This window comes from Paraburkholderia sp. UYCP14C (genome assembly GCF_004197395.1).
Lineage (GTDB): Bacteria > Pseudomonadota > Gammaproteobacteria > Burkholderiales > Burkholderiaceae > Paraburkholderia.
In genome coordinates, this window is record NZ_SELS01000003.1 from 171856 (window position 1) to 287198 (window position 115343).

99 protein-coding genes, 2 tRNA genes and 1 pseudogene (2 of these 102 only partly in view) are annotated in these 115343 nt (G+C 64.3%); 46 read left to right on the forward strand and 56 right to left on the reverse strand.

What is annotated here, in order from left to right; all coding sequences use genetic code 11:
• The 12 genes from EVC45_RS03890 to EVC45_RS03945 all read left to right on the forward strand — a co-directional run.
• Positions 1 to 554: the 3' portion of a LysE family translocator gene (locus EVC45_RS03890; RefSeq protein WP_129956720.1), read on the forward strand. 88 nt of this gene lie to the left of the window's left edge; 554 of the gene's 642 nt are visible here — the last part of the coding sequence; the start codon falls outside the window, past its left edge; the stop codon is at positions 552 to 554.
• Positions 555 to 659: 105 nt separating this feature from the next.
• Positions 660 to 1517 (forward strand): zinc metalloprotease HtpX, encoded by an 858-nt coding sequence (htpX, locus tag EVC45_RS03895; protein WP_013088049.1) that lies wholly within the window; start codon positions 660 to 662, stop codon positions 1515 to 1517.
• A gap of 197 nt (positions 1518 to 1714) precedes the next feature.
• Positions 1715 to 3154 carry a 16S rRNA (cytosine(967)-C(5))-methyltransferase RsmB gene (rsmB, locus tag EVC45_RS03900; RefSeq protein ID WP_129956721.1) on the forward strand — a complete coding sequence of 480 codons (1440 nt, stop codon included), beginning with the start codon at positions 1715 to 1717 and terminating at the stop codon, positions 3152 to 3154.
• The gene (locus EVC45_RS03905) at positions 3151 to 3750 is read left to right on the forward strand and encodes a DUF4390 domain-containing protein (RefSeq protein WP_129956722.1); all 600 of its coding nucleotides are present in this window, start codon (positions 3151 to 3153) and stop codon (positions 3748 to 3750) included. The genes rsmB and EVC45_RS03905 overlap by 4 nt, the downstream gene beginning before the upstream one ends.
• A complete protein-coding gene (locus tag EVC45_RS03910) occupies positions 3740 to 6166 on the forward strand; it encodes a PAS domain-containing sensor histidine kinase (RefSeq protein WP_129956723.1) in 2427 nt (808 codons plus the stop codon). Before EVC45_RS03905 ends, EVC45_RS03910 begins: the two co-directional genes overlap by 11 nt.
• Positions 6167 to 6856 carry a response regulator transcription factor EsaR gene (gene esaR / locus EVC45_RS03915; RefSeq protein ID WP_129956724.1) on the forward strand — a complete coding sequence of 230 codons (690 nt, stop codon included), beginning with the start codon at positions 6167 to 6169 and terminating at the stop codon, positions 6854 to 6856.
• A gap of 94 nt (positions 6857 to 6950) precedes the next feature.
• Positions 6951 to 7026: transfer RNA gene (locus EVC45_RS03920), tRNA-Phe, on the forward strand.
• A 394-nt stretch (positions 7027 to 7420) separates the two neighbouring features.
• Positions 7421 to 8152 carry a 7-cyano-7-deazaguanine synthase QueC gene (gene queC / locus EVC45_RS03925; RefSeq protein WP_129956725.1) on the forward strand — a complete coding sequence of 244 codons (732 nt, stop codon included), beginning with the start codon at positions 7421 to 7423 and terminating at the stop codon, positions 8150 to 8152.
• Positions 8153 to 8206: 54 nt separating this feature from the next.
• Positions 8207 to 8839 carry a 7-carboxy-7-deazaguanine synthase gene (gene queE / locus EVC45_RS03930; protein ID WP_129956726.1) on the forward strand — a complete coding sequence of 211 codons (633 nt, stop codon included), beginning with the start codon at positions 8207 to 8209 and terminating at the stop codon, positions 8837 to 8839.
• Positions 8840 to 8848: 9 nt separating this feature from the next.
• Positions 8849 to 9292, forward strand: coding sequence for a 6-carboxytetrahydropterin synthase QueD (queD, locus tag EVC45_RS03935; RefSeq protein WP_129956818.1), 444 nt, complete (start codon positions 8849 to 8851; stop codon positions 9290 to 9292).
• A 202-nt stretch (positions 9293 to 9494) separates the two neighbouring features.
• Positions 9495 to 10277, forward strand: coding sequence for an HpcH/HpaI aldolase/citrate lyase family protein (locus tag EVC45_RS03940; protein ID WP_129956727.1), 783 nt, complete (start codon positions 9495 to 9497; stop codon positions 10275 to 10277).
• Positions 10274 to 10996, forward strand: a complete 723-nt coding sequence (locus EVC45_RS03945) for a tetratricopeptide repeat protein (protein ID WP_129956728.1) — start codon at positions 10274 to 10276, stop codon at positions 10994 to 10996. The genes EVC45_RS03940 and EVC45_RS03945 overlap by 4 nt, the downstream gene beginning before the upstream one ends.
• An 87-nt stretch (positions 10997 to 11083) precedes the next feature.
• Here the strand turns inward: EVC45_RS03945 and rodA are convergent, their stop codons facing one another.
• The 5 genes from rodA to EVC45_RS03970 all read right to left on the reverse strand — a co-directional run bounded on the left by rodA (position 11084) and on the right by EVC45_RS03970 (position 17568).
• On the reverse strand, positions 11084 to 12232 hold the full coding sequence (rodA, locus tag EVC45_RS03950; RefSeq protein WP_129956729.1) for a rod shape-determining protein RodA: 1149 nt from the start codon (positions 12230 to 12232) through the stop codon (positions 11084 to 11086).
• Between the two features lie 10 nt (positions 12233 to 12242).
• Positions 12243 to 14618, reverse strand: coding sequence for a penicillin-binding protein 2 (gene mrdA, locus EVC45_RS03955; RefSeq protein WP_129956730.1), 2376 nt, complete (start codon positions 14616 to 14618; stop codon positions 12243 to 12245).
• Between the two features lie 79 nt (positions 14619 to 14697).
• Complete coding sequence (gene mreD, locus EVC45_RS03960; protein ID WP_129956731.1) at positions 14698 to 15210, reverse strand: rod shape-determining protein MreD; 513 nt, start codon at positions 15208 to 15210, stop codon at positions 14698 to 14700.
• Positions 15207 to 16370, reverse strand: coding sequence for a rod shape-determining protein MreC (mreC, locus tag EVC45_RS03965; protein WP_129956732.1), 1164 nt, complete (start codon positions 16368 to 16370; stop codon positions 15207 to 15209). Before mreC ends, mreD begins: the two co-directional genes overlap by 4 nt.
• A gap of 154 nt (positions 16371 to 16524) precedes the next feature.
• Complete coding sequence (locus EVC45_RS03970; RefSeq protein ID WP_004189550.1) at positions 16525 to 17568, reverse strand: rod shape-determining protein; 1044 nt, start codon at positions 17566 to 17568, stop codon at positions 16525 to 16527.
• A 377-nt stretch (positions 17569 to 17945) separates the two neighbouring features.
• Between EVC45_RS03970 and gatC the strand changes: the two genes are divergently transcribed.
• The 5 genes from gatC (at position 17946) to EVC45_RS03995 (ending at position 23187) form a co-directional block, all read left to right on the forward strand.
• Positions 17946 to 18245 (forward strand): Asp-tRNA(Asn)/Glu-tRNA(Gln) amidotransferase subunit GatC, encoded by a 300-nt coding sequence (gene gatC / locus EVC45_RS03975; RefSeq protein ID WP_013088063.1) that lies wholly within the window; start codon positions 17946 to 17948, stop codon positions 18243 to 18245.
• 159 nt (positions 18246 to 18404) lie between these two features.
• The gene (gatA, locus tag EVC45_RS03980) at positions 18405 to 19892 is read left to right on the forward strand and encodes an Asp-tRNA(Asn)/Glu-tRNA(Gln) amidotransferase subunit GatA (protein ID WP_129956733.1); all 1488 of its coding nucleotides are present in this window, start codon (positions 18405 to 18407) and stop codon (positions 19890 to 19892) included.
• A gap of 5 nt (positions 19893 to 19897) precedes the next feature.
• On the forward strand, positions 19898 to 21373 hold the full coding sequence (gene gatB, locus EVC45_RS03985; protein ID WP_129956734.1) for an Asp-tRNA(Asn)/Glu-tRNA(Gln) amidotransferase subunit GatB: 1476 nt from the start codon (positions 19898 to 19900) through the stop codon (positions 21371 to 21373).
• A 142-nt stretch (positions 21374 to 21515) separates the two neighbouring features.
• Positions 21516 to 22355, forward strand: a complete 840-nt coding sequence (locus tag EVC45_RS03990) for a PPK2 family polyphosphate kinase (RefSeq protein ID WP_129956735.1) — start codon at positions 21516 to 21518, stop codon at positions 22353 to 22355.
• Between the two features lie 52 nt (positions 22356 to 22407).
• Positions 22408 to 23187 carry an exodeoxyribonuclease III gene (locus EVC45_RS03995; protein WP_129956736.1) on the forward strand — a complete coding sequence of 260 codons (780 nt, stop codon included), beginning with the start codon at positions 22408 to 22410 and terminating at the stop codon, positions 23185 to 23187.
• A gap of 60 nt (positions 23188 to 23247) precedes the next feature.
• On the opposite strand, the gene EVC45_RS04000 is transcribed toward EVC45_RS03995, so the two are convergent.
• From EVC45_RS04000 to argB, 7 genes are all read right to left on the reverse strand, one after another.
• Positions 23248 to 24606: a M48 family metallopeptidase gene (locus tag EVC45_RS04000; protein ID WP_129956737.1), complete on the reverse strand. Its 1359-nt coding sequence runs from the start codon at positions 24604 to 24606 to the stop codon at positions 23248 to 23250.
• Positions 24588 to 25982 (reverse strand): AmpG family muropeptide MFS transporter, encoded by a 1395-nt coding sequence (locus EVC45_RS04005; RefSeq protein ID WP_129956738.1) that lies wholly within the window; start codon positions 25980 to 25982, stop codon positions 24588 to 24590. Before EVC45_RS04005 ends, EVC45_RS04000 begins: the two co-directional genes overlap by 19 nt.
• A gap of 14 nt (positions 25983 to 25996) precedes the next feature.
• Positions 25997 to 26605 (reverse strand): methionine biosynthesis protein MetW, encoded by a 609-nt coding sequence (metW, locus tag EVC45_RS04010; protein WP_129956739.1) that lies wholly within the window; start codon positions 26603 to 26605, stop codon positions 25997 to 25999.
• Positions 26602 to 27747, reverse strand: coding sequence for a homoserine O-acetyltransferase (locus EVC45_RS04015; protein ID WP_129956740.1), 1146 nt, complete (start codon positions 27745 to 27747; stop codon positions 26602 to 26604). The genes metW and EVC45_RS04015 overlap by 4 nt, the downstream gene beginning before the upstream one ends.
• Positions 27748 to 28053: 306 nt before the next feature.
• Positions 28054 to 28764, reverse strand: coding sequence for a nucleoid occlusion factor SlmA (gene slmA / locus EVC45_RS04025; protein ID WP_129956741.1), 711 nt, complete (start codon positions 28762 to 28764; stop codon positions 28054 to 28056).
• Between the two features lie 40 nt (positions 28765 to 28804).
• Positions 28805 to 29572 carry a pyrimidine 5'-nucleotidase gene (locus EVC45_RS04030; RefSeq protein ID WP_129956742.1) on the reverse strand — a complete coding sequence of 256 codons (768 nt, stop codon included), beginning with the start codon at positions 29570 to 29572 and terminating at the stop codon, positions 28805 to 28807.
• 163 nt (positions 29573 to 29735) lie between these two features.
• Positions 29736 to 30635 carry an acetylglutamate kinase gene (gene argB / locus EVC45_RS04035; RefSeq protein WP_129956743.1) on the reverse strand — a complete coding sequence of 300 codons (900 nt, stop codon included), beginning with the start codon at positions 30633 to 30635 and terminating at the stop codon, positions 29736 to 29738.
• A 268-nt stretch (positions 30636 to 30903) separates the two neighbouring features.
• On the opposite strand from argB, the gene EVC45_RS04040 reads away from it, so the two are divergent.
• A complete protein-coding gene (locus EVC45_RS04040) occupies positions 30904 to 31131 on the forward strand; it encodes a cysteine-rich CWC family protein (protein ID WP_129956744.1) in 228 nt (75 codons plus the stop codon).
• 35 nt (positions 31132 to 31166) lie between these two features.
• Here the strand turns inward: EVC45_RS04040 and EVC45_RS04045 are convergent, their stop codons facing one another.
• The gene (locus EVC45_RS04045) at positions 31167 to 32801 is read right to left on the reverse strand and encodes a tetratricopeptide repeat protein (RefSeq protein WP_211193364.1); all 1635 of its coding nucleotides are present in this window, start codon (positions 32799 to 32801) and stop codon (positions 31167 to 31169) included.
• 124 nt (positions 32802 to 32925) lie between these two features.
• Here EVC45_RS04045 and EVC45_RS04050 point away from each other — a divergent pair, with 124 nt between their 5' ends.
• Positions 32926 to 34236: an ATP-binding protein gene (locus EVC45_RS04050; protein ID WP_129956745.1), complete on the forward strand. Its 1311-nt coding sequence runs from the start codon at positions 32926 to 32928 to the stop codon at positions 34234 to 34236.
• Entirely contained in the window at positions 34233 to 34775 is a 543-nt protein-coding gene (locus tag EVC45_RS04055) for a response regulator transcription factor (RefSeq protein WP_018419102.1), read from the forward strand. Before EVC45_RS04050 ends, EVC45_RS04055 begins: the two co-directional genes overlap by 4 nt.
• Positions 34776 to 34911: 136 nt before the next feature.
• Here EVC45_RS04055 and hslU read toward each other — a convergent pair whose 3' ends face one another.
• The 9 genes from hslU to EVC45_RS04100 form a co-directional block, all read right to left on the reverse strand.
• Positions 34912 to 36258, reverse strand: a complete 1347-nt coding sequence (hslU, locus tag EVC45_RS04060; RefSeq protein ID WP_129956746.1) for an ATP-dependent protease ATPase subunit HslU — start codon at positions 36256 to 36258, stop codon at positions 34912 to 34914.
• Between the two features lie 10 nt (positions 36259 to 36268).
• Complete coding sequence (hslV, locus tag EVC45_RS04065) at positions 36269 to 36805, reverse strand: ATP-dependent protease subunit HslV (RefSeq protein ID WP_129956747.1); 537 nt, start codon at positions 36803 to 36805, stop codon at positions 36269 to 36271.
• Positions 36806 to 37145: 340 nt separating this feature from the next.
• Complete coding sequence (gene dksA, locus EVC45_RS04070; RefSeq protein ID WP_008923580.1) at positions 37146 to 37565, reverse strand: RNA polymerase-binding protein DksA; 420 nt, start codon at positions 37563 to 37565, stop codon at positions 37146 to 37148.
• A gap of 682 nt (positions 37566 to 38247) precedes the next feature.
• On the reverse strand, positions 38248 to 39348 hold the full coding sequence (locus EVC45_RS04075; protein WP_129956748.1) for a GTP-binding protein: 1101 nt from the start codon (positions 39346 to 39348) through the stop codon (positions 38248 to 38250).
• A 236-nt stretch (positions 39349 to 39584) separates the two neighbouring features.
• Positions 39585 to 40787 carry a class I SAM-dependent rRNA methyltransferase gene (locus EVC45_RS04080; protein WP_129956749.1) on the reverse strand — a complete coding sequence of 401 codons (1203 nt, stop codon included), beginning with the start codon at positions 40785 to 40787 and terminating at the stop codon, positions 39585 to 39587.
• A gap of 61 nt (positions 40788 to 40848) precedes the next feature.
• Positions 40849 to 41772 carry a tyrosine recombinase XerC gene (xerC, locus tag EVC45_RS04085; protein WP_129956750.1) on the reverse strand — a complete coding sequence of 308 codons (924 nt, stop codon included), beginning with the start codon at positions 41770 to 41772 and terminating at the stop codon, positions 40849 to 40851.
• Between the two features lie 28 nt (positions 41773 to 41800).
• Entirely contained in the window at positions 41801 to 42535 is a 735-nt protein-coding gene (locus EVC45_RS04090) for a DUF484 family protein (RefSeq protein WP_129956751.1), read from the reverse strand.
• Positions 42536 to 42592: 57 nt separating this feature from the next.
• Positions 42593 to 43528, reverse strand: coding sequence for a diaminopimelate epimerase (gene dapF, locus EVC45_RS04095; protein WP_129956752.1), 936 nt, complete (start codon positions 43526 to 43528; stop codon positions 42593 to 42595).
• 332 nt (positions 43529 to 43860) lie between these two features.
• Positions 43861 to 44745 carry a lipid A biosynthesis lauroyl acyltransferase gene (locus tag EVC45_RS04100; protein ID WP_129956753.1) on the reverse strand — a complete coding sequence of 295 codons (885 nt, stop codon included), beginning with the start codon at positions 44743 to 44745 and terminating at the stop codon, positions 43861 to 43863.
• Between the two features lie 284 nt (positions 44746 to 45029).
• On the opposite strand from EVC45_RS04100, the gene metK reads away from it, so the two are divergent.
• A complete protein-coding gene (gene metK, locus EVC45_RS04105; protein WP_129956754.1) occupies positions 45030 to 46220 on the forward strand; it encodes a methionine adenosyltransferase in 1191 nt (396 codons plus the stop codon).
• A gap of 215 nt (positions 46221 to 46435) precedes the next feature.
• On the opposite strand, the gene EVC45_RS04110 is transcribed toward metK, so the two are convergent.
• On the reverse strand, positions 46436 to 46813 hold the full coding sequence (locus EVC45_RS04110; RefSeq protein WP_129956755.1) for a hypothetical protein: 378 nt from the start codon (positions 46811 to 46813) through the stop codon (positions 46436 to 46438).
• A gap of 571 nt (positions 46814 to 47384) precedes the next feature.
• Between EVC45_RS04110 and EVC45_RS04115 the strand changes: the two genes are divergently transcribed.
• Entirely contained in the window at positions 47385 to 48146 is a 762-nt protein-coding gene (locus tag EVC45_RS04115) for a phytanoyl-CoA dioxygenase family protein (protein ID WP_129956756.1), read from the forward strand.
• A gap of 30 nt (positions 48147 to 48176) precedes the next feature.
• Here the strand turns inward: EVC45_RS04115 and EVC45_RS04120 are convergent, their stop codons facing one another.
• On the reverse strand, positions 48177 to 48383 hold the full coding sequence (locus tag EVC45_RS04120; RefSeq protein WP_129956757.1) for a DUF3185 family protein: 207 nt from the start codon (positions 48381 to 48383) through the stop codon (positions 48177 to 48179).
• 227 nt (positions 48384 to 48610) lie between these two features.
• Between EVC45_RS04120 and mgrA the strand changes: the two genes are divergently transcribed.
• Complete coding sequence (mgrA, locus tag EVC45_RS04125) at positions 48611 to 49654, forward strand: L-glyceraldehyde 3-phosphate reductase (protein WP_129956758.1); 1044 nt, start codon at positions 48611 to 48613, stop codon at positions 49652 to 49654.
• A gap of 100 nt (positions 49655 to 49754) precedes the next feature.
• Here the strand turns inward: mgrA and EVC45_RS04130 are convergent, their stop codons facing one another.
• The 5 genes from EVC45_RS04130 to EVC45_RS04150 all read right to left on the reverse strand — a co-directional run bounded on the left by EVC45_RS04130 (position 49755) and on the right by EVC45_RS04150 (position 57933).
• On the reverse strand, positions 49755 to 49937 hold the full coding sequence (locus EVC45_RS04130) for a hypothetical protein (protein ID WP_129956759.1): 183 nt from the start codon (positions 49935 to 49937) through the stop codon (positions 49755 to 49757).
• A 331-nt stretch (positions 49938 to 50268) separates the two neighbouring features.
• Positions 50269 to 51555 carry an MFS transporter gene (locus tag EVC45_RS04135; RefSeq protein ID WP_129956760.1) on the reverse strand — a complete coding sequence of 429 codons (1287 nt, stop codon included), beginning with the start codon at positions 51553 to 51555 and terminating at the stop codon, positions 50269 to 50271.
• A gap of 195 nt (positions 51556 to 51750) precedes the next feature.
• A complete protein-coding gene (locus EVC45_RS04140) occupies positions 51751 to 53343 on the reverse strand; it encodes an efflux transporter outer membrane subunit (RefSeq protein WP_168991395.1) in 1593 nt (530 codons plus the stop codon).
• Between the two features lie 2 nt (positions 53344 to 53345).
• Positions 53346 to 54647 (reverse strand): efflux RND transporter periplasmic adaptor subunit, encoded by a 1302-nt coding sequence (locus tag EVC45_RS04145; RefSeq protein WP_129956762.1) that lies wholly within the window; start codon positions 54645 to 54647, stop codon positions 53346 to 53348.
• 103 nt (positions 54648 to 54750) lie between these two features.
• Positions 54751 to 57933, reverse strand: a complete 3183-nt coding sequence (locus EVC45_RS04150) for an efflux RND transporter permease subunit (RefSeq protein WP_129956763.1) — start codon at positions 57931 to 57933, stop codon at positions 54751 to 54753.
• A 20-nt stretch (positions 57934 to 57953) separates the two neighbouring features.
• Between EVC45_RS04150 and EVC45_RS45475 the strand changes: the two genes are divergently transcribed.
• The 3 genes from EVC45_RS45475 (at position 57954) to EVC45_RS04160 (ending at position 59822) form a co-directional block, all read left to right on the forward strand.
• On the forward strand, positions 57954 to 58118 hold the full coding sequence (locus tag EVC45_RS45475) for a hypothetical protein (protein ID WP_168991396.1): 165 nt from the start codon (positions 57954 to 57956) through the stop codon (positions 58116 to 58118).
• A gap of 234 nt (positions 58119 to 58352) precedes the next feature.
• Positions 58353 to 58565 (forward strand): hypothetical protein, encoded by a 213-nt coding sequence (locus tag EVC45_RS04155; RefSeq protein ID WP_129956764.1) that lies wholly within the window; start codon positions 58353 to 58355, stop codon positions 58563 to 58565.
• 210 nt (positions 58566 to 58775) lie between these two features.
• Positions 58776 to 59822, forward strand: coding sequence for a serine/threonine protein kinase (locus EVC45_RS04160; protein ID WP_373682982.1), 1047 nt, complete (start codon positions 58776 to 58778; stop codon positions 59820 to 59822).
• An 11-nt stretch (positions 59823 to 59833) separates the two neighbouring features.
• Here EVC45_RS04160 and EVC45_RS04165 read toward each other — a convergent pair whose 3' ends face one another.
• Complete coding sequence (locus EVC45_RS04165) at positions 59834 to 61732, reverse strand: DUF3857 and transglutaminase domain-containing protein (RefSeq protein ID WP_129956766.1); 1899 nt, start codon at positions 61730 to 61732, stop codon at positions 59834 to 59836.
• A gap of 331 nt (positions 61733 to 62063) precedes the next feature.
• Between EVC45_RS04165 and EVC45_RS04170 the strand changes: the two genes are divergently transcribed.
• Positions 62064 to 62777 carry a PepSY-associated TM helix domain-containing protein gene (locus EVC45_RS04170; RefSeq protein WP_129956767.1) on the forward strand — a complete coding sequence of 238 codons (714 nt, stop codon included), beginning with the start codon at positions 62064 to 62066 and terminating at the stop codon, positions 62775 to 62777.
• 50 nt (positions 62778 to 62827) lie between these two features.
• Here EVC45_RS04170 and EVC45_RS04175 read toward each other — a convergent pair whose 3' ends face one another.
• From EVC45_RS04175 to EVC45_RS04225, 11 genes are all read right to left on the reverse strand, one after another.
• On the reverse strand, positions 62828 to 63850 hold the full coding sequence (locus tag EVC45_RS04175; protein WP_129956768.1) for an XdhC family protein: 1023 nt from the start codon (positions 63848 to 63850) through the stop codon (positions 62828 to 62830).
• On the reverse strand, positions 63823 to 64431 hold the full coding sequence (locus EVC45_RS04180; protein WP_129956769.1) for a CoxG family protein: 609 nt from the start codon (positions 64429 to 64431) through the stop codon (positions 63823 to 63825). The genes EVC45_RS04175 and EVC45_RS04180 overlap by 28 nt, the downstream gene beginning before the upstream one ends.
• On the reverse strand, positions 64422 to 65687 hold the full coding sequence (locus EVC45_RS04185) for a VWA domain-containing protein (protein WP_129956770.1): 1266 nt from the start codon (positions 65685 to 65687) through the stop codon (positions 64422 to 64424). Before EVC45_RS04185 ends, EVC45_RS04180 begins: the two co-directional genes overlap by 10 nt.
• Before the next feature lie 11 nt (positions 65688 to 65698).
• On the reverse strand, positions 65699 to 66580 hold the full coding sequence (locus tag EVC45_RS04190) for a MoxR family ATPase (protein WP_129956771.1): 882 nt from the start codon (positions 66578 to 66580) through the stop codon (positions 65699 to 65701).
• A gap of 170 nt (positions 66581 to 66750) precedes the next feature.
• Positions 66751 to 67548 carry a xanthine dehydrogenase family protein subunit M gene (locus tag EVC45_RS04195; RefSeq protein WP_129956772.1) on the reverse strand — a complete coding sequence of 266 codons (798 nt, stop codon included), beginning with the start codon at positions 67546 to 67548 and terminating at the stop codon, positions 66751 to 66753.
• 28 nt (positions 67549 to 67576) lie between these two features.
• On the reverse strand, positions 67577 to 69958 hold the full coding sequence (locus EVC45_RS04200; RefSeq protein WP_129956773.1) for a xanthine dehydrogenase family protein molybdopterin-binding subunit: 2382 nt from the start codon (positions 69956 to 69958) through the stop codon (positions 67577 to 67579).
• Positions 69959 to 69968: 10 nt separating this feature from the next.
• Positions 69969 to 70493 carry a (2Fe-2S)-binding protein gene (locus EVC45_RS04205; RefSeq protein WP_129956774.1) on the reverse strand — a complete coding sequence of 175 codons (525 nt, stop codon included), beginning with the start codon at positions 70491 to 70493 and terminating at the stop codon, positions 69969 to 69971.
• Positions 70494 to 70921: 428 nt separating this feature from the next.
• The gene (locus tag EVC45_RS04210) at positions 70922 to 72313 is read right to left on the reverse strand and encodes an amino acid permease (RefSeq protein ID WP_129956775.1); all 1392 of its coding nucleotides are present in this window, start codon (positions 72311 to 72313) and stop codon (positions 70922 to 70924) included.
• Positions 72314 to 72612: 299 nt separating this feature from the next.
• Positions 72613 to 73269: a response regulator transcription factor RqpR gene (gene rqpR / locus EVC45_RS04215; RefSeq protein WP_129956776.1), complete on the reverse strand. Its 657-nt coding sequence runs from the start codon at positions 73267 to 73269 to the stop codon at positions 72613 to 72615.
• A 10-nt stretch (positions 73270 to 73279) separates the two neighbouring features.
• Positions 73280 to 74167: a sensor histidine kinase gene (locus tag EVC45_RS04220; protein ID WP_129956777.1), complete on the reverse strand. Its 888-nt coding sequence runs from the start codon at positions 74165 to 74167 to the stop codon at positions 73280 to 73282.
• 424 nt (positions 74168 to 74591) lie between these two features.
• On the reverse strand, positions 74592 to 75362 hold the full coding sequence (locus tag EVC45_RS04225) for a ferredoxin--NADP reductase (RefSeq protein WP_062125522.1): 771 nt from the start codon (positions 75360 to 75362) through the stop codon (positions 74592 to 74594).
• Between the two features lie 588 nt (positions 75363 to 75950).
• On the opposite strand from EVC45_RS04225, the gene EVC45_RS04235 reads away from it, so the two are divergent.
• Positions 75951 to 77105 (forward strand): hypothetical protein, encoded by a 1155-nt coding sequence (locus EVC45_RS04235; RefSeq protein ID WP_248295027.1) that lies wholly within the window; start codon positions 75951 to 75953, stop codon positions 77103 to 77105.
• A gap of 186 nt (positions 77106 to 77291) precedes the next feature.
• On the opposite strand, the gene EVC45_RS04240 is transcribed toward EVC45_RS04235, so the two are convergent.
• The 5 genes from EVC45_RS04240 to EVC45_RS04260 form a co-directional block, all read right to left on the reverse strand.
• Positions 77292 to 78248, reverse strand: coding sequence for an ABC transporter permease (locus tag EVC45_RS04240; RefSeq protein WP_129956778.1), 957 nt, complete (start codon positions 78246 to 78248; stop codon positions 77292 to 77294).
• Positions 78249 to 78311: 63 nt separating this feature from the next.
• Positions 78312 to 79292, reverse strand: a complete 981-nt coding sequence (locus EVC45_RS04245) for an ABC transporter permease (protein ID WP_129956821.1) — start codon at positions 79290 to 79292, stop codon at positions 78312 to 78314.
• A gap of 79 nt (positions 79293 to 79371) precedes the next feature.
• Complete coding sequence (locus EVC45_RS04250) at positions 79372 to 80937, reverse strand: sugar ABC transporter ATP-binding protein (RefSeq protein ID WP_248295028.1); 1566 nt, start codon at positions 80935 to 80937, stop codon at positions 79372 to 79374.
• Between the two features lie 324 nt (positions 80938 to 81261).
• Complete coding sequence (locus tag EVC45_RS04255) at positions 81262 to 82281, reverse strand: ABC transporter substrate-binding protein (protein WP_129956780.1); 1020 nt, start codon at positions 82279 to 82281, stop codon at positions 81262 to 81264.
• A gap of 175 nt (positions 82282 to 82456) precedes the next feature.
• Positions 82457 to 83509: a LacI family DNA-binding transcriptional regulator gene (locus EVC45_RS04260; RefSeq protein WP_129956822.1), complete on the reverse strand. Its 1053-nt coding sequence runs from the start codon at positions 83507 to 83509 to the stop codon at positions 82457 to 82459.
• A 338-nt stretch (positions 83510 to 83847) separates the two neighbouring features.
• Between EVC45_RS04260 and EVC45_RS04265 the strand changes: the two genes are divergently transcribed.
• Positions 83848 to 84852, forward strand: coding sequence for an aldose 1-epimerase (locus tag EVC45_RS04265; RefSeq protein ID WP_129956781.1), 1005 nt, complete (start codon positions 83848 to 83850; stop codon positions 84850 to 84852).
• Positions 84853 to 84898: 46 nt separating this feature from the next.
• Here EVC45_RS04265 and EVC45_RS04270 read toward each other — a convergent pair whose 3' ends face one another.
• A complete protein-coding gene (locus EVC45_RS04270; RefSeq protein ID WP_129956782.1) occupies positions 84899 to 85696 on the reverse strand; it encodes an endonuclease/exonuclease/phosphatase family protein in 798 nt (265 codons plus the stop codon).
• A 54-nt stretch (positions 85697 to 85750) separates the two neighbouring features.
• Entirely contained in the window at positions 85751 to 86371 is a 621-nt protein-coding gene (locus tag EVC45_RS04275; protein WP_129956783.1) for a hypothetical protein, read from the reverse strand.
• 273 nt (positions 86372 to 86644) lie between these two features.
• Here EVC45_RS04275 and EVC45_RS04280 point away from each other — a divergent pair, with 273 nt between their 5' ends.
• The 3 genes from EVC45_RS04280 (at position 86645) to EVC45_RS04290 (ending at position 89551) form a co-directional block, all read left to right on the forward strand.
• The gene (locus EVC45_RS04280; RefSeq protein ID WP_129956784.1) at positions 86645 to 87622 is read left to right on the forward strand and encodes an AAA family ATPase; all 978 of its coding nucleotides are present in this window, start codon (positions 86645 to 86647) and stop codon (positions 87620 to 87622) included.
• Between the two features lie 354 nt (positions 87623 to 87976).
• Entirely contained in the window at positions 87977 to 89083 is a 1107-nt protein-coding gene (locus EVC45_RS04285) for an NAD(P)/FAD-dependent oxidoreductase (RefSeq protein WP_129956785.1), read from the forward strand.
• 156 nt (positions 89084 to 89239) lie between these two features.
• Positions 89240 to 89551: a high-potential iron-sulfur protein gene (locus EVC45_RS04290; RefSeq protein ID WP_129956786.1), complete on the forward strand. Its 312-nt coding sequence runs from the start codon at positions 89240 to 89242 to the stop codon at positions 89549 to 89551.
• Positions 89552 to 89720: 169 nt separating this feature from the next.
• On the opposite strand, the gene EVC45_RS04295 is transcribed toward EVC45_RS04290, so the two are convergent.
• Together EVC45_RS04295 and EVC45_RS04300 are read right to left on the reverse strand one after the other, a co-directional pair.
• The gene (locus tag EVC45_RS04295) at positions 89721 to 91277 is read right to left on the reverse strand and encodes an amidase (protein WP_129956787.1); all 1557 of its coding nucleotides are present in this window, start codon (positions 91275 to 91277) and stop codon (positions 89721 to 89723) included.
• A 257-nt stretch (positions 91278 to 91534) separates the two neighbouring features.
• A complete protein-coding gene (locus EVC45_RS04300; protein WP_129956788.1) occupies positions 91535 to 92233 on the reverse strand; it encodes a dienelactone hydrolase family protein in 699 nt (232 codons plus the stop codon).
• Positions 92234 to 92565: 332 nt separating this feature from the next.
• Here EVC45_RS04300 and EVC45_RS04305 point away from each other — a divergent pair.
• Both EVC45_RS04305 and EVC45_RS04310 read left to right on the forward strand, forming a co-directional pair.
• Positions 92566 to 93671: pseudogene (locus tag EVC45_RS04305) on the forward strand (NAD(P)H-dependent flavin oxidoreductase).
• Positions 93672 to 94122: 451 nt separating this feature from the next.
• Positions 94123 to 95268, forward strand: coding sequence for a branched-chain amino acid ABC transporter substrate-binding protein (locus tag EVC45_RS04310; protein WP_129956789.1), 1146 nt, complete (start codon positions 94123 to 94125; stop codon positions 95266 to 95268).
• A gap of 211 nt (positions 95269 to 95479) precedes the next feature.
• Here EVC45_RS04310 and EVC45_RS04315 read toward each other — a convergent pair whose 3' ends face one another.
• Positions 95480 to 96694: an MFS transporter gene (locus EVC45_RS04315; RefSeq protein WP_129956790.1), complete on the reverse strand. Its 1215-nt coding sequence runs from the start codon at positions 96692 to 96694 to the stop codon at positions 95480 to 95482.
• Positions 96695 to 96943: 249 nt separating this feature from the next.
• Here EVC45_RS04315 and EVC45_RS04320 point away from each other — a divergent pair, with 249 nt between their 5' ends.
• The 3 genes from EVC45_RS04320 (at position 96944) to EVC45_RS04330 (ending at position 99877) form a co-directional block, all read left to right on the forward strand.
• A complete protein-coding gene (locus EVC45_RS04320) occupies positions 96944 to 97606 on the forward strand; it encodes a HugZ family protein (RefSeq protein ID WP_129956791.1) in 663 nt (220 codons plus the stop codon).
• 399 nt (positions 97607 to 98005) lie between these two features.
• Positions 98006 to 98311 (forward strand): H-NS family nucleoid-associated regulatory protein, encoded by a 306-nt coding sequence (locus EVC45_RS04325; RefSeq protein ID WP_129956792.1) that lies wholly within the window; start codon positions 98006 to 98008, stop codon positions 98309 to 98311.
• Positions 98312 to 98596: 285 nt separating this feature from the next.
• The gene (locus EVC45_RS04330; protein WP_129956793.1) at positions 98597 to 99877 is read left to right on the forward strand and encodes a cation diffusion facilitator family transporter; all 1281 of its coding nucleotides are present in this window, start codon (positions 98597 to 98599) and stop codon (positions 99875 to 99877) included.
• Positions 99878 to 99939: 62 nt separating this feature from the next.
• Here the strand turns inward: EVC45_RS04330 and EVC45_RS04335 are convergent, their stop codons facing one another.
• The 3 genes from EVC45_RS04335 to EVC45_RS04345 form a co-directional block, all read right to left on the reverse strand.
• Positions 99940 to 100410 carry an Lrp/AsnC family transcriptional regulator gene (locus EVC45_RS04335; RefSeq protein ID WP_211193365.1) on the reverse strand — a complete coding sequence of 157 codons (471 nt, stop codon included), beginning with the start codon at positions 100408 to 100410 and terminating at the stop codon, positions 99940 to 99942.
• Positions 100411 to 100488: 78 nt separating this feature from the next.
• Positions 100489 to 101121: an exonuclease gene (locus EVC45_RS04340; protein ID WP_129956794.1), complete on the reverse strand. Its 633-nt coding sequence runs from the start codon at positions 101119 to 101121 to the stop codon at positions 100489 to 100491.
• Positions 101118 to 101762 (reverse strand): MBL fold metallo-hydrolase, encoded by a 645-nt coding sequence (locus EVC45_RS04345; RefSeq protein ID WP_129956823.1) that lies wholly within the window; start codon positions 101760 to 101762, stop codon positions 101118 to 101120. The genes EVC45_RS04340 and EVC45_RS04345 overlap by 4 nt, the downstream gene beginning before the upstream one ends.
• A gap of 648 nt (positions 101763 to 102410) precedes the next feature.
• Between EVC45_RS04345 and EVC45_RS04350 the strand changes: the two genes are divergently transcribed.
• Positions 102411 to 103016: a septal ring lytic transglycosylase RlpA family protein gene (locus tag EVC45_RS04350; RefSeq protein WP_373682984.1), complete on the forward strand. Its 606-nt coding sequence runs from the start codon at positions 102411 to 102413 to the stop codon at positions 103014 to 103016.
• A 120-nt stretch (positions 103017 to 103136) separates the two neighbouring features.
• Here the strand turns inward: EVC45_RS04350 and rsmI are convergent, their stop codons facing one another.
• The gene (gene rsmI / locus EVC45_RS04355; RefSeq protein WP_129956796.1) at positions 103137 to 104021 is read right to left on the reverse strand and encodes a 16S rRNA (cytidine(1402)-2'-O)-methyltransferase; all 885 of its coding nucleotides are present in this window, start codon (positions 104019 to 104021) and stop codon (positions 103137 to 103139) included.
• Positions 104022 to 104109: 88 nt separating this feature from the next.
• Here rsmI and EVC45_RS04360 point away from each other — a divergent pair, with 88 nt between their 5' ends.
• From EVC45_RS04360 to EVC45_RS04390, 7 genes are all read left to right on the forward strand, one after another.
• Positions 104110 to 104532, forward strand: coding sequence for a YraN family protein (locus EVC45_RS04360; protein ID WP_248295030.1), 423 nt, complete (start codon positions 104110 to 104112; stop codon positions 104530 to 104532).
• A gap of 142 nt (positions 104533 to 104674) precedes the next feature.
• Positions 104675 to 105262, forward strand: a complete 588-nt coding sequence (locus tag EVC45_RS04365) for a phosphoheptose isomerase (protein ID WP_129956798.1) — start codon at positions 104675 to 104677, stop codon at positions 105260 to 105262.
• 26 nt (positions 105263 to 105288) lie between these two features.
• Entirely contained in the window at positions 105289 to 106080 is a 792-nt protein-coding gene (locus EVC45_RS04370; protein WP_129956799.1) for a BON domain-containing protein, read from the forward strand.
• A 71-nt stretch (positions 106081 to 106151) separates the two neighbouring features.
• The gene (locus EVC45_RS04375) at positions 106152 to 106442 is read left to right on the forward strand and encodes a c-type cytochrome (protein ID WP_248295025.1); all 291 of its coding nucleotides are present in this window, start codon (positions 106152 to 106154) and stop codon (positions 106440 to 106442) included.
• Between the two features lie 62 nt (positions 106443 to 106504).
• A tRNA-Ala gene (locus tag EVC45_RS04380) sits at positions 106505 to 106580 on the forward strand.
• A 282-nt stretch (positions 106581 to 106862) separates the two neighbouring features.
• The gene (locus tag EVC45_RS47875; RefSeq protein ID WP_373682985.1) at positions 106863 to 107450 is read left to right on the forward strand and encodes an AlpA family phage regulatory protein; all 588 of its coding nucleotides are present in this window, start codon (positions 106863 to 106865) and stop codon (positions 107448 to 107450) included.
• A gap of 129 nt (positions 107451 to 107579) precedes the next feature.
• A complete protein-coding gene (locus EVC45_RS04390; RefSeq protein ID WP_129956800.1) occupies positions 107580 to 112565 on the forward strand; it encodes a type ISP restriction/modification enzyme in 4986 nt (1661 codons plus the stop codon).
• Positions 112566 to 112595: 30 nt separating this feature from the next.
• Here EVC45_RS04390 and EVC45_RS04395 read toward each other — a convergent pair whose 3' ends face one another.
• Positions 112596 to 113261, reverse strand: a complete 666-nt coding sequence (locus EVC45_RS04395) for a winged helix-turn-helix domain-containing protein (RefSeq protein WP_129956801.1) — start codon at positions 113259 to 113261, stop codon at positions 112596 to 112598.
• Positions 113262 to 114632: 1371 nt separating this feature from the next.
• On the opposite strand from EVC45_RS04395, the gene EVC45_RS04400 reads away from it, so the two are divergent.
• A protein-coding gene (locus EVC45_RS04400; RefSeq protein WP_211193366.1) for a hypothetical protein crosses the window boundary here: on the forward strand, positions 114633 to 115343 show its 5' portion. It continues 2181 nt past the right edge of the window; 711 of the gene's 2892 nt are visible here — the first part of the coding sequence; its start codon is at positions 114633 to 114635; the stop codon falls past the right edge of the window.

Here is a 115343-nt window from a genome sequence, read left to right on the forward strand (position 1 = left end):
GGCGCAGCGTCGCCCAGGGCCGCGGCGCGGGGCTGATGTCGGCGCTCGGCATTTCGGCGGGCTGCTGCATTCATTCGCTGGCCTGCGCGTTTGGACTGACCGCGCTGCTGGCCGCGTCGGCTACGGCGTTCACCATCGTCAAATTCGTCGGCGCGATTTATCTGGTCTATCTGGGTGTGCGGCTGGTCTTCACGAAGCCGCCCGCCAATGCGCCCGCCGGCGGCGTGCGCGCGCCGTCCACGCCGAAGTCGCTGCGGCAGTTGTTCCTGCAAGGCTTCTGGACCAACGTGCTGAACCCGAAGGTCGTGCTGTTTTTCGTGTCGTTCTTCCCGCAATTCGTCACCACGGGCAGCGAACACAAGACCTTCGCGTTTCTCACGCTCGGCGCGGTCTTCGTGCTGATGAGCATGGTCTGGAACAGCTTCGTCGCGTGGATCGCGGGCAGCGTCACGCAGCGTTTCTCGGGCAAGCCGGCGGTCAAGCGCTGGCTCGACCGCGGCGTTGGCAGCGCGTTCGTCGGCCTGGGCATCAAACTCGCGACCGCCTCGCGATGATTGAATTTTCCCGCATCGCCCATATCTAACATTTCGCTTACAATCTGGCGCCGCAATCGCGCGGCACGGAGATGAAGGCCACGCTCGGGGCAAGGAGTTGCAGACATGTTCAATTGGGTCAAAACCGCGATGTTGATGGCCGCGATCACGGCCCTTTTCATCGTGATCGGCGGGATGATCGGCGGGTCGCGCGGCATGATGCTCGCGCTCGTGATCGCCCTTGGGATGAATTTCTTTTCGTACTGGTTCTCCGACAAGATGGTCCTGCGCATGTACAACGCGCAGGAAGTCGACGAAAACAGCGCGCCGCAGTTCTATCGGATGGTGCGTGATCTCGCCACGCGCGCGAACCTGCCGATGCCGCGCGTCTACCTGATCAACGAAGACGCGCCGAACGCGTTCGCCACCGGCCGCAACCCGGAGCACGCGGCGGTCGCGGCGACCACCGGCATTCTGCGCGTGCTGTCCGAGCGCGAGATGCGCGGCGTGATGGCGCACGAACTCTCGCACGTGAAGCATCGCGACATTCTGATCTCGACGATTTCGGCGACCATGGCCGGCGCAATTTCCGCGTTGGCGAACTTCGCGATGTTCTTCGGCGGCCGCGACGAAAACGGCCGTCCCGCGAACCCGATCGCGAGCATCGCGGTTGCGCTGCTCGCGCCGATTGCGGGCGCGTTGATCCAGATGGCGATTTCACGTGCGCGCGAGTTCGAAGCCGACCGTGGCGGCGCGCAGATTTCGGGCGACCCGCAGGCGCTGGCTTCGGCGCTCGACAAGATTCATCGCTATGCGAGCGGCATTCCGTTCCCGACGGCCGAGGCGCATCCGGCCACCGCGCAGATGATGATCATGAATCCGCTGTCGGGCGGCGGTATCGCGAATCTGTTCTCGACGCACCCCGCGACCGAGGAACGCATCGCGCGTCTGATGGAAATGGCACGCACCGGGCGCTTCGACTAAGGCGCCGCGTCGTTCGGCGCTTCGAGTCTGAAATACTGAAGAGCGGGCCCGCGAGGCCCGCCTTTTTTCGCGCCTGTCGTCGCCGCTGCGCGACAGCATTCGCCGCCGCTACCCCTGCGCGGCGGCGCCCCACCGGCGTCACGCTACAATGTGCGCTGATTGCGCCGCGCACCGTGCGGCTTGCCCTTGCTCCCTTCATGACTTCAAAGCCTTCTTCGCGTTCTGCTTCCTCGTCGACGCGTTCCCGCGAATCCCGTTTGTCGGCGCTGCATCTGTCGCCCGAATCGCTCGGGTTCGCGCTCGACTGCGCCGCCCAGGCCGTCGGTGCCGTGCGTCTCGGCGCGGCGTTGCCGGCGGCGCTGCAAAGCGTGTTCGCGGCAATGCCGGAGGGCAACGCCGCAGCGGCGCGCGGCGCCGTGCAGGACATCGCCTATCGCACGATGCGGCGTCTCGCGACCGTCGAATGGCTGATCGCGAAGCTCGTGAAGAAAGCGCCGCCGCCGCACGTCTCGCATGTGCTCGAGTGCGCGCTCGCACTGCTCGTCGACGACGAAGCGAGCGCCGCCTACACGCCGTTCACGGTCGTCGACCAGGCGGTCAAGGCGATCGGCGCGCGCCGCGAGTTCGGGTTCGTGAAGGGGCTCGTCAACGCGGTGCTGCGTAACTTTTTGCGCGAGCGCGACACGTTGCTCGCCGCGGTGCAAGCCGACGAAGTAGCGCGCTGGAACTATCCGGCCTGGTGGCTCGACGCGGTGAAGCGCGCATGGCCCGATGCGTGGCAAGCGGTGCTGGCCGCCGGCAACACGCAAGGTCCGCTGACGTTGCGCGTGAACGCGCGCCATTCGACGGTCGACGCCTATCTGCAAGTGCTGCAACGCCAGCAGATCGCCGCGTGCAAGGCAGGCGAGCACGCGGTTACGCTCGCCACGCCGATGCCGGTCGAGCGCATTCCGGGCTTCAGCGAAGGTGTCGTGTCGGTACAGGACGCAGGCGCGCAATTCGCGGCGCAGCTGCTCGGCGTGCGTGACGGCATGCGTGTGCTCGACGCGTGTGCGGCCCCCGGCGGCAAGACCGGCCATCTGCTCGAACTCGCCAACATTCAACTCGTCGCGCTCGAAAGCGACGCGTCGCGCGCGCGCCGCATCGGCGAAAACCTGCGGCGTCTGAAGCTCGAAGCGGAAGTGCGGATCGGCGACGCGGGTAACCCCGCTCAATGGCACGACGACCTCGACCAGCCGTTCGACCGCATCCTCGCCGACGTGCCGTGCTCGGCGTCGGGCATCGTGCGGCGTCATCCGGATATTCGCTGGCTGCGTCGGCAGTCCGATATCGCCGCGCTGGTCGCCGAGCAACGCCGCATTCTCGACGCGCTGTGGCCGCTCGTGAAACCAGGCGGCGAGTTGCTTTACGTTACGTGTTCGATCTTCCCCGAAGAGGGCGAGTTGCAGGCACAGTGGTTTGGAAACCAGCATCAGGATGCGGTACGATTGGACGCGCCGGGGCAGCTGTTACCCTCAGTTGCCCGCGCGCCCGCCGACCCATCGGCCGGGTCTCATGCAGGACAACCCGCTGAATTCAGCGCCGGCACGAACTCAGACCACGACGGATTTTTCTACGCGCGCTTTCAGAAACGGTGACCATCAAACGCTTCTTCCCGCTTCGGCTCGCTGCCGTGCTCTGGATCGCGCTGGCCGTCTGGCTTGCAGCGCCGGGCGCGGCGCACGCTGACTCGATCGCGGTGCAGCGGGCGTCGCTGCAGGCCGACAATGGCGGCTGGAGTCTCGACGCGCATTTCGAATTCGACCTGAACAGCAATCTCGAAGACGCGGTCAACAAAGGCATTCCGCTTTATTTCACGACCGATTTCGAGCTGAGCCGGCCGCGCTGGTACTGGTTCGACGAGCAGCCGGTCAGCGTGTCGCAAAGCTTGCGGCTGTCGTTTCAGCCGCTCACGCGCGAATATCGCGTGTCGAGCGTGCAGTCGGGCGGCTTGCAGCTCGGCTTTTCCACGCTCAAGGATGCGCTCGCGGTGATCAAGCACGTGACGTCGTGGCACGTGATCGACCGCAATGAGGTGCGTGTCGGCGAAACCTATAACGCGTCGGTGCGCATGCAACTCGATATCGGGCTGATGCCCAAGCCGTTCCAGATCGACGCGGTGAACAACCGCGACTGGAACCTCGCCTCCGATTGGAAGCGCTTCACTTTCACGGCGGCCGATCGTGCTAAATAGAGTGCGCTCATCTCCCACCAGTGTCAGCAGCATCGTCGTGCGCGTGCTGGTGTCGACGGTCGCGGTGACGGCCGTGCTGCTGCTCGTGCTGCTGGCCGCCGCGAGCGCGAACACCGAATTCTTCGATCGCTATTACCAGTGGCTGTACGCGGCCAACGTTGCGGTCGCAATGGTGTTTCTGCTGGTGGTGGCGACGCTCGTCGTCATCATCATCGTGCGATTACGCACGGGCAAATTCGGTACGCGGCTGCTCGCGAAGCTCGCGTTTTTCATGGCGCTGGTCGGTGTGGTGCCGGGCGGCATCATCTACATCGTGTCGTATCAGTTCGTGTCGCGCAGCATCGAGTCGTGGTTCGACGTGAACGTCGAAACCGCGCTCGCGTCCGGCCTCAATCTCGGGCGCGGCATGCTCGACGCGTCGCTGTCCGATCTGCAGACGAAGGCGCGCCTGATGTCCGAGCAGCTCGCCAGCGCGGATGCCGCCGGCACCACGTTGACGCTCTTGCGTCTGCGCGACCAGTTCGGCGTGCAGGACGCGACGATCGTAGAGCCGACCCGCAGCATGTCGGGCGCGACGCCGGACATGCACGTGGTCGCGCAGGCGTCGGGCAACTACGCGATGCTGCTGCCGAACGATCTGCCGACGCCGCTGATGATCGAGCAGGCGCGTGGCCGCGGCTATGCGGCGATCGAAGGCGAAGTGGACGGCGACGCGCATGCGCAGGGCGGCAAGGGCGCGCTGCGTCTGCGCGTGGTGCAGCGTATTCCCGATGCGAACGCGTCGCTATTGCAGCCCGCCGAGCGCTTCCTGCAGCTGACGCAGCCGGTCTCGACGACACTCGCGCGCAATGCCGACTCGGTGCAGCGCGCGTATCGCGAGTATCAGGAGAAGGCGCTCGGGCGCACCGGGCTGCGCAAGATGTACATCGGCACGCTGACGCTGTCGCTGTTTCTCGCGACCTTCATTGCGATGATGCTCGCGCTCGCGCTCGGCAATCAGCTCGCGCGGCCGCTGTTCCTGCTCGCGCAGGGCACCAAGGAAATCACCGAGGGCGACTACACGCCGAAGCGCGAGATCAAGTCGCGCGACGAACTGGGCTTCCTCACGCAGTCGTTCAACGCGATGACGCGGCAGTTGTCGGAAGCACGCGGGGCGGTCGAGAAAAATCGTATCGCGCTCGAGCATTCGAAAGCGTATCTCGAGAGCATCCTCGCGAACCTGACCGCGGGCGTGTTCGTGTTCGACCGGCAGTTCAGGCTGACCACCGCGAATCGCGGCGCCGAGCGGATCTTCCGTCAACCGTTCCAGACGGTGCTCGGTTCGTCGCTCGATCAGATCGGCGTGCTCGGCGAATTCGGCGCGATGGTGCGCAAGTCATTCGCCGATCGCGAAGCGGCGAGCGAAGACGGCCACGACGACAACGGCCACTGGCAGCAGCAGGTTTCGGTGCCGGTGCCCGGCGAAACCGAGCCGCTCACGTTGCTCGTGCGCGGCGCGCGCCTCGTCGCGGCGAACGAGCGCGACGCGCAAGATATGCAGACCTCGGGCTACGTGATCGTGTTCGACGACATCTCCGACGTGATCTCCGCGCAGCGTTCGATCGCGTGGGGCGAAGTCGCGCGGCGCCTCGCACACGAGATCAAGAATCCGCTCACGCCGATTCAACTGTCGGCCGAGCGTTTGCAGATGAAGCTCGCCGACAAGCTCGCGCCGTCGGATGCGGACGTGTTGAAACGCGGCGCGACGACGATCGTCAATCAGGTCGCCGCGATGAAGCAGATGGTCGACGATTTCCGCGATTACGCCCGCACACCACCCGCGGTGCTCGCGCATCTGCAATTGAATGATCTGGTCAGCGAGGTGCTCACGCTGTACGGTATCGAGGAAGGCAAGGGCGCGATCCAGGTCGAGCTCGCAGCATTGCCCGCGATACGCGGCGACGCGACCCAGTTGCGTCAGGTGATCCACAACCTGCTGCAGAACGCGCAGGATGCGGTCGCCGAAGTCGCGCATCCGCGTGTTTTGCTCGAGACGAGGACAGTAGAATACGGAGACCCCGACGCGCAAGGCAAAGTACGCGTCGCGGTACGTCTGACCGTGTCGGATAACGGATCGGGCTTCCCCGCGCGTATCCTCACGCGCGCGTTCGAGCCGTACGTGACGACCAAGGCCAAAGGCACAGGTCTGGGACTTGCGATGGTCAAGAAGATCGTCGACGAACATGGCGCGCGCATCGACATTCGCAATCGCATGAAGGCCGGCGACGTGATCGAAGGCGCGCAAATTTCGATTCTCTTCCTTCAACTGGCGGACGACCCCGCGCAGCCGGGTGCATCTGGTTCGGGTGCGCATCGGGCGCACGGCGGCGCGTCGCAGGGAACGACAAAAGCAACAGTGCAGACAAGGGCAGCGTAAATGGCAACCATCCTGGTGGTAGATGATGAAATGGGCATCCGGGAACTGCTCTCGGAGATCCTCAGCGACGAGGGACATGTCGTGGAGGCCGCTGAAAACGCGCAGGAGGCGCGCGAGTTCCGTTTGCGTCAGGCGCCGGACCTCGTGCTGCTCGACATCTGGATGCCGGACACCGACGGCGTGACGCTGCTCAAGGAGTGGGCCGCGCAAGGTCAATTGACGATGCCCGTCATCATGATGTCCGGTCACGCGACGATCGACACGGCGGTCGAGGCCACCAAGATCGGCGCGCTCAACTTCCTCGAAAAGCCGATCGCGTTGCAGAAGCTGCTGAAGGCGGTCGAGCAGGGACTCGCGCGCGGTAACGCGGCGGCCGTGCCTGGCGGCGTGGCCGCGAAACCGGCATTGCCGGTCAGCGCATCGTCGGTCGCGTCGGCGGCCGCGTTGCCGATGCTGTCGGCCGATGGCGTCGGAGGCGGCGCGCTCGCCGCGCAAACCGCATCGATCTCGTTCGACATTCCGCTGCGCGATGCGCGCGACGCGTTCGAGCGCGCGTACTTCGAATATCACCTCGCTCGCGAGAACGGCAGCATGACGCGCGTCGCGGAGAAGACCGGTCTCGAGCGCACGCATCTTTATCGCAAGCTGAAGCAACTCGGCGTCGATCTCGGCAAGAACAAGGGCGAGTGAGCGCCACGTGTTGCATGCAAATGCGGCCCGGCAAAATTTTTTATGAAAGGGCTTGCTGAACTGGGGATCGCTTGATATAGTTTCGTTCTTCGTTGGCCCGGTAGCTCAGTTGGTAGAGCAGCGGATTGAAAATCCGCGTGTCGGTGGTTCGATTCCGCCCCAGGCCACCAGGATTCAGCCCCAGGAAATCGCAAGATTCCTGGGGCTTTTCCGTTTGGCGGACAAGTCGTTACTTCGGCTTGCCATGCAGTTGGAGCCGCGCGGGTGGGACAGCTGGCGTCGGTGACATTCGGTGTCGCGTGATAAAATCGCGCCAGTTCAAGGACTTGCATGCTGGTATCGCACGCGGTCGTGCACCGCGCGAATGCGGTGCCGAGCGTATCGCACCGAAGCACCCAATCCTTCGCCCGACGATCGGCGGTATAAGCGCCCAGCCACGTTCATGCGCAACGCGCGACCTATACTGCTTTGGGCCGGCACGATGCTGGCACACGTCGCGCCGCGTTGCTTGCATGGCGCACCTCGCGCAGCGCGACGTGGCACTCTCATTCACGGAGTATCACGGTGATCCGCAAAGACGCTAAGCGTAGCGCGCTCGTGCTGTTTTCCGGCGGCCAGGATTCCGCCACGTGTCTCGCGTGGGCACTCGATCGTTACGATACGGTCGAAACGATCGGCTTCGATTATGGTCAGCGTCATCGCGTCGAGCTCGAGTGCCGCGAGGGGTTCCGTCAGGCCGTTGTGCGTGCGTTTCCGGCGTGGGCCGATCGCCTCGGCGACGATCACATGATCGACCTGTCGCTGCTCGGCGCGATCAGCGACACCGCGATGACGCGCGAGATCGAGATCGAAGCCACGGCCAACGGTTTGCCGAACACGTTCGTGCCGGGCCGCAATCTGATGTTCATGACGATCGCGGCGGCCATCGCGTATCGGCGTGGTTTGCAGGTGCTGGTCGGCGGGATGTGCGAGACGGACTTCTCGGGCTACCCCGATTGCCGCGACGACACGATGAAAGCGCTGCAGGTCGCGCTGAACCTCGGCATGGACAAGCGCTTCGCGCTGGAAACGCCGCTGATGTGGCTCGACAAGGCCGACACGTGGCGCCTCGCGCACGAACTCGGCGGCGACGAACTGGTGGAACTGGTGCGCGTCGAGACGCATACCTGCTATGTCGGCGAACGCGCCGAGCTGCACTCGTGGGGCTTCGGCTGCGGCGAATGCCCGGCATGCCGGTTGCGCAAACGTGGCTATGAGGCCTACCTCGTCGGCGAAAAAGTCACCGAGCCGGTCTGACGGTTCGCGCGAGAGCGCGCATCATTGATTCAGGAACACAGGACAGAAAGCAGCATGACGTACGCGGTCAAGGAAATCTTCTACACGTTGCAGGGCGAGGGCGCCAATGCCGGGCGCCCGGCCGTGTTCTGCCGTTTCGCGGGCTGCAATCTGTGGTCGGGCCGCGAAGAGGATCGCGCGGAAGCCGTCTGCCGTTTCTGCGACACCGATTTCGTCGGCACCGACGGCGAGAACGGCGGCAAGTACCGCACACCCGACGAGCTCGTCGCGATGATCGCGTCGCAATGGCCGCAAGGCGAGGGCGCACGCTTCGTCGTGTGCACCGGCGGCGAGCCGATGCTGCAGATCGATCAGCCGCTCGTCGACGCGCTGCACGCGGCCGGCTTCGAGATCGCGATCGAAACCAACGGCTCGCTGCCGGTGCTCGACACGATCGACTGGATCTGCGTGAGCCCGAAGGCCGACGCGCCGCTCGTCGTGACGAAGGGCAACGAACTGAAGGTCGTGATCCCGCAGGACAACCAGCGCCTCGCCGACTACGCGAAGCTCGACTTCGAGTATTTCCTCGTCCAGCCAATGGACGGTCCGTCGCGCGACATCAACACGAAGCTCGCAATCGACTGGTGCAAGCGTCATCCGCAGTGGCGCCTGTCGATGCAGACTCACAAGTATCTGAACATTCCCTGATTTGCCGTGCTGACGATTACCCGAAAACTCGAATTCGACGCGGGCCACCGCATTCCCGATCACCGCAGCCAGTGCCGTAATCTGCATGGCCATCGCTACGTGCTCGAAATCACGCTGCAAGGCGACCTGGTCGACACCGAAGGCGCGCCCGATCGCGGCATGGTGATGGACTTCGCCGACGTGAAGTCGCTCGCGAACGAGCACCTGGTCGACAAGTGGGATCACGCGTTTCTCGTCTACGAAGGCGACACGCAGGTGCGTGGCTTTCTCGACACCATGGTCGGTCACAAGACGGTCGTGATCGATCGCATTCCCACCGTCGAAAACCTCGCCGCGATTGCGTTCGATATTCTCGCGAACGTCTACGACGCGCACTACGGCGTGAACCTGCGCCTGCATAAAGTGCGTCTGTACGAGACGCCGAACTGCTGGGCCGACGTGGTCCGCGACTAGCTTCCCATCTGAATCCACGCTGGCCGCGCGAGCGAACTCTCGCGTTATTGTCACGGTATGATCGTTCCGACAAACACACGGAGCGAGACATGCCGGTCACCGCATTGCGTCGCAGCAGGCAACGAGGCCGTCAGCGCCTCGGTACCTGCCTGAATCTCTATCTGGCCCCGCTTCGCGTTACAACTCTGCGCGAGGCCAGCCGATGAGCACCTTCACCAACTCCCTCAAACAACGCCTGAAGGACGACGCGCCGCTGTTCGGGCTGTGGCTGTCGCTCGGCAGCGAGGCGGCGGCCGAAGCGCTCGCGCACGCCGGCTTCGACTGGCTGCTGATCGACATGGAGCACGCGCCGAACGATAGCGGCGGCGTCGAGTCGCAATTGCGCGCGATCGCCGCCGCCCATCTGCCGAGCGAACCGGTGGTGCGCGTGCCCGCGAGCGAGCCGTGGCTCGTCAAGCGCGTGCTCGACGCCGGCGCGCGCACGCTGATGTTCCCGAACATCGAATCCGCTGAAGACGCGGCACGCGCCGTGCGGCTCACCCAATATCCGACCGCCGAGGCGCTCGACGGTCTGCGCGGCGTCGCGGGCGTCGTGCGTGCAGCCGGGTACGGCATGCGACGTGACTACGTGCAGACGGCCAACGCACAGATCGCGACGATCGTGCAGATCGAATCGGCGCGCGGCCTGGCGGAGGTCGAGCAGATCGCGGCGACGCCGGGCGTCGACTGCCTGTTCGTCGGGCCGGCCGATCTGGCCGCGAGCCTGGGTCATCTTGGAGACGCGAAGCACGCGGACGTGCAGGCGGCGATGGCGCGTATCGTCAGCGCTGCGGACCAGGCCGGCATAGCCGCCGGCATTTTCGCAATGGACGTGGCGAGCGCGCGGCAGCATCGCGATGCCGGCTTTCGCTTCGTCGCGCTGGCCGCCGACGTGATCTGGATGTTGCGCGCGACGCGCCAGGCATTACAGGAGGTGAGGTCATGAACGGCAGAGTGCAGGGGGGCGCCGGACGGATGATCGCGCAAATGACCATTGCGGCCGCGCTACTCGCGAGTGGCGCGTGGCACACCGCGTACGGGCAGGACCACGTCGCGAAGTCGAACGATCCGCAGACGCAATCCGCGGTGGCCGACTACAACGCCGGCAACCTCGGCGCGGCGCTGACCGAATTCCGCCAGGCCGCCGAGCGCGGCAGCCGGCTTGCCCAGTTCAACTACGCGATGATGCTGCTCAACGGCGAAGGCACGCCGGTCAACGTCGACGAAGGCAAGAAGTGGCTGCGTAAGGCGGCCGACGCGAACATGTCGCACGCGCAGTACGTGTACGGCAAGATGTACGACGATGGCGAGTTCGTCGAGCGCGATCCGGTGGAGGCGCATCGCTGGTTCATGAAGGCGGCCGCGCAGGGGCATGTGCAGGCGGAGCTCGCGCTCGCGAACCAGTTTCTCGACGGGCGCGGCACCGAGCGGGACAACAAGCAGGCGTTCGTCTGGTACAAGAAAGCGGCGCAAGGCGGCGACATGACCGCGCAGTACGTGACCGGCTCGTTCTACGAGCGAGGCGGCGATGGTGTCGACCGGAATCTGAACGTGGCGCGCGCTTATTACGCCGCCGCGGCGGCGCAGGGCGATCCGGCCGCGCGCCTGAAGTACCAGCAGTTGAGCGCGCAACTGCGCGATCAGAAGGAAGTGAAGCCGCAGTGACGAAGCCGCAATAAAGCAAAAGGGCGCTCACGATTCACAATGAGCGCCCTTTTTGCAGGTTCGATTGCCGTGTGCCGCCGGCTGCGCCTAGCTCTGCATCAACCGCTTCTGTCGCGCGACGCTCATGATCAGCCCGATCGCGACGCCCAACGTAGTCAACGCAGTGCCACCGTAACTCATGAACGGCAACGGCACGCCGACCACCGGCAGAATCCCGCTCACCATGCCGATATTGACGAACGCGTACGTGAAGAACGCCATCGTCAGCGAGCCGGCCAATAATCGCCCGAACAACGTCGCGCCATTGGCCGCGATGAAAAGTCCGCGCGCGATTAGTAGCATGTACAGCGTGAGCAGCACGATCCCGCCCGCCAAACCGAACTCTTCCGAAAACACCGCGAAGATGAAGTCGGTGTGCTTCTCGGGGATGAACTCCAGATGCGCTTGCGTGCCCTTGAGCCAGCCCTTGCCGAGCGGTCCGCCCGAGCCGATCGCGATCACCGCCTGAATCGTGTGGAAGCCTTTGCCGAGCGGGTCCGAGGTCGGGTCGAGCAGCGTGCAGATACGGTGCTTCTGGTAGTCGTGCATCAGCGGCCACTGCACTTCGGGCTGACAGATCTTGTCCTGGAACGCCGCGATCGATCCCACCGCGATCACGCCCGCGATCAGCACCGGCACGATCAGCTTGAAGCTCAGCCCCGCGAAATAAATCACGAACAGGCCGGCCGCGAACACGAGCACGGCGGTACCGAGATCGGGCTGCTTCGCGATCAGGCCGACGGGGACGATCAGAATCACGAAGCCGACCACATAGTCGTACCAGCGCATCACGCCTTCGCGGCGCTGGTAGTACCAGGCGAGCATCAGCGGTGTCGCGATCTTCAGGATTTCCGACGGCTGGATCACCACGCCGACGTTGATCCAGCGCTTCGCGCCCTTGCGCGTGAGGCCGAACATCGCGACCGCGATAAGTAACGCGATCCCGAACGTGTAAAGCGGGACCGCGAAGCGCATCAGCGTGGTGGGCGGCACATTGGCGAGCGCCCACATCAGCACGAAGGTGAGCAGGATGTTGCGCAACTGGTCTTCGACGCGGCCCGGCATGTCGAGCGTCGCGCTGTACAGCGTGACGATGCCGACACATAGCAGCAGAAACACGATCAGCGCGAGCGGGCGATCGAAGCCCACGAACATCCGTTTGATGCGGTCGAGCCAGGCGCGCTTGTCGAATTGCATGCCTTTCTCCTTACTCGTCGATGCCACCGGCGGCCGGCTGGCGCGGTGACGCATTCTGGACGCTGTCCTCGCGAGATGGCGCAGCGACGGTCGGCGTCGGCTCGCTCGCGGGACGGGGTTTGTGCGGGGCGCCGGATGAACGCGGCGTGGATTTCTTTGCCGCGGCCGAAGCCGAAGCGGGCTTGGGCGCCGACGCAGCGCGCGCCGCGGTGGCCGTTGCCGCGGCTGGCGCGGTAGCCGGCGCTGCCGCCACGGCGCCAGCCGATGCCGCCACCGGCCCAGACGCGCCAATTGCGCCCGAAGCCGCAACCGCCGCCGACGCACCGGAGGCCGCCGCGGCCACCGCCGGCAGCGCTCCCGGCAGTGCCTTAAAGCCCGCCGCGATCTTGAGCGATTGAGCGCCATCATGCAATGCGGGCATATCGCCGACCTGCGGCGCGGATGCTTCGACCGTGGTCGATGCCGCTGCCGTCACGGCCGCTTCCTCCGCGCCGGGTTTGTTCTTGCCGATCAGGTAATAGTCGAGCACCTTACGCGCGATCGGACCGGCCGACTCCGCGCCCCAGCCGCCGTTTTCGACGATCAGCGCGAGGGCGATCTTCGGTTGTTCGACCGGCGCGAACGCGATGAACAACGCGTGATCGCGCAGATTCTCGGGGATCGCGTGCCCCTTGTAGTTCGCGCCCTGCAGCGAGTACACCTGCGCGGTACCGGTCTTGCCCGCCGCCTGGTACGGCGCGCCCGCGAACACCTTGGCCGCCGTGCCGTTCGTTACGACGCCTTCCATCGCACGCTTGATGAAGTCGATGTCCTGCTGCTTGACCGCGATCTTGTCGCTCGGATCGCGCACCACCGGCCGGGTTTCCTTCGAGATCGGATTTTCGATGTCGCGCACGAGGTGCGGTTTCATCACGACGCCGTTGTTCGCGAGCGTTGCGGTGGCGTGCGCGAGCTGCAGGATCGTGTACGAGTTGTAGCCCTGGCCGATGCCGAGGCTGACCGTCTCGCCTTCGTACCACTTCTGCTGCTCAGGGCGGCGATACGCGTGGCGCTTCCAGTCGGTCGACGGCAGGATGCCCTTCGCTTCGCCGGCGATGTCGATGCCGGTGATCTGCCCGAAGCCCCACGGCTTCATGAAGTTCGCGATGTTGTTGACGCCCAGATCGTGCGCGAGCATGTAGAAGTACGTGTCGTTCGACACGACGATCGCGCGGTTCATGTCGACCCAGCCTTGGCCCGAGCGCACGTCGTTGCGGAACGTGTGGCCGCCGAACGTGTAGTAACCGGGGTCCTGGAAACCCCAGCCCGGCGTGCGCTTGTGCAGCGTCAGCGCGGCGAGCGCCATGAACGGCTTGTAGGTCGAGCCCGGCGGATAGGTGCCGTGCAGCGGTCGGTTCAACAGCGGATGGTCGGGCGAGTTGTTCAGCTCGTCCCAGGTCTGCTGGTCGATGCCGTCGACGAAGGAATTCGGGTCGAAGCTCGGCGCCGACACGAACGCGAGCACGTCGCCGGTGGACGGCTCGATCGCGACGAGGGCGCCGCGGTGTCCGGCGAACGCCTGCTCGGCGACCTGCTGCAGACCGATGTCGAGCGACAGCACGAGGTTGTTGCCCGGCGTCGCCTGGGTGCGTGACATCGTGCGCACGGGGCGGCCGCCCGCCGTCACCTCGACTTCCTCGAAGCCGGTCTGGCCGTGCAGCTCGGTCTCGTAGCTCTGCTCGACGCCGATCTTGCCGATGTAATCGGTGCCCTTGTAGTTGTTCGCGTCCAGACGCGGATCATAGTGATCCGGATCGCTGTCGTTCTGATCGCTCGCGTCGTCGATGCGGTCCTGGTCGCGCTGCGAAATCCGTCCGATGTAGCCGATCACGTGCGCGGCCGTCGGCCCGAGCGGGTACTGGCGGAATAGCCGCGCGCGCACTTCGACGCCGGGAAAGCGGAAGCGCTGCGCGGTGAAGCGCGCGACTTCGTCGTCGGTCAGGCGCGTGCGGATCGGCAGACTTTCGAAGTTCTTCGAGTCTTCCTGCAGCTTCTTGAAGCGGCGGCGGTCGCGCGCGTCGATCGACACGACGGTGGCGAGGTTGTCGATCACGTTTTCGAGCGTGTCGTTCAGCTTCGACGGCGTGATTTCGAGCGTATAGGCCGAGTAGTTCTTCGCGAGCACGACGCCGTTGCGGTCGGTGATGATGCCGCGGTTCGGCACGATCGGCGCGACGGAGATGCGGTTTTCATCGGCTTGCAGCGAGTACTTGCTGTAGTGCCAGACCTGCAGGAACAGGAAGCGGAAGCCGATCAGCCCGAAGCAGACGAACACGAACAGGCCCGCCGCCGCGACGCGCAGGCGGAATTTCGTGAGCTGCTGTTGAGTGTCCTTGAATTCGGTCATGCGATTCTGCAAAAGGCCGGCATGCGGCCATCAAGAGTGTGCGCCCAAACCGGCCGCGGCCGGTGGGCCCGATGCGGGATCAAATGGGGCGCGTATCGTCCGGGTCGGCGGGGCGGCGCTGCGGCATCAGCAGCAGGATGCTCGCGATCGGCCACAGCGCGGCTTCGACGAAACCGTCGATCAGGTAACTCCAGCCCGGAAACGCCGCGCCGGTCAATAACCGGATCACGAACGGCACCAGTTGCGCGACGACGAGCAGCGGCATCACCGCGAACGTTTGCACGCCGAGCGACATCCACAGCACGCGGCGGTGAATCGTGATCGCGCCGTACGACAGCAGCGTGTACGCGAGCGCGTGCTCGCCGAGCAGGCTCGCGTTGTGCACGTCCATCAGCAGGCCGAGCATGAACGCGATGCCCATGCCGACCTTGCGCGGCTGATGCACGTTCCAGAACAGCAGCACGAGCGCGACAAAATCGGGTACGCCGGCGAGACGTCCCCACGGCATAAGGTTCAGCAGGAACGCGGAGGCGAGGCTGAACGCGATGAAGTACGGATTGACCGGCTGCAGGATGTATTGCGGGCGATTCATGGCTGAGCCCCCGGCTCGGCTTGCGGCTTGGCGTTCTTCGCGGCGGCCGGCTTGTCGGCTTTCCTGTCGGCTGCGGGCTTTTCGGACTTCTTGTCGGCGGCGGCCTTTTCGGGCTTTTTGTCGGCGGTGGCTTTCGCCGGCGCCTTTTCCGTGGATTTTGCCGCGGGTTTCTCGGTCGCGGCTTTGTCGGCGGCCTTCGTGTCGGCTGGCTTGGCGGCGGATTTGTCGGCCGCGCCCTTGCCGTCTGCGGCTTTGGCGCCCTTCTTCGCTTTCAAGTCCTTCGCGACGGTCGCCGCGTCGGGTTCGTCAGCCGGGCGCGGCGGCGCGGTGTTCTGGACGTGCAGCACGAGCACCTGATGCGCGCCGCGTACCGCCGCGACGGGCAGACTGACCACGCGCGCGAACGCGGTGTCGGCCTGCTTGTCGACGCGCACGACCTTCGCGACCGGCAGCCCCGGCGGATATACGCCGTCGAGACCGCTCGTGACGAGTTCGTCGCCGGACTGCACGTCGGCGCTGATCGGCACGAAGCGCAGATCGAGCGTGTCGCCCTTCGGCGTGCCGTAGATCACGCTGCGCAAGCCGGTGCGCAGGATTTCGACCGGCACGGCCTGGTCCTTGTCCGTCAGCAGCGTGACTTCGGCCTGCAGCGGGAACACCCGTGTGACCTGGCCGATCACGCCGTCTTCGTCGACGACCGGCGAGCCGTTCTGGATGCCTTGCTGCGCGCCGCGTCCGATCACGACCTTCTGCGTGAACGGATCGCGCGTGTCGTACTGGATTTCGGCGGGCAGCGAATGCGTGGTCAGCTGCTGCGATAGTTGCATCAGCGCGCGCAGATGATTATTTTCGGCAGCGAGCGACGCGGCCGTGTTGGCCTGCTGCGACAACTGCAAATCCTTCGCGCGCAGCTTCGCGTTTTCGTCGCGCAGCGTGGCGCTCGTCACGGCGAGGTCGGCGGCGCCCATGAAGATGTCGCGCGGCACGAGCGCTGCGCGCTGCAACGGATAGAGACCCGCGCCGAGCACGCCGCGGACGATTTCGAGCGTCTGGAAGCGGGCATCGGAGATCAGCAGGGCGAGCGCGAGCACGACGAAGAACACCAGTCGGGCGAGAGCGGAGGGGCCTTGCTTGAACAGGGGCGGCGGACTGTATTCCATGGTCGGCGCCGGGGGCGTGAGCGGTTGGGTGAGACGGCGACGCGTAAGGCGTGCGCGATCAGCGCGCGGAGGCTGGTCGGCCCAGCCAACGACAAAGCGGCCCGCAAGGGGCCGTTTGCCTGATCCGCGCTACTGACATGGGAGAAAGGCTCGCTTACTCGTACGAGAAGATGCTGCCGAGCTTGTCCATGCGTTCGAGCGCCATGCCCGAGCCGCGCACGACGCAGGTCAGCGGGTCTTCGGCGACGAGCACCGGCAGGCCGGTTTCTTCGGCGAGCAGGCGATCGAGGTCGCGCAGCAGCGCGCCACCGCCGGTCAGCATCATGCCGCGCTCGGCGATGTCCGCGCCGAGTTCCGGCGGCGTCTGTTCCAGTGCGATCTTCACCGACGACACGATCTGGTTCAGCGGATCGGTCAGCGCTTCGAGGATTTCATTGCTGGAGATCGTGAAGCTGCGCGGAATGCCTTCCGACAGATTGCGGCCCTTCACTTCCATTTCCTTGACTTCGGAGCCCGGGAACGCAGAACCGATTTCCTTCTTGATGGCTTCGGCGGTCTGCTCGCCGATCAGCATGCCGTAGTTGCGGCGGATGTAGTTGACGATCGCTTCGTCGAACTTGTCGCCGCCGACGCGCACCGAGCCCTTGTACACGATGCCGCCGAGCGAGATCACGCCGACTTCGGTCGTGCCGCCGCCGATGTCGACGACCATCGAACCCGTTGCTTCCGACACCGGCAGGCCCGCGCCGATCGCGGCAGCCATCGGCTCTTCGATCAGATACACCTGCGAGGCGCCCGCGCCGTGCGCGGCTTCCTTGATTGCGCGGCGCTCGACCTGGGTCGAACCGCACGGCACGCAGATGATGATGCGCGGCGACGGCGAGAACATGCGCGATTCGTGAGCAGTCTTGATGAACTGCTTGATCATCTGCTCGGTTACGGTGAAGTCGGCGATCACGCCGTCTTTCATCGGGCGGATCGCCTCGATGTTGCCCGGCACCTTGCCGAGCATCTGCTTGGCTTCCTTGCCGACTGCCTGAATGGTCTTCTTGCCGTTGGGGCCGCCTTCCTGGCGGATCGACACGACCGACGGTTCGTCGAGAACGATGCCCTTGCCGCGCATGTAGATAAGGGTGTTGGCGGTGCCGAGGTCAATCGCCAGGTCGTTGGAGAAGTAGCTGCGCAAAAAACCGAACATTCAAAATCCTGTCTCGCTGGGGGCCGGGCCTCGCACCGTATGCGTAGGGCGGCAGCGGAAAAATAACAGCTTCAACCGGGCGGTAGCGACGCCACATGAACTTGAAGCTGCGGGGGAGTCTACCGGAGGCCGTTGCAAAGCCAGGGCGGAAAGCGCCGGACGTTCTTGGTGAATTGTCCGTGTAAGGCCTTGGTAAGTCGGTCCGGGTTTGGGTCGAACGCGTAATGATACCTTATAATTTTGGATGTTTTGAAGGAAACCGAGCGCACATTTTTCCGTTGCCGCTCCTTTTCCGGGATTGTCCCATCTTGTCGTAACCCGCTGTTACAACGCGATTTTTTTAAATGTTGTGACATTCCACCCTTTCCGGTGACTGCATGGCTCTGACCCTGACCGATGTAAAGCGCATCGCGCATCTCGCGCGGCTCGAACTGGCCGATTCCGACGCCGAGCACACGCGTGCCCAGCTCAATGATTTTTTCGGCCTCGTCGAGCAGATGCAGGCGGTCGATACCACCGGCATCGCACCGCTTGCCCACCCGATCGAGCAGATCGAAGACGTCGCGCTGCGTCTGCGTGACGACGCCGTCACCGAGACGGTCGAGCGCGAGGCTTTCCAGCGCCCCGCGCCGGCCGTTCAGGACGGCCTGTACCTCGTGCCGAAGGTGATCGAATAAGACCCGTTGGGCAGACCCCGGGTCTGGCGCCGGCGCGAGCCTGCGTCGCCCAGACGCGCGGCTTCGTCCGCGTACCTTGCCGGGCCGGTCTGCCGACGGGCAACCGAACGCCTCCACGGCAGCGTGACCACGCTGCCGCGCTTTCCAGGATAAAACGCAATGCATGAAAAAAGTCTGACCGAACTGCGCGCCGCGCTCGCGGCCAAGGAATGCTCCGCAGTCGAACTGGCGCAGCTGTACCTGAAGCGGATCGACGCGGCCAATAGCCTGAACGCGTTCATCCAGGTCGATCCCGAACTGACGCTCGCGCAGGCGAAAGCCGCCGACGCGCTGTTGCACACCGGCCACGCCGGCCCGCTAGTCGGCCTGCCGATCGCGCACAAGGACGTGTTCGTCACGAAGGGCTGGCGCTCGACGGCCGGCTCGAAGATGCTCGCGAACTACGAAAGCCCGTTCGACGCGACCGTGGTCGCGCGTCTGCAGAACGCCGGCATGGTGTGCGTGGGTAAAACCAACATGGACGAGTTCGCGATGGGTTCGTCCAACGAGAATTCGTACTTTGGCGCCGTGCAGAATCCGTGGGACCGCAAGGCCGTGCCGGGCGGTTCGTCGGGCGGCTCGGCGGCTGCCGTGGCCGCGCGTCTCGCGCCCGCCGCGACCGGCACCGACACCGGCGGCTCGATCCGCCAGCCGGCGTCGTTCTCGGGCATCACCGGGATCAAGCCGACGTATGGCCGCGTGTCGCGCTACGGCATGATCGCGTTCGCGTCGTCGCTCGATCAGGGCGGCCCGATGGCGCAAAGCGCCGCCGACTGCGCGACGCTCCTCAACGCGATGGCCGGCTTCGACGAACGCGACTCGACGAGCCTCTCGCACGAGCACGAGGACTACACGCGTTACCTCGGCAAGTCCTGGAAAGACGACGGCGCGGACAAGCCGCTCGCCGGTCTGCGCATCGGTCTGCCGAAGGAGTATTTCGGCGCCGGTCTCGCCGACGACGTGCGCGCGTCGATCGACGCCGCGTTGAAGCAGTACGAAGCGCTCGGCGCGACGCTCGTCGAGGTATCGCTGCCGAAAACCGAACTGTCGATCCCGGTCTACTACGTGATCGCACCGGCGGAAGCCTCGTCGAACCTGTCGCGTTTCGACGGCGTTCGCTTCGGCCATCGCGCGGCCGAGTACCGCGATCTCCTCGACATGTACAAGAAGTCGCGTGCCGAAGGCTTCGGCCCGGAGGTGAAGCGCCGCATTCTGGTCGGCACCTACGTGCTGTCGCACGGCTACTACGATGCGTACTACCTGCAGGCGCAGAAGATCCGCCGCATCATCGCGCAGGACTTCCAGGAAGCGTTCAAGCAGTGCGACGTGATCATGGGGCCGGTCGCGCCGTCGGTGGCGTGGGACATCGGCGCGAAGGGCGACGATCCGGTGCAGATGTATCTGGCCGACATCTACACGCTGTCGGTGAGCCTCGCCGGACTGCCGGGCATGAGCGTGCCGTGCGGTTTCGGCGCGGGCGTGAATGCTCAGCGTCCGGTCGGTCTGCAGATCATCGGCAACTATTTCAATGAAGCCCGGATGCTGCAGGTGGCCGACGCGTTCCAGCGCGCGACCGACTGGCATCGTCAGGCACCGGCAGGAGTGTGAGCACCATGACCAAACAATGGGAAGTCGTGATCGGTCTGGAGACCCACACGCAGTTGTCGACGCATTCGAAAATCTTCTCGGGCACCGCGACGCGATTCGGCGCCGCGCCGAACACGCAGGCAAGCCCCGTCGATCTGGCCTTGCCGGGCACGCTGCCGGTGATGAACCGTGGCGCCGTCGAGCGCGCGATTCAATTCGGCCTCTCGATTGGCGCGACGATCGCGCCGCGCAGCATCTTCGCGCGCAAGAATTACTTCTACCCCGATCTGCCGAAGGGCTATCAGATCAGCCAGTACGAAATCCCCGTCGTGCAGGGCGGTCAGGTGACGATCCAGGTGCCGGCCAATGAAAAGGCGGGCAAGGAAGCGTACGAGAAAACCATCAACCTGACGCGCGCCCACCTCGAGGAAGACGCGGGCAAGTCGCTGCACGAAGACTTCGCGGGCATGACCGGCATCGACCTGAATCGTGCCGGCACGCCGCTGCTCGAAATCGTCACCGAGCCGGAAATGCGCAGCGCGGCCGAGGCCGTTGCCTACGCGAAGTCGCTGCATACGCTCGTCGTGTGGCTCGGCATCTGCGACGGCAACATGCAGGAAGGCTCGTTCCGCTGCGACGCGAACGTGTCGGTGCGTCCGCTCGGCCAGCAGGAATTCGGCACGCGCGCCGAGATCAAGAACCTGAACTCGTTCCGCTTCCTCGAAGAAGCGATCGAGTACGAAGTGCGTCGCCAGATCGAGTTGATCGAAGACGGCGGCACCGTGGTGCAGGAAACGCGTCTGTACGATCCGGACAAGCGCGAGACGCGTTCGATGCGCAGCAAGGAAGACGCGCACGACTACCGCTATTTCCCCGACCCCGACCTCATGCCGCTCGTGATCGACGCCGCGTGGGTCGAGCGCGTGAAGAGCGAGATGCCGGAGCTGCCGGAAGCGATCCAGCGGCGCTTCGTGTCGCAGTACGGCCTCACGCCGTACGACGCGAACGTGCTGACCTCGAGCAAGGCGACGGCCGCTTACTACGAAGCCGTGGTGGCGAAGGTCGGTGCGGCGAACGCGAAGGTCGCCGCGAACTGGGTGATGGGCGAAGTGTCGTCGCAGCTCAATCGAGAAGGCCTCGACATGGCCGCGTGCCCGGTCTCGGCCGCGCAACTCGCGCTGGTGTTGCAACGCATTGCCGACGGTACGATCTCGAACAAGATCGCGAAGGAAATCTTCCTTGCGATCTGGGAAGAAAAGGCCACCGACGAAGCCGCCGCCGATCGCATCATCGAGGCGAAGGGTTTGAAGCAGATTTCGGACACCGGCGCCCTTGAAGCGATCATCGACGAAGTGCTCGCCGCGAACCAGAAATCGGTCGACGAATACCGCGCCGGCAAGGAAAAGGCGTTCAACGCGCTGATCGGCCAGGCGATGAAGGCGACCAAGGGTAAGGCGAACCCGGCTCAGGTCAACGAATTGCTGAAGAAGAAGTTGTCCTGAGTTGAAGTGCCGCGGCCGGGCGTGATCACGCCTCGCCGACCACGGGCTGTTGCCGGATCGAAGCAGGGCAACGGCCCGTTTTATTTTGCGGATCCGCTTCAGCAGGTTAGGCGTAGATAAGCGTAGACCACGGAGTGTGTGCATGGCCAGGCAACCCGATCTCGACGATTTCCGCGTGCCGTATTTCGACGACGGCAAGAAGAAGAACCACTTCTCGCTCGACCATTTCGACCCGAAGGCGAAGCCGTTTTCGGGCGGCTCGAAAGATGCGGATCGCGCGCGTCTGTCGGAGGTCGGCCTGCTGCTCGACAACCTGCAGGAGCGGTTGCACGCGCAGCGCAAGCGCCGCGTTCTGCTGGTGCTGCAAGGCATGGACACGAGCGGCAAGGACGGCACGATCCGCGCGGTATTTCACGAAGTCGATCCGCTCGGCTTGCGCATCGTGCCGTTCAAGGCGCCGACGCCCGTCGAACTCGCGCACGACTTCCTGTGGCGCGTGCATTCGCAGGCACCCGCGGCCGGCGAGCTGACGATCTTCAACCGCAGTCACTACGAAGACCTGCTCGTGCCGACCGTGCTGGGCGAGCTCGACGCCGCCGCGTTCCAGCAGCGCTGCTGCCACATCCGTCAATTCGAGGAGATGCTCGCCGACAGCGGCACGACGATCCTCAAGTGCATGCTGCACATTTCGAAGGACGAGCAGCGTGTGCGTTTGCAGGAGCGCATCGACGATCCGCTGAAGCACTGGAAATTCGACGTGTCCGATCTCGAAGCGCGCAAGCAGTGGGACGCGTATCAGTCCGCGTATCGCGACGCGCTGGCCGCGACGTCGACCGAATACGCGCCGTGGTACGTGATTCCGGCCGACTCGAAGACACATCGCAACGTGATGGTCGCCGAACTGCTGCTGCGCACGCTCGACGCGCTGAAGCTCGAATATCCGCCGGCCAAGGAATCGCTGAAGGGCATCAAGGTCGAGTGAGCGCGGCCTCGCCCCTTGGTTTCACAAACGAATCGAACAAAAGAGGAATGACATGTTGCGTGTGATTACCGCCAACCTCAACGGCATCCGCTCGGCAGCCAAGAAGGGCTTTTTCGACTGGTTCGGCGAACAAGGCGCCGACGTGCTGTGCGTGCAGGAAATCAAATGCTCGCAGGACGACATGACGCCGGAGTTCATGGCGCCGCATGATTTCACCGGCTATTTCCAGCATGCGGTGAAAAAGGGTTATAGCGGCGCGGGCGTCTATACGCGCCATGAGCCTGACGAAGTGGTAATCGGCTTCGGCAGCGAGGAGTTCGATCCGGAAGGGCGCTATGTCGAGCTTCGTTTCGGCAAGCTGTCGGTGGTCTCGGTGTACGTGCCGTCGGGCTCGAGCGGCGACGATCGCCAGCAGGCCAAGTTCCGTTTCATGGACGAGTTCATGCCGCATCTCGCCGAACTGGCGAAAGAGCGCGAGGTGATCGTGTGCGGCGACGTGAACATCGTGCACAAGGAAATCGACATCAAGAACTGGAAGAGCAACCAGAAGAATTCGGGCTGCCTGCCCGAAGAGCGCGCGTGGCTCGACAAACTGTTCGACGAAGTCGGCTATGTGGACGTGTTCCGCACGCTCGACCAGCGGCCCGAGCAGTACACGTGGTGGAGCAATCGGGGTCAGGCGTATGCGAAGAACGTCGGGTGGCGGATCGATTACCAGATCGCGACGCCGGGCATCGCGAGCAAGGCGAAGCGCACCGACGTGTTCCGCGACATCAAGTTCAGCGATCACGCGCCGCTGACCGTCGACTACGACCACAAGGTCAAAAAGTAAGCCTGCCGAGCGCGGCGCGTGCGGCGCCGCGGCCCGCCGGCAGTCGGTGGAAACCTTGTATCAGTCGCGCACGGGCTTGCGGGTCGGCCTGCCGATGCCCGCGTAATCGGGCAACTCGTCGACGCTCTTGCCGACTGCCTTCGCGTAGAGCTGCAGCATGTCCGGCAGCCGCTTGACGATGTCGTCGCGGCGCGCCGGGGTGTACGGGTGCACGTAGATGAAGCCCTGCTCGCGATTGCCGCGCGTCGCCTGGGCGAGCTTGTCCCACAGCGTGACCGCCGCGCGCGGATCGAAGCCGGCACGCGACGCGATATCGCTGCCGATCACGTCGGCTTCGGTTTCGTCGGTGCTCTCGTACTTCATTTCCAGCAGACGCGAACCGATGCCGAGCGGCGCCATGCCCAGATCGGCGAGGCCGAATAGTTGCGGGATCGTGCCGGACGAATCGAGTTGGCTCGCCTGCAACTGACCGAGCCGCACGCGCGCGTGCTCGCGCAACGCGTGCGCGATCTCGTGACCGATCAGCATGCCGACCTCGTTGTCGTTCAGGCGCACGCGATCGAGTATCCCGCTATAAACGACGATCTTGCCGCCCGGCAGGCAGTACGTGCGGATGTCGTTCGAGCGCACCACCGCGACTTCCCACTTCCAGCCCTTGGCTCGCTCGTTCCATTTCAGCGAGTACGGAATCATCCGGTCGATGATCGAGCGCACGCGCGTCACGCGCGCATCCGTGTCGCCGTACAGGCGGTTCGCGTGGCTGGCGCCGTAGACGATCTGGCTGAATTCCTCGGCGGCCTGCGCTTCGAGCATCGACGACGGGATCAGGTTGCGGAACACCATGTAGCCGCCATAGCGCAGTTGCGGGCTCACGTAGTAGGGCGGCGGGACCGCCGCGGGAGCCGATGCGGCGGCGCCCGATGTCGCGGCGGCCGGTGCCGCGGCGGGCGCTTTGGTGGTGGGCGGTTGCGCGGACTGCGGCGCCGATTGCGGCACGGGGCCGGAAGTGGCGGCGCTCGGTGCGCTGCCGCTCGCGCTGGGCGAGCTCGGGGCACCGGCGTTGGCGCCGGTGGCGGTGCTGTTATTCGCGCCGGAATTGGCACTCCCGGCGCTGGTGTTGCCGCTGTTTCCGGCTGTCGCCGAGGTCGCGTTTTCCGCGCTGGCGCCGCTTGTCGCCGATTTGGCCGCAGGCGTCGGCGCCGGGTTGGGCGTCGCAGCGCTCGAGGCCGCGGCGGCAGATGTCGGCGCGGGAGCTTGCGCGCCGCTCACCGGGCTGGCGCCGGTCGCTGCCGCGCCAGCCGCATAGGCGCCCGCCGGCATCGCCAGCGCGACGCTCGCGCAGCCGAGCACCCAAACGGCGCTGAGTCCGAGGCCGCGCGGGCGAGTCGGAAACGGCACCTTCACGACTGCTCCCTCCACGGCGCGATACGCCACAGCAGCAGCATGCCTGGCACCGCGAGCGCGGTACAGAGGACGAAGTAGTCGAACCAGCCGATGCGCGCGACCACGTAGCCGCTCGCCGCCGACGCGAGCGTGCGCGGCACCGACGCGAGGCTCGTGAACAGCGCGAACTGCGTCGCGGTGTAGCGCGGGTCGGTGGTGCTCGCGATATACGCGGTGAACGCGGCCATCGTGAGGCCGGTGGCAAAGGTCTCGAAGCCGTAAACGAGCGCGAGCGCGACCGAGCGCGGATCGAGCTGCACGCTCCAGTCGATGCCGACGAGCGACAGCAGCTTCGTCGTCCCCTGGCTCAGTGCGACGGCGATGTCGTAAATCGCGGCGAGTCCGGGCGAATCCGGGCCGAGATGCGCGAGCCACGCGAAGCCGAGCGTCGACACCATCTGCAGCAAACCGAAAATCCACAAGCCGCGGCCGATGCCGATCTTCATCAACCAGATTCCGCCGATGATGCCCCCGGCGAGACTCGCGCCGAATGCGGTGGTCTTCGCGATCACGCCGATCTGCGTGCGCGAAAAGCCGATGTCGAGGAAGAACGACGTGGACAGCGTGGTCGCCATCGTATCGCCGAGCTTGTAGAGAAAGATGAAGCCGAGCACGAACAGGGCGCCGCGCCAGCCGTCGCGCTGAATGAATTCCCTGAACGGCTCGACGATCGCCTCGCGCAGATTTTTCGGCGGCTTGCCGTGCACCTCGGGCTCGCGCACCACCAGCGTCATCAGAACGCCCGGCAGCATGAACGCGGCCGTCACGATGAACACGGTGCTCCACGGCAGATGATCGGACAGGATCAGCGCGAGTGAACCGGGCACGAGCGCCGCGATCTTGTACGCGTTCACGTGCACCGCGTTGCCGAGGCCCTGCTGCGTGTCGCTGAGCAATTCACGCCGGTAAGCGTCGATCACGATGTCGGAGCTCGCGCCGAAAAACGCGACCAGAGCGGTCAGCGCGGCGACGGTCCAGATCGATTCGCGCGGCGACACGAATCCGAGTGTCGCCATCGCGCCGGCCACGAGCAATTGCGTGACCAGCATCCAGCCGCGCCGTCGGCCGGGCCGCCAGCCCGGCAGGCGCGGCACGTAGCGGTCCATCAGCGGTGCCCAGACGAATTTCCAGGTGTACGGAAACTGGATCAGCGCAAAGAGGCCGATTTCCTTCAGATTCACGCCTTCCGAACGCAGCCACGCCTGCACGAGGTAGACGAGCGTAAATAGCGGCAATCCCGACGTGAAGCCGAGAAAAACGCAAATCAGCATGCGCGTATTCAAAAACGCGCGCCAGCCGGGATGTTCTTCGTGAGCGGTAAGTGCGGGCGCCTCGTGCGGCGGGTTCGACATGTGGATAAGTGACGTTAGCTTTTCTTGACGCGATAGACCGCAAGACTACCACGCCAGTTCACGCCCCAACGCACCACCTGTCCGTCGTGCAGCACGACGCGATCGAGAATCTCGATGCCGACTTCGGGCGCGAGCGCTTCGAAGTCCTTGATCGTCAGCACACGCACGTTCGGCGTGTTGTGCCATTGATAAGGCAGCGACTTCGACACCGGCATGCGCCCCTGCAGCACCGACAGCCGATGCGCCCAGTAGCCGAAATTCGGAAACGACACGATGCATTGCTTGCCGACGCGCACCGTCTCGCGCAGGATCGCCGCGGTCTGATGAATGGTCTGCAGCGTTTGCGACAGCACTGCGAAATCGAAGCTGCCGTCTTCGAACAGGCGCAGGCCGTCTTCGAGATTCTGCTGGATCACGTTGACGCCGTTCTGCGTGGCGGCGAGCACGCCGGCGTCGTTGATCTCGATGCCGTAGCCCTGCACGTCCAGTTCCTCGTTCAGCAGCGACAGCAGCGAGCCGTCGCCGCAGCCGAGATCGAGCACGGTCGAGCGCGGTTCGACCCAGCGGGCGATCGCGCGGAAGTCCGGGCGCGATGCCAGGTAATCAAGTGCTCGCTGGTTCATGCGTTGACCTCGTTGGCAATGCGTTCGTAGTAGGCGCGCAGCAGGTTGTGATAGCGCGCGTCGTCGAGCAGGAAGGCGTCGTGGCCGTGCGGCGCGTCGATTTCGGCGTAGGTGACCGTGCGCTTGTGGTCGAGCAGCGCCTTGACCAGTTCGCGCGAGCGAGCCGGCGCGAAACGCCAGTCGGTCGAGAAGCTCGCGATCAGGTACTTCGCGGTGGTGTGCGCGAGCGCGGCGGTCAGATCGCCGTCGAAGGCCTTGGCCGGATCGAAGTAGTCCAGCGCGCGCGTGATCAGCAGGTAGGTGTTCGCGTCGAAGTAGTCGGCGAACTTGTCGCCCTGATAGCGCAGATACGATTCCACTTCGAACTCGACGTCGAAGCTGAAGTTGTAGTCGTCGAGCGCACCTTCCGCGCGACGCAGCGAGCGGCCGAATTTCTCGGCCATGTCGTCGTCCGACAGATACGTGATGTGGCCGATCATCCGCGCGACGCGCAGGCCGCGCTTCGGCTTCACGCCGTGCGCGTAGTAGTTGCCGCCGTGGAAGTCGGGGTCCGACAGGATCGCCGAGCGCGCGACCTCGTTGAACGCGATGTTCTGCGCGGACAGCTTCGGCGTCGACGCGACCACGATGCAATGGGCGACCCGCTCCGGATACATCATGCTCCACGCGAGCGCCTGCATGCCGCCGAGGCTGCCGCCCATCACGGCGGCGAAGCGCGTGATGCCGAACGCGTCGGCGACGCGCGCCTGCGCATTGACCCAGTCTTCGACGGTGACGACCGGAAACGTCGCGCCATACGGCTTACCGGTGGCGGGGTCGATGCTCATCGGGCCGGTCGAGCCAAAGCACGAGCCGAGGTTGTTCACGCCGATCACGAAGAACCTGTCGGTATCGAGCGGCTTGCCCGGGCCGACCATGTTGTCCCACCAGCCGATGTCCTTCGGATTGTCGGCGTACACGCCCGCCACGTGATGCGATGCGTTCAGCGCGTGGCACACGAGCACCGCGTTGCTGCGCGCGGCATTGAGCGTGCCGTAGGTTTCGACCATCAGGTCGTAGCCTGCGAGCGTGCTGCCGTTGCGCAATGGCAGCGGCTCGGTGAAATGCATTTTTTGGGGAGCGACGATGCCGATGGAGTCCATTCATTCCGCCATTGAGTCAACAGGGCGGCTAAACGGCGTCGGCGAAGCACGAGGAGAAGAGCGGTGTGCGCAGCTGACGACCTCTTTAGCCGCATTTATAGTGAACCGCGGGCCTTGGGCCTTGGGTTCGCGCGCCCGCAATCGAGTCAGCAAATCGGCGCGTGAAAGGGTGTGAAACCGGGTGCAACGTGTTCGGGATGCCTGGGCGCGCTCCTTTATGCATCATAGGATCGCGGCGGCGTCAGTCGCAAAGTATAGCGGAAAATTCCGCGCGGCAACGGCGCGAAGGGAGCGCGTGCTCGCGGACTACTGGAGGATCAACAGCAGTTGCTCGTCCGCGTGTTCGGAGGGCGGCCGCGCGAAGCCGCTGCGCACATAGCGATGCCAGCGGCCGATCACGTAGCTCACCAGCAGGCTCGCGCGAATCGCGGGATCGTAGCCGGGAGGCAGTGCATTGGACTGCTGCGCGGTCCGCCGGTCGGCGTTGTCCGTGGCATCGTTATCCGCGCGGGCAGGCGCTTCGCTCTGCGCGAGCCGCAAGCACTGCTTCAGCGATGCCTCGACCCGTTCGAGCATCTGGTTCACGCGCTCGGTCAGCCGTTCATGCTCGCCGACCAGCGCCTCGCAGGTCAGCACGCGCGTCATGCCGGGATTTTTCGCAGGAAAGTTGAGCAGCATCAGCGTGATCGCGCGCGCCTGCAGCACGCCGTTGCTTTCGCGACCGGTGATCTGGTTGATGAGTCCGAACAGCGTCTGCTCGATGAATTCGATCAGGCCTTCGAACATCTGCGCCTTGCTGGCGAAATGGCGGTACAGCGCAGCTTCCGACACACCGAGCCTGGCGGCGAGCGCGGCCGTGGTGACCTTTTCGCTCTTCGGCGCCTCGAGCATGCTGGCGAGCGTCTGCAGGATGTGCACGCGGCGCTCGCCGGGCTTCGGACGCGGCGCGCGTGTCGCAGCGGGCGCCGCGGGGGAGACTGCGGCTAAAGCTTCGTCAGGCTTGTCGGTCGGCTGCATGGCTGTCGTCCCCCGGCTGATGTGTTGGCGGCTTTCGTCCCTACGGTCCCGGCTTGCGTCCCTTCCATCGAACCGAGCGCGTGCCCAGTCGTAGCGATTTTAGCGAACGAATGTTGCGGTCGACATAATGCGGCCGGCCGGTGCCCGGCAGGCGCGTCGGTACGCCGTCGGCGTGCGGCTTGCGCGGCAGGTGCCCGGTGATCCAGACGGTACGGATGCCGAGCCGCCGATAGTTCTTCAGATGCGAACGCGTGTCCTCGACGAGGATCGCGTCTTTCAGCGACACGCGCGCGTCGCGCATCGCGCGGCGCAGCATCGCGTGATCGGGCTTCGCGCGCCACTGACGGCGATCACGCATGTGCTCGATCGCGATCACGCGCTCGAACAGGCGCTCGATGCGCAACTCGGCGAGCACCGCGCGCGCGTAAGTTTCGGGCGCGTTGGTGAGCACGATCTTGCGGCCCGGCAGCGCCGCCACCAGGCGCGCGACGCCGCGCTCGTGACGGATCATCGAACCGAGGTCGGGGAACGTATGCACGAACTTCAGGAAGTCGTGCGCGTCGAGCGGATGATGGCGCGTGAGACCGAGCAGTGCTGCGCCGTAGCGCAGCGTGTAGCCGGTGCGCAGACGGTTGGCTTCGTCGATGTCGACGTGCAGCGCGTCGATGATGTACTGGGTCATGCCGCGATTGATCGCGGGGAAAATGGCATGCGACGCGTGGTGCAGCGTGTTGTCGAGATCGAACAGCCAGACTGGCTTGCCGCCCGCGATGTCAGGACGGCGGCGCCGCGTAGTGGGGGTGCGCATGGTGGAGGTCTTCAGCCGCTGCCGGGCGTTTCATGCTGCGGATACAGATGCGGAGCGTTTGCCGCCTCGACGCTCGGGGGCCCGCATAGACTGGCGGCCGCGAGGTGGGGCACCGGCGTCGCGCCGCAGTGGCGCAACGCCTGTGCCGGGGATGCCGCAACGCTCAATGCGAGCGGATCATCGTGCCGAACGGCTGTTCGGTCAGGATTTCGAGCAGCACCGAGTGCTCGATGCGGCCGTCGATGATGTGCACCGAGCGCACGCCGCTCTTCGCCGCATCGAGCGCGGACGAGATTTTCGGCAGCATGCCGCCGGAGATCGTGCCGTCTTCGAACAAACCGTCGATTTCGCGCGCCGACAGATTGGTCAACAGGTTGCCTTCCTTGTCCATCACGCCGGGGATGTTGGTCATCATCACGAGCTTCTCGGCGTTCAGCACGACTGCCAGCTTGCCCGCGACGAGATCCGCGTTGATGTTGTACGACAGGCCGTCTTCGCCAGTGCCGATCGGCGAGATCACCGGAATGAACGCGTCGTCCTGCAACGCCTTCACGACCGCCGGGTTGATCGACTCGACTTCGCCTACCTGGCCAATGTCGACGTACTGGCCCGGATTGTCGCGATCCGGCATCAGCATCTTGCGCGCGTGGATCAGGCCGCCGTCCTTGCCGGTCAGGCCGACCGCGTGGCCGCCGAAGTGGTTGATCAGCATCACGATGTCCTGCTGCACCTCGCCGCCGAGCACCCATTCGACGACTTCCATCGTCTCTTCGTCGGTGACGCGCATGCCCTGGATGAACGTGCCCTGTTTACCGATTTTCTTAAGCGCCTGGTCGATTTGCGGACCGCCGCCGTGCACGATGACCGGGTTGATGCCGACCAGCTTCAGCAGAATCACGTCGCGCGCGAAACCCTGCTTCAGACGCTCTTCGGTCATGGCGTTGCCGCCGTATTTGATGACCACGGTCTTGCCGTGATACTGGCGGATGTAAGGCAGCGCCTCGGCCAGAATTTCGGCTTTCAGGGTAGGCGCAATCTGCGAGAGATCGGGAAGCTCGGACATGGCGGCAGGCTCGGGCACGGAACAGTTAAAACAGCGCGAATTGTACAGGACTGGCGCGCTGCAACAGGGTTTTCGGCAGCGGCGCGCGCGACGGGCAGTGCAGGCATTGCGTACCGCACCATGACCGGCCACGGGGGCGCGGCGAACAGCAAGCGTAACGCACTTGCGTGACGGCTGTGCATTGGCCGAACGGACGACTGCACTTAGGCGCATCAGTCATGGCATCATGGTCTGACCGATGTCCCCAGCGCTTATGCGCCCATCAGCAATGAAATCGTCTTCTGCCCGCTCCGAACGCAGCGCGCGCTGTCCGCGCTGCGGCAATGCCTTCGATTGCGGCATGCGGGGCGAGACGTCGTCCCCGTGCTGGTGCCGCGCTCTGCCGCCGCTGCCGGCCGGGCGGCTGAAGCCGGGTAGCGGGTGCCTGTGCCCGCAATGTCTCGCCGCGGAGATCGCACAGGCGACCCGCGAGGCGAGTGGGGAGCAGCAGCCGTGATCGCCGCGTCTGTCCGCGGCTGATCTGAAACCTGCCTACGCGCCGCGATGCTGCGCCGCCAGAGCCCGCAGATCGCGCGCAGACGCTTCAAGCGCCGGCTCCCATTCGCCGAACCGCGGCTGCCGATACAACGTGGCGCTCGGATACCACGGGCTGTCGCCGCGCTCCAGCAACCAAACCCAATGCGGATTGACGTCGAGCAGCACCCACGTGCGCTGACCGAGCGCGCCGCTTAGATGCGAGATCGACGTGCACACGGTGATCACGAGGTCGAGCGCGCTGACGAATGCGGCGGTGTCGTCGAAAGTCGCGAGGCTCGCGGTGTGATCGATGATGCGCAGACCGGCCGTGCGGGCGGCGGCGACCTCGGCGGCCGCGCCCGGCTGCAGCGAGTAGAACGTGACGCCGCTGATGCCGGCGAAATGCGCCGCATAGCGCTGCCAGCCGACGCTGCGAAACGGGTTGCGCTGATGTCCGCGGCTGCCGGTCCAGGCGAGCCCGACCTTCAGGCCGCGTTCGCCGGCAACGCGCTGGCGCCACGCCTCGCGCGCTGCCGCGTCGGCGAACAGATAGGGCGCGGCGGGAATGGTCGCTTCGCGGGTGTCGAAGATCAGCGGCAGGCTCAGCAGCGGAATTTCATAGTCCATCGGCGGCAGCGATTCGACGCCGCCGCCGGACGAGAAACCGTCGACATGAGCGCCGAGACTTCGCGCGAGCAGCGCGCCCATCTGCGGAAACGAATTCCACAGCACGCGGCCGCCCTCGCGGTGCACACGCTCGGCCAGCATCGGGATATAGCGGCTGAACTGCAGCACGTCGCCCATCCCCTGTTCGCCCCAAACGAGCAGCGTCTTGCCGGCGAGCGGCTCGCCGCGCCACAGCGGCGCGGGCATCACGGGACGGTTGCCGCCGAGTTCCTTCGAACCGTCCCAGCGTGCCTCGTGCGACGGCCACCCCTCGGCGTATCGACCACGCAAAAGTTGCAGCATGCCGAGGTTCGAGCGCATCGCCGGATCCTGTGGAGCGAGTTCGCAGGCCGTCGTGGCGGCCTGTTCGGCGTCGTCCCAGCGTTGCGCTTCACGTAACGTCAGCGCATAGTTGTTGTGAGCCAGCGGACTGGCGGGCGCGCACCGCACGGCCTGCGCGCCGGCTTCGAGCGCGCGCGGCAGATCAAGATTCTGGCGATACGCGTTGGCGAGATTGACCCATGCGTTGCCATCGTCGGGGGCATCGCGAGTCGCAGCTTCGAGCAGTGCAAGCTGTTCGTTCAGGTCGCCGCCGGTGAGCGACAACGCGCTCGCGAGATTGTTGCGTAGTTGCGGCAGCGCGGGATCGAGCGTCAGCGCGCGACGATACGGGACGAGCGCGTCCGCGTGCCGCCCGGCCATCTGCAGCGTGTAGCCGGCGCGGAAGTGCGCGACGGCGCTCCCCGCATCGAGTTGGGCAATAATGGCGGCGAGTTCGATCGCCTGCGCATGAAGCTGCTGCGCGAGCCATGCGGCGATCAGCGCGTCGAGCGACCCGCCGTCGAGCGGATGCAGTTTGGCCGCGGCGTCGATGCAACGGGCTTCGTCTGCCGTGGCACCGCTGGCGCGGGCCGTGGCGGCAGCGCGCAGAAAAGTCAGGAATGCGGACGAAGCGTCGGCTTCGCGAATGACGGTGGGCAGCATGAAGGGATGGCTCGGAACAGTCGTCGATGAAGCCTGGCGGCGCGCAATGCTACTTCGAAGACAGTCATGTTACCGGCACTCGGCCGCGGTCAGCCAGACGTTTCCGAACGGGTAGACTAGGGTCATGCACCGTATAACCAACACCGGCCGCGTCAATCTCGGTCATCTGTTCTGGCTGCGCAGCCTCGCGATCATCGGTCAGCTGCTGACGATCGCGGTCGTGCAGATCTTCATCGGCGCCAATCTGCCGTTGCCCGCAATGCTGCTCGTGATCGGGCTCGAAGTGCTGTTCAACGCGCTCACGTGGTGGCGCGTGTCGCAGCAGCGTCCCGAGTCCAACATGGAGCTGTTCGGGCAGATCTGGGTCGATCTCGGGGCGTTGTCGGCGCTGCTGTTCCTGTCCGGCGGCACCACCAACCCGTTCGTGTCGCTATACCTGCCGTCGCTCGCGATCGCGGCGGCGGTGCTGCCGTGGTATCTGATGGCCTGGCTCGCGGCGTTTGCGGTCGCCTGCTACGCCGTGCTCAGTTTCGCTTCCGTTCCGCTCAATCTCGAGAATCCCGCCAACCTGTTCGACTACTACCGCTCGGGCATGTGGGTCAACTTCATGGTCAGCGTGGGGCTGATCGCGTGGTTCGTCGCGCGCATGTCGCGGGCCCTGCGGCTACGTGACGCAGCGCTTGGAGAAGCGCAGCAGCGCTTGCTCCAGGACGAACGGGCGGTCGCGCTCGGGGTGCAGGCGGCCACCGTGGCTCACGAAATCGGCACCCCTCTGTCTACAATCGCGATGCTGTCCGAAGAGTTGCGCGACGCGGCGCGCTCCGACGCGGGACTCGCGCCCTACCGCGCCGATCTCGAACTGCTCGAGACGCAGATGACGCTGTGCACGTCGGCGCTCGCGCGCTTGCGCAGCCGAGCGACGACCACGACGAACCGCCAGCCGATCGGCGAATGGCTCGATTCGTTCGCCGAGCAATGGCGCCTGCGCCATCCGCACGTGACGTTCGAGCGGATCGGCACGCCGCCCGCCGATGTCAGTCTCAACGACACGGTGGCGGTGGGCCAGATACTCACGATCCTGCTCGACAACGCCGCGCGCGCGAGCCGCGATCACGTGACGCTGTCCTGCACGCTCGCGCCACGCGGCGATCAGATCGTGTTCGAAGTGTGCGACCACGGTCCGGGCATTCCGGTCGCGCTACGGGGCTCGCTCGGCTCGATGCCGGTGAACAGCACGCAGGGCGGCCACGGCGTCGGCCTGTATCTGGCGTTTTCGGCGGCGGCGCGTCTGAAGGGATCGATCGAGCTGGCCGACGCCAACGGCGGGCGGGCGCGCGGCACACGCGCGGTGCTGCGGTTGCCGCACGTCGCGCGCAGGATTTCCGGAGCGAGCCCACAAGGCGCCGCGCCATCCAACACGGAGAAACAGGCATGAGCGAAAAGAATTTTCTGGTGATCGACGACGACGAAGTGTTCTCCGGCATCCTCGCGCGCGGCTTGACGCGGCGTGGCTACACGGTGAGCGAAGCGCACAACGCGGACGAGGCGATCCGGCTCGCGAATCAGCAGAAGTTCAGCGAGATCACCGTGGACCTGCATCTGGGCAACGACTCCGGTCTTACGCTCGTGGCGCCGTTACGCGATCTGCAGCCCGATGCGCGCATGCTCGTGCTGACCGGCTACGCGAGCATCGCCACCGCGGTGCAGGCGGTCAAGGACGGCGCCGACAACTATCTCGCGAAGCCCGCCAACGTCGAGACGATCCTGTCGGCGCTGCAAAGCGAGGCGAGCGCGTTGCAGGCCGAGGAGGCGATCGAGCATCCGCAGCCGCTGTCGGTGGCGCGGCTCGAATGGGAGCATATCCAGCGTGTGCTCGCCGAACACAACGGCAATATCTCCGCGACCGCGCGCGCGTTGAACATGCATCGGCGCACGTTGCAGCGCAAGCTGGCGAAGCGGCCGGTGAAGCAGTAGGCCGCAATCGTCCAGCGCGGCGTCCGCTATTCGATGCGATGCCGCCGCGGGTTGGGCGGCACAAAACAAAACGGGCTGCCTATGCGAAGGCAGCCCGTTTTTTATGCATCAGCGCGTCGCGCTGTCGCCGCACCTATCACAGCACGTAGCGCGACAGATCCTCGTCTTCCGCGACTTCGTTCAATGCGCGATCGACATACGCCGCGTCGATCTGCACGGCACGGCCCGAATGATTGCCGGCCGAGAACGACACTTCCTCGAGCAGCTTTTCGATGACCGTATAAAGACGCCGCGCGCCGATGTTCTCGGTCTTCTCGTTGACCGAGTACGCGATTTCGGCAAGACGGCGGATGCCGTCGTCGGCGAATTCGAGGTGCACGTCTTCGGTCGCGAGCAGGGCCTGGTACTGTTTGACGAGGCTCGCATCGGTCGACACGAGGATCGATTCGAAGTCCTTGACCGACAGCGAATCGAGTTCGACGCGAATCGGGAAGCGCCCTTGCAGCTCCGGAATCAGATCGCTCGGCTTCGCGAGATGAAACGCGCCGCTCGCGATGAACAGGATGTGATCGGTCTTCACCATGCCGTACTTGGTGTTGATCGTCGTACCTTCGACGAGCGGCAGCAGGTCGCGCTGCACACCCTGACGGGACACTTCGCCGCCGCCCGCTTCGTTGCGCGACGCGATCTTGTCGATTTCGTCGAGGAACACGATGCCGTTCTGCTCGACGTTCTGCACCGCCTTGGCCTTCACCTCTTCGTCGTTCAGCATCTTGCCGGCTTCTTCGTCGGTCAGCACTTTCAGCGCTTCCTTGACCTTCATCTTGCGGCGCGTCTTCTTGCCGCCGCCGATGTTGGCGAACATCGAGCGGATCTGCTCGGTCATGTCTTCCATGCCCGGCGGCCCCATGATGTCCATGCCGACCTGCGGCTGCTCGACGTCGAGCTCGATTTCCTTGTCGTCGAGCTGGCCTTCGCGCAGGCGCTTGCGGAACGTCTGACGCGTCGTGCCGCCTTCGTCGGCGGTGTCGGTCGAGCTCGAGCTCGAACCGAAGCCGACCGGCCGTGCGGTGGGCAGCAGGATGTCGAGGATGCGGTCTTCGGCCAGATCGCCGGCCTTGGTCCGCACTTTGCGCATTTCGGTTTCGCGGGTCTGCTTGACCGAGATCTCGATCAGGTCGCGCACGATGCTGTCGACGTCGCGGCCCACGTAGCCGACTTCGGTGAACTTGGTCGCTTCGATCTTGATGAACGGCGCGTCCGCGAGCTTCGCGAGACGCCGCGCGATTTCGGTCTTGCCGACGCCGGTCGGTCCGATCATCAGGATGTTCTTCGGCGTGATTTCCTGGCGCAGCGGTTCGTCGACCTGCTGACGGCGCCAGCGGTTGCGCAGCGCGACGGCGACGGCTTTCTTCGCGCGGCCTTGGCCGATGATGTGTTTGTCGAGTTCGGAGACGATCTCGGCGGGGGTCATGGTGCTCATCGATGGGTCCTTACTCGATCGTCTCAATGACGCGGTTATGGTTCGTGTAGATGCACATGTCGCCGGCGATTTCCAGCGACTTCTCCACGATGTCGCGCGGCGACAGCTCGGTGTTGTCGGCCAGCGCTTTCGCGGCCGCCTGGGCGTACGCACCGCCCGAGCCGATCGCGCAGATGCCGCCTTCGGGATCGAGCACGTCGCCGTTGCCGGTGATGACGAGCGTGGTGGTCGCGTCCGCGGTGATCAGCATGGCTTCGAGACGACGCAGCATGCGGTCGGTGCGCCAGTCTTTCGCGAGCTCCACGGCCGCGCGTGTCAGATTGCCCTGATGTTTTTCCAGCTTCGCCTCGAAGCGGTCGAGCAGCGAGAAGGCATCCGCCGTGCCGCCGGCGAAGCCGACCAGCACCTTGCCGTTGTAGATGCGCCGGACCTTCTTCGCGCCGCCTTTCATGACGATATTGCCGAGCGTCACCTGGCCGTCGCCGCCGAGCGCGACCTTGTCACCGCGGCGTACGGAGACGATCGTCGTGCCGTGAAATTGCTCCATATGCGTTCCTCTTTGCAAAACGGGTAGGACGCGGCAGCGCTGCGCGCCACCGCATGAATCCAGTCAGCGGACGGCGCGCCGGCCGGCGCGCTCGTGAGCGCATGTCGGACGTATTTTAGGGCGCGCGCGGTCATATCAAGATCTGCCGGAAGGCATAGGACGAAAAACCGAAAATCCGCTCAGGGAGCCTGAGAAAAGAGGTGGAAAGGGGCGGCGGGACGGGAGGGACGGCGGAGCTTGCGCGGACGTCGCGCAAAAAGAAAAGGCGCACGGTTCACCGTGCGCCTCTCGACGAAGCAGCGTTTTGGTGGGCGCCAGGCCGAAGCCGCGCCGCAGCTAATCAGTCGCCGAACAGCTTCTGGCGCAGTTCGCGGCGCTCCTGGGCTTCGAGCGACAGCGTGGCCGTCGGCCGCGCGAGCAGACGCGGAATGCCGATCGGCTCGCCGGTTTCTTCGCACCAGCCGTAGTCGCCCGCCTCGATTCGCGCGATCGATTGCTGCACCTTCTTCAGCAGCTTGCGCTCGCGGTCGCGCGTGCGCAGTTCGAGCGCATGCTCTTCCTCGATCGTCGCGCGATCGGCCGGATCCGGCACGATGACCGTTTCGCGCAGATTCTCGGTCGTCTGGCCGGCATTGCGGAGAATGTCCGCCTGCAACTGTTCGAGCCTGTTCTTGAAGAAGGCGAGCTGATCCTCATTCATGTAATCCTTGTCGCTCATCTTCAGGATTTCGGCTTCGGTCAAGAGTCGTTTCGTCGTCATCTGGCTTACTTCTTCAATGTGAGGCAAAACTCATAGTGCCCGCACTTTCGTATTGCCCGCAAACGCGTCGCGCGGACGCGCAGCGCAGGGTGGCCACGAACGTTGGACTGTCGTGACGCCGAAGCGTCTGGCGCCCACACACCGGGCATTGCTAGCTACGCCGCTGCGGGGCCGAACTCCTCTGGAAACCGATTCACACATGCTCCTGAGGCATCGCTCGCCGACCAGCGCATGCCCTTTCAGGCTGTGCCCGCCGGCGTTTTTGGCGTGTCTCCGGACAAGATTTTCCGGCGCCGTTTCTGGCCCGTCGCGGGATACGCGCGACCGGGCAATTCGTTGTCATTCTCCAGTGGGCACGTATTGTAACTGAATCACAATCCGCTACCGCAACTGCTGAAAATCTGCCTGCGGCGCTGCGATATCCCGAAAATATAACGCGCACAAAGCCAAAAAGCGATGGTCGTGCACGCTTTAATACAGCAGGGTTTTCACGCGTTTTTCATATGGGCCGCTTTCGAGCGGTCTCGGCGCCGCAAAGTCGGAGTTTCAGCAGAGGATTTACGCCCGCGCAGTCGGCGACGGGCGTCCCGGCGCAATCTAAGTAGCACGACGCATGCCGCGCTGCGCGCGGCATGCCGTGGGCTTTCTCCGGGGCTTGCGTGGGTGACGGCGCTGCGCCCGCTCAGGCGAGGCAGGCGTCGAGACCGTCGGTGATCAGGTCGCGCGGCAGTTCGATGCCGATGAACACCATCTTGTTGGTCTTCTTCTCGGCCGGTTGCCATTTCGCGGCGAGGTCGCTGCCCATCATTTGATGCACACCCTGGAACACGACCTTGCGATCCACACCCTTCATGTACAGCACACCCTTGTAGCGCAGCAGGTGCTCGCCATAGATCTGCAGGATGCCGCCGAGGAAGTCTTCGAGCTTGTTCGGATCGAACGGACGATCGCTGCGATACACGAACGACTTGATCTTGTCGTCGTGGTGCGCATGGTGGTGATGCCCATGATCGTGGCCTTCGTGATCGCACTGGCCATGGTCGTGATCGCAGTTGGCGTGATCGTGGTCATGGTCGCCGTGCGTGTGGCCGTGCTCGTCGTGCGCATGCGCGTGGCTGTGCGCGTGTTCGTCTTCGGCCAGGAAGTCCGGATCGATTTCGAGCTTCGAGTTCAGGTTGAAGCCGCGCAGGTCGAAAATTTCCTTGATGTTCGCCTCGCCGAAATTGACGACCTTGATCGCCGCCTTCGGGTTCATGTGCAGCAGACGGTGGCGCAGATCGTCCACGTGCCGCTCGTCGACGAGATCGGCCTTCGTGATGAACAGGCGGTCAGCGAAACCGACCTGGCGCTGTACCACTTCGTGCTCGTCCAACTGATGGTTCGCGTGCTTCGCGTCGACCAGCGTGATGATCGCGTCGAGCAGGAATTCGCTGGCGATCTGGTCGTCCATGAAGAAGGTCTGCGCGACCGGGCCCGGATTCGCGAGGCCGGTGGTTTCGATCACGACGCGGTCGAAGTCCACTTCGCCCGCCTGCTTCTTCGCGGCCAGATCGTTGAGCACGCGCGACAGGTCGCCGCGAATCGTGCAGCAGATGCAGCCGTTGCTCATCTGGATGATCTGCTCGCTGGTGTCCTGCACGAGGATCTCGTTGTCGATGTTCTCTTCGCCGAACTCGTTCTCGATGACGGCGATCTTCATGCCGTGCTTTTCGTTCAGGATGCGCTTGAGCAGGGTGGTTTTGCCGCTGCCGAGAAAGCCGGTCAGGATCGTGACTGGAATCATGTGGGTCGCCTGTAAGTCGTGAAACGGTGCGTGATCGGACGCTAGCGCAAGGCTAGCCAGATGCGTTAGGCCGGCCGCCGCAGCCGGATGGCGCGCGGCCCTGTCCAGCCGGTTATTGAAACATATTTGCCTGGCGGGCGCAGAGGCGGCCGCGCTGTGGCCGTCTCGTGGCCGCCTGCGCGGAGGCTGGCCACTGCCGCCGCCGGCACGCGCAGTCACCCACAAAATAAGGGCGATCAGGCGATTTGCAACAGCAGCCCCTTCAGATACTCGCCTTCGGGGAACGCCGTAAGCAGCGGATGATCGACGCCCGCGCCAAGGCGCTTCAGGATGCGTGCGTCGACGCGCGCGTCGGCGGCAGCGCCGGACACGATCTTCTGGAACAGCTCGGGATCGATCGCGCCCGAACACGAGTAGGTGAACAGCAGTCCGCCCGGACGCAGCAGCTTCAGGCCCGTCAGATTGATGTCCTTGTACGCGCGCGACGCGCGGTCCACGTGCTCGCGCGACGGCGCGAACTTCGGCGGATCGAGCACGATCAGGTCGAAGCGCTCGCCTTCGTCGTACAGACGCCGCAGCGTCTTGAACGCATCCGCGTCGAGCCAGCTCGCGCGCCCGGCGTCGAAGCCGTTGGCCGCGACGTTCTGCTGCGCGAGCGCGAGCGCTTCACCGGACGAATCGACCGACACCACGCGCTTCGCGCCACCCTTGAGCGCCGCGAGCGAAAAGCCGCCGGTGTAGCAGAAGCAGTTCAGCACGTCGCGATCTTGCGCGAACTGCTGCACGAGCAGGCGGTTGTCGCGCTGATCGACATAGAAGCCGGTCTTGTGGCCGTTGCGCACGTCGACGTGATAGCGCACGCCGTTTTCGCTCGCGATCAGCTTCTCCGACGGCGGCTCGCCCGCGAGCACACCGGTGATCTGCTCGAGCCCTTCCTTCTGACGGATCGATACGTCCGAGCGCTCGTAGACGTTCGGGCAGCCGGTCGCGCCGACCAGCGCCGCGACGATCGCGTCTTTCCACGCTTCGACGCCGGCCGCCATGAACTGGCAGACGAGCTGGCTACGCTGATCCGCGTCCTCGGCGACGTAGTAATCGACGATCAGGCCGGGCAGACCGTCCGCTTCGCCGAAGATCAGCCGCACGGCGCCGGTGTCGCGCACCATCGCCTGACGATGCGCAAACGCGCGCTGCACGCGGCGCTTGAAGAACGCGTGATCGATCGGTTCGGCTTCGTCGAAGCTCCACACGCGTGCGCGGATCTGCGAGTGCGGGCTGTAGGCGGCGCGCGCGAGAAAGCGGCCATCATGCGCGCGCACCAGCACGGTCGCGCCGGGTGCGGGACGGCCGTCGACGTGCTCGATCGCATTGGCATAAACCCACGGATGGCGGCGCAGCAGCGATTTTTCTTTCGACGGTTTGAGCGTTACGGTATTCATCAGGTATCGGTAAGGTGCAAGCGAAGGCGGCGCGTGGTCGCGCGCGGCGTCACTCGCGAGATCAGTTGCGTTTCTTGGCGCGAGGATGCGCGTTGTCGTAGACGTGGGCGAGGTGCTGGAAATTGAGGCCCGTATAAACCTGCGTCGCGGTGATGCTCGCGTGGCCGAGCAATTCCTGCACCGCGCGCAGATCGCCGCTCGACTGCAGCACGTGCGTCGCGAACGAATGGCGCAGCACGTGCGGATGCACATTGGCCGGAATGCCGGCGGCGAGCGCCGCGCGCTTCACGCGGTCGCGCACGACGTTCGGCGAGAGCCGGTTGCCGCGCGCCGACAGAAAGAGCGGATGCGGATCGTGGCGCACCATCTGGTCGCGCACCGCGAGCCAGGCGTTCAGCGCCGCGACCGCCTGGCTGCCCACCGGCACGACGCGGCGCCGGTTACCTTTGCCGAGCACTTCGACTTCGCCGGAATCGAGCTTCAGCCAGCCGGCCGAGCGATGGCCGTCGACGTCGGCGAACCGCACGTCGAGGCCGACCAGTTCGGCGAGGCGCAGGCCCGACGAGTAGAACAGCTCGAGCATCGCGTGATCGCGCAGCCCTTCGGGGGAGTCGGCGGGCGGGCTGTCCATCAGGCGCGCGGTGTCGTCGACGGAAAGCGCCTTCGGCAGCGTTTTCGCCTGCTTCGGCGCGCGCACCGCGGCGACCGGGTTGGCCGGCAGCTCGACGTGGCCCGCCAGCCAGCGATAAAACGCGCGCCACGCCGACAGCCGATGGCCGATCGACCGCGCGGTGAGACCGCCCGCATGCGCGCGCGCGACGGCGCCGCGGATGTCCACGGCGGTGAGGCTTTCGAGCGGCCGGCCTTTGGCGAGCTGCTTCAGCTCCGCGAGCTCGTGCGTGTAACCGCGCAGCGTATGTGCCGACAGCCGCCGCTCGTGCTCGAGATGCGACAGGTAGGTGGCGATCGGATCGGCGGCGGTCACGGTGCGAGGTGACGTTGCGTGGCGCGGCTCAGCGCGGCAGCAGCCGGCTCAGCGCGGCGCTCGCGAGCGCGCCGATCTGCGTGAGGAAATCGGTGGCCATGCCTTCGTGGAAGCGTCGCGGGTCGGACGAGCCCATCACGAGCAGCCCGAACGTCGGCGCATCTTCGGCAGCTTCGGGGTCGCGCAGCGCGAGCAGCGCGATCGATTCAGTGGTCTGCGCCGTGTCGCTCGGCGTGACGCCGTGGTCGTCGGCCGTGCTCGTTGCCGGGTTGGATACGCTCGCCGCTTGCGCGAGCCACTGCGCGGCCTCGAAGCCGGTGTTCGCACCGCAGTAAGGCGTGCTGAGGCTGCCCGCGAAAATGCGCACTTCCTCGCTGACGTGGCGCGCGAAGTCGGCTTGCGCATACGGCTCGGCGACGTCCCACACACGCAGCGCCGCTTGCGGCACGTCGAAGATGTCGAGCAGACCGCCGGCGATCGTGCGCGGCAGCGCGTACGGATCGCGCTCGGCCATCACGCGGATGGTCCAGCGATTGAATTTCGACGCGATGCTGTCGTTCTCGTGACCGTAGCGCAGCAACTCGGCAAGACGCCGCTCGAGATGCTTGTTCTTGTCGCGCAGCATCTCCATCTGCCGCTCCTGCAGCGACACCGCGGCTTTGCCGTGCGGGTTCGCAAGCCGGATCGTCGCAAGCGTTTCCGCGTGTTCGACGAAGAATTCGGGATTGGCCAGCAGGTATTCGGAGACTTCGCGATCGTTCATGGTTTCGTCTGGAAGACTACGGGATGGCCGCCTCGCGGCGGCGCGTCGGTCAATGGGTTAGACGGAGGGCGTCACGGCGGCCGGGCTGGACGGATCGTGCTGCGACGAATCCGGCAACGCGCCCGACGCCTCTTCCGCCAACTCGATTTCGCCTTCGAAGACGGTGGCCGCGGGGCCGGCCATCAGCAGCGGTGCGCCTTGTTGCGCGAGGTCCCACGTGATGGTCAGATCGCCGCCATGCGTATGCACGAGCACCGGCGAATCCAGCAGCCCGCGGCGGATACCGGCCGCGACCGCCGCGCACGCGCCGGTGCCGCACGCGAGCGTTTCGCCCGCGCCGCGTTCGTAGACGCGCAGCCTGATCTCGTTGCGCTTGACGATTTGCATAAAGCCCGCATTGACCCGCTGCGGGAAGCGCGTGTGCCTTTCGATGGACGGACCTTCGACCAGTACCGGGAACGCCTCGGCATCGTCGACGACCTGCACCGCGTGCGGATTACCCATCGACACTACCGACATCCAGCGCGTCGTGCCGTTCACGTCGAGCGGCCAGAGCGTATCCGCGCCTTCGCGGCGGCCTTGCAGGCCCTTGGTCGCGAAGGGGACGAGCTCGGGATCGAACACGGGCGTGCCCATGTCGACGATCACCTCGCCGTTGTCCTGCATCGTCAGCGTGATCGTGCCTTTCTGGACTTGCACGCGCACGCTGCGCTGGCTGGTGAGGCCGCGCTCGCGCACGAACTTGACGAAGCAGCGCGCGCCGTTGCCGCAGTGCTCGACCTCGCCGCCGTCGCAATTGAAGATGCGATATCTGAAATCGACACCTTCGACGGTCGGCTTTTCGACCAGCAGCAACTGATCGGCGCCGACGCCGAAATGGCGGTTGGCGAGCGCGCGCACCTGCGCCGTGGTCAGATCAACCGGTTGGGTATAGCCGTCGAGCACGACGAAGTCGTTGCCCGCGCCGTGCATTTTGGTGAATTTGAGCTTCACGTTTTCCGTGTATCCGTTGCCGCGTAGGGCCTCGCGTGTGCTGGCGAAGCCGAAAATCCGGGCCTCGCCGGCCGTGGGGTGAATTACCCATTCGAGCCGTGCCGGGCCAATAGCAGATGATACACGTTGGCACATCTGAAACGGTATGGCGGGCAAGGGGCCGTGATGCCGCGTCCCGGCCATGATTCGACGTGCTTTGATTGCCGGGAGCCTGGGTCAAGAGTTCGTCTATACGCTCGTTTCGAGCGCACCACGAGGACCGATTGCAGTCGATCTATTTTTATCCCGGCCCAGCCAGGAGCCGGCGACCGCAAAAGATCCCGGTGGCACTCTCAATACACCCCCGGCACTCCCGGCGGCCGCGTCTTGAACCGCTTGTGCACCCAGTAATACTGCTCGGGCATCAGCGGGATCTGCTCCTCGAGAAATTCGTTCATGCGTCGCGCATCGACGTCGTCGTCGCCGGTCGGATAGTTGTCCCAAGGCTTGAAGACCTTGAGCCGGTAGCCCTTGTAGTTCGGCAGCACTTCGCCGATGAACGGCACGACCTGCGCGTGCCCGACCTTCGCGAGACGACCGACAGCAGTCAGCGTGCAGGTCGGTACGCCGAAGAACGGCACGAACGTCGAATTGCGCGCGCCATAGTCCATGTCCGCGCCGAGCATCACCGGTTTGCGTTCGCGCAGCCAGCGCAGCACGACGCGCGCGCTATCCGCGCGGCTCGCCATGTCCGCGCCGAAACGCGCGCGCGCCGCTTTCGCGACTCCCTCGAGCTCCTGATTCGACATCGGCTGATACAGCGAGCCGCACTGGCGCTTCAGCGAGTAGTTCAGAAAGATCGAACCGGCCTCGATGCCGACGAAATGAAAGCCGAGAAACAGCGTCGGCGGCAGGTTCGGGTCCGTCAGGTCGATCGCGCTGTCGAGCTGGATCAGCTTTTCGAGCTTCTTCGCCGAGCCGAACCACTGCACGCTGCGCTCGAGATAGCTGCGGATCGCGTGACGGAAGTGCTTCTGCGCGACGTCCTCGCGGCGCTCGTCGCTCCAGTCGGGAAAGCACAGCTTCAGATTCGTATGAACGATGCGCTTGCGACGGCTCGGGATCTGGTAGAGCAGCCAGCCGAGCCCGTCACCGAGACGGGCGACGAATCCATACGGCAACAGCGCAAAGAGTTTGAGCAGCCCGATCGCGAGCTTCGCGCCGTAGCGGCTCAGCATGCAGCCTCCGGGCGCGCGGCGCTGCAGCGGGTGAAATTGGGGGGAGCGGAAAAATTGGCGTGATACCGCACTCGTGGACACTCTGTGACTTTCAAGGGAAGTCGCTATAATAAGGGCTTCGCCGAGTTAATAGACAACTTGCGGGGCGAAGCCGGCGGGTGCGGTCCATGGGTTTCATGGGTTCAGCGTCCATCGGTAATGTAATCCGCTAAAGCGTCGCCGCTTCAGACTCCCGAAGTCGGCTACGTGGAACGCAACCGTAACCACTAACAGGAGTCTGCAACGTGGCAAACGACTATCTCTTCACTTCCGAATCCGTTTCCGAAGGCCATCCCGACAAAGTCGCGGACCAGATCTCGGACGCGATCCTCGACGCCATCCTCGCTCAAGACAAGTACTCGCGTGTTGCGGCCGAAACGCTGTGCAACACGGGTCTCGTCGTGCTGGCCGGTGAAATCACCACCACCGCGAACGTCGACTACATCCAGATCGCGCGTAACACGATCAAGCGCATCGGCTACGACAACACCGACTACGGCATCGACTACCGCGGCTGCGCGGTGCTCGTCGCTTACGACAAGCAGTCGCCGGACATCGCCCAGGGCGTCGACCGCGCGCACGACAACAACCTCGATCAAGGCGCGGGCGACCAGGGCCTGATGTTCGGTTACGCGTGCGAGGAAACCCCGGAACTGATGCCGCTGCCGATCCACCTGTCGCATCGTCTCGTCGAGCGTCAGGCGAATCTGCGCCGCGACGGCCGTCTGCCCTGGCTGCGTCCGGATGCGAAGTCGCAGGTCACCGTGCGCTACGTCGACGGCAAGCCGCATGCGATCGACACCGTCGTGCTGTCCACCCAGCATTCGCCGGACATCGCGCTCGACACGCTGCGTGAAGCGGTGATCGAGGAAGTGATCAAGCCGACGCTGCCTGCCGAACTGATCAAGGGTGACATCAAGTTCCTCGTGAACCCGACCGGTCGCTTCGTGATCGGCGGTCCGCAAGGCGATTGCGGTCTGACGGGCCGCAAGATCATCGTCGATACGTACGGCGGCGCGGCACCGCACGGCGGTGGCGCGTTCTCGGGCAAGGATCCGTCGAAGGTGGACCGCTCGGCAGCTTATGCCGGCCGTTACGTCGCGAAGAACATCGTGGCCGCGGGCCTCGCATCGCGTTGCCTGATCCAGGTGTCGTACGCGATCGGTGTCGCCCAGCCGACCTCGGTGATGGTCAACACGTTCGGCACGGGCCGCGTGTCGGATGCGACGATCACGGAACTCGTGCGCCAGCATTTCGACCTGCGTCCGAAGGGCATCATCCAGATGCTCGACCTGCTGCGTCCGGTCTACGAGAAGAGCGCGGCGTATGGTCACTTCGGCCGCGAAGAGCCGGAATTCACGTGGGAAGCCACCGACAAGGCGCTCGCACTCGCCGAAGCGGCCGGCACCGAGCCGGTCGCGGCGCTCGCCGAATAAGCGCGAGCCGACCGCTGCCCGATCGCAAAAAAACCCCGCCGGCGTGAGCCGGGCGGGGTTTTTCTTTGTCTATCGATCGCGCAACGACGTCGCCACACGCGGTACTTCGTCGAGGCGGCGCGCTCGAAGTCTAGTGGTGCTAGAAGAAAGCCCAACGATGAACGGGCTGCCGGTCAGCAGATCAGCTGTCTAGCCACTCAACGCGCAACTGCAACTCACCGGCTCGCAAACGCGAACGCGAACCAGCCGCTGCTGCTCGTCGACAACCGACGCGGCCGACGACTCGCCGGCGTCCGCTCCGCCGGCGTGCGCTCCGCCGGTGCACGTTTCGCGACCGTGAGGCGCAGCGGCGTCGGTTTGCGCAGCAGCGTACGCAGCGACAGACGGCGCGTGCCGCTCTGCTGGCGCAGCGCCGAGAAGAACGTATGGAACCAGGTGCGGAAGCCGTCGACGGCCTTCGCGTCGCGCCACTGCTCGCCGAGCGCGCGGGTGCGAGCGGCATGGTGGCGCAGCGCCCGAGTCATATGACGGTGCGCGGGACGCGCCGCTTTCAGCGCGGCGCGGGTAAGACGGGTGCTCAAAAGAGTATGCATGGCTTCACATTTAGGCAATGGACCGCACGTCGGCACGTGCATCGGATGCGCACGGACAGACAGCACCATATGTGCCAATGACGGGGTTCCGATGAACGGTTTGAAAGCCGGAAATTCGGCGCGGGTCGTGGCGCGGGAGCGCGCGACGCGAAACACGGCGCCGGGCGCAGCGAAGGTACAACGCGGAGAAACCGACGGCACGAGCCCTGACGGCCTGCGCACAACAGAAAACTGCGTAAGCGACGATCAACATGCGAGCAGGCTACACGGGAATCGTGACGTCAGAAAGTCGGGTTATTACCCTGCGAGACCGTATACGCCCAGGATCGAATCGGCTCCGATGCCAGTCTGACCCCAGCCTTTGCGGGCGATTTGCGTGCGGGTTTGCCCAGCGAATGTGCGGTGCAAGTGCGCCGCGCGCCTGAAACCGGTGCATGGGCGCGCCGCGAAACGCGAAGGCGAGCGGAGCAAAACATCCGCAGCACGCAACAGCCACTCGTCGCGAAACGACGCACCGCGATCGCGCCCGTTTTACAATCGAGCATCAGTTAGTCGACAGTAACGGAACGCCATGTCACTCCATTCGAAGAAAGAGCAGATTCAAACGTTGCGGGAGCAGGGTTTTGTCGTCGTGTCAGGACTCGTGTCGCCGGAGCGTTGCGACGAGCTGAAGCGGGTCGCGCAGCGTCAGCTGCAGGAAGCGGCGGCGCCGATCGAATTCGAAGCGGATCTGCAGTATCCGGGCGCGCCGTCATCGAAGGATGCGCCGGGTGGACATACGGTGCGGCGCCTGCTCGACGCGTATGGCCGTCACCCCGCGTTCGCGCAATGGGCGACTGCGCCGGAAATCCGCGGCTGGATGGAGCTGTATTTCGGCGAGGAGCCACGTCTGTCGCGCGCGCATCACAACTGCATGATGACCAAGCACCCTGCGTACGGCAGCCTCACCGGCTGGCATCGCGACGCGCGCTACTGGTCGTTCGAGCGCGACGACCTGGTGTCGGTGTGGCTCGCGGTCGGCCCGGAAACCGTCGATAACGGCGCGCTGTGGTTCGTGCCGCAATCGCACAGCGCCGCGTTCACCTCCGAGCGTTTCGACGAAGCGAAATTTTTCCGCGCGGATCTCGCGGAGAACGAGGCCGTGATCCGCACCGCGGTGTCGCCCGAGCTGAAGGCCGGCGACGTGTTGTTCTTCCACTGCAACACGCTGCACTCGGCCGGCAAGAATCTCAGCAATGACGTGAAGTTCTCGCTGGTGTTCACCTATCACGGCGTGAGCAACGTGCCGCTGCCCGGCACGCGCTCGGCCGCGAAGCCCGAGATCGCGTTCTAGTTTTTTTCGTCGCGGGCCTCGCGCCGACGCTCAGCGCTTGCGCCCCGACATCGCGACTCCGGTCAGCCCGGCGAGAGTCGCCACCACACCTGCGACGATCAGCACGATCGCCTTGTTGGTCGGCGAGCCGGTGAAGAAGCGCGACACGTCGCTGCTCACCGAATTGAACGCCTGTCCGCCGAAATACAGCAGCACGATACCGCCGACAATCAGCGCGATCGAAATCGCTTTCGTCATCTGCACCTCCCATCATCTTGAACCGGCCAGAGTGTAGGTGAGCGGTGCGTGCGCGTCCATCCCGCATACTGGGTGCCTGCAAGCGCCACGGCGATTGGCTAACATAGCGGTCTGGCCGCACCGCAACGTCACCACAACAATAAATCTCCCGAGCAGCACGCCTCCCGCAACGCGCGAATCCTCACGCCCGCAATCCTCGGGCGATCTCATCGACAAGGACACTAGCAATGGCTTACCAAGCAGCTTCAGAACGCTATTCGGACATGCAATACCGCGTCTGCGGCAAGTCGGGTCTCAAACTGCCGGCACTGTCGCTCGGCCTGTGGCACAACTTCGGCGACACCACGCCGATCTCGACGCAGCGCGACATCCTGCGCACGGCCTTCGACCTCGGTATCACGCACTTCGATCTGGCAAACAACTATGGCCCGCCGTACGGCAGCGCGGAAACCAATTTCGGCCGTCTGTTCAAGGACGATTTCAAACCGTATCGCGACGAGCTGCTGATTTCGTCGAAGGCGGGTTGGGATATGTGGCCCGGTCCGTACGGCCAGGGCGGCGGCTCGCGCAAGTACGTGCTCGCGAGCCTCGATCAGAGCCTGCAGCGCATGGGCCTCGACTACGTCGACATCTTCTATTCGCATCGCTTCGACGCGCACACGCCGCTCGAGGAAACCGCGGGCGCATTGGCCAGCGCGGTGCAGCAGGGCAAGGCGCTGTATATCGGCATCTCGTCGTATTCGTCGGCGAAGACGCTCGAAATGACGAAGCTGCTCGCCGAATACAAGGTGCCGCTGCTGATCCATCAGCCGGCGTACAACATGCTGAATCGCTGGATCGAACAGGACCTGCTCGATACGCTCGACGAAGTCGGCGCAGGCGCAATCGCGTTCACGCCGCTCGCGCAGGGGCTATTGACCGGCAAGTATCTGAACGGCGTGCCGGCCGATGCGCGCGTCAACAAGCCGGGCGGCGGTTCGCTGAAAGACGAGCATCTGAACCCGCAGAACATCGAACACGTGAGGAAGCTCAACGACATCGCGCAGCGCCGTGGTCAGAGCCTCGCGCAGATGGCGCTCGCGTGGGCGTTGCGCGATCAGCGCGTGACCTCGGTGCTGATCGGCGCGAGCCGTGCGGAGCAGGTGCGCGAGAACGTCGGCGCGCTGAAGAACCTCGCATTCTCGGCCGACGAACTCGCCGAAATCGATCGCTATGCGACCGAAGGCGGGATCAATCTGTGGGAAAAGCCGTCGACGGATCAGGCGATCTGATCGCGTAACGGACCGTCCGCGCAAGCGGCGGACGGGTGAACGGCAAAACGAAGCCGCACGCTCAGCGTGCGGCTTTTTAGTTGATGCTGCGCCCGAGTCGCTACACGAGCGCCGGCAGACCCTCGACCAGCGCCACCGCGCACATCACACCGATCAGCGCGCCCAGCACACGCAGCGCGTTGTGTCGCACCTCGGTCTTGCACGGCAGTGCGCCAACGAATAGCGCGCCCGCCAATGCCATCGGAATGACCAGGATGAAATCGCCGATCGTAAAGTAGGTCATCTTCGTCTCCTCCCATGCAGCATGGTTGCTATGTCGCTCCGGCAGAGGCTGCCGCTTCGAAATCATGCGTCGCCAGTGCACGAATCGAGTATAGGAGACAGATGAAGCGGCGAGATGGCGCAACGTGGCGCTTCGGCGCTTATTCGCAAGCTGCTGAACCCCGCTGCGGCGGGGCGCGCGGCGATTGGCGCGGCGCAACAAAACACGGCGAAAAAGACGAAACGTTCGCTTACGCAATCCTTTCGCTTTGTCGCCGACTCATGCGGATAGGTGATTGCAGGCGGCTCGCGGCAGCCGCACCGCACCGCGTCGCGAGCGCCGATCCGCCAGACTATTCGCGTCCGCGCAGGCGCTTCGCCGCGATCAAGCCGATCACGAGCAGCACACCGACCAGCCCGACGACGCCGTTCCAGCCATGACCGGCCCACACATGGCCGCCATACGAGCCGACCAGGCTCGAGCCGATGTAGTACGCGAGCAGATACAGCGCAGCGGCCTGGCCTTTTGCGTCTTTCGCCAGACGCCCGACCCAGCCGCTCGCGACCGAGTGCCCGGCGAAGAAGCCGAACGTCACGCACGCGATGCCGGTCGCGATCGCCGCGAGCGGATGCAGCATCGTCAGCGCAAGACCGAACATCATCAGCAGCAGGCTCGCGATCAGCACCCGCGCGCGGCCGAACGTATCGGCCATACGCCCGGACCACGGCGACGCGACCACGCCGGTCAGATAGACGATGAAAATCGCGCCGATCTCGGTCTGATTCAGCCGATACGGCGGCGCGAGCAGACGGTAGCCGATGTAGTTGTACAGCGTGACGAAGCTGCCCATCAGCACGAAGCCGAGCAGGAACAGCAGCGGCAGGCCCGGTCGCGTGAACTGGCGCAGCAGCAGCGTACGGTGATGCGCGAAGCCGAGCCCGCGACGCGGCACGAAATGGCGCGACGGCGGCAGCAGCGCGCGGAACGCGAGCATCGACAGCAGGCCGAGCACGCCGATCGTGCCGATTGCGACGCGCCACGAAAACAGATCCGCGACCACGCCGGTGATCACCCGCCCAGCCATGCCGCCGATCGCCGTGCCGCCGACGTACAGGCCCATCGCAAGACCGAGACCGTCGGGATGCACTTCCTCGGCGAGATAGGCCATCGCGACGGCCGGCACGCCGCCGAGCGCGAGCCCTTCGAGCATGCGCAGCACGAGCAGCTGATGCCAGTGCGGTGCGACCGATACGCCGATCGTCAGCACCGACGACACCGTCAGCGATAGCGTCATCAGCTTGTGCCGGCTCCAACCCTCGGAGACGAAACCGGCGACGAAAATCGCGAGCGCGAGCGCCGCCGTGGATAGCGACAGCGACAGACTGCTTTGCGCCGGTGTCACGTTGAACGCTTCGGAGAACGACGGCAGCAACGGCTGCACGCAGTAGAGCAATGAGAACGTCGCGTAGCCGGCGAACAGCAGCGCGACACTCGCGCGCCAGTACGCGCGTGAGCCGCGTTCGAGATAGGGGACGTTCGACGCGGCGGTGGCGCGGGCGGAAGCGGCTGAACCTGCTGAAGCTGCGGAAGGGGAGGGAACGGCAGATGCAGTCCGCTGGGATTGCGGCGGCAGGGTCACAACAGAACTCCTTGGGTCACACGGAAACGCGCAAAGGTGTTAAGGATACGTTGAAAACGCGTATCGGGGCGGCTGCGCGGGCACACTAGCGTGCAAGAAGGCCGGCCGGCAGACGCGACGATACGGATGCAGCGTTCCCGCAGCTCGTCACAGGCAGCATGCGGCGCGCCAATTTCTCCGCGCTAACCGCGCTTATCAGCCGTGCGTCGCGGCTTCGCTGGCTGGCACTATCGCCGGCGCCGACGTCGCCCCCGAAGTCTCCGTCGGATGCACGAGCGTATCGACGCCCGGCTCCTCATCGCCCGGCAGCACCGACGTATCCCATCCGCCGCCGAGCGCCTTCACGAGCGCGACGCTCGCGGCCATCCGGCGGCGCGCGATCGAAACTGCGTTGCGCTCGTTGGTGAGCGTGGTGGTCTGCGCGACGACCACGTCGAGATAGGTGATCGCGCCGTTCCTGTAGCGGTCGGACACGACCGCCAGCGCCCGTTGCGCGGCCGCGACCGCTTCGTCCTGCGCAGCGGCTTCCTGTTCGAGCACGCGCAGCGCGGCGAGATTGTCCTCGACCTGGCCGAACGCGTTCAGCACCGTCTGCCGATATTGCGCGACGCTTTCGTCGTAATGCGCGCTGGCCTGCTCCTTGACGGCCGCGCGGCCGCCGAAGTCGAGCAGCGTGCCCGCGAGCGTCGGTCCGAGCGACCATAGCCGGCTCGGCGCGAGCAGCCACTGGCTGTAGTTGGTCGCTTCGAGTCCGCCCGTCACGGCCAGCACGAGGTTCGGGAAAAACGCCGCGGTCGCCACGCCGATCTGCGCGTTCATCGCGGCGACGTGCCGCTCGGCCGCCGCGATATCGGGACGCCGTTCGAGCAATCCGGACGGCACGCCGGTCGCCGCGACCACCGGCACCGCGACGAGCGGCGCGACAGGCAGCGTGAAGGTCGATGGCGGCTGGCCGATCAGGATCGCGATCGCATGTTCGAGCTGCGCGCGCTGCACGCCGAGGTCGAGCGCCTGCGCCTGGGTCGTCTTCAACTGCGTCTGCGCCTGCGCGACGTCGGCGTCGGTCGCGATGCCGCCCGCGTACCGATGCTGCGTCAGTTCGAGCGCTTCCTGGTAGGCCTTGATCGTGTCGTCGAGGAGTTGACGCTCCTGATCGAGTCCGCGCAGCTCGAAGTAATCGGTGGCGAGCTCGGCCTGCATCGACAGCAGTGCCGCGTCGACGTCGGCGGCGCTCGCCTGCGCGCCGGCCTTCGCGCCTTCGACGCTGCGCGACACGCGGCCCCACAGATCGGGTTCCCACGACGCGTCGACCTGCACCAGGTAGTCGTTCAGCGTGAGCCCGGCGGTCGATTTATGCAGCACGTTCTGCGAGGTCCTCGTGCGCGAATACTGGGCACCCGCGGCGACCACCGGGAAGAATTGCGAGCGATATTGCGCGACGCTCGCGCGCGCCGCGCGAAAGCGCGCTTCGGCGGCTTGCACGTCCTGGTTCGCGCTCGCGACCTGTGGTTCGAGCGCATCGAGCGACGCGTCGCCGTAGATGCGCCACCACGCGCCGCGCGTGAGCGTGTCGGCGGGTCGCGCGGGCTTCCAGCCGGTGCCTTCGAGTTCGCGCCAGGTCGCTGGCGTGACGGCGGCGGGCTTCACGTAGTCGGGGCCGACGGTGCAGGCGCCGAGCGCGCCGGCGAGACTCAGCACGACCGCCGATGCGCGAATGCAAACGCTCGCGGATCCCGGCGCGAACCCAGCCGATGACGCCAGTACACGCCGCAAAACCGACCTCGTCATGATCACGTCCTCGCGGCCGGCCGCGCGGCGCCTCGCACCGCCGGCGCGCTGGCCGCCGCGCCGGCCGCTCCAGTCGCGCCTTCCGAAGCCGCACCGCCTTCCGCCTTGCGCGGCACGATCCGCACCGGCGCGCCATCGACGATCGAATCCTGCGGATTCAGGATCACCTGCTCGTTGCCCTGCAAACCCGACACGATCGCGACGCGCGTGCCGAAGTCCGTGCCGAGCGACACCGGCAGCAGCTTCACCTTGTGCTGCGGATCGACGGTCGCGACCTTGACGCCGTCGGGGCGGAACAGGAGCGCATTGCCCGGCAGCGTGAACGACGCCGTGCCCGCGCCGAGCGCGAAATGCACCTGCGCGTACGCGCCCGGCAACAGCTCGCCGCTGCGATTGTCGACGTCGACTTCGACCAGCATCGTGCGCTGCTGCGGATCGACCGCGCCCGCGGTGCGCGCGACGGAGCCCGGATAATGACGCGACGGCGTCTCGGTCAGCGTCAGGAACGCGCTCTGCTGCGCCCGCACCTGCTGCGCATAGGCTTGCGGCACGTTCACGTAGACGCGCAGCCGGTCCGCCTGCGCGACATGAAACAGCTCCTTCGCGGGACCGCCCGAGCTGCCCGCGTCGATCAGCGCGCCGACGTCGACGTTGCGCGCGGTCACGGTACCGTCGAACGGCGCATAGACCTTCTGGAACGATTGCGTTTTTTCGAGTCGCGCGACGTTGAAACGCGCGGCGTCGAGCGTGGCTTTTTTCGCGAGCATGTCGCCGACTTTTTCGTCGGTCTCCTGCTTCGACACCGACTTGCTCCTGAGCATATCCGTCCAGCGATCCGCGGTGCTTTTCGCGAGCGCGTAATTCGCTTCGGCGTTTGCGAGATCGGCGCGGGCTGCGCGCAACTGGTCGTCGACTTCGGGCGTGTCGATTTCCGCGAGCAGCTGGCCGGCCTTCACGTGCGCGCCGATGTCGGCGTACCACTTCTTCAGATAGCCGTTGGTGCGCGCGTAGATCGGCGTGTCGAGAAAGGCCTGCACGTTGCCGGGCAACACGAGATCGAGCCCGGCCGTCGACTTCTGCGGCTGTACGACTTCGACGCTCATCTGGCTCGCATGCTCGGCATCGCGCTCGAGCGCCACATGCGCATCGTGACGCGACCAGATGCCTTGCGCGGCGAGCGCGAGCACTGCGACAGCGGCCACGACCATGACCAGGCGCGTGCGTCGCACTTTCGCCGGGTCATGCGCGGCGCGGCCGTGCGAACCAGCGCCCGAAGCCGAGCCGTCGGGACGTTTTGCTTCCATCGAACTTCCCCTCTGAAATTGCATGGGCAGTCGTTGCTGCCTCTTGTGCTGTGGCCTCGCACGCTGCGCGTGCCGGCTGGTACGGTCATCGCGTGCCGGATCTTCATGGCTTTTGCACCACATGCTCCGCGGCACGCTGATGCCGTGCCGCGAGCCGTCGATAAATCATCGAGAACACGACCGGCACGAAGATCAGCGTGGCCAGCGTGCCGACCGCGAGGCCGCCGATCACCGCGCGCCCGAGCGGCGCGTTCTGCTCGCCGCCTTCGCCGAGACCGATCGCCATCGGCACCATGCCGATCACCATCGCGAGCGCGGTCATCAGCACCGGGCGGAAACGCGTGAAGCCCGCTTCGATCGCCGCGCGCGTCGCGTCGCCATGCAGCAGCAACTGTTCGCGCGCGAAGCTGATCACCAGAATCGAGTTCGCGGTCGCGATGCCGATACACATGATCGCGCCGGTGAGGGCAGGGATCGACAGCGTGGTGTGCGTGAGGAACAGCATCCACACGATGCCCGCGAGCGCGCCCGGCAGCGCCGTGATGATGATGAATGGATCGAGCCACGACTGGAAGTTGACGACGATCAGCAGATACACGAGCAGCACCGCGAACAGCAGACCGGCGAGCAGCCCCGAGAATGACGCGTTCATCGTTTGCACCTGGCCGCGCACCTCGATCGTCGAGGTTTTCGGCAACTCGGCTTTCGACTCGTCGATGATCCTGCGGATGTCGTCGGACACGCCGCCGAGATCGCGGCCGTCGGCGGTGCCATAGATGTCGATCGTGGTCTGCGCGTTGTAGTGCGTGAGCACCGCGTTGCCGGCTTCGCGGCGCATCGTCGCGAGCGAGCCGAGAATGTTGCTGCGGCCGTTGGCGTTCAACGGAATGTTCGCGAGCGATTGCAGCGAATCGATCGTGTATTGCGGCGCTTCGGTGATCACGTTGTAGCTGACGCCATTGCGCGGATTGAGCCAGAACGTCGGCGTGGTCTGCTGGCTGCCCGACAGCGTGATCAGCAGATCGCTCGCGATATCGCGCTGCGAAAAACCAGCTTGCTGCGCGCGCGTGCGATCGACGTCGATGAAGATCCGCGGCAGATCGGCGGGTTGCTGGATGCGCGCATCGGCAAGCCCCGGCACCGTGCGCAGACGGTTCAGCAGCTTCGCGGCGAACGCGCGATTGGCGGCCACCTCACGGCCGACGATCTGGATGTCGATCGGCGACGGCATGCCGAAATTGAGCGTCTGACTGACGATATCGGCGGGCAGGAACGCGAACTGCACGCCGGGGAATTCATCGCTGAGCGTGCGCCGCAGCGTGCGCACATAGCCGGCGCTCGGATGATGATCGGGGTTCAGCGTTATCAGAATGTCCGAGTCCGAGGTGCCGATCGTGCCCGTGTTGCTGTACGACAGGTTGATGCCCGACACCGGGAGGCCGATGTTATCGATGATCGAATGCAGCTCGCCGGCCGGAATCAGCTGACGGATGCGCGCATCGACGCGATCGGTCAGCACCGCGGTTTCCTCGACCCGCATGCCGGTTTTCGCGCGCATGTGCAGCGCGATCGTGCCGGCATCGACGGCAGGAAAAAAGTCGCGGCCGATAAACGGCAGCAACAGCAGCGACACGCAGCAGCACACGAGAAACAGCGTGACGAACAGACCCGGCTTCGCGACACGCGCTTCGAGAAAGCCGCGATAGCGCTCGCGCAAACGCGAAAAACCGCGCTCGAACGCGTAGTGCACGCGCATGAACGGATTGCGCGTTTGCACCGGTGCGTGATGCGAATCCGCGGGCTTGTGGTGATGGCGCAGCAGATACTTCGCGAGCGTCGGCACGAGCGTACGCGAGAAGAAGTACGACGCGAGCATCGCGAACACCACCGCTTCGGCGAGCGGAATGAACAGATAGTGCGCGACGCCGGTGAGCAGAAACATCGGCACGAAGACGATGCAGATCGACAGCGTCGATACGAGCGTCGGAATCGCGATCTGATGCGCGCCGTCGAGAATCGCCTGTTCGAGCGTCTTGCCCTGTTCGAGCTGATGGCTGATGTTTTCGATCGCGACGGTCGCATCGTCGACGAGAATCCCGACCGCGAGCGCGAGGCCGCCGAGCGTCATGATGTTGATCGTCTGACCGAGCGCGGACAACGCGATGATCGACGTGATCATCGACAACGGAATCGACACCGCGATGATCAGCGTCGCGCGCCAGTTGCCGAGGAACAGCAGAATCATCAGGCCCGTCAGGCACGCGGCGATCAGCGCTTCACGCAATACGCCCTGCACCGACGCACGCACGAACAGCGACTGGTCGGCGACGGGGTCGATATTCAGCGACGCTGGCACCAGATTGCGCAGCGTCGGCATCATCGTCTTGATGCGGTCGACGATATCGAGCGTGGACGTGTTGCCGCTTTTGTTGATCGTCAGCAGCGCGGCGCGCTGGCCGTTCACGCGCACGATGTTGGTCTGCGGCTGGTAGCCGTCGCGCACGTGCGCGACGTCGCGGATATAGACGGTGCCGTTCGCGGTGGTGCGGATCGGAATGTTGTTCAGACCGGCGAGCGAATCGGGGCTGCCGTTCATCTCGACCGAGTACTCGGTCGAGCCGATTTTCGCGGTGCCCGAAGGCAGGATCAGGTTCTGCGCGGAGACCGCGGTGACCACATCCATCGGCGACAGATTGCGCTCCTGCAGCTTGCGCGAATCGATATCGACCATGATCTGCCGCTGCTTGCCGCCATACGGCAGCGGTGCGGATGCGCCCGGCACGGTGGCGAGCTGCGTCTTCAGGAAGTTATTGCCGAAGTCGTACAGCTCCTGCTCGGTCAGCGACGCGGACGACAACGCGAGCCGCAGAATCGGCACCGTCGACGCGTTATAGCGCAGGATGAACGGCGGCGTGATGCCGGGCGGCAGCGAACGCACTTGCGACTGCGACAGCGCGGTGACCTGGGCGAGCGCTTCGTCGATATTCGCGCCAGGCTGGAAAAAGATCTTGATGACCGTGATGCCGTTCAGCGACGTCGATTCCGTGTGCTCGATATCGTTGACCGCCACCGACAAGCCGCGCTCGTAGTTCAGCGTGATGCGCTTCTCCATTTCGTCGGCGGGCAGGCCGTTGTACGACCAGATCACCGAGAGCACCGGAATATCGATGTTCGGAAAGATGTCCGTGGGCGTGCGCAGAATCGTCAGGGGTCCGACGATCAGCAGCAGCAGCGCCAGCACGACGAAGGTATAGGGGCGCCGCAGCGCGAGACGAACGATCCACATGACTAGCGCAGACGAATGAAATGAGCGGCGCACGCGCCGCGCGGATCGGCAACCGACGCGCGCACGTCGGTGCGAAGGCAGGCGCGAAGCTGCGCGGCGCCCGCATCATTCAGATCGTTCTGGCGATGCACGTTTTTGATGTCTCCCCCCGCAGGGTTTATGATGGTCTTCATTACGACGTCTGACGCCGAGATCATCGGCCGTGCGCAGCGTAATGGGAATAGGGCGAAACGACTGGTGAAAGCCTTCTATTCGCCTTCCCAAAGCCCCGCAAAGCGGGAACAATGACTCGAAGCTCTCACGCGCTATGCGCGCGGCAGATTAAGTGCGCACGCAACGTCCAATGCGAAGCGGCGTTTTTATCATCACCTCGACCGGCGTGAAATCATAAAGCCGGCTACGGGAAGCGGGGAAATATCATGGAAGTCGGTTCCATTGTCCGATCGGTACATATCGCCGTGCCGCAAGGCGCGCGCGGAATCGTCATGCGCATTCTTGGGGACATGGCGATGGTGGCGTGGTACGCCGGCGAACCCGGTGCATCGCAGCAGCTCAATACCGAACCCTTTTTCCTCGAAGATCTGATCGATACCGGCGACGTGATACGTCCGGCCGGCGCGCAGACGCATTGAACGAGAGGCTTACCGGTTGCTCATTGCCGTCGTGTGACACGCAGGTGCGGGCTGTAGTGATGCTGTAAGGTGAGATCGGCTCGCCGGCATCGCAGTGGGTCGATGCGCGCCTCGATCCACGGCCCGCGCTGCAAACCCCCGCAATTTCCCGCAATTCAAAGCACGCATCGTGAGTCGTCGCCCTCGTCTTTAGCCGCGGCGCGGCGCACAATGCGGGGCATGAACGACACTATTCCCGACAATTCCCATCCCGAGGCCGGTGCCAACGGCGCCGTGCCGTTCGCGCGGCTCACGCCGGAAACCGTGCTCGATGCGCTCGACAACGTGCTCGCACCGACTGGCGTGCGTACCGACGGCCGTCTGCTGCCGCTCAACAGCTACGAAAATCGCGTGTACCAGGTCGGCGTCGAAGACGGCCCACCCGTGGTCGCGAAGTTCTATCGTCCCGAGCGTTGGAGCGACGCGGCGATTCTCGAAGAGCACACGTTCGTCGCCGAACTCGCCGCGCGCGAGATTCCAGCGGTGACCGCGCGCGTGCTCGATGGCCGCACGCTGCATAGCTTCGACGGCTTCCGCTTCTCGGTCTTCGAGCGACGCGGTGGCCGCGCGCCGGATCTCGACCGACGCGACACGCTCGAATGGCTGGGACGTTTCATCGGACGCATTCATGCGATCGGGCAGACCCACGACTACGTCGAACGTCCCACGCTGAACATCGATACCTTCGGCTACGAGCCGCGCGACTTCCTGCTTGCGCACGGCTTCGTGCCCGGCGACCTGCGCACCGCGTGGGAAACCGCCGTGAATCTCGCGCTCGAAGGCGTCGCGCGCGCGTTCGAGCGGGCCGGCGAGATTCGCTCGCTGCGTCTGCACGGCGACTGTCATCCGAGCAATGTGCTGTGGACCGACGCGGGCCCGCATTTCGTCGATTTCGACGACAGCCGCATGGGCCCCGCGATTCAGGATCTGTGGCTGCTGCTGCCGGGCGAGCGCGCGGAGGCGTCGCGCGCGCTGACTGATCTGCTGGCCGGCTACGAGGATTTCTGCGACTTCGAGCCGCGCGAACTGTATCTGATCGAAGCGCTGCGCACGTTGCGGCTGATTCACTATCAGGCGTGGCTCGCCCGCCGCTGGAACGATCCGGCGTTTCCGGCCGCGTTTCCGTGGTTCAACACGCAGCGCTACTGGGAGGATCGTATCCTTGAGATGCGCGAGCAGATCGGCGCGATGCAGGAAGGGCCGTTGTGGCCGGTTTGACCTGTTGACGCTCAAGGCGCCTGCGACGCCACGTTCGACGACTCCACCAACGTCGATCTGACGATCACCTCCGCGCGCACGTCCCGCCCGATCGCTTCGATCGCGGGACGCATGCGCGTGAAATCATCCGGCGTGCAGACGTCGCTGTCGAAATGGGTGGCGCCGTCGCGCGCCATCGTGACCACGTTGCTGAGCGGATCGAACGCGTACTGCGAAGTGAAATCGACGAAGCGGTCCTGGGTGCGTTGCGCCTCCGGCATGTCGAGCACGCGGAAATTGGCGGGCAGCTCGATGCGCGCGCGTTCGTGGATCGCGAGGTTGTGGCACACGAACGGCTGCGTGCGCCTGCGTTCGCCGAGCCAGTAGCGTGTGTCGGCTTCGACGCCGCCGCCGAGGCTCGTCAAGGCCGGAATCGAGGCGGTCATGCCGGTCACCACGAGACTCTCGAGCGTGCCTTTCATCGTCAGCGTGAGCGGGCCGTCGGCCGCGCGGAGGTCGCTCGTCGTCATTGTCGCGGTGCCGCGCAGATTCGCGTTGCGCAGCTCGGCCTGAATCGATTCCTCGCGCTGCGCGGGCGTTTGCGTGCGCAGCCGCGCGCGGGCCTGCTCGGCGTACGGTCCCACATCCTGCAGCCGATACGTGAAGCTCGCCGAGCCATCCGGTTCGATCTTGATCGCGAGGTCGGTGCTGCGCGACATCTGCGCGGTAGCGGGCGTTCGCGCGAGCACGCCGTCGTCGATCAGCACAGTGGGGCGGTCCATGTCGGACGAAGGCAGAAAGCCGAATTCGACGTTCGACGCGGTCGAATCCGCGTATAGCTGCAAATCGGGCAGCCACGTGATCGCATGATTGATGACGCCGTAGCCCGGCACGCTCGGCAGCGTGTAGATCGTGCCGCTGCTGATCAGCGCCGGCTCGTTACGCACGCCGACTGCGTCGAGCAGCGCGCCGTACAGCGCGACGTGATCTTTGCAGTCGCCATAACGATTCGCCAGGATCGCGCTCGCGCCGTGCGGCACGACGGAGCCGCGTCCGACATAGATCGCGACATAGCGGATATTGTGGCGAACCCAGTCGTACAGCGTTTTGGCTTTGTCGTGGGGGGTGTGATCGTGCGCGGTCAACTGCTGCGCAAGCTGGGTGATGGCGGTGTCGTGCGTGCCCGGGTCGGCCGCGGAGCTGCGATAGGACGCGGCGAACGCGGCATAGCTCGGGAAGGTCGACACCATCAGCCGATCACCGTACGACACGTACGCGACCGAGCCGCGTTCGAGCCGGTCGAAATGCGCCTTGTCGTAGCGGAATTCGTAGCGCGTGCGGCCGTCGCGCGTGACCGGCGTCACCGCGCTGAAGCCGCGCGCGTCCGCGTACAGCGGCTTGTCGGCGGGCAGGTCGTAGATCAGGCGGAAGTTGCGCGTCGGTGCGAGGTCGGGCGGCGTGAAGTCGCTGAATTCGCCCGGCACGATCGGCTGACGCTGCGTCTTGCGGTACGTCAGATGCACGCGCGCGCCGGGTTCCACCGCGGGGAACACGATCACCTTTTCCTGAATGTCCTGGAACATCGGCGCGTCGAACGAACGAACTTCCTGCACGTCGCGGATCTGCTCGGGCACAACATCGTGACGCTTGCCGTCGGCGGTGACCGTGTAGGCCTCGAGAATCTGCACGTCGGCCATGTTGCGGTTGAACCAGACGTATTGCTGCGCGACCCGCTCGACGCCGGCTTCGTTGTTCACGCGCAGCGTCATCGAATCGAGCTTTGCATACGAGCCGTCCGCGTTGACGGTGAAGGTCTGCGTCTCGCCCTCGTTGGTGTAGGGATCGGCCAGTCTGACCGGCTCGCTCGCGCTCGCGGCGTGAATGCCGGCCAGCCAGCCGGCGAAGGCAAGGACCACGAGGCAGAGTCGCATGACGGCAGGTATCCGGACGACGGCGTTGACGGGATCGCCAGCTAGCGTCGTTTCGCGCCGCGCGGATGTCAAGCGGCCGGCGCGCATTGGGAAGCGATCGAAAGATTGCCTGGCGGGTATGCACGGCGTGCCGGCGTCAGCCGACATTGAGCAAAACACTTAACTGTGTAATGATAACGATTCTCAATTGAAAGGCGTCGCCAGCGTTCTGTCACATTTCTCCTCCTCTGTGACTGCCAGCCAGCCCTTCATGCGGGCCGTCCGGACCGCAAGCCGGACGATCCGCCTCTTCTTCCTCGAATTCTTCTCACCGTTGCGGCTGGAGTCCGTTGTGAACGCGCCTGAATCGATCGATTTCAAACCTATATCCGATGTGCCGGGCGTCGCTACGCCGGGCGTCGCCATGCCGCAGATAGCGCGGCGGCAGCGCTCGCGGCGTGCGACCTTTATCAGGTGGCTGCGCAACGTGCACGGCTGGGTCGGCTTGTGGGGCGCGGTGCTCGGGCTGATGTTCGGCGTGACCGGCTTCCTGCTCAATCATCGCGGCGGTCCGCTGAAAATTTCGACGGGCGCGCGGCAGGTCGAGGACATGCAGATCGCGGTGCCCGAGAAAACGCTGCACTCGCCGATGGAGATGGCGAAGTGGCTGCAGGGCGAGCTGAAGATCGACGGCAAGCCGGGGCGCGCGAAGCGCGAGCCCGCGCATCCGGTCGCGTGGGGCGACCACAGCACGATGCAACCGGAGCAGTGGCAGGTCGGCATCATGGGCCCGGGCCACAGCGTGCAGGCCGAGTACTGGGTCGGCAACGGTTTCGTGTCGGTGAAGCGCACGCGCAACTCGTTTCTCGCGACGCTGAGCAATCTGCACAAGGGCGTGGGTCTCAGCGTCGGCTGGGTGCTGTTGATCGACACGATCGCGGGCAGCCTGATTCTGCTGTCCTTGACCGGCGTGCTGTTGTGGACCGAATTGAATAAACGCCGCACCGTGGGCGTGGTGCTGGTGGGCGGCTCGGTGGTCGTGGCGCTGGTTTGCGGGTTGATGTGAGCGCGGGAGGCACCTCTCGCGCCCTCCGCGTCGTCGGCTGAACCGCCGGACTACACGCTGCAAGCGGCGCCACCCGACGCCGCAATTTCCCGCGCGGCTTTCGCGCCTTCAACCTGCAATAGCGTCGGCAGCGACACGCCATTTTTCGCCGCCGTGACTTCCGCCAGAATCGACACCGCGATCTCGGGCGGCGTCCTGCTGCCGATATAAATGCCGACAGGTCCATGCAAGCGGGCCAGTTCGGCTTCGTTCAGATCGAACTCCTTCAGGCGTTCGCGTCGCGCGTGATTGTTCCGGCGCGAGCCGAGCGCGCCGACGTAAAACGCCGGCGTCTTCAACGCTTCCATCAGCGCGAGATCGTCGAGCTTCGGATCGTGCGTGAGCGCGATCACCGCACAGCGCTCGTCGAGCTTCATCTCGGTCACGGTATCGTCCGGCATCGTGCGTACGATCTTCGTGCCGGGCACGTCCCATTCCTCGGTGTATTCCTCGCGCGGATCGCAGACCGTCACCTGATAGTCGAGCCCCACCGCGATATGGCACAGGTAGCGCGACAATTGCCCGGCGCCGATCACGAGCATCCGGTAGCGCGGGCCGTGGATCGTCAGCAGACGCTCATCGTCGAAATGCACGCCGTCGGTTGCCTGTGCGTTGTCGAGCTGTACCGCGCCCGTCGCCATGTCGAGTTCGCGCGCGACGAGCCGGCCGTTTTCGACCGCGTGACACAGCTCGGCGATGCCGCTTTGCCGGGTCAACGGTTCGAGCACGAGCTGGATCGTGCCGCCGCATGGCAGCCCGAAGCGATGCGCTTCCTCGGCCGTGATGCCGTACTTCACCGCTTCCGGATGGGTCTGCTCGATGCCACGCTGCCGTACGCGATCGATCAGATCGTCTTCGATGCAGCCGCCCGACACCGACCCCACCACGAGGCCGTCGTCGCGCACCGCGAGCATCGCGCCCTCGGGACGCGGCGACGAGCCCCAGGTCTTCACGACCGTCACGAGGAGCGCGCGATGTCCGTCCTCCAGCCAACGGGCGCTGGTCTTCAGAACTTCGAGATCCACGCTGTCCATGATTTCTTCCCCTTCTTTGCTTCGCCGCCGGACTCGCCGTCCGCGGCCTCGTTCGATTCCGTTTGCTCGGACGCCGACGCGGCTTCGGCGTCGGTATCCACCGAGGCGTCGCCGTCCGCTGCTTCATCAGCGTTATTGTCACCCGAGAGCTGGGTACCGAAGCGCTTGAAAAACTCCCCGGCAATCTTGCGCGCCGCACCGTCGACGAGCCGCGAGCCGATCTGCGCGAGCTTGCCGCCGACCTGCGCGTGGGCAGTGTAGGCGAGCTTCGTGGCGGCATCGCCGTCGGCTTCGAGCGTGACCTGCGCGTTGCCTTTGGCAAAGCCCGCGGCGCCGCCCTGGCCTTCGAACACGATCGTGTAGGTGTTCGGTGCGTCGATATCGGTCAGTTGCATGCGCCCCTTGAAGCGCGCCTTGACCGGACCGACCGCCGCGCTCAGCGTGACCAGGTACGCGTTTTCGCCGTCCGGCTCGATGCTTTCGCAGCCGGGGATGCAGCCGCGCAGAATCTCGGTGTCGTTCAACGCGTCCCACGTTTGCTGCTGCGCAACTGGGAGCGTATGCGTTTCGCTCAATTCCATGAGGTTGCTCCTGCGAGTGTCGTCGCGGCGTCGGCGTGACGAGGCGCGCGCGTCAATTGCGCGAGGTCGTGGCCGAACGCGGCGAGACTGTCTAGATTATGAACCGGACGATGCGCGTCGACATACGGCAGGATCGCCTGCACGCCACGCGCTTTCGGAGTGAAGCCGCTGAACCGCAGCAGCGGATTGAGCCATACGATGCGATGCGCGAAGCGTGCGAGCCGCGCCATTTCGGTGTCGAGCACGTCGATCGCTTCGTGATCGAGACCGTCGGTGACGAGCAGCACCGTCGCACGACCGGTGAGCACGCGGCGCGCCCAGCGCCGGTTGAACTCGGCGAGCGCGGCGCCGATGCGCGTGCCGCCCGACCAGTCGACCACCTGATCGCTGAGCGTCGCGATCGCGACGTCAGGATCACGCTCGCGCAATGCGCGCGTCGCATTCGTGAGCCGCGTGCCGAACAGAAACACCTGCAGACGTTCGCGCGAGTGCAGCAGCGCGTGGCAGAAGTAGAGCACCGCGCGCGAGTAGTTGCTCATCGAACCGGAAATGTCGAGCAGCAGCACCAGCGGCGGCTTGCGCTCGGTCCTCGCGCGATATTTCCATACGGTCCAGTCGCCGCCCGCGCGCACCGCGTGCCGTGCGCTCGCGCGCAGGTCCGCATGGGTGCCGTGCGACGCCGCCTTCAGGCGCCGCGTCGGTTCGGTGGCGAGCGGCAGCCGCTGGCCGCGAATCAGATGGCGCAGCGTGCGCCACTCGTCGGCGCTGAGCGTGTCGAAATCGCGATGACGCAACCGCTCCTCCGCGCTGAACGTCAACTGCGCATGCAACTCGTGCTGCTCGGTTTCCTGCGGCGTAGGCAGATGCGGCGACGGTGGCATGCGCACCGCGAGTGCATCGGCGAGACGGTTGTTGCGCTTCGGCGGCGGCAACCCGTCGCGCACTTTCGGCAGCAGCAGCGCGCGCAGCTTGCCTTCCCAATCGGGGTCGCGCCAGAACAGATCGAACGCGGCATTGAAGAGTTCGCGTTCGTCGGGAGCGGTGACGAGCAGCGCGGCGAGCGCGGCGCGCACGTCGTCGCGGCGGCCGAGGTCGATCCACTGCAACGCGGCGAGCGCGTCGACTGCTTGGGCGGGTGACATCGGCAAACCGGCGCCGCGCAGCACGCGCACGAAATGGACGACGTTGCGCGCCAGCATCGGCGCGGTTTGCTGGTTCTCGTCGTCGTGCGTGTCCGAGCCGGTTTCGTTCGCCATGCCAACGATCCTCATTCGGCCAGACACTGCGCGATCTGCGCCGCATCCACGCGCGCGAGATCGTCCTGATACTTGAGCAGCACGCCGAGCGTGTTCTGCACCGATTGCGGATCGAGCTCCGTGACCGACAGCGCTTCGAGCGCGCGGCACCAGTCGATCGTTTCAGCGATGCCGGGCGCCTTGAACAGATCCATGCCGCGCAGCCGATGCACGAAATCGACCGCGCGCCGCTGCAACTGCGCCGACGTATGCGGCGCGCGCGCGGCGACGATCTCGAGTTCGCGCTCGCGATCCGGATAGCCAATCCATTGGTACAGACAGCGGCGCTTCAACGCGTCGTGCACTTCGCGCGTGCGGTTCGACGTCATGATCACGAGCGGTGGCTGCGCCGCGCGCACGGTGCCGTATTCGGGAATCGATACCTGGAAATCCGAAAGGAGTTCGAGCAGGAAGGCCTCGAACGGTTCGTCGGCGCGGTCGATTTCGTCGATCAGCAGCACGCGCCGCGCGCCGGGATGGTTTTCGTCCGGCAGCAGCGCTTGCAGAAGCGGACGCTTCAGCAGGAATTCGCCGCGATACAGCGTGTCGTTGTCGGGGCGCTCGCCGCTCGCTTCGGCAAGCCGCAGCGCCATGATCTGGCGCGGGTAGTCCCATTCATACAGCGCGCTCGCGGTGTCGAGGCCTTCGTAGCATTGCAGCCGCAGCAGCGTGGTGCCGAGCATGCCGGCCGCGGCTTTCGCGAGCTCGGTTTTGCCGACGCCCGGCTCGCCTTCGACGAACAACGGCCGCTCCATGCGTAGCGCGAGATATAGCGCGGTCGCCAGCTCGCGGCTCGCGAAATAGCGTTGGGCGGCGAGTTGGGCGAGGGTGTCGTCGATCGAAGCCGGCTGCATGGTGGTCCTGAATCTGCGCGACAGGCCGTGGCAAAGCGTGGCGCGAGTGAAGAACGCAATGGGCGCGAGGTCGGCGTCGAACTCTCGCGCCTGCTCGCGAAGTGAACGAAGCCGGCTCGCGCGCGCCGCGCTGTGAGCGCGCGCGAAGCCGGGTGACTCAGCGAGGCTCGCTAGGCATTCGCCTTCGTGACCGCGCGCGCGGCGAGCACCGGAATCAGATGCGCGCGATACGCGGCGCTCGCATGCATGTCCTCGTTCAGCTCGTCGGGCGACACGCTGACCGCGCGTGCCGCCTCGGGCGTGAAGTTCGCCGACAGCGCGCTTTCGAGCTCGGGCACGCGAAATACCGACGACGCCGCACCCGTCACCGCGACCCGCACACCGCTCGCGGACTTCGCGACGAACACGCCGACCAGCGCGAAGTGCGAGGCCGGATTGCGGAACTTCTCGTACGCGGCCCGCTCGGGCACCGGAAACTCGACGGCGACGATCAGCTCGTCGGGTTCGAGCGCGGTCTCGTACATGCCGACGAAGAAATCGCCCGACGTGATGCGCCGCCGGTCCGTGACGATCGTCGCGTCGAGGCCCATCGCCGCGGCCGGGTAGCACGCGGCCGGGTCGTTGTTCGCGAGCGAGCCGCCGATCGTGCCGAGCGCGCGCACCTGGCGATCGCCGATATTGCCGGCCAGCCCGGCGAGCGCGGGCAACACGCGCCGCACGTCCGCGTGCTCGGCGACGTCGGCGTGACAGACGGCCGCGCCGATCGTCACTTTGCTGGCGTCGACGGTGATCGTCTTGAGCGCGGGAATGCGCGTTACGTCGATCAGTTGCGACGGCTGCGCGAGACGCAGGCGCATCGTCGGCAGTAGGCTCTGGCCGCCGGCAAGGAACTTCGCTTCGGGGTCGGCGGTGAGGGCTGCGGCGGCCGCTTGCGGATCCGTCGCGCGTTGATACTCGAATGAATACATGTCGAATGCTCCGCTCAGGATCGTTGGGTCAGGCTTGCTTCGCCGCTTGAATCGCGGACCACACGCGATGCGGCGTGGCCGGCATCTGCAGATTGGTCACGCCAAGCGGCGCGAGCGCGTCGATGATCGCGTTGATCACCGCTGGCGGCGAGCCGATCGCGCCCGCTTCGCCGCAGCCTTTGACGCCGAGCGGATTGTGCGTGCACGGCGTGCCCTTCGAGGTCTCGACCGTGAAGTCGGGCAGGTCGGACGCATGCGGCATCGCGTAGTCCATATACGAGCCGGACAGCAGCTGGCCGCTGTCGTTGTCGTACACGCAGCGCTCGAGCATCGCCTGGCCGATGCCTTGCCCGAGGCCGCCATGCACCTGGCCTTCGACGATCATCGGATTGATCACGTTGCCGAAATCGTCGACCGCGGTGAACTTCTGGATGCGGCACTCGCCGGTGTCCGGATCGACTTCGATCTCGCAGATATACGCGCCCGACGGATACGTGAAGTTGGTCGGGTCGTAGAACGCGCTTTCTTCGAGTCCCGGTTCGAGCACGTCGAGCGGATAGTTGTGCGGCACGTACGCGGCGAGCGAGATTTCCGCGAACGCCTTGGTGCGGTCGGTACCCGCGACGCGGAACACGCCGTTCTTGAACTCGATGTCTTCCGCCGACGCTTCGAGCAGATGCGCGGCGATCTTCTTCGCCTTGGCTTCGATCTTGTCGAGCGCCTTCGAGATCGCCGAGCCGCCGACCGCGATCGAACGCGAGCCATACGTGCCCATGCCGAACGCGATGCGGCCGGTGTCGCCGTGGACGATCTCGACGCTTTCGAGCGGTATGCCGAGGCGATCCGCGACCACCTGCGCGAAAGTCGTCTCATGCCCCTGGCCGTGGCTATGCGAGCCCGTAAAGACGGTGACCGAGCCGGTCGGGTGCACGCGAATCTGGCCGACTTCGAACAGGCCCGCGCGCGCACCGAGCGCGCCCGCGATGTTCGACGGCGCGAGACCGCATGCCTCGATGTAGCACGAGTAGCCGAGGCCGCGTCGCTTGCCGTTCTTTTCGGATTCCTGCCGACGCGCGGCGAAGCCCGCGACGTCCGCGAGTTCGAGCGAGCGCGACAGGATCGCGTTGTAGTCGCCGGTGTCATACGTGAGGCCGACCGGCGTCGCGTACGGGAACTGCGTGATGAAGTTGCGGCGGCGGATTTCCGCGGGGTCGAGCTTCATCTCGCGCGCCGCGGCTTCGACCAGGCGCTCGACGACGAAGGTCGCCTCCGGCCGGCCCGCGCCGCGATACGCATCGACGGGAACGGTGTTGGTGAAGACCGCCTTCACTTCGGCGTAGATCGCGGGCGTCGCGTATTGGCCGGCGAGCAGCGTCGCGTACAGGATCGTCGGCACGCTCGAGGCGAACGTCGACAGATACGCGCCCATGTTTGCGATCGTGTGCACGCGCATCGCGAGGAACTTGCCGTCGGGGTCCAGCGCAAGCTCGGCTTTGGTCACGTGATCGCGGCCGTGCGCATCGGACAGGAACGCCTCGGAGCGCTCGGCCGTCCATTTGACCGGCCGGCCGATCTTCTTCGATGCCCAGGTGAGCGCGACGTCTTCCGCATACAGGAAGATCTTCGAGCCGAAGCCGCCGCCGACGTCCGGCGCGATCACACGCAGCTTCGATTCCGGCAGCGACAGCACGAACGCGGCCATCAACAGCCGCTCGACGTGCGGGTTCTGATTCGCGACATACAGCGTGTAGCTGTCGTCCTGCGCCGAATAGTTCGCGTTGACCGCGCGCGGTTCGATCGCGTTCGGCACGAGGCGGTTGTTGACGATGTCGAGCGTGGTCACGTGCGCGGCTTTCGCGAACGCGGCATCGGTCGCGGCCTTGTCGCCGTGGCCCCAGTTGTAGCAGACGTTGTCGGGCACCTCGTCGTGCACGGCCGCCTGACCCGGATCGGCCGCATGAGCGGTATCGACGACGGCCGGCAACTCTTCGTAATCGACCTCGATCAGTTCGGCCGCATCTTTCGCGGCCTTGATCGATTCGGCGATCACGAGCGCGATCTGGTCACCCACGTGGCGCGCTTTCGTATGCGCGATCACCGGATGCGGCGGCTCGTTCATCGGCTTGCCGTCGGTGCTGTGGATCAGCCAGCCGCACGGCAGTCCGCCGACGTTCTCCGCCGCGAGATCCGCGCCGGTGAAGATCGCGACCACGCCCGGCGATTTCCTGGCGGCGGTGGTGTCGATGCGGGTGATCTTCGCGTGCGCGTGCGGCGAGCGCAGGAACACCGCGTAAGTTTGCTGCGGCAGCACGATGTCGTCGGTGTACTGGCCTTTGCCGGTCAGGAAGCGATAGTCTTCCTTGCGTTCGACGGCGGCGCCGATCAGGCTCTGTGTATCGGGTGCGTTCATCGTCGGCTCCTCAGGCGGCGGTTGCGCCGGCGGCATTCGCGCCGGCGGATGCGCTCGATGCGGCGGGTGACTTCATACCCGCGGCGCCTTCGAGCACGGCCTTGACGATGTTGTGATAGCCCGTGCAGCGGCACAGGTTGCCGTCGAGCTGCTCGCGCACTTCGTCGCCGGTCAGATCGGGTTGACGCTGCACCAGCGACACCGCGTTCATCACCATGCCCGGCGTGCAAAAGCCGCATTGCAGACCGTGACAGTGCTTGAACGCGGCCTGCATCGGATGCAGCGCGCCGTTTTGCGCAAGTCCTTCGATGGTCGTGATTTCCGCGCCGTCGGCTTGCGCGGCGAGGATGTTGCAGGACTTGATCGCGCGGCCGTTCAGATGCACGGTGCAGGCGCCGCATTGCGCCGTATCGCAGCCGACGTGGGTGCCGGTCAGGCGGAGTTGCTCGCGTAGGAACTGGACAAGCAGGGTACCAGGGTCGACTGAGGCGCTCACGGGCGCGCCATTGACCGTCAGACTGATGCTGATCGCCATGAAGCTGTCTCCTTAATTGATCGGAGCGCGCGCTTCGGCGTATGGATCCCCGCCTCGGCGCAGACCACGATCCCATGCAAGATAGTTGCTGTGGGTGAGACCGGACCTGTGATTGTTATTGCCCCTGCTGTGCTTCGACTGCGTGCTGACTGCTTGCCCACTACGACTCGCGAGGTCCGATGAGGGTGCTGCGGGTTTTACAAGTCTGCCGAAAAGTAAAGCACAAATCGCGCGGACGCGCTATGAGGGGAAGTGTGTTCGGCGCGCGCGAGCGCACGAAGCGAAGCATGGCAGCCACGCAACGGAGCGCCGAAAAGACATGCGCCCCGTCATGCGGAGCATGACGGGGCGCATCGATAGATCAGCGGAAAGCGAGGCCGCGCTCGCGCGCATTCAGCGCATTGGCTTGGCCTCGTTGGAACGGCGCGTTACTTTGCCAGTTTCGAATGACGGCGCGAGTAGCCGAAATAGATGACCAGGCCGATCAGCAGCCAGATCACGAACGCACCCCATGTGATGCCTTGCAGGTTCAGCATCAGGAACAGGCACGATGCGACCGCGAGCACCGGCACGACCGGCACGCCCGGGCAACGGAACGCGCGCGGCAGCTCGGGGTGCGTCTTGCGCAGCACGAGTACGGCGATCGACACCATCGAGAACGCCGCGAGCGTGCCGATATTGATCAGTTCAGCCAACACATTGAGCGGCACCAGCGCGCCGATCAGGCCGAAGAAGATACCGACGAGCCACGTCGTGAAGAACGGCGTCGCGAAGCGCGGATGCACTTTCGACAGCTTCGCTGGCAGCAGGCCGTCGCGCGACATCGCGAAGATCACCCGCGTCTGACCGTAGGCCATCACGAGAATTACGGTCAGCATGCCGAGCACCGCGCCGAGGTCGATGAAGCCCGCGACCCAGTTCTGCCCGGCCAACTGCAGCGCGTACGACACCGGGTGCGAGATGCCCATGAACTTCTCGGACGGCACGATGCCGGTGACGACCGCGGCCACGGCCACGTACAGCACCGCGCACACGCCGAGCGACGCGATGATGCCGATCGGCAGATCGCGCTTCGGGTTCCTCACCTCTTCGGCCGCCGACGACACCGAGTCGAAGCCGATGAACGCGAAGAACATCACCGCGGCCGCGCCGAACACGCCGCTCCAGCCGTGCGGCATGAACGGGTGCCAGTTGGCCGGCGTGACGTGAAACACGCCGACGCCGATCACGAGCAGCACGACGGTCACCTTGATCGCAACCATGATGTTGTTGATCCGCGCGGATTCGCGCACGCCGACGGACAGCAGCGTGGTGATCGCCATCATCACGAGGAAGGCGGGCAGGTTGAACAGCGTTTCGTGTCCGGGGACGGCGCCGGGGGCCGCGGTCAGCGCCATCGGCAGCGACGCGCCGAAGCCCGACAGCAGCGACTGCAGATAGCCGGACCAGCCGACCGACACCGCCGAGGTCGCGAGCCCGTACTCGAGCATCAGGTCCCAGCCGATGATCCACGCGGCCAGTTCGCCGAGCGTCGCGTACGAGTACGTATAGATCGAACCGGCGACCGGAATCGTCGACGCGAATTCGGCGTAGGCGAGCGCGGCGAAGCCGCAGGCGATCGCCGCGACCACGAACGAGATCATCAGCGCGGGGCCGGCCTGCAAGGCGCCCGTGCCGGTCAGCACGAAGATGCCGGTGCCGATGATGGCGCCGACGCCGAGGAAAGTCAGGTCGAGCGCGCCGAGCGCTTTTTTCAGGCCGGCGGTCTGCGCGCTCGCCGCGAGCATGTGCTCGACGCTCTTTTTGCGGAACAGGGACATTGGCGTGGGTCTCCAGTGGTGCACGCGTGTTGCGCGCCGAATGTCGGGGAAAACCCGCAATTCTAGCGGATGCGTGCCGCCGGGCTGGTTCGCGGCGGCGTTACGCAGACTAGAGTGATGGGCGGAAACTCTCGCCAGGAGGGGACTTCGAGGTGGCCTTGCGGTGCCGGAAGCGGCGCGGCAGTGAAGCCTTTACTGAATAAGCGATTGACGAGGAGGGAATCTCTTCGTCTGCGCCGGCGCCGCGGTCGGAGGACTGCGGCGCGACGCCGCAGGCACGACCGGCGGCGCTTGCGGACCTAGCCGGCCATCGCGGGATTCAGATCGACGAGGCGGTTGCTCATCACATAGAAGGTGAGCTCGGCGTTGTTGCGCAGCTTCATCTTGTCGAGCAGCCGCGTGCGGTACACGCTGACCGTCTTCACCGACAGCGACAGCGTGGCCGCGATATCGGTGAGCCGTTTGCCCGATGCGAGCATGCACAGCGTCTGGTATTCGCGATCGGACAGCTTTTCGTGCGGCAACTGCTCGCCGTCGAACGACACGTAGTCGGCGAGCGCCTCGGCCATCTCGAGGCTCACGTACTTGCGGCCCGCCGCGACCTGCTGGATCGCGCCGATCATCTGCGCGGCGTCGACCGTTTTAGACAGGTAGCCGGACGCGCCGGCTTTGAGCGCGCGCACCGCGTACTGGTCCTCGCGGTACATCGAAAACATCAGCACCGCGACGCGCGGCGCCTTGCGCTTCAGACGCTTGAGCACCTCGACGCCGTTCATGTCGGGTAGCGAAATGTCGAGCAGCACGACGTCGAAGCTTTGATGGACGACCGAGTCGAGCGCTTCGGAGCCGCTTTGCGCCTCGGCGACCTCGCGTGCGACGCCGCGATCGAGCAGCAGCTGGCGAACGCCCTGGCGGACCACCGCGTGATCTTCGACGATCAGAATACGCAGGCTCATGATCGCGGGCTCACGATTGCAGCGCGCGCCGGGCGGCGCGCGGGGCGGGGATGGCCGCCAGCAGCGCGTGCCACGCGAAGCGGGCCTGGATCACGGTGCCGCGCGCGGCGTTGATGCCGTTGCTGCCGGTGTCGCTGTCCTCGCCACCACCGACGCTCGCGCGCCTCGCGCCGATACGCAGCGTGCCGTCGAATGCGGCGCAGCGCGCCTGCATGCCGGCGAGGCCGAAATGCTTGCCGGGTTCTTTTTGACCGCCGCGTTCGCGCGCGGCGCCCGGCAAGCCGATGCCATCGTCGCTGACGAAGAGCCTCAGATGACGCGCGCCGGTTTCGACGCGCACGTCGCCTGAGGTCGCGCGTGCGTGTTTCGCGACGTTGTTCAGCGCTTCCTGCGCGACGCGGAACACGGCGAGCGCCGCATCGGCGGGCAGGCGAGCGAGCCGCGCGTCGTCGCTGCAGGTGAAGGTGGTGCGTAAGCCGGTGCGCGTGGAGAAGTCGCGGACCCAGCACTTCAGCGCGCCGGCGAGGCCCGTCTCGAACGACGGCGCGTGCAGTTGCGCGATGGCCTCACGGCTCGCCGCGTGCACCGCGTCGAGCGAACGATTCGCGACCGCCAGCGCGGCCGCGCATTGCGGCGGCGCGTCGGCAGGCAGCCAGGTTTCGACGCCGGCGAGCGCGAAGCGCGTCGCGGTCAGTTCGGCGCCGACGCCGTCGTGCAGCTCGCGCGCGACGTGACGGCGCACGCTTTCCTGCGCGTCGACCAGTTCGGCCGACAGCTCGCGCACCCGCGCGCGCAGTCGCTCGATCTCGCGCGCGGCGAGCGATGGCATGTCGAAGCCATCACGCTGCGCGGACGAGGCCAGCGGAGCGTTGAACGGGACGGCAGTCGACGTATCCATGAATTTCCCTCTCAGGAAGCGGAGTGGACAGCGAAGCGGGCGCGCGCAGACGGAATCAAAGCCTGCATCACGAGGTTTCGCGTCCCGCCATCGGGTAACCAGCGCGACGGACGAAACACGATGGCCCAACGTAACGAAATTTACATCCAGTAACAACTCGGGTTGACGAAAATCGGTGCACGAATTCGTCTGATCTCGCGGCGCGATGATATCCCAAAAAGATTAAAAAAGCAGTCACACCAAGGGTTAGCGCCGAGTTTTCAGAATTTACATGATGTTTTGCGCATACTCGTCATGTCAGAGGAATTCTGACAGCGAAGGTGATGCGACGGGCTCCAATTTGTAACGGAGCAACAAAAAAGGAGCCCGGAGGCTCCTTTTTTTGGATTTCGCGGCGCGCGGGCCGCGAAGAGGCAATGCCGGCTTAGCCGACGAAGGCCTTTTCGACCACGTAATGACCCGGCTCGTTGTTGCTGCCTTCCTTGAAGCCCGCGTCTTCGAGCAGCTTGCGCGTGTCGCGCAGCATGTGCGGGCTGCCGCACAGCATGACCCGGTCGTTCTCGAGCGAGAAACCCGGCACGCCGAGGTCGGCGAACAGCTTCTCGGTTTCGATCAGCTCGGTGATGCGGCCCCGGTTCTGGAACGCTTCACGCGTGACGGTCGGGTAGTACAGCAGCTTTTCCTGCACCAGCTCGCCAAGGTGTTCATGCGCCGGCAGGTGGTCGGTGATGTATTCCTTGTACGCGAGTTCGTCGACGAAACGGCAGGTGTGCGTAAGGACCACGCGCTCGTAGCGGTCGTAAATGTCCGGATCCTTGATGATCGACATGAACGGCGCGAGGCCCGTGCCGGTGGACAACAGCCACAGCGTCTTGCCCGGCAGGAGGTTATCGGCCACCAGCGTGCCGACCGGCTTCTTGCCGATCAGCACTTCGTCGCCGACTTTCAGGTGCTGCAGACGCGACGTGAGCGGGCCGTCCTGCACCTTGATGCTGAGGAATTCGAGATGTTCTTCGTAGTTCGCACTGGCGAGGCTGTATGCGCGCAGCAGCGGCTTGCCCTCGACCTGCAGGCCCACCATCGTGAACTGGCCGTTTTCGAAGCGGAACGACGGATCGCGCGTGCAGGTGAAGCTGAAAAGCGTATCGGTCCAGTGATGGACGCTCAGGACGGTTTGTGAATTCAGGTTGCTCATGGCTTCTTGGATAGTGCGAAAACAAAGGCGGCCAGTCGTCTGAGCCGGCCGGCACGGCAAGGGCGATGCTGCGCTGACCCGTGGTCGGGATTCCCGCGCAATCCGCCATTTTACCGTGCCCGCCGGGGCGGGGCTGCGGCGCGGCGGTCGAGCGATGTAAAGCGGGTTGCCAAACCGGGAAGCGGCGGCGCCGGCTTGCTGGCGCCGCGAAGTACGTTGGCGTGAGGGCGGCCGCGCTTCAGCGGGGTACGGCGATTTGGCGAACGCCGCACAGGGCGGCTGCCATTGGCTGTCCGGCAGGCGAGAAAGCGACGCGCCGCGCGGACAACAATTTCAGGATGATACCGAAAGGCGGCGTGCGGTGCAGCATTGACCCTGCTGATAAAACTGGCAAATGGGGCGGAACCCTTGCCGGCGCCATCGAGATCGCCTCGCGTTCGACATCGTTCGCACGGCGCAATTTTTTGGGGAATACGCCGGACGTTGCGTCGTTTACGCAGCACGCGAGTCGCGCAAAGCGAGGCAGTGCCGTGGGTGCGCGATTCGTCCTGGCGGCCTCGTCCGCCCCTGCTAGTAGGAGGTGTTCAAATGGAAACTTCTCGTGCGATATCTGCATTCGGTTCATACACAGGCTTCAACGGACTGGCGATACGGGCACGCGCATCGCGCCGTTTGCGTCGCGCGGTGTGTCGAGCCGGTCTGCTGGCTTTATCGTTGGGGACTGTCGCGGCACAGGCGCAGGAGGTGATCCTGCCGCCGCACGCGGTGACCTCATCGACCGTTCCGACCAACGGCGATGTCAATCCGTACGGCATGGCGTTCGTGCCGTTCGGCGTGCCGTCCTGGAGCACGCTCAAACCCGGCGATATCGTGGTGTCGAATTTCAATGCGCAGTCGAATCTGCAGGGGACCGGTACGACGATCGTCAAGATCGTGCCCAATGGCAATCCAGTCACTTTCTTCCAGGGAAGCAATCTGGGTCTCACGACGGCGCTCGCGGTGCTCAAAAACGGCTTCGTTCTGGTGGGTAACGTGCCGACCACGGATGGCAAGAACGTCATCCCTCCGGGCTCGTTGCTCGTCATTAATCCGCAGGGCGGGCTCGCGAAGGAACTGAAAGATTCCAGACTGCTGGACGGTCCCTGGGATCTCACCGTGATCGACGGGGGGCAATACGTGCGGGTCTTCGTCTCGGATGTCCTGAACGGAAAGGTCGCGCGGATCGATCTTGCCTTCGGCGATGACGGCGTTCAGATGCTGCATAGCTCGACCATCATCGCGTCAGGCTATATGCACCGTACCGATCCGGCGGCACTCGTGGTCGGCCCCACGGGCTTGGCTTACGACCCCTCGAAGGATGTGCTTTATGTCGCCTCGACAGGTGACAACGCGGTGTTCGCCATCTACGGCGCCGCGGGCGCGAATCACGATGGCGGCATGGGCCGGATGATTTACCAGGACAACAAGCATCTGCACGGTCCGCTTGCACTGGCGCTCGCGCCCAACGGGCACCTCGTCACCGCCAACGGCGACGCGGTCAACCCCGACCCGAAACATCCCAGCGAAATCACCGAGTTCACCGTCGACGGACAATTCGTCGCTCAACTGCAGGTCGACTCTGCGCCGGGCTCTGCGTTCGGCCTTGCCTTCGGCCTCGATAGCAGGCGCCACCAGCAGTTCACCGCGGTAGACGACAACACGAATACCGCGACGGTCTGGACGTTGCGCACAGACGATCAATAACGGAACCGAGGACGGCGATCGGGGACGACGTAACGCGTCGGGGACGCGTCACGGTCACACGGTTCCGCGGCTGGTCTATCGGTACACAGATAGGAGTCGGGGGCGGCGATTGTAGCGGCAAGCCTTAGTCAGATAAGAAAATTCTGTTCGATGGATTTGATGACGCCAACTCGCGGGTGCCGCTTGCTATGCCGCCGCCACCCGTTTTTTCCCGCGCTGTTTCAACACCCGCGCCTGCAGCACGATCACGAGCAGCAGAAACACGCCGCGAATCACCGACTGCCAGTACGCGGACAGACTGATGAACCCGAGCCCGTTCTCGAAGTTCAGCAGGTTGAACACGAGCCCGAGCAGCAGCACGCCGGCAATCGTCATCGCGACCGAGCCCTCGCCGCCGGTCAGCAGCGTGCCGCCAAGCACGACCGCCGAAATTGCGAACAGCTCCCAGCCGACGCCTTCGTTCGGCTGCCCCGCGCCGAACTGTGCGGCAAGGATCACGCCCGCCATGCCGGCGAGCAGCCCGCTGACCGCATAGGCCGTCACCAGCGTGCGGTCGACGTTCAGCCCCATCAGCCGCGCCGCCTCTTCGCTGCCGCCGATCGCGAGCGAGTGCCGCCCGAAGCGCGTGCTGCGCAGCGCGAGCCAGCCGGCGAGCGCGGCGGCGAGCGCGACGAGTCCCGGAATCGGCAGCCCGAACAGGTCGCCCTGACCGAAGTTGCCGAAGTTCGAATCGGCCGCGATCGACACCGCGTCGTTCTTGCCGAGCAACAGCGCGACGCCGTGCGCGCCGAGGCTCGTCGCGAGCGTGACGATGAACGGCAGGATCCTGAGCCGCGTGATGATGATGCCGTTCAGCACGCCGACCGCGAGTCCGGCCACGCAGCCCGCCAGCACCGCGACCCAGCCGCCGTAGACGCTTGTCAATGCGGCGACCACGCTCGCGAGGGCCGCGACCGTGCCGACCGACAGATCGATGCCGCCCGTGATGATCACGAAGGCCATACCGATCGAGATCAGCGCGAACATCGAGTTGTAGCGCCAGAACGACGTGATGTTGTACGCCGAGCCGAAGTGCTCGTAGCGCACGAGGCCAAAGACGACGAGCGCCGCGAGCGCGAGCAGAATGGGAAGATTCTTTTTCATCGCATCGAATCCGGAAAGGTTGCGCGCAGATCGTGAAAATGAGCGTGGGAGCCTGCGCCAGAATCAGCGCGAGCGCCGCTGCACATAAACCGCCGCGACGATGATGCCGGCCTTCACGACGAGCGCGGCCGCATCGGGAATGCCGTGCGCGAGCAGCGTATAGCGCAGCAACTGGATGATCAGCGCGCCGATCAGCGTGCCGCCGATATACGCCTTGCCTCCCGTCAGCGCGGTGCCGCCGACCGCGACCGCCGCGATCGCGTCGAGCTCGACGCCAAGCCCCACGACGTTCGCATCCGAAGACGAATTCACCGAGATCGAGATCAGCCCGGCGAGGCCCGCGAGCGCGGCGCACAGCGTATACGCGATCATCTTGACGGCGGCGGTCGGCACGCCGCACAGATACGCGGCTTTTTCGTTGCCGCCGGTGATCAGCAGATACTGGCCGAACAGCGTCTTGCGCACGACCCACACGAACACGCCGACGAGCGCGAGCATCAGCAGCACCTGGAACGGCACACCCGCGACCTTGCCGAGCGCGATCCACTGGAACGCCGGCGTGTTGAACGCCTGCAGGCTGCCGTCGGTGACGACCTGAGCGATGCCGCGCCCGGCGATGAACAGCACGAGCGTCGCGACGATCGGCTGCACCGATAATCGCGTGACCAGCAGGCCGTTGAATACGCCGCACGCCGCGGCGGCCAGCACCGGCAGCACGAATGCGAGCGCGATGCCGAGCGGTCCCGCGATATTGAGGAACAGCATTGGCGCGAGCGCGCCCGAAATCGCCATCGACGCGCCAACCGACAAATCGATGCCGCCCGTCGCCACGACCAGCGTCATGCCGATGCCGACGATCACGATCGTCACGACCTGCGTCATGTTCACGTTGAAGGTCTGCAACGACCAGAAGTGCGGCGTGAAGATCAGGTTGAACAGCACCATCGCGAGCAGCACGATCACTTCGCGCTGCATCGCGAGATGGCGCCACTTCTGCACGGCGCTCGCGGGCCGCGCGGGCGGGGTATTGGTCGATTGCATCATGGTGGTGTCGGCGCCCGAAGCGGCGGCGCCCGACGCACCGGCGCCCGACGCATCGCCGCGCAGCGAATTTGAATGCAGCTTAAGCGCCATGACGGTCGCCCTCCAACGCGTCTTCGATGTGTGCCGATTGCGCGGCTTGCGCGAGCGTCGATTGGCCCTCGCTGCCGTAGGCGATCGCATCCATGATCGCGGTCTCGCTCATGTCGGCGCCGTTCAGCTCGGCGACGGTGCGGCCGTCGCGGATCACCACCGCGCGATCGGCGACCGCGGTCAGCTCTTCGAGTTCGGACGCTGACAACAGCACCGCGAGCCCCGCGTCGCGCAACTCGCGCACGATCTTCGCGACGTCGGCTTTCGCGCCGACGTCGATGCCGCGCGTCGGTTCGTCGAGCAGCAGCAACGTTGGCTCGGCCGCGAGCCAGCGCGCGAGCAGCACTTTCTGCTGGTTGCCGCCCGACAGCTCGCGGATCGGCTGATCGGCCGAGCGCAGCTTGATGCCGAGCGACGCGATGAAGCGATCGACGATCGCCTGCTGCTTCTTCACGTCGACGATGCCGTTCTTAGCGAGCGTGCGCAGACAGACGAGCGTCAGGTTCTCCCTCACCGACAGCTCGGGGACGATGCCTTCGCCCTTGCGGTCTTCGGTCAGGTACGCGAGGCCGCGTGCGATCGCATCCTGCGGCGACTTCAGCGCGACCGTTTCGCCGCCGATCGTGAGTGAGCCTTGCGCCAGCTGATCGGCGCCGAACATCAGCCGCATCGTTTCGGTGCGGCCCGAGCCGAGCAGGCCGGCGAGGCCCACCGCCTCGCCCGCGTGCACCTCGAGCGATACGCCGTTGACCTTCGGCGGCGCGCCGAGCTGCGTCGCGCCGATCACCTGCTTGCCGCGCTTCGCGAGATTTGCTTCGCGCGCGGCGGTGTCGTCCTGCACGACCGCGGCGAGCGAGCGGCCGAGCATCGTCGTGACGAGCTGCAGCTTGTCCATCTCGGCCATCGTGCTTTGCGCGACCGTCTGGCCGTCGCGCATCACCGTGACGCGATCGCACAGCCTGTACAACTCGTCGAGCCGGTGCGACACGAAGATCACCGCGCGGCCGTCGTCGCGCAGCTTCCGCACGACGGTGAACAGCAGCTCGACTTCACGCTCGTCGAGCGACGACGTCGACTCGTCCATGATCACCATCTTCGCGTCCGACGACACCGCGCGCGCCAGCGCCACCATCTGCTGGATCGCGGTCGAGTAGCGGCCGACCGGCTTTTTCACGTCGATCTGCAAACCGAACGAATCGAGTAGCGCGGCGGCGCGCCGCTGCACCGTGCGCCAGTCGATCAAGCCGAAGCGGCGCGGTTCGCGGCCGAGAAAGATGTTTTCCGCGACCGAGCGGAACGGCACCAGGTTGATCTCTTGATAGATCGTGCTGATGCCCGCTTCGCGCGACTGCTTCGGCGTGCGGAAATCGACCTCGCGGCCTTCGAATCGCACGCTGCCCGAGCCGCGCCGATAGGCGCCGGTCAGGATCTTGATCATGGTCGATTTGCCGGCGCCGTTCTGGCCGATCAGCGCGTGCACTTCGCCCGCTGCGACGCTCAGATTCGCGCCGCGCAACGCGGGCACGCCGCCGAAGCTGATGCCGATGTCCTGCATCTCGAGCAGCGGCGAACGGGTAAGGGGGGAGTGTGGCGTCTCTTTGCCAGATTCCGTCACGGGAGTTCTCCTGATGCGGATGCTGCCGATATTGCCGACTGCGCTGTTGCCGGCGACGTGGGGCCGGTCGCGCCAGCGCGCGGCCCCTGCTACGCCCGCATAAAAGCGAAGCGACGGTCCGTCGGTCACGGGCGCGTCGCTTCGAAGCCTTCCCACCACCCGCCCGACGAGGAGACATTCATGGAGAGCGGGTGACTTCCTGCTACAACGCCGAAGGGAGTCCCCGAGGACATGCTGCCGCGGGGCGCTTCCCGATGCTTGCGATCAATAGCCGTACTGCATGCTCTGCTGCACGTTTGCCTTGTCGTAGAAGCGGTCGGACACCTTGACCCAGGTCGGGATCTTTTCACCCTTCGCATAGCGCTGCGCGACGTCGCAGGCGAGCGGGCCGAAGAACGGGCTCGACTGCACGCTCGCGCCGAGCTCGCCGGCCGCGATCGCGTCCATGCCGCCCTTGGTGCCGTCGATCGTGACGATCTGGATGTCCTTGCCCGGCTGCTTGCCGGCCGCCTTGATCGCGGCGATCGCGCCGAGCGCCATTTCGTCGTTGTGCGCGTACACGGCGGTCACGTCCGGATGCGCCTGCAGCAGCGTTTCCATCACCTTGCGGCCGGTGTCGCGCGCGAAGTCGCCGCTTTGCGACGCGATGATCGTCATGCCGGGATTCTTCGCGATGACTTCGTCGAAGCCCTTCTTGCGATCGTTCGCGGCCGACGCACCCGTGGTGCCTTCGAGCTCGATGATCTTCGCCTTGCCGCCCGTCGCCTTGACGAGCCAGTCGGCGGCGCGGTGACCCTGATCGATGAAGTCCGAGCCGATGAACGTGATGTAGTCGCGGCCCGCCTTCGCAACCGACTGGTCGACGTCACGGTCGACGAGGATCACCGGAATGCCGGCCTTCTTCGCCTGCAGCACGACCGGCGCAAGCGGCTTCTCTTCGCGCGGCGGGAAGACCAGCAGATCGACGTGCTGGGCGATCATGCTTTGAATGTCGGAGACCTGTTTGGAGTTGGAGCCGTTGGCGTCGGTCATCACGACCTGCCAGCCGCATTTCGCGGCGATGTCCTTGAAGCTCTTGGTTTCCGCGAGACGCCACGGGTTGTTGCTTTCGGTCTGCGCGAAACCAACCTTCAACGGGGTCTTGGTCGACAACTTCGGCAATGCGTCGTCGGCATGCGCGGCCGCCGCGCCGACACCGATTGCCAGAGCCAGCAGCGAAGCTGCCAGCGGACGAATCTGCTGCTTGCGCGCGAGCATGCGCGACTGCGTATTGAGCGACGCCATGTCTTCCTCCAGTAACCGGTGACGGTGTATTTGCTTTTTTTGCTGCTCGGGATTGTCTCTGTCCAGCCGGGATGCCGACCGTTTTTCACCGGCGAGCGCGCGGTTGGCTATGACCCACCGGTACGCTTGCTTCCCGACCCGACGTGCCGATTATTCCACCAGGAATTATTATCGGTCAATCACTAATAATATTAATGGTCACCGGTTTCGTCTCGGTAATTACCCTGACCGAGGTGCGTTCGACCAACGGTCCATCCAGCTTGACCGTGCGATGGCGCACGGGCGCGCCGGCCGCGCGGTTGTGCTCTTCCTGCAGCAGCGTGTCGACGGCCCAGCGGCCGAGCTCGTAGTTGGGCAGCACCACCGTCGACAGCGGCGGGTGCGTGTGGCGCGCGATTTCCTGGTCGTCGTAGCCGAGCACCGATACGTCCTCGGGCACGCGCAGGCCTAGCTGCTTGAGCGCCTCGATCGCGCCGATCGCGGTCAGGTCGTTCGCGCAGAAGATCGCGGTGGGCGGATTGACCTCGCGCATCAGCGACAGCGTCAGCTCGAAGCCGAGGCCCGAGCTCCAGTCGCCGTCGCGCACGAGCTCTGGCGCGAAAGGCAGATCGGCGGTTGCGAGCGCGGTGCGGTAGCCCTTCAGACGGTCTTTCGCGGCGTCCTGCCACGGCTCGCCATTGATATAGCCGATGCGCCGGTGGCCGGCCTGCAGCAGGTACTCGGTCGCCAGATGGCCGCCCGCGACCTCGGCCGGCACCACCGACGAAAACGTGCCGTCGCCGGTGTAGCAGTTCAGCAGCACGGTCGGCACCTGCGACAGCGCGGTCGGCGGCTCGACCTTGCGGGTGTAGACGGTCGCGTAGATCACGCCGAACACGTGCGGGTTCGCGAGCACCGTGTCGAGCACCTTTTTTTCGATGTCGGCGTTGCCGTGAGTGGAGTAGACCGCGAGGATCTTGCCGTTCGCATACGCGGCGTCGCGCGCGCCGTCGATGTTGACGACCGGATGCGGGCTCGTCGAGATTTCGTCGGCCAGATAGACGATCAGATTGCGCTCGTCGCTGGAGGTCGCGAGCGGCTCGCGCAGCGACAGCCGGTAGCCGAGATCGTGCGCGGCCTTGAGGACATTGTTGCGGGTGGTCTCGGAGAATTTCGCGCCGGCCGCGTTGTTGAGCACGAGCGAAACGGTGGATTGCGACACGCCGGTGAGCTTGGCGATGTCGGTCATGGTCGGGCGGCGCTGAGTCGATTTTTTCATTGTGCGGGCCGCGGCGAGGCGGCGCGGAAGCAGGGGAATGCCAGCGGCATCATGCTGCTGACGGTACCACTAATAATATGCGCGCGGCAACGTGGGCCAACTCGTCTTCGACGAGGGGACCTTTCGTACTGTTACGAGCCCGTTCGAACGAATTTATTACTAATAATATTGACCAATGACGCCCTGTCGTGCGATTCTCGCTCGGGCGGACTGAGGTAGTCCGCCGGCCGCCTGGTGCGCGGCCTGTCAAAGGAGATACGAATGCACGTTGATGCCGCCACCTGCTCGCGGTTCCGCCTCGTCTGACCATGCGCGACGTTTCCCTGAATCCTGCCCGGCCACACGCGGCACAAGCCGTCACACGATCGGCGGCGCAACTCTCGTGGCTCGACGATCCCATGATCGCCGCGCGCCTCGTCACGTTGTCGGCCGGCGCGTTGCGCGCGGTGCTCGCGCCGGAGGTCGGCGGCGCGCTCGCGGCGTTCTACGAAGTCACGCCGCAGGGGCCGTTGCACTGGCTGCGGCCGGCGCTGCCGGACGCGTTCGCAGCGCGCGATCCGCTGCGCATGGCGAGTTTCCCGCTGTTGCCGTACTGCAACCGGATTCGCGATGCGCGCTTCGCGTTCGACGGCGCGATGATCGATCTGGCCGGCAACGACCCGCGTTTCGCGCATGCGCTACACGGCAACGCGTGGCGTCATCCATGGCGCGTCGGCGCGCGCAGCGGCAACGTGGTGGACTTGCACTTCGAGCACGAGCCCGATGCGAGCGTGCCCGGCGACTGGCCGTTTCGCTATCGCGCGCGCCAGCGCATCGAGCTGCGCGATGGCGCGCTCTACATCACGATGTCGGCACGCAATCTCGCCGGCCGGCCGATGCCGTTCGGCATGGGCCATCACCCGTACTATCCGCGCACTGAAGCGACCCGCATCCATGCCGACGTGCAGGCGATGTGGCACGCCGACGCCGACGTGCTGCCGACGCATCTGGGCCCGCATCCGGCCGTCGATGCGTTGCGCGCGGGCCTGTCGCCCGATGCGTTCGATCTCGACAACAACTTTTCGAACTGGTCGCGCGCGGCGACGATCGCGTGGCCCGACGAGCGCCGCAGCCTGACGATGCGCGCCGACGCGCCGTTCGATCACATGGTCGTGTTCGCGCCGGCCAACGATCCGCAGCTATGCGTGGAGCCGGTCACGAATACGACGGATTGCTTCAACGCGGTCGGGATGGGCGAGCAGGTTGGCGGCTGCGTGTTGCAGCCGGGCGAAGAGATCGAAGCGGCGCTGAGCTGGACGCCGCATCGCGAGTGAGGGGGCACGCGCTTGGCGTTGGCGAAAGCGCAACGAGCGGAGGCGCCTAGTCCAGCCGCAACTTCGCCATATAGGGCAAATGATCCGACAGCCACGCGGTCTCCTGCGCCGGCTGGATCCATTCGACCGGCTGCATGCCGCGCACGAACATCTTGTCGAGCGACAGCGCCGGCGAGAACGCCGGGAACGTGCGCGCCGGTTCGCCGAGCAGCGTCGCGACTTCCTGCAAGCCGTGCTCGCGAAACAGCGGCACCGAGTCGTTGCGCCAGTCGTTGAAATCGCCGGCCAGCACGAGCGGACCGTCGGGCGCTTCCTTCGCGATCCAGTGCGCGATCCAGTTCATCTGCCGTAACCGCGCCGGGCGTGTCAGCGCGAGATGCGCGCAGAGCAGCGTGACGAGCCGTCCGCCGAACGTCGCGCGCGCGACCAGCAGGCCGCGTTTTTCGAAGCGGTGCGCGGAGATGTCCCAGCGGCCGCCGAGATCGAGCGGATGCGGCGACAGGATCGCGTTGCCGTGCCGCCACGACGGCTTGAACACGTTCGGACCGAGCGCGACTTCGAGTTCGAGCGCGCGCGCGATTTCGGTCGCCTGACAGTGCCATACGTCGGTCAGCGGATCATCCATCGGCGCGCCGAAGCTGCTCGCCAGAACCGGCGACGGCATGCGACGCGCCATCGCTTCCTGCAGGAAGTAGGCGTCCGCGTGGGTCGATTGAACCCAGCTCTGCATCGCCTGCCAGGCCTGAAAACCAAGCGGCGTGCGGCCCTTGTGCAAGTTCCAGCTCACCGCGACGAAATCATTCGGCGCGAGGCTCTCGCGGATCAATTCTTCTGGGTTTCGCATGCCGCGTTGTCCACGTGTTCTGTTTGAGCGCGTCGGTCAGGCGCGCGGTTCCTGTCAGTTCGGTTTGTTGCCGCCGGCTGCGGCGCTATTGCCGCTCGTGCCGCTGCTTGTACCACCGCTCGTGCCGCTGCTTGTACCACCGCTCGTGCCACCGCTCGTGGCTCCATTCGTGCCGTTGCCGTTCGCACCGCTGCTCACGACGCTCGCATGCAAGCGATACACGAGGTTCGGATCGTGATCGACGATCGTCCAGCTCGCCCATTGATCGGGCGGCACCACGAGCCCCGGATGACTTGCGCTTACCTGGCGCGGCTGCGGGGGCAGCTTGCAGCCGATGTTGGTGCGCTGCGCATTGTTATCCTCGAGCGTTTCCTGCGTGTCGATCGAAAACATCACACCCTCGGGATCGACGCGCAGCGGCGACACCGTGAGCGTGCGCGACAGATCGATGCTGCCGCCCGGCTGGTCCTTGCAGCCGACGTCGTGCTGCACCACCTGGTGATGCGTATCGGTGCGTGCCTGACCGACGGTGGTGGTGCCGTCGAACGAGTCGATCTGTTGACCATCTTTCACTACCTGCAGTTGCCATTGCACGACCTGCTGCGCTGGCCGTTGTTGCGCGTGGGCGAGCAATGAAGCGCCAAGCAGCATGGCCACGATACTGGTTTTCCACATAGAGGGATCTCCGCTCACGCGTAGCTTGCGTGGTTGCCTCGTCGTAGCAATTGAAGAGCCATCTTACCCCCGATGGCCGCCACGATTTCGGACTCGGTCGACGAGAGCCGGTTCAGCAACGATCCATTGCAGAGAACGATGGGAGTGCCAGCGGTCGTTAGCAGCAGAGCCCCACGACTGCTGGCTTGCACGCGTTTATGTCCTCGCTAAACTGGACTCGTATCGGCGCTCACAAGGCGCCGCCGCCGCAGAATCAGCCAGACGGGGTGAGCGATGTCGACAGCAATGGTCAAACAGGAAATCGCCGTGGCCTCGTTCAGCCGGGTGTACGACCTGGACGAGGTCGAGACCGCGCTGAACGGTCTCGGCGAGGGCGCGAACGAGGCGCTGCGCGCAACCTACGAAAAGATGCTGAAAACCGGCAATCTGCGATTCTGCGTGAAGCCGAACCGGATGCCGTCGATCGACGATCTGATCGACGCGCTGCCCAATTTTTCCGCGCCGCTCGACGACATCCGCAAGCAGGTCGCGCTGTGCCTCGAAACCGAGGACCGGCTCGAACTGATGCCGATCCTGCTGCTCGGCGAGCCCGGCATCGGCAAGACGCATTTCGCGAAGCAGTTGGCGCGCCTGCTCGGCACCGCGTACCAATACGTCGCGATGAGTTCGCTGACGGCGGGCTGGATCCTGTCGGGTGCGTCGTCGCAATGGAAGAACGCGAAGCCGGGCAAGGTGTTCGATGCGCTCGTGAACGGCAGCTACGCGAACCCGGTAATCGCCGTCGACGAAATCGACAAGGCGACCGGCGATTCGCAATACGATCCGCTCGGCGCGCTGTACGCGCTGCTCGAACACGACACCGCCCAGAGCTTCATCGACGAGTTCGCCGAAATTCCGATCAACGCGGGCAACGTGATCTGGATCGCGACCGCCAACGACGAACGCGCGATCCCCGAGCCGATCCTGAACCGCATGAACGTCTACGAGATCCCGCCGCCGGACCACGCGGGCGCGCGACGCATCGCGCAGTCGATCTACGACGAGATCCGCGGCGCGCACAACTGGGGTCTGCGCTTTCCCGAGACGCTCGGCGACGACACGCTCGATGCGCTCAAACGTGCCTCGCCTCGCGAAATGCGCCGCGCGATCCTGAACGGCTTCGGCGCGGCGCGCATCGCGGGACGCGACCAGATCGAACCCGCCGATATCCGCCTCGATTACGGAAACCGGCGAAAACCGATCGGTTTTTGAGGTTTTCGGCCGTTTTTTCGCACCAAACCCCTGCTTTTCTGTGATTGACGCGGCTGTCGCGGCAATTCGTACGGCGTGTGTCGTGAATGCCACGGCAATTATTTCTGTTTTCGACGTGGATGACGGAATCAAGCCAGCTTGCGTGGCCGTCGCCTGATCGGTGAGCACGAACGGATGTCACTTCTGTCTGTACCGAGTCGTACAATTTTCCGTGGCGGTGATAAAAAGACATAAGCAGACCAGCGGACAGATGCGTTCGACAACAAACGGAGCGCGGCGGCGAGGTGCCGTTCCTGTCTTCCTTCCATTGGCTGAACGAGGCAGCGCGCGGCGCAATGCGCCGCGTCATCGGATATGGATCAGATCGAATGTGTAGTGATCGGTGCCGGCGTGATCGGCCTCGCGACGGCGCGCGCTCTCGCGGCGCGCGGGCGCGAGGTGATCGTGCTGGAGGGCGCCGACGCGATCGGCGTAGGCACGAGTTCGCGCAACAGCGAAGTGATTCACGCGGGCATCTACTATCCGCGCGGATCGCTGAAGGCCACGCTGTGCGTGCGCGGCCGCGAAATGCTTTATGACTATTGCGCCGAGCGCAACGTGCCGCATTCGCGCTGCGGCAAGCTACTCGTCGCGACGTCGCGCAACCAGATTCCGCAACTCGAAAGCATCATGGCCAAAGGGCGCGACAACGGCGTGCTCGACCTGATGCGCATCACCGGCGACCAGGCGCAGGCGCTCGAACCGGCGCTCGAATGCGTGGAGGCGGTGTTTTCGCCGCAGACGGGGATCGTCGATAGTCACCAGTACATGCTCGCGCTGCAGGGCGATGCCGAGCGCGACGGCGCCGTGTGCGCGTTCCACGCGCCGGTCGAGGCGATCGAGGCGCACAACGGTCGCTTCACCATCGCGGTCGGCGGCGCGGCGCCGACTACGATCAGCGCCGCCTGCGTGATCAACAGCGCGGGCCTGCATGCGAACGCGCTGGCACGCAGGATTCGCGGACTCGACGCGCGCCACGTGCCGCCACTGTATTTCGCGCGCGGCAATTACTTCAGCATCTCGGGACGCGCGCCGTTCAGCCGGCTGATCTATCCGATGCCGAACGAGGCCGGCCTCGGCGTGCATCTGACGATCGATCTCGGCGGCCAGGCACGCTTCGGTCCGGACGTCGAATGGGTCGACGCGATCAATTACGACGTCGATCCGCGTCGCGCGGAGTCGTTTTATGCGGCAATTCGCGCGTACTGGCCGGCGTTGCCCGATGGCGCATTGCAGCCCGCCTACGCGGGGATTCGCCCGAAGCTTTCCGGTCCCGGCGAACCCGCCGCGGATTTCGTGATTCAGGGGCCGGCCGCGCATGGCGTGCGCGGGCTCGTCAATCTGTTCGGCATCGAATCGCCGGGGCTGACGGCATCGCTGGCGATCGCGCAGCGGGTCTGCGAGCTGTCCGGGCGGGGGTGACTCGGCCTTTGAAGCGGGCTTTGAAGCGGCCCTGGCATCGTACCGATCCGCTTATCTCTACCATTTGGCTGCTCCCGGGCGACGGCTTCGTTGCTATGCTTGGCGAACGCTGTCATCAGAACGGCGTTGATTCCAATACAAATGGAGTGAGTCCCCATGAGATCGTCCCGTCGTACGTTTTTGATCACCAGCATCGGTGTGGCATCGACGCTCGCGCTGTCGCGCCAGGCGTTTGCCGACGCGCCGAAAGTTTCCGAAACCGATCCGACCGCCGTGGCGCTTGGCTACAAGGCCGACGCAAGCAAGGTCGACAAGGCGAAATTCACCAAATTCGCGGCCGGCCAGGAATGCAGCAACTGCAGCTTCTTCCAGGGCAAGGCGGGCGACGCATACGGCGGCTGCCCGATGTTCGCGGGCAAGCAGGTCGCGGCCACGGGATGGTGCAGCGCCTATAACAAGAAGGCCTGATCGAGCCTGCGTCGCTCTTGCCGGCAGGCATTGCGCGGGATGCGCGGCAATCGCGCGGCGCAACCCGTGGCTGCGCGCGTCGTGGGGTTTTGCGGCGCGTGCGGCGCACGCTGCTCGGCGCGAGCCGGGCTGCGTTTAAAGAGCTTCATTGCAGCGGGCCGCTGGATTCTTAGCGCCGCGCATTCATCAACGGTGGGCGCCGGTCGAACCACGGCCGTGCCGCCTCCAGTTGCGCGGCGAGTCTGAACAGCGTCGCCTCGCCGCCGACACGCGCGGCGAACTGCACGCCGATCGGCAGCCCGCGCGCGCTCCAGTACAAGGGCACCGACATCGCCGGCTGGCCGCTCAGGTTGAACAGCTCCGTGCAGCCGGCCCACGCGAACGCCTTGTTCGACGCTTCGTGCAGCAGTTTCTTCATCAACGCTTCGAGCGGCATCGTGGTGACCGCGCGCATCTGCATGCGCTCGACGGAGCTCGGCCGCATCTCGCCGATCTTGATCGGCGCGGACGCGAGCGTCGCGCACAACAGCACGTCATAGCGGTTCAGCAGATCGGTCAGTCGTGCGGTGATGCGGCGCTGTTCGTCGAGCGCGGCCGGCAAGCCCTGCTCGCCGATCTTGCGGCCGACGTGCGCCATCGCCCACGTCGAAATTTCGAACTCGCCGCGCGTCGGCTTGTGACCGGTGATGCGCTCCGCGTTCAGCACGAGGTCTTCGGCGGTCACCGACCACAGCGTCAGGAATGCATGGCGGACCGCCGCGAAATCGACGCCGAGCGACACCGGCTCCAGACGATGACCGAGCGAGCTCGCGAGTTGCGCGGCGTCGTCGAGTGCGGCGCGCGCATCGGCCGATAACGACGGCGCGAGCATCGGCTCGGTCACGTACGCGATCGTCAGAGGCTTGCACGGCTCGCGCGTCGCGCCGAGAAAGGTGCCGGGCGCGCCGGCGGGCCGCTCGGCGTTGCCCGCCAGCAAGTCGAGCAGCAATGCGCTGTCGCGCACGCTGCGCGACACGGCGTGATCGATGCCGAGTTCGCCGGCGCCGGCCTGCGCCGCGCGCGGCACGCGGCCGCGCGAGGGTTTCAGGCCGAACAGTCCGCAGCACGATGCCGGAATGCGGATCGAGCCGCCGCCATCGGACGCATGCGCGAGCGGCACGATGCCGGCCGCGACCGCCGCCGCGGCGCCGCCGCTCGAACCGCCCGGCGTGTGATCCAGGTTCCACGGATTGCGGCACGCGCCGAATAGTTCGGGCTCCGTATAAGGCATCTGGCCGAGCTCGGAGGTGCTGGTCTTCGCGAAGATGTTCAGGCCCGCCGCTTTCGCGAGCGCGACGACCGGCGCGTCCTGCGTCGGAATGAAGTGGCGGTAGTGGCGGCTGCCCATGGCCATGCGCAGTCCGGCGACGGGCGCGCCGAGATCCTTGATCAGAAACGGCACGCCGGCGAGCGCGGCGTGGGCGGCGGAGTTGTCGGCTCCGTTCGCGCCGTCGACGCTATTCGCGCGCTTCGCGTCGTCGCGTGACGCGCGCTGGCGGGCCGCATCGTAGTCCTTCAGAACCACCGCGTTGATCGCGGGATTGACGGCCTCGGTGCGCGAGATCGCGACGTCGATCAGTTCGCGCGCGCTAACCTGACGCGTGCGCACGAGTTCGGCGAGGCCGATGGCGTCATGAGCGAGATAGTCTGATTGCACGTCGGTTGAGCCCTCGCGATCGGTAGGCATGCTGCGTCGAATTCGTGGCCGGTGATGCACGCGCGACTGCGTCGTTTCGCTCGACATTGCGTTGTGCCGCGCGGGTGTCGCACGTGTGAGAAGACGGCGTGTTGGCGTACACGCCGTCTTCTCACAGAGTACCCGAGTTGTGCGCGGAGGTGACTCATGTGAATTCGAATGCGCACTTCAAATGCTCGATTCAAATGCGCGAGCTGGCGATCACATGAGCAACGCGGCGGGGTCCGGCTGAATGCCGGAACCGCGAATTACATCCGCTCGCCGAGGAACGTCAGCGTGCGGCCATGCGCGAGTGCCGACGCGTGCTGGTTGTACGACGCACGCTCCGAGCAGTTGAAGCCGTGATCCGCGTTCGGGTAGATGTTGAACTGCACGTCGGCGCGACCCGCGAAGCGTTCCTGAATCTGGCCGATGTCCGACGGCAGAATATGCGCATCGAGCTCGCCGTAGTGGAACTGCATCGGCACCTTGACGTTCGCGGCCTTGTCGAGATGGTTGTGGATGCCGCCGCCGTAGTAGGCGATAGCGGCGTCGACCGAACCAGCCGCCGCGGCCAGATAGGCGAGACGGCCGCCGAAGCAGTAGCCGATCGCCGCGACCTTGCCGGTCACTTCCGGCAACGCGCGCAACGCGGCCGCAGCGGCGCCGATGTCGGCGACCGCGTCGTCGAGATTGGTCTTTTGCATCAGCTCGATGCCCTTCTCGCGATCCTTGCCTTCATACGTCAATTCGACGCGCGGCTGCACGCGCCAGAACACGTCCGGGGCGAGCGCGACATAGCCGTCCTGCGCGTACTGATCCGCCACCGAGCGGATATGGCCGTTCACGCCGAAGATTTCCTGAATGATGATGACGGCCGGTCCCTTGCCGCCCTTCGGCAGCGCGAGGTAGCCGCCGAAACTGTCGTTGCCGGCGGGGATGTCGATCCATCGGGAAGTCGTGCTCATGCTGTTCTCCATAGACTCGCGCGAACGCCGCGCGAGTTCGGTGTGTGCGAAACGCTCAAGGCCACGCGGCCCTGCAACGGGCGCTTAGTTTGCCATCAAAAGAAACGGCTTGCAGCGAGGCGGGACGGGGCCTCGCGGCTGATGCGGCGCGCCTCGATTCTCGTAAGGCGATTGAAACGATCTCGATAATTCATTTCTCAGAGATGGCGCGGATGCATACAGTCAGTGTGTGATGGGTCGCGTTTGTCAGCGCTTGTCAGCGCATCTCGCGAACCTGTCGAAGAACGTGCGGATCGGCATATCGACGGCTTTGCACCGGAAAGGAAACGAACATGAATGAAGGCAGTTTTGTGACGCCGTTTGCCGAGCGGTTCCAGATGCGTGTACCTGTCGTGCAGGCGCCGATGGCCGGCGGCGCGACGACGCCGGCGCTCGTCGCGGCGGTATCGAATGCGGGCGGACTTGGTTTTCTCGCGGGCGCGGCGCTCGCACCCGAGAAGATCGCGAGCGAGGTCGCGGCGATTCGCGCGCTGACCGATCGCCCGTTCGGGGTGAATCTGTTCGTGCTCGATCCCGTCTCGCCCGATCAGGCGACCGTGCGCCGCGCGCTCGACGCGATCGATCCGCTGCGCGCCGATCTCGGTTTGCCGCCCGGCCAGCCGCTCGCCCGCTATGCGCCCGACTTTCGCGCGCAACTGGAGGTGCTGATCGAATTGCATGTGCCGGTCGCCGGCTTTACGTTCGGACTGCTATCGGCGGCCGACGTCGAGCGTTTGCACGCGAGCGGCAGCTATGTAGTTGGGACTGCGACGCATGTTGCCGAAGGCATCGCGTGGCGCGATGCGGGCGCCGATGCCGTCGTCGCGCAAGGCGCGGAAGCGGGCGCGCATCGCGGCACCTTCATCGGCGCATTCGAAGATGCGCTGATCGGCACCATGGCGCTCGTGCCGCAACTGGTCGACGCGACCGGGCTGCCGGTGCTCGCGCGGCCGGCGGCATCATGGACGGTCGCGGCATCGTCGCGGCACTCGCCCTCGGCGCGCAAGCCGCGATGATGGGCACCGCGTTTCTGACCAGCCGCGAGAGCGCGATTCCCGAGGTATGGAAAACCCGGGTGCGCGGCATGTCCGATACATCGACCACGGTGACGCACGCGATCACGGGCCGTCACGCGCGCGGCATCCGCAATCCGTTGAGGCAACGTTTGCGCGAAGCGGCGGAAAGCATCGCGCCGTACCCAGTGCAAAACGCGTTGACTCAGGAATTGCGGCAATGCGCCGCTCGCGCGGAGAACGGCGATTATCTGTCGCTGTGGGCGGGTCAGGGTGCGCCGCTTGGTCGCTCGCGCGCCGAAGCACTGGGCGCGGCCGAACTGATGGCGCAGCTTGAGCAGGAATGGCAGGCGGCCACCGTGCAAATCGCCACGTTCATGCGTTGATTGCGTGGCCGATTTAAGCCTGATTTAATTTTTTTGCCTCACTCACAATCCTGTGCGGCACGCCACATATTTGAGTTGAAAAACCCTTCGAATCTCGTGCGATACAACTCGGAAAAAGGTTAAATCCGGCTCCGTGGAGAAACTTCCCAATTAGCGGAAACCCGCATGGGCAGGGGCTTTCCAGCCCGCTTACCCAAGCCGTGAGCGGCTCGACCAGGAACTGCGCTATTAGTGTTGTTCCCACTTTCTCAAAAAATTCCCCCAAATTAATTTGATGGCCTACACTTGCGCGCAAGTACGGTTTGCCAACTGTCACAAACGGTCCGGTAAACGTACTGGCCAAGTGCATGAACGATGCAACCGGCGTGGTCGTCCACGGGACTGAGCGACACGTGTAGGGGAAGCGGGGCACAGGGCGATTACGTTGTTTTGACCGAAACTGGAGACTTACATGAACATCAAAATTCAAAAGCTGTTGCCGATCAGCGCTGCGGCGATGCTGTTCGCGACGTTGGCAACATCGGCCGCGGCCGACACGGTCGTCAAGATCGGTCACGTTGCGCCGTTGACTGGCGGTATCGCTCACCTGGGTAAGGACAACGAGAACGGCGCGCGCCTCGCCGTCGAGGAAATCAACGCGAAGGGCCTGACGATCGGCGGCCAGAAGGTCACGCTGCAACTCGACGCGCAGGACGACGCGGCTGACCCCCGTACGGCTACGCAGGTTGCGCAGAAGCTCGTCGACGACAAGGTCGTCGCCGTGGTCGGCCACCTGAACTCGGGCACCTCGATCCCGGCATCGAAGATCTACAGCGATGCGGGCATCGTGCAGATCTCGCCGTCGGCAACGAACCCGGCCTACACGCAGCAAGGCTTCAAGACGACCTACCGCGTCGTCGCGACCGACGCGCAGCAAGGCCCGGCACTCGCGAACTACGCGGCCAAGGGCATGAAGGTGAAGAGCGTCGCGATCGTCGACGACTCGACCGCTTACGGCCAGGGTCTCGCGAACGAGTTCGAGAAGACGGCGAAGGCGCTCGGTCTGAACGTCGTGTCGCACGACGCGACGAACGACAAGGCCGTCGACTTCCGCGCGATTCTGACGAAGATCAAGGGTGAGAACCCCGACGCGATCATGTACGGCGGCATGGACGCAACCGGCGGCCCGTTCGCCAAGCAGGCGAAGCAGCTCGGCCTGCGCGCGAAGGTGCTGGCAGGCGACGGCGTGTGTACCGACAAGCTGTCGGACCTGGCCGGCGACGCAACCGACAACATCGTCTGCTCGGAAGCCGGCATGGCGCTCGAAAAGATGGCGGGCGGCAAGGCGTTCGAAACGAAGTACGAGAAGCGCTTCGGCCAGCCGATCCAGATTTACGCGCCGTTCACGTATGACGCGGTGTACATCATCGTCGACGCGATGAAGCGCGCTAACTCGACCGATCCGGCGAAGATCCTGGCAGCGATGCCGTCGACCGACTACAAGGGCGTGATCGGCGAAACGACGTTCGATTCGAAGGGCGACCTGCAGCACGGCGTGATCTCGCTGTACAACTACAAGCAAGGCAAGAAGACGCTGCTCGACGTAGTGAAGATGTAAATCCGGTGTGATCGAAGGCGGCGTCGCGCCGCACTTCGATTCGCTGCTAAAGAGGCACGCGGGCCGTCAGGCTTGCGTGCCTTTTCTTTTTGGGCGCATTCGATGCGCGAGAAAAAATCCGTTAAATCAACGGTTTGGTGGCTATGATGCGGGCGCGAAAAAGGACTGAAACCGCGCGATGCGGCGCGCGCTACGTGAACGCTCGCTCGCTTCAGATCTTCAGACGCCGCAGCACCTTCGGCCCGACGAGCGCGATCATCGCGGCGCAGACAGCGACGACCGACAGCCCGATGGTCAGATTGGTCACCTGCGCGACCGCGCCGATGATCACCGGCCCGAGCAGCAACCCGAAATAGGCAAGTCCAGCGACGTGCGCGAGCCCCTCGGCCGCGTGAATGCCTTTCACGCTCGCCGCCGCCGCGAACAACACCGGCATCATGTTCGCGAGGCCCAGGCCGATCAGCGCAAAGCCGGCGAGCGCGGCTACCGGATTCGGCAGCAGCAGCGCGTCGACCATCCCGGCGCAGGCCAGCGCCGCGCTGATCATCACGAGCTGCGGCGCGCCGAAGCGGGCGCGCACCGCATCGCCGGCAAAACGCGCGGCCGCCATGCCGCCGGAAAACGCCGCGTAGGCGGCGCTCGCGAGCGCGGGCGTCGACAGCACGACATCGCGCATGTAGACCGTGGCCCAGTCGTACATCGCGCCTTCGGCGATCAGCGCGACCAGCGCCATCGTGCCGAGCGCCCACAGCGCCGGCGAGCGCCAGCGGCTCGCACGCGGCGTCGCGGCATCGGGATGCTCCGCGTGCGGCACGTGCGGCAGCACCGACGGGCACGCGAGCACCAGCACGAGCGCGCTGGCCGCCGCGGCGAGCGCGAGATGCAGAGCCGGCGCCATGCCGCGCGACAGCAGCGCCCCGCCGACCGCCGCGCCGAACATGCCGCCAAGGCTGAACATCCCGTGCAGCGACGACATGATCGGCTTGCCGACGGCCTTTTCGACGGCGCTCGCTTCGGCGTTCATCGCGACGTCGAGCGTGGCCATGCCGGCGCCGAAGACGGCCAGCACGACCAGCAGGATCCAGTACGCCGGCACGACCAGAATCAGCGCTGCGCAGGCGGCCATCGCGAGGCCGCCGGCCAGGCAGGCGCGGCGCGTGCCGACCCGCGCGATCCACGACGCGTTGGTCACCATCGCGCCGATCGATCCGCCCGCCACCGCGAACAACGCGAACGACAGCATCGCCGGATTCAGATGGAAGCGGTCGCGCACCGTCGGCACGTGCACACCCCACGACGCGTACATCATGCCGGCGATGAAAAACAGCGCCATCGTGGCGATGCGTGCGCGTTGCCGTTCGGAGACTGACAGATCGCGATGCGCGGCGGGAAGGACGGCGAATTCGGAGGCGTGGTGATCGGGCACGGAGGTCTCGAGGCGGGGTGCGCGAGAAAGCGCATTGAAAGCGGAGCTTCGATTCTATCGAAGCGTGGTGGCTTGCGCTTGGAGCCGCGGTCTCGGACGCATAGGATGAAAGACTGTGGATGCAACGAAGCCGTAGAGCCGGATGTCATGCTTTGGGGCGCTGCAGGTGGTTTTTGCATTGCCGGGCAGGGCGGCTTTTCAACCGCTCACCGCTCACCGTTCATTCCTAATTCACCGAGGAACGCTCAGTTGAACATTCCCGCTCACGCTCCGCTGCATCTGCTGCACACGGCCGCGGTCGGCACGCTCGCCACGCACGCGCGCCAGCCCGAGGGCTTTCCGTATCCGTCGGTGCTGCCGTTTGCGCCGGACGCGCGGCATCGTCCGACGATCCTCGTGAGCCGGCTCGCGGAGCACACGCACAATCTGCACGCCGACCCGCGCGCGGGATTTCTGGCCGTCGACGCACCCGACGGCGACGTGCTGGTCGGCCAGCGCGTCACGCTGCTCGGGCGCTTCGAGCAAGTCGACCCGAGTCCGGAACTGGTGCACCGCTATCTGCGCTATCACCCGGACGCGGAGCGCTATCTGGTACTGGGCGATTTCGCGTTCTGGATCATGGAGCTCGAGCGGTTGCGCTACATCGGCGGCTTCGGCGCGATGGGCTGGCTCGACGGTAGCGAACTCGATCCACTGCCGCCGCTTGCAGCTAGCGAGGAGGACGCGCTGATCGCGGAATTCGGTCAGCGGCTAAGTGGCGCGGGCGGCGTCGTATTGCTGGGCGTCGACCGGTATGGCGCCGATCTTAAGCGTAACGGCGCGCGCCACCGTTTCGCATTCGATAACGGACGCGCCGATACCGACTCATTGCGCGCGGCGCTCGCAGTCTGCATCGAACGGCATGCGAATTAAGCGTTTATCGTTTATCGGGAAAACACGCATGCGCCAGTCGCGGCGAACGGGCTCTCGCCGCAATAGTGCGCACTTATTCGATCCAAAGCTTTCATGCCGTGAAATGTTTGATATGCAATAGACGTCTCAAGTCTCATTTCCTGATAGTTAAATCGTATAAGTATGCACGCGGATGGGATTTTTTCAGTGACATGCGAATTCGCCTAATTGAAAGGGCCTAGCCCGACACAGAAGCGACGCTGGAAACTTTTTGAAACGAATTTAAATTAATTTTTTCCGGGCGCTTATCCAGTCTTTCTATTTTGTGTTAATCTCGCCATCAAATTCCGAGGCATGAAACCTTCAAAGGGCAAGTCGGCATAAGACCGGCAGTCATTTATCCATACCACAAGGGAACCTATGTCTTCTTACAAGGAACTGCTCGCGCAGCGCGAGAAGCTCGAAAAGCAGATTGAAGAAGCGAAGTCGCGCGAATACGCGGAAGTCTTGAATGAAATCAAGCAGAAAATGGCGGACTACGGCATCTCGCTGAGCGAACTCGGCGGCGGCCGCGCACCGAAGGGCGGCGCTAAAGCGAGCCGCCCGCGCGCAGGCGTCGCGCCTAAATACCGCGACCCGGAAAGCGGCAGCACGTGGTCCGGCCGCGGCAAGCCGCCGCGCTGGATCGCAGGTCTCGATCGTGAAAAGTTTCTGATCCAGAAGTAATCACGATCGACCGGCTGGTTTGGCTTGCCTGCACGTAATACGAATACTGGCAATCCGCAGCGGTTATAGACTGCTGCAGAATCTCCGAAAGCCGCGCACCGCTCAGGGCGCGGTTTTGTCATTTGCGGCGTCGGATTTTTGTCACATGCGCTTCAGGTAACTGGAACGCGAATGCTTTTCGTTTAGATAAGCGACTGATTTAAAAGGTTTTTTTAGCGCCTTTCCCTGTGCGTGCGATTCGTGGCGGGTACAATAACAACAATTGATCTTTCCGCCCTTTTCAGCATGCAGTCCGCCGCAATCGCCCATCCCGCCGAGAAACAACGCGTTGCCCGCAAAAGTACCTTTGCGAGTATTGCGGTCAATACCGTGTTGATGACGCTGCAAATCGTCATCGGCACGATCGCGCACTCGCAGGCGCTAGTTGCCGACGGTGTCCATTCCCTTGCCGATCTTATTTCCGATTTTGTCGTGCTGATTGCCAATCGGCATAGCGGAGCAAAGCCCGACGCGGATCACAATTACGGGCATAGCCGTTATGAGACGGTGGCGTCGTTATTTCTCGGCGCGCTGCTGATCTCGGTCGGTGTCGGCATGTTGTGGCGCGCCGGCACGCGCCTCGCCGATCTGCAAAATATTCCCGCCGTGCACATGAGCGCGTTCGCGGTCGCGGCACTCGTGCTGGTCTGCAAGGAGGCGCTGTTTCGCTACATGCTGCGCGAAGCAAAGCGCGTGCGTTCCGCGATGCTGATCGCGAACGCATGGCACGCGCGCTCGGACGCGGCGTCGTCGCTGGTGGTGGGGATCGGCGTGATCGGCAGTCTCGCCGGCTTGCGGCTGCTCGACCCGATCGCTGCCGCCATCGTCGGCTTCATGGTCGCGCGCATGGGCTGGACCTTCGGTTGGGACGCGCTGCAGGATCTGTCGGATCGCGCGCTCGATGAAACCGCCGCCGCCGACATGCGCGCGCTGCTGATGTCTACCCCGGGCGTGCGTGACGTGCACGAAATGCGGACGCGCAAAATGGGCGATTTCGCGCTCGTCGACGCACACATCCTGGTCGATCCGATGATTTCGGTCTCGGAAGGGCATTACATCGCGGAGTCGGCGCGTCTGCGCGTGCTGACCGACAAGCGTGTGCTCGACGCGCTGATCCATGTCGATCCGGAAAACGACGCGGTTGCGCATCCCCCGGTCGATCTGCCGACGCGCGAGCGCGTGAGCGCCGAGGTCGACGCGGCGCTGGCGCCGGGTGGCTTGCGGGCCGCGGCCGTGAACCTGCACTACCTGAGCACCGGGCTCGACGTGGAGGTGGTGTTGCCGGCGGCGTCCGGCAACTGGCGCGCTACAGGCAGCGCCGAGGCCGCCCGTCTGCTGGAGAGCCAGACGCAGTCGCTCGACCGCGTCGATCTGGAGGCGCTCAAGCGTCGTCTCGGCGCGCGCAAGCTCGACGTGCTGTTGCAACGCGATATCTCGGTCACGCAAGGCGGTTCGGCGGCGGAACTCAAGACTGGTGTCGCCCCCGGCGGTCGGTCATCCGCCACGGAGCCTCACAACGCCGCCTGAGTTCGGAGCGTTTCGACACCTGAAGCCGCGGCGAATCTCCATGCCGCCCGCGGCGGCATCCGTCACAACGGCAACTGCGTATCGAACTTGATTTCGCGCAGCACCACGCTCGTACGCACCTGCGCGACGGCCGGAATCTTGAAAATGCGTTCGTGCAGGAAGCTGTCGTACGCCTTGATGTCCGGCGCGACGATCTTCAGGATGTAATCGGATTCACCGGTCGTGCTGTAGCACTCGGTCACTTCGGGGCAGGTGGCGATTTCCCGTTCGAACTGCTCGACGCCGCCTTCGGTGTGACGCGTCAGATGGATATGCGCGAGCGCGCACACGTGCAAGCCGAGCTTTTCGCGATCGAGCAGCGCCGTGTAGCGCTGGATCACACCCGACTGTTCCATGTCCTTGATGCGCCGCCAGCACGGCGTGCTCGACAACCCGACCTGGTCGGAGATTTCCTGCACGGAACGGCGTGCGTCGAGCTGAAGAAGGCGCAGGATCTTCTGTGAGAACGTATCGAGTGTCAACTGCGCCTCCATTAGCGTCGCCGTATCAACGCATGGTAGAGGGCGCGAAAACGAAACGCAATGTAAAACGGCTCCCGCGAGCGAGATTGCCTAATTTATCGGGTCGGGAGCGGCGTTTTGCCCTGAGGCGTCCCCATCATCCTTGCCGTCCCCCTGCAGTTCGGGCTGACGCGCGCGCAAGTCCTTCAGCATGTTGCAGAAGAGGGCTCCCTGCTCGATCGCGTCGTCGAGCGCGACGTGCGTGTGCGGGTGCTCGTCGAACCAGTGCTTCGGAAAACGCGGCTTGATGTTCTTGCGGTACGGCAGACCGGTCATCGCGAACGCGAGCGTTTTGATGTCGAGCGCCGACCATGAGAACGGGCAGCGGCCGACGAAGCGCATCATGTACCAGAACATATAGGTGAAGTCGAAGCCGGCCGGCATCGCGACGAACACCGGCTTGCCCGGCAGCGCCTCGACCCAGTCGACATAGGCGGCCAGGGCGGCTGCGGGCTTCTGCAAGTCCTGACGGCAGGCCGCCCATGCTTCCGGCTGGGTTTTCCACCACGCCTCCTGCACCGGGTGCGGCGCCGCGCCTTCCAGCAATTCGAGATTTGCCGAGAACGTGGCGATCAGCCGCTTGTCTTCGGTGTACGCGGCGGATGCGAAGCTCAGCATCGAATGTGGGCCGGGGATCGGGCCGTCCGCTTCGACGTCGGTACTGACATAGATTTCGCTGCTCATGCGTCCACTCCGTCGGCGACGTAGGGATTCGTGCGGCGCTCGGCGCCGAACGTCGAGGTCGGACCGTGGCCCGGCACGAAGGTGACGTCGTCGCCGAGCGGCCAGAGTTTGTCGCGGATCGAGCGGATCAGGTCCGCATGGTTGCCGCGCGGGAAATCCGTGCGGCCGATCGAGCCGGCGAACAGCACGTCGCCAACCAGCGCAAGCCGATGCGCGCGGCTGAAGAAGACCACGTGACCCGGCGTGTGGCCGGGGCAGTGGTAGACCTCGAAGGATTCCTCGCCGACTTGCACGGTGTCGCCATCCTGTAGCCAGCGGTCCGGCTCGAAGGCATCGGCGGCCGGGAAGCCGAAGCGCGTGCTCTGGTCCGGCAGCTTGTCGAGCCAGAAGCGCTCGTCGGGATGCGGGCCTTCGATCTGCACGCCGTAGTGGCTGGCGAGGGTCTTCGCGCCGGCGCAGTGATCGATATGGCCGTGAGTCAGCAACACTTTCTCGACGGTCACGTTCTGCCGCGCGATCTCGCTCTGGATCACGTCGAGGTCGCCGCCCGGATCGACGACGGCCGCGCGCCCGGTGGCCTCGCAAACGAGCAGCGAGCAGTTCTGCTGGAACGGCGTGACGGGGATCAGGGTGACTTTCATGGCAGGACGACGAGCTGGAGAAACGTTGATTGTACCGGCCTCGAGACAGTCTCCGTCGCCCACGCGACGAGGCTTGCGCACGGCATCGCCGCGACCTTTCGCAGGTCCATTTTTGCGATAAATGTGAAGATTGATCAAGCTTATGGGCCGCTCGCCATCCCAAAATTTTTTTTTGGGTATAATGGACTCCATGCACATCAGTTGTGCTGCCACAAGGCGATGCTTCCCCACAAAACGGGGATGCCGCTCGCTATTCAAGTAAGGGCTGTCGGAATGCCGACGGCCATCCAGTGTCGATGCGTTCGATGCACACGTCTTGCCCAGCCAGGCGCCGCGCGCCTGCTACGGAATTAACCTCCGTGACGCTGGGTGGGGCCTACGCCGCCGTTCCTGTGCGCTGAGTTGCGCGCGCAAGAACGTGTCTTTGCCACGTTCAGTTGGCGGCATGTGGGGTCTGGTCAGGCTGCCGGGGACAGGTTGCGCCAGACGTGAAAATTAACCGTGCGGTAGCGGCTCAGTGAGCCGTATCCGGGCTTTGACGTACTGCGCTTTTCGCGCGGCGCGTTGTCGTCCCTACCGCCGGAGCCGCAAGCAAGATGCCCTGCAGTTTCGCGGGTGATGCGGCTCGACAATGTGTTTGCACGTCTTATGAAAACTCGGCTATCCCGTGGTCTAGGGACTCTTTTTGCCTTTTTTGTACTGGCCGGCTGCGCCACGCCTCCGGGCGCGAGCGACACGTCTGCGAACGACACGCCGCAAAGTACGAAGAACCTGCATTTGAGCTCCTTCGGACCTCAATCGTTTGGCGGCGCGCCGGCCTCGAACTCGAGCGCGTCGAACCCGCCTGCGTCGTCGCTGGCTGACGCGCAGCCGCTCACCGACGACGGCGTCGACGTCGCGGACTTCCATCAGATTGGACGCGCGTCGTGGTATGGACGCTTCTTCCACGGCCGCCGCACCGCCAACGGCGAGCGTTACGACATGCACGCCATGACGGCCGCGCACCGTACGCTGCCGCTCGGCTCGTACGTGCGGGTGACCAATCCGGCCAATTCGCGCTCGGTGATCGTACGGATCAACGACCGCGGCCCGTACGCGCGTGGCCGCGTGATCGATCTGTCGATGGCGGCCGCCGCCATGCTCGACATGCGCCACGCCGGCACTGCGCGAGTCAAGATCGAAGGGCTCACGCAGCAGGAAGCACGCGCCGAGCTGAACGAAACGCTCGCGTCGAACTCGGATTCGGGCCAGTGATGTGACGTGACGCGGCGGTGGTGCCGCGTCGGCTGGACAAACCGTCTGTAGACGATCGAAGGGCCGCGACATGCGGCCCTTTTCTTTTTCTTTCCGACTTTTACTCGCCCGCCTCGCCTCTCAGGCGTCGGGATTGTCTTGCTTCAGCGCCAGCGCGCGCGTGTACAACGCGTTGCGCGATGCGCCCGTGAGCGACGCCGCGACCTTCGCCGCGCTACTCACCGTCAATTCTTCCAGCAGGATGCCGAGCAGCGCGTCGTGATCGTGCTCGCCGGCCGCTTCGGGCGACGCGCCTTCGACCACCAGCACGAATTCGCCGCGCTGTCGGTTCGCATCGGCGGCGAGCCACGTTGGCCCTTCGGCCAGGGTGCCCTGATGCAACGCTTCGTGTAACTTCGTCAGTTCCCGCGCGATCAGCAGACGACGTGTGCCGCCGAACGCATCGGCGAGCGCCTGCACCGTCTCGACGATCCGGTGCGGCGCTTCGTAGAACACCATCGCGTGAGGATGTTGCGCCAGCGCCTGCAAGGCGGCGGCGCGCGCCTTCGGCTTCGGCGGCAGGAAGCCGAGGAACGAGAACGTCGCGACCCAGTCGCCGGTCGCGCTCAGCGCGGTGGCGAGCGCGCTCGCGCCGGGCAGCGGAACCACCGCGAAGCCGGCTTCGCGCACGGCATCGACGAGCTTGGCGCCCGGATCCGAAATGCTCGGCGTGCCCGCGTCGGACACGTAGGCGACGCGCTCGCCGGCCTGCAGATACTCGATCACGCGCTGCGCCGCGGCGCGCTCGTTGTGCTGATGCACGGCGACGAGCGGCTTCGAGATGCCGTAGCGCGCGAGCAGCTGACCGGTGTTGCGCGTGTCCTCGGCGGCGATGCGATCCGCGAGTCCGAGCACGTGCAGTGCGCGCAGCGTGATGTCGGCGATGTTGCCGATCGGCGTGGCCACCACATACAGCGCGGCGGCGGGGTACTGCTGCCCTTGCGCGAGTTCGGAGAGAGGAGTCATGACACGGAAGACACAAACAGACGGAACGAGGCCGACATTGTGCCATGTGGACTTGCGCGAGCAGGTCGCGTCGAAGACTACGCAAAGGATGCCCAGAAACGGCAGTCCAGAAACCGCCCACAACTTTTCCGGCGCTCGCCAGTCCAAATCCGTCGGCGCGGCTTTCGAAGCGCGCGCGCAAGAATTTTTGCAGCGCCAGCGTTTGCGCTTCGTCGCGCGCAACGTGACGTGTCGGGGCGGCGAGATCGATCTGGTGATGAGCGATCGCGACGGCGCGCTGGTGTTCGTCGAAGTTCGTGCGCGTGCGCAGCGGCATTACGGCGGGGCGGTCGCGAGTATCGGTTGGCAGAAGCGACAGCGCATCGTGCGAGCGGCGCGGCACTATCTCGCGACGCGCGCCGCGACGAACCGCTGCACGCGCGACGAACCCGCGTGCCGTTTCGACGTAGTCGCGTTCGAGAGCGGCAGGCTCGTGTGGTTGCGCGACGCGTTTCGCGCCGACGAAGTCTGACGGGCCGCGCGGACAACGCGCGTGAGTGCGATAAACTTGCGCTCGCGTGCCGCGCGAGCTCATCGGCGGCCACAGCCTGGCAGTATGACTTCACAACACGGCCGCACAGTGCGGTCCATTCGCGGTAGAAGATAGAGACTCGATGTCAGTCGAACGCATCCAACAACACTTCCGCGACAGCGCGGCAGTCAAACTCGAAGCCCTCGAAACCCTGTCGATGCCGATCGCCGCCGCGATCGACACGATGTTCGCCGCGCTCGCCAACGGCAATCGCATCCTCGCATGCGGCAACGGCGGCTCGGCAGCCGACGCTCAGCATTTCGCGGCCGAGCTGATCGGCCGCTTCGAGCGCGAGCGGCCAGGTCTGCCGGCCATTGCGCTCAGCACCGACACCTCCGTGCTCACGGCGATCGCCAACGACTATTCGTTTGAACAGATTTACGCGAAACAGGTCTGGGCACTCGGTCAGCCCGGCGACGTGTTGCTCGCGATCACCACATCCGGCAATTCTGCAAACGTGCTTGCCGCGATCGAAGCGGCGCATGAGCGCGAAATGATCGTCGTCGCGCTGACCGGCAAGGGCGGCGGACGCGCGCACGAAGTGCTGAGCGACACCGACATCCAGGTATGCGTGCCGTCCGATCGCACCGCGCGCATCCAGGAAGTGCACCTGCTGACCATCCATTGCCTGTGCGACGGCATCGATGCCATGTTGCTCGGCGAAGACTGAGACTGATTCCGAAGGAGAGCTAGTTGATGAGCGTATTCCGCGTCAAGAAGACACTGGTGAGAACCCTGCTCGTGGTCGGGTTCGCGGCGGGGCTGTCGGCCACGCTGCAAGGCTGCTTTCTCGCGGTCGGGGCCGCGGCGGGCGGCGGCGCGCTGATGGCCACCGACCGCCGCACGCTCGGCGCGCAGACCGAGGATCGCGAGATTCAGGTGAAGGCGCTGTCGCAGATCAGCCAGAATCTGCCGGACTCCGCGCACGTCAACGTTACGGTGTTCAACCGCCGCGTGCTGCTGACCGGCGAGGTCGCGGGCGATGCGTCGAAGCAGCGCGCCGAGAGCATCGTGCGGAACATGAACAACGTGAATACGATCGTCAACGAACTGGCGATCATGCCGGCGAGCTCGTTCTCGTCGCGCACCAACGATACCTACCTCGAAACGCGCGTGAAGACCGCGCTGATCGCCGAGAAGAACATTTCGGCGAACAACTTCAAGGTCGTGGCCGAGCGCGGCAACGTTTATTTGATGGGCCTCGTCACAATGGATGAGGGCAATGTCGGCGCCGACGTCACGAGCCGCGTGCCGGGCGTCGTGCAGGTGGTCAAGATATTCCAGTACATCCAGCCGCAGGAAGCTCAAGCTGCCGCGGCTGCTGCTGCGACTGCACCTGTCGCTGCTTCGCAGCCGGAGGCTAGTGAGCCGACGGTCGGCGCAATTCCCGATTCGTCGGTGAGCGCGCGGCCGCTCGATCAGCAGGCGCCTGCGCCGGTTAATTCGTCGACGTCGGTGCGGCCGGGTAATCCGAAGGCGGTGCCTTGATGTTTGGGATGGCGCGTGGGGGTGTTGTGTGTGCTGTGTTCACGTTGGTGGTCGGTGGGCTGGTGGGCGCGATGACGTCGGTTGCTTGCGCGGCCGAGGCGCCGCGCGGCCAGCAGGTCGCCGCCGCGAATGCTTGCATGGGTTGTCACGCGGTGGATCGCAAACTGGTCGGTCCGTCGTTCCAGCAGATCGCCGCGAAGTACAAGGGCGACGCGCAGGCGCCGGCCAAACTCGCGCGTAAGGTGAAGGACGGCGGATCCGGTGTGTGGGGCATGATTCCGATGCCGGCGCATCAATCGATGAATGATGCTGATATCCGCGCGGTGGTCGACTGGGTGCTCGCGGGCGCGCCGTCCAGATGAGGTTTTCCCGGGGCTGGAGGCTTGGCAAAAGGGAAAATGGCTGTGCTAGAATTATTTTCGATGGGGGGGTAGCTCAGCTGGGAGAGCGTCGCGTTCGCAATGCGAAGGTCGGGAGTTCGATCCTCCTCCTCTCCACCAAGAAAATCCTTTAAAAACCGGCACTTACGCCGGTTTTTTCTTTTCTGCTGCTCCGAGATCGTCCAGTTTGACTCCCTGCTAGGGTGACTACAGGGTGACAGACGGTTGCCTGTCGGTTCAAAGCATGGCACACGGGTTGACGCACGGTCAACCGATGGGTGGCCCGCTTCACTCACCGATGCTGACGTATTCTCAGTCACGAATCGGTAACGCTCGTGCGATCCCCACGTCGCTTCACTCCTACACTGTATCTTCCGAACCGACAGTTGAAAGGAGCGCAATATGCGCGGACAGAGACGCGGACAGGATAGACGGGAAGCGACGACCGTTGATGTTGCAAAGCTAGGCCACGACGATGCCTACGCGGATGACGCAAAGCTGCTGGCGCGGTTGTCTCCATCAGCACTGACTCACTGGCCGACAGTGGCTAGACAGATTCGCGATGCAGGTGTGTTGAACTCGGTTGATGGTGGGTCGTTAGTTCGCTACTGCGAAGCGTTCGCACGATGGTGCGCAGCCGGTGACGAACTCGCGAAAATCCTAATCGAGCTTGGGTTGACAGGTAGCCCACCGACACAAGTGCCATCCAGCGTCTCTGAAATTCCCCCGTCAAGCGCGGCCGTTCCATCAGAAAGGACGACGCCATCGATAAGTCGAACCCCTAATGCGATCATGCGTTGCGCAGAAGTAGAAAGTGAAACGGGATTGTCTCACTCAACCATCTATCAGCGCGTGAAGGCCGGAACCTTTCCTGCACCGGTGAAGCTTGGCGTGCGGTCTGTAGGATGGCGTGTAGGTGATATAGAAGCATTCTTGTCAGCGCCTGCCGAGTACAGGGCAGTATCCAAAAACGCAAAGAAATCAGGGTAGTAGACGAAAGACGGCTAGGCCATTTGGTACGTATGGGCGCAATCTGACACCGTGCCAATTCGTATGGTTAACGGGCCAGTCGGCGGGCATAATACGGCACTCGCACCAGAATCGCCGGAAACATCCAACATGACCGCTCTCGAAAAACTGCTCGATACCTTCCGCCATGCCGCCGTCACGGAACGCGAGAAGGGGACCTACTTCGAAGAGTTGATCGTCTGTTATCTGCGCAACGAAGCCACCTATCGCGACCTTTACAGCGACGTGTGGACCTACGCCGAGTGGGCGAAATTGCGGGGACTGACCGCGCAGGACGCCGGTATTGACCTTGTGGCGAAGACGAGCGGCACGGATGAGTTCCACGCGATTCAGTGCAAGATGTACGCGCCGGACTACAAGGTCCAGAAGGCCGACATCGACAGCTTCTTCACGGCATCGGGCAAGAAGCCTTTCTCACGGCGAATCATCGTCGCAACGACGGATCATTGGAGCGAACACGCCGAGGACGCGCTGCTGGATCAGCAGCCGCCCGTCAGCAAGATCGACCTGACCGCCCTTGAAGAGAGCCAGATTGATTGGTCGAAGTACCAGCCCAAGGCCGCGCCGGTCATCAAGGCGAAGAAGCAACTACGCCCGCACCAGACCAATGCACTGAACGCGGCTGTTCAAGGTCTGGGCGGTGCTGACCGTGGCAAGTTGATTATGGCTTGCGGTACGGGGAAGACGTTCACCAGCCTGAAAATCGCTGAAACGTTGGCTGGTGCTGACAAGCGCGTCCTCTTCCTCGTCCCGAGTTTGTCGCTGTTGAGCCAGACCCTGACGGAATGGACACAGGAAGCGGAGACGCCGCTTCATAGCTTCGCGGTTTGCTCGGACAGTGACGTGGGGAAGAAGCGCAAGAAGGAAGACGACGAGGTGAAAACCTTCGTCCATGAATTGCGCTATCCGGCGACTACGAATTCATCTCGACTGGCGGAAGAGATGATGAAGCGGCACGATGCATCACACATGAGCGTCGTTTTCAGCACCTATCACTCCATCGACGTAATCAGCCGTGCGCAGAAGGAGTTCGGGCTGCCCGACTTCGACCTGATAGTCTGCGATGAAGCGCACCGCACCACCGGCGCGACCTTTGGCGATGGTGACGAAAGCACGTTCGTCAGGGTTCACGATGCGGACTACATTCGCGCCGCCAAGCGCCTGTATATGACGGCGACGCCGCGTATCTACGGTGATTCGGCCAAAGCCACGGCTGAACGCGACAACGTTGCACTTTGCTCGATGGATGACAAGGCGCTATATGGCGATGAACTGTTCGTCATTTCGTTCTCGGAAGCCGTCAAGCGCGGGCTGCTGGTGGACTACAAGGTGATCGTGTTGGCGGTTGAAGAGACGCACGTCAATAGCCGCCTGCAAGCGTTATGGAAGGACGAGAACAACCAACTCAAGGTTGACGATGCGGCCAAGATCATCGGGTGCTGGAAGGCGCTTTCGAAGCAGGGCTTGACTGAAAATTTGGTTGGAGACGGTGATCCGATGAAACGGGCCGTGGCATTCTGTCAGGTCATCGAAGTCTCGAAGGGCGCTAAGACGCACAAAGTCAGTTCGAAGCAGATCGCCGGGATGTTCCAAGCTGTTGTCGAAGCGTATCAGGAATCGGAAGAAACGGAAGAATTCGAACAGGCGGCGCAACTTCACTGCGAAGCCGAACATGTTGACGGCGGAATGAATGCCAGCGAGAAGGAAGCGAAGCTGGCATGGCTGAAAGCCGAGACACCTGAGAACACCTGTCGCATTCTCAGCAACGTCCGTTGTTTGTCGGAAGGCGTGGACGTTCCGGCGCTGGACGCCGTGCTGTTCCTGACGCCGCGTAACTCTCAGGTTGACGTGGTGCAGTCGGTTGGCCGGGTCATGCGCAACGCACCGGGCAAGAAGCGCGGGTATGTCGTCTTGCCGGTGGTTATCCCGGCTGGCGTCGAACCGCACGAAGCCCTGAGCGACAACAAGACCTATGCCGTGGTCTGGCAAGTGCTGCAAGCACTGCGTTCGCACGATGACCGCTTCGACGCGATGGTGAATAAACTCGACCTGATCGGGAAGGACACCAGCAAGATGGAAGTCATCGCGATCACAGATGAAATCCAGAAAAAGCAGGAGAAGTCGAAAGGACCGAAGAACAAGAACACCGGTAAGGGCGGGTTCAATATTGGTGAAGCGGTCCAGAAGCGCACGACGCAGGAACAGCACGAACTGCAATTCGAAATTGGCGAAATCGAGAAGGCCATCTACGCCAAGCTGGTTCAGAAGGTCGGCAACCGTCACCATTGGGAAGATTGGGCCAACGACATCGCAAAGATTGCCCGTACTCACATCGACCGTATCACGATAGTCGTTGAAGACCCGGCTAACGTCAAAGCGCGAGCGGCGTTCGAAGCATTTGCTGCCGAACTGCGTGGCGATCTGAACAGCAGCATTACGGATGGCGAGATCATCGAGATGCTGGCGCAGCATCTCATCACCAAGCCGGTGTTTGACGCCCTGTTCGAAGACTACAGTTTCGCGAAGCACAACCCAATGTCGATTGCGATGCAGGGCGTTCTTGATGTGTTGCAAGAACACCGGCTCGACAAGGAAGCCGACACGCTGGAACGGTTTTACGAAAGCGTGAAACTTCGGGCCGAAGGCATCGACAATGCAGCGGGCAAGCAGAAAATTGTTGTGGAGTTGTACGATAAGTTCTTTCGCAACGCCTTCCCAAAGATGACCGAGCGTCTGGGGATCGTCTATACGCCGGTCGAAGTCGTGGATTTCATCATTCATAGCGTCGGTCATGTGTTGCAGACGGAGTTCGAGCAGACGTTAGGTAGCAAGGGTGTTCACATCATCGATCCCTTTGTTGGTACGGGCACGTTCGTGACGCGTCTGCTGCAAAGCGGTCTTATCACGCCGGAAGAACTACCGCACAAATACAAGCACGAAATCCACGCAAACGAGATCGTGCTGCTGGCCTACTACATTGCGGCGATCAACATCGAGGCGGTCTATCACGGCATCGTCGGTGGCAAATACCAGCCGTTCGAAGGCATCTGCCTTGCCGACACCTTTCAGCTTTACGAAAAAGAAGACTTGGTTGATGCGGCTCAGGCAAGCAACAGCGCACGCCGTAAGCGCCAAAAGAAGCTCGATATTCGCGTCATCATCGGAAACCCGCCATATTCGGTGGGACAAGAGACGGCGAACGATAACAATCAAAATGTCGCTTATCCGCACTTGGATGGGCGCATCCGTGAGACTTATGCCGACCGGTCTGTTGCGGGAAACGTCCGCAACTTGTACGACAGCTATATCCGCGCAATCCGATGGGCCAGTGACCGCATTGGCAATAGTGGCGTGATCGGCTTTGTTACCAATGGCGGTTTCTTGGAAGCCAACACATCTGACGGTCTGCGCAAGTGTCTGGCCGACGAATTTTCCAGCATCTATGTGTTCCACTTGCGCGGCAATCAACGCACGTCCGGCGACCTATCGCGAAGAGAAGGCGGAAAGATTTTTGGCAGCGGCAGCCGCGCCCCGATTGCCATTTCTTTGCTTGTAAAGAACCCCAACGCTGCGCAGCTCGGCCAGATTCACTTCCACGACATCGGCGACTACCTGACGCGCGAAGAAAAACTGGACAAGATCAGCAGCTTTGCAAGCATCGCCGGTATTACGGCAGCGGACGCTTGGCAGTCCATTACGCCTGATTTCCACGGCGATTGGCTGAAACAGCGCGATGGCGGCTTTGCCGAGTACATCGTTCTTGGTGACAAGAAGGGCGATAACAAAAAGCTGTTTCGCAACTTCACTCAGGGCGTCACAACAGCGAGAGATTCTTGGTGCTACAACGCATCAAAAGAGGGCTTGGCGGCTAACGTCAACCGCATGATCGCCTTCTACAATCGCGAAGTCGAACGCTTCAACAAAGCCTACGCCGGACTTGACAAGAAGGCGCGAGAAGCCAAAGTGGATGCCTTTATCGATACAGACCGGACGCAAATCAGTTGGACGCGGGCATTGAAGCAGGAACTGGCGAAAGATCGACGCTTAGAACTTGCAGCAGATAGCCTGACGTCAAGTCTGTACCGCCCGTTCACGAAGCAATGGCTGTACTTCAATCGAAATTTGAATGAGTACGTGTACCAAATGCCGCGCATCTTCCCCGATGCAACGGCGCCGAATCGAATGATCATGATCAAGCAACGATGGGCGGGGGCGGGTCAACTGGCGCTGATGGTGGATCGGGTTGTTGAGTTCCAAACAGACGGTGGCACTCAATGTTTTCCGTTGTATCTGTACGACGAGTCGGCGGAAGACGGCGACGCGGCGACGCTGCAAGTCGGACTGTTTGATGCGCCACCGCCAGCGAAAGATGAGCACAAGCGCCGCGATGCAATCTCTGACGAAGGACTGTCGCACTTCCGGTCAGCGTATCCGGGCGAACAGGTCACCAAGGAAGACATCTTCTACTACGTCTACGGCTTGCTGCATTCGCCGGACTATCGTGAACGCTACGCTGACAATCTTTCGAAGGAGTTGCCGCGCATTCCGTGCGTGAAGACTGCTACCGACTTTTGGGCGTTCTCGAAGGCTGGTCGTAATCTGGCCGACCTGCACATCAACTACGAGACGGTCGAGATGTACACGTTGCAGGTCGAAGGCGGCGGCCTGTTGTTGACTGATGCCGACTACCGGGTCGAGAAGATGCGGTACGGCAAGAACGGCAAGGACAAGGACCTGACTACATTGATCTACAACGACAAGATCACGGTAAAGGGTATCCCGCTTGAAGCCTATGAATATGTGGTCAACGGCAAACCGGCACTCGATTGGGTGGTCGAGCGCCAATGCGTCAAGACCGACACAGACAGCGACATCGTCAACGACGCGAACGATTACGCCATCGAGACAATGAACAATCCCCGCTACCCGTTGGAACTGTTCCAACGGGTCGTGACGGTCAGTCTCGAAACAATGAAGATCGTGAGGTCATTGCCGCGTCTCGAAGTTCAATCGCCGGGACCGACTGTCGGACGGTTGATTTCGTCTATCGGCACGTCGGATGCAATGACTGTGTGATCGCTGATCTTGAGGAAAGGGCGGCCAGATTCACTTAATGCATCCCTTCAATATCTCTATCGAACATGGCGGGTCGGTCCGGTGGATCATCGAATGGCAGTTAGGGCAAATGGGGCGAAGGTCTTTGATCGGATCGAGGACGTAGGATTCACCGATGCTGGCTAGTGGAACGAGATGGTGGACGTGGACGAAGTGTTTTCCGCGTTCCCCGTACCTTTCCTCGAAGTCAAAATCGCAAACGCAGCATCGATAACCATAGTGATCGATGCAGGCTTGCCTACCCGCCACGCTGCGCTCGTAGGCATTAACCGTCACCTTGCGTGCTGCGCCTTCTGACAGGGTCCCGGATACCTCATCGGGGTAAGCCACGTGGCGCAAATGCCCCGTAGATAACGGTCCCGCCTTTGCGACACCGATCTCCGAGAGACGCCAGAAGCCACGCGACGCTGGAACCAGATAGCCGCGCTCGTTTAGTTTCCGTCTAGCCCATTGAACCATATTGTTCCAGAAAGGCTCGATTCTCCCATCGGTAAGTACGGTATCTCTGGATTGAGTCCGCTCGCTTTCGGTAAGTCCGAAGTGGTCCGCGAGTGGTTCGTAAGCATCCGACGCGCGGATTTCATGGTGACTACCGCCATGCTCATATATTAGTTTTAGAAGCGGAAGTTCGAGTTCGTCGTAGCTCGGATAGGGCATGTCAGTCGGCCAAAGGTAGTTCCAGCGATTCTATCCGTGTATCAGTGCAACACCACCGGTTACCGACCGCTCGCAGCACCACGTACCACCGAATTCACTGTCGCTGTGGAAGATAGTGGCGTCCGTCTACCGTATCGACAGTGTGGGAATTCCGACACTATAGTGTCAAGCGAATGGTCGAGAGGTACTGGCCGTCGCGCTGAGACCTCTCTGTCCCAGTGCCGCCTGTGTCCTACGGTGTTTTGTCAGGGTTCACACTGTCGAGATTGGTTGCGCGAGTGACGGTCGAGACGGTCAGACTGTCGCACTCATCGTCTCCACACTGTTCCGCACCGGTGCTAGGTCGGTGGTCGTTCACGGCTACTGTGCAGACACTATAGCCGCCATCGCGCCCCGAGATTGGCACCGTGGACCACCAGTGCGCCGTGCCAATGATGCCGCTTCGCTGTTACCAGTGGCTGCGATACTGCCCTAGATGGCGGCGGTGACACTGTCAGCATAGTCCGCACGCATTTGTGCGGGCGACATTGTGCAGTTCCCGACTTCGATAGTGTGCGAACGGCTACCGCGTGGGCTATGGTTCGTACACTTTGCGCGAACACTGTAGCGGTCATTGCGGCGAATCACGTCGGCACTGAGGTTGCCATTGTCGAGTGACAACCATGTTGCCTACACTGGTACCGCTGGCCTTGACGGTACTGGACATGCCGACGCGGAGACATTCACACTGTCCGACCACTGTCATCGCGAAAGGCGGTAACACGGCTACTGCGGCTACTGCAATAGGCCGGTATGGTGTTACTCGGTGGGACGGTGTTGCCGGACACTGTGCAGACAGTGTCCTCACGTACCAATTGCGCGTACATTGTCCCCGCTTGCCTCTTTCACTGGTAGTGCCAGCACTGGACCGGGCATCGGGGGATGGATCGAGCCAAAGCGACAGGAGATAAATTCGGCGACGTGGCGTCCGACGTGGCTCGTGAAAATGTCAAGCTGATCCGCTGAATCGTAATCGGGCTGTTGGCGCGGACACACATAAATCGCGAGATGTCAAGAATTATTGACATCGGGGGCCGATTGTGAGATAATGCGTTTTCTCGTCGCGTTGGCAGCAACTATCTAGCAATGCCGTCGCAACGAGTATCAATGAAGGGTATTCGGCGCTATGCCGATCATCCGCCTAAGCGGTGACAGTTCTCGTTGCCGCGTCTATATGATTGTCTAGTTGCTTGTTTGATCGCACGGTGATGTCGTCTATCGGAGACTCATCGCGGTTGCAAGCGAACCTGATCCCAAGATCGTTGTACCAATTGCTGCGTTATCGGCATGAATCCATCTGCCGTGTCCGCTCGCCGTTGCAGTACCGGTCGCATGGCCGCGCACGACTTGCGCGGGACAATCCATTTCATGTATCAACAACAATCTACCCATTCGGAACCGGCGTGCGTCGAGTTCCAACAAAGCAATATCCTCTCGGCGCTTACCGACCAAGCATCAGTCGTAACGGTGTCCCAAGACTGGATCATAGAAAGCGTTTCGGACACCGCAGCCCAGCAACGGCCTGATCTCTGCCAGCCATTTGCCGTCACGGTCCTGTTGTCGCCAGTGCCTGTTACCAAATCGTTTTCGTTGTCTCCCAAAGGCGAACTGCACAAACAGACGCATGGCGCCGTCTCATCCGGCGATCTTCGCGGAATCGACCTTCATTCCATCGAGCAGTTTGCTGGTTTGCTTCAACGTCTGACGCCAATGCAATGCTGTATTTATGGCGTCGCGCCTCTCCCCGAGATGAGGTTGATGACCCAATCAGCATGGGAAAGCGCGGGCCGTCCCGAAGACGCGATACCGCGCACCGCATCGGCATTCGCGTGGCCCGATGGTCCCGGCGTTCTGATGCTGGACTACGACGCACCGAAGGACGGTGCAAAGCCCTTGGACCGCAGCGAGCTTTTTGCTGTACTTCATGCCGTCTGCCCGGCGCTGGCAGCGTGCGATTCGATCTGGATGCCAAGCACGTCGTCCGAAATATACAACTGCGAATCTGGTGATTGCGTCGTAGGAACTAAAGGACAGCGCATCTAC

What these genes read in the sequence shown, in the direction of transcription:
- htpX (WP_013088049.1), top strand. Translation starts at nt 660, where the DNA reads ATGTTCAATTGGGTCAAAACCGCGATGTTGATGGCCGCGATCACGGCC.
- rsmB (WP_129956721.1), top strand. Translation starts at nt 1,715, where the DNA reads ATGACTTCAAAGCCTTCTTCGCGTTCTGCTTCCTCGTCGACGCGTTCC.
- esaR (WP_129956724.1), top strand. Translation starts at nt 6,167, where the DNA reads ATGGCAACCATCCTGGTGGTAGATGATGAAATGGGCATCCGGGAACTG.
- queE (WP_129956726.1), top strand. Translation starts at nt 8,207, where the DNA reads ATGACGTACGCGGTCAAGGAAATCTTCTACACGTTGCAGGGCGAGGGC.
- EVC45_RS03940 (WP_129956727.1), top strand. Translation starts at nt 9,495, where the DNA reads ATGAGCACCTTCACCAACTCCCTCAAACAACGCCTGAAGGACGACGCG.
- EVC45_RS03945 (WP_129956728.1), top strand. Translation starts at nt 10,274, where the DNA reads ATGAACGGCAGAGTGCAGGGGGGCGCCGGACGGATGATCGCGCAAATG.
- rodA (WP_129956729.1), bottom strand. Translation starts at nt 12,232, where the DNA reads ATGCAATTCGACAAGCGCGCCTGGCTCGACCGCATCAAACGGATGTTC.
- mrdA (WP_129956730.1), bottom strand. Translation starts at nt 14,618, where the DNA reads ATGACCGAATTCAAGGACACTCAACAGCAGCTCACGAAATTCCGCCTG.
- mreD (WP_129956731.1), bottom strand. Translation starts at nt 15,210, where the DNA reads ATGAATCGCCCGCAATACATCCTGCAGCCGGTCAATCCGTACTTCATC.
- mreC (WP_129956732.1), bottom strand. Translation starts at nt 16,370, where the DNA reads ATGGAATACAGTCCGCCGCCCCTGTTCAAGCAAGGCCCCTCCGCTCTC.
- EVC45_RS03970 (WP_004189550.1), bottom strand. Translation starts at nt 17,568, where the DNA reads ATGTTCGGTTTTTTGCGCAGCTACTTCTCCAACGACCTGGCGATTGAC.
- gatC (WP_013088063.1), top strand. Translation starts at nt 17,946, where the DNA reads ATGGCTCTGACCCTGACCGATGTAAAGCGCATCGCGCATCTCGCGCGG.
- gatA (WP_129956733.1), top strand. Translation starts at nt 18,405, where the DNA reads ATGCATGAAAAAAGTCTGACCGAACTGCGCGCCGCGCTCGCGGCCAAG.
- gatB (WP_129956734.1), top strand. Translation starts at nt 19,898, where the DNA reads ATGACCAAACAATGGGAAGTCGTGATCGGTCTGGAGACCCACACGCAG.
- EVC45_RS03990 (WP_129956735.1), top strand. Translation starts at nt 21,516, where the DNA reads ATGGCCAGGCAACCCGATCTCGACGATTTCCGCGTGCCGTATTTCGAC.
- EVC45_RS03995 (WP_129956736.1), top strand. Translation starts at nt 22,408, where the DNA reads ATGTTGCGTGTGATTACCGCCAACCTCAACGGCATCCGCTCGGCAGCC.
- EVC45_RS04005 (WP_129956738.1), bottom strand. Translation starts at nt 25,982, where the DNA reads ATGTCGAACCCGCCGCACGAGGCGCCCGCACTTACCGCTCACGAAGAA.
- metW (WP_129956739.1), bottom strand. Translation starts at nt 26,605, where the DNA reads ATGAACCAGCGAGCACTTGATTACCTGGCATCGCGCCCGGACTTCCGC.
- EVC45_RS04015 (WP_129956740.1), bottom strand. Translation starts at nt 27,747, where the DNA reads ATGGACTCCATCGGCATCGTCGCTCCCCAAAAAATGCATTTCACCGAG.
- slmA (WP_129956741.1), bottom strand. Translation starts at nt 28,764, where the DNA reads ATGCAGCCGACCGACAAGCCTGACGAAGCTTTAGCCGCAGTCTCCCCC.
- EVC45_RS04030 (WP_129956742.1), bottom strand. Translation starts at nt 29,572, where the DNA reads ATGCGCACCCCCACTACGCGGCGCCGCCGTCCTGACATCGCGGGCGGC.
- argB (WP_129956743.1), bottom strand. Translation starts at nt 30,635, where the DNA reads ATGTCCGAGCTTCCCGATCTCTCGCAGATTGCGCCTACCCTGAAAGCC.
- EVC45_RS04040 (WP_129956744.1), top strand. Translation starts at nt 30,904, where the DNA reads ATGAAATCGTCTTCTGCCCGCTCCGAACGCAGCGCGCGCTGTCCGCGC.
- EVC45_RS04045 (WP_211193364.1), bottom strand. Translation starts at nt 32,801, where the DNA reads ATGCTGCCCACCGTCATTCGCGAAGCCGACGCTTCGTCCGCATTCCTG.
- EVC45_RS04050 (WP_129956745.1), top strand. Translation starts at nt 32,926, where the DNA reads ATGCACCGTATAACCAACACCGGCCGCGTCAATCTCGGTCATCTGTTC.
- EVC45_RS04055 (WP_018419102.1), top strand. Translation starts at nt 34,233, where the DNA reads ATGAGCGAAAAGAATTTTCTGGTGATCGACGACGACGAAGTGTTCTCC.
- hslU (WP_129956746.1), bottom strand. Translation starts at nt 36,258, where the DNA reads ATGAGCACCATGACCCCCGCCGAGATCGTCTCCGAACTCGACAAACAC.
- hslV (WP_129956747.1), bottom strand. Translation starts at nt 36,805, where the DNA reads ATGGAGCAATTTCACGGCACGACGATCGTCTCCGTACGCCGCGGTGAC.
- dksA (WP_008923580.1), bottom strand. Translation starts at nt 37,565, where the DNA reads ATGACGACGAAACGACTCTTGACCGAAGCCGAAATCCTGAAGATGAGC.
- EVC45_RS04075 (WP_129956748.1), bottom strand. Translation starts at nt 39,348, where the DNA reads ATGATTCCAGTCACGATCCTGACCGGCTTTCTCGGCAGCGGCAAAACC.
- EVC45_RS04080 (WP_129956749.1), bottom strand. Translation starts at nt 40,787, where the DNA reads ATGAATACCGTAACGCTCAAACCGTCGAAAGAAAAATCGCTGCTGCGC.
- EVC45_RS04090 (WP_129956751.1), bottom strand. Translation starts at nt 42,535, where the DNA reads ATGAACGATCGCGAAGTCTCCGAATACCTGCTGGCCAATCCCGAATTC.
- EVC45_RS04100 (WP_129956753.1), bottom strand. Translation starts at nt 44,745, where the DNA reads ATGCTGAGCCGCTACGGCGCGAAGCTCGCGATCGGGCTGCTCAAACTC.
- EVC45_RS04110 (WP_129956755.1), bottom strand. Translation starts at nt 46,813, where the DNA reads ATGCATACTCTTTTGAGCACCCGTCTTACCCGCGCCGCGCTGAAAGCG.
- EVC45_RS04115 (WP_129956756.1), top strand. Translation starts at nt 47,385, where the DNA reads ATGTCACTCCATTCGAAGAAAGAGCAGATTCAAACGTTGCGGGAGCAG.
- EVC45_RS04120 (WP_129956757.1), bottom strand. Translation starts at nt 48,383, where the DNA reads ATGACGAAAGCGATTTCGATCGCGCTGATTGTCGGCGGTATCGTGCTG.
- mgrA (WP_129956758.1), top strand. Translation starts at nt 48,611, where the DNA reads ATGGCTTACCAAGCAGCTTCAGAACGCTATTCGGACATGCAATACCGC.
- EVC45_RS04130 (WP_129956759.1), bottom strand. Translation starts at nt 49,937, where the DNA reads ATGACCTACTTTACGATCGGCGATTTCATCCTGGTCATTCCGATGGCA.
- EVC45_RS04140 (WP_168991395.1), bottom strand. Translation starts at nt 53,343, where the DNA reads ATGACGAGGTCGGTTTTGCGGCGTGTACTGGCGTCATCGGCTGGGTTC.
- EVC45_RS04145 (WP_129956762.1), bottom strand. Translation starts at nt 54,647, where the DNA reads ATGGAAGCAAAACGTCCCGACGGCTCGGCTTCGGGCGCTGGTTCGCAC.
- EVC45_RS04150 (WP_129956763.1), bottom strand. Translation starts at nt 57,933, where the DNA reads ATGTGGATCGTTCGTCTCGCGCTGCGGCGCCCCTATACCTTCGTCGTG.
- EVC45_RS45475 (WP_168991396.1), top strand. Translation starts at nt 57,954, where the DNA reads ATGAGCGGCGCACGCGCCGCGCGGATCGGCAACCGACGCGCGCACGTC.
- EVC45_RS04155 (WP_129956764.1), top strand. Translation starts at nt 58,353, where the DNA reads ATGGAAGTCGGTTCCATTGTCCGATCGGTACATATCGCCGTGCCGCAA.
- EVC45_RS04160 (WP_373682982.1), top strand. Translation starts at nt 58,776, where the DNA reads ATGCGGGGCATGAACGACACTATTCCCGACAATTCCCATCCCGAGGCC.
- EVC45_RS04165 (WP_129956766.1), bottom strand. Translation starts at nt 61,732, where the DNA reads ATGCGACTCTGCCTCGTGGTCCTTGCCTTCGCCGGCTGGCTGGCCGGC.
- EVC45_RS04175 (WP_129956768.1), bottom strand. Translation starts at nt 63,850, where the DNA reads ATGGACAGCGTGGATCTCGAAGTTCTGAAGACCAGCGCCCGTTGGCTG.
- EVC45_RS04180 (WP_129956769.1), bottom strand. Translation starts at nt 64,431, where the DNA reads ATGGAATTGAGCGAAACGCATACGCTCCCAGTTGCGCAGCAGCAAACG.
- EVC45_RS04185 (WP_129956770.1), bottom strand. Translation starts at nt 65,687, where the DNA reads ATGGCGAACGAAACCGGCTCGGACACGCACGACGACGAGAACCAGCAA.
- EVC45_RS04190 (WP_129956771.1), bottom strand. Translation starts at nt 66,580, where the DNA reads ATGCAGCCGGCTTCGATCGACGACACCCTCGCCCAACTCGCCGCCCAA.
- EVC45_RS04195 (WP_129956772.1), bottom strand. Translation starts at nt 67,548, where the DNA reads ATGTATTCATTCGAGTATCAACGCGCGACGGATCCGCAAGCGGCCGCC.
- EVC45_RS04200 (WP_129956773.1), bottom strand. Translation starts at nt 69,958, where the DNA reads ATGAACGCACCCGATACACAGAGCCTGATCGGCGCCGCCGTCGAACGC.
- EVC45_RS04205 (WP_129956774.1), bottom strand. Translation starts at nt 70,493, where the DNA reads ATGGCGATCAGCATCAGTCTGACGGTCAATGGCGCGCCCGTGAGCGCC.
- EVC45_RS04210 (WP_129956775.1), bottom strand. Translation starts at nt 72,313, where the DNA reads ATGTCCCTGTTCCGCAAAAAGAGCGTCGAGCACATGCTCGCGGCGAGC.
- rqpR (WP_129956776.1), bottom strand. Translation starts at nt 73,269, where the DNA reads ATGAGCCTGCGTATTCTGATCGTCGAAGATCACGCGGTGGTCCGCCAG.
- EVC45_RS04220 (WP_129956777.1), bottom strand. Translation starts at nt 74,167, where the DNA reads ATGGATACGTCGACTGCCGTCCCGTTCAACGCTCCGCTGGCCTCGTCC.
- EVC45_RS04225 (WP_062125522.1), bottom strand. Translation starts at nt 75,362, where the DNA reads ATGAGCAACCTGAATTCACAAACCGTCCTGAGCGTCCATCACTGGACC.
- EVC45_RS04235 (WP_248295027.1), top strand. Translation starts at nt 75,951, where the DNA reads ATGGAAACTTCTCGTGCGATATCTGCATTCGGTTCATACACAGGCTTC.
- EVC45_RS04240 (WP_129956778.1), bottom strand. Translation starts at nt 78,248, where the DNA reads ATGAAAAAGAATCTTCCCATTCTGCTCGCGCTCGCGGCGCTCGTCGTC.
- EVC45_RS04245 (WP_129956821.1), bottom strand. Translation starts at nt 79,292, where the DNA reads ATGATGCAATCGACCAATACCCCGCCCGCGCGGCCCGCGAGCGCCGTG.
- EVC45_RS04250 (WP_248295028.1), bottom strand. Translation starts at nt 80,937, where the DNA reads ATGCAGGACATCGGCATCAGCTTCGGCGGCGTGCCCGCGTTGCGCGGC.
- EVC45_RS04255 (WP_129956780.1), bottom strand. Translation starts at nt 82,281, where the DNA reads ATGGCGTCGCTCAATACGCAGTCGCGCATGCTCGCGCGCAAGCAGCAG.
- EVC45_RS04260 (WP_129956822.1), bottom strand. Translation starts at nt 83,509, where the DNA reads ATGACCGACATCGCCAAGCTCACCGGCGTGTCGCAATCCACCGTTTCG.
- EVC45_RS04265 (WP_129956781.1), top strand. Translation starts at nt 83,848, where the DNA reads ATGCGCGACGTTTCCCTGAATCCTGCCCGGCCACACGCGGCACAAGCC.
- EVC45_RS04270 (WP_129956782.1), bottom strand. Translation starts at nt 85,696, where the DNA reads ATGCGAAACCCAGAAGAATTGATCCGCGAGAGCCTCGCGCCGAATGAT.
- EVC45_RS04275 (WP_129956783.1), bottom strand. Translation starts at nt 86,371, where the DNA reads ATGTGGAAAACCAGTATCGTGGCCATGCTGCTTGGCGCTTCATTGCTC.
- EVC45_RS04280 (WP_129956784.1), top strand. Translation starts at nt 86,645, where the DNA reads ATGTCGACAGCAATGGTCAAACAGGAAATCGCCGTGGCCTCGTTCAGC.
- EVC45_RS04285 (WP_129956785.1), top strand. Translation starts at nt 87,977, where the DNA reads ATGGATCAGATCGAATGTGTAGTGATCGGTGCCGGCGTGATCGGCCTC.
- EVC45_RS04290 (WP_129956786.1), top strand. Translation starts at nt 89,240, where the DNA reads ATGAGATCGTCCCGTCGTACGTTTTTGATCACCAGCATCGGTGTGGCA.
- EVC45_RS04295 (WP_129956787.1), bottom strand. Translation starts at nt 91,277, where the DNA reads ATGCCTACCGATCGCGAGGGCTCAACCGACGTGCAATCAGACTATCTC.
- EVC45_RS04300 (WP_129956788.1), bottom strand. Translation starts at nt 92,233, where the DNA reads ATGAGCACGACTTCCCGATGGATCGACATCCCCGCCGGCAACGACAGT.
- EVC45_RS04310 (WP_129956789.1), top strand. Translation starts at nt 94,123, where the DNA reads ATGAACATCAAAATTCAAAAGCTGTTGCCGATCAGCGCTGCGGCGATG.
- EVC45_RS04325 (WP_129956792.1), top strand. Translation starts at nt 98,006, where the DNA reads ATGTCTTCTTACAAGGAACTGCTCGCGCAGCGCGAGAAGCTCGAAAAG.
- EVC45_RS04330 (WP_129956793.1), top strand. Translation starts at nt 98,597, where the DNA reads ATGCAGTCCGCCGCAATCGCCCATCCCGCCGAGAAACAACGCGTTGCC.
- EVC45_RS04335 (WP_211193365.1), bottom strand. Translation starts at nt 100,410, where the DNA reads ATGGAGGCGCAGTTGACACTCGATACGTTCTCACAGAAGATCCTGCGC.
- EVC45_RS04340 (WP_129956794.1), bottom strand. Translation starts at nt 101,121, where the DNA reads ATGAGCAGCGAAATCTATGTCAGTACCGACGTCGAAGCGGACGGCCCG.
- EVC45_RS04345 (WP_129956823.1), bottom strand. Translation starts at nt 101,762, where the DNA reads ATGAAAGTCACCCTGATCCCCGTCACGCCGTTCCAGCAGAACTGCTCG.
- EVC45_RS04350 (WP_373682984.1), top strand. Translation starts at nt 102,411, where the DNA reads ATGAAAACTCGGCTATCCCGTGGTCTAGGGACTCTTTTTGCCTTTTTT.
- rsmI (WP_129956796.1), bottom strand. Translation starts at nt 104,021, where the DNA reads ATGACTCCTCTCTCCGAACTCGCGCAAGGGCAGCAGTACCCCGCCGCC.
- EVC45_RS04360 (WP_248295030.1), top strand. Translation starts at nt 104,110, where the DNA reads ATGCCCAGAAACGGCAGTCCAGAAACCGCCCACAACTTTTCCGGCGCT.
- EVC45_RS04365 (WP_129956798.1), top strand. Translation starts at nt 104,675, where the DNA reads ATGTCAGTCGAACGCATCCAACAACACTTCCGCGACAGCGCGGCAGTC.
- EVC45_RS04370 (WP_129956799.1), top strand. Translation starts at nt 105,289, where the DNA reads ATGAGCGTATTCCGCGTCAAGAAGACACTGGTGAGAACCCTGCTCGTG.
- EVC45_RS04375 (WP_248295025.1), top strand. Translation starts at nt 106,152, where the DNA reads ATGACGTCGGTTGCTTGCGCGGCCGAGGCGCCGCGCGGCCAGCAGGTC.
- EVC45_RS47875 (WP_373682985.1), top strand. Translation starts at nt 106,863, where the DNA reads ATGCGCGGACAGAGACGCGGACAGGATAGACGGGAAGCGACGACCGTT.
- EVC45_RS04390 (WP_129956800.1), top strand. Translation starts at nt 107,580, where the DNA reads ATGACCGCTCTCGAAAAACTGCTCGATACCTTCCGCCATGCCGCCGTC.
- EVC45_RS04395 (WP_129956801.1), bottom strand. Translation starts at nt 113,261, where the DNA reads ATGCCCTATCCGAGCTACGACGAACTCGAACTTCCGCTTCTAAAACTA.